The 115,343-nt window shown below is 41.9% G+C and carries 95 protein-coding genes, 2 tRNA genes and 4 pseudogenes (1 of these 101 only partly in view); 60 read left to right on the plus strand and 41 right to left on the minus strand.

Features of this window, described 5'->3' with window-relative positions:
* The 3 genes from V7K60_RS29725 to V7K60_RS29735 all read left to right on the plus strand — a co-directional run.
* Positions 1–2,151 carry the 3' portion of a glycoside hydrolase gene (locus V7K60_RS29725; RefSeq protein ID WP_334931026.1) on the plus strand. 84 nt of this gene lie to the left of the window's left edge, so only the last 2,151 of its 2,235 coding nucleotides appear in the window; its start codon lies beyond the left edge, outside the window; the stop codon is at positions 2,149–2,151.
* 211 nt (positions 2,152–2,362) lie between these two features.
* The gene (locus V7K60_RS29730) at positions 2,363–2,989 is read left to right on the plus strand and encodes a DUF1003 domain-containing protein (RefSeq protein ID WP_334931028.1); all 627 of its coding nucleotides are present in this window, start codon (positions 2,363–2,365) and stop codon (positions 2,987–2,989) included.
* A gap of 112 nt (positions 2,990–3,101) precedes the next feature.
* The gene (locus V7K60_RS29735; protein ID WP_334931030.1) at positions 3,102–4,580 is read left to right on the plus strand and encodes an alpha-amylase; all 1,479 of its coding nucleotides are present in this window, start codon (positions 3,102–3,104) and stop codon (positions 4,578–4,580) included.
* 721 nt (positions 4,581–5,301) lie between these two features.
* Here the strand turns inward: V7K60_RS29735 and V7K60_RS29740 are convergent.
* Positions 5,302–5,386, minus strand: a tRNA-Ser gene (locus V7K60_RS29740).
* Between the two features lie 106 nt (positions 5,387–5,492).
* Between V7K60_RS29740 and V7K60_RS29745 the strand changes: the two genes are divergently transcribed.
* The 5 genes from V7K60_RS29745 to V7K60_RS29765 all read left to right on the plus strand — a co-directional run bounded on the left by V7K60_RS29745 (position 5,493) and on the right by V7K60_RS29765 (position 9,631).
* On the plus strand, positions 5,493–5,861 hold the full coding sequence (locus V7K60_RS29745; RefSeq protein WP_334931032.1) for a 2Fe-2S iron-sulfur cluster-binding protein: 369 nt from the start codon (positions 5,493–5,495) through the stop codon (positions 5,859–5,861).
* Between the two features lie 25 nt (positions 5,862–5,886).
* Positions 5,887–6,432, plus strand: coding sequence for a thermonuclease family protein (locus V7K60_RS29750; protein WP_334931034.1), 546 nt, complete (start codon positions 5,887–5,889; stop codon positions 6,430–6,432).
* A 141-nt stretch (positions 6,433–6,573) separates the two neighbouring features.
* A complete protein-coding gene (locus tag V7K60_RS29755) occupies positions 6,574–7,386 on the plus strand; it encodes an inositol monophosphatase family protein (protein WP_334931036.1) in 813 nt (270 codons plus the stop codon).
* Between the two features lie 74 nt (positions 7,387–7,460).
* Entirely contained in the window at positions 7,461–8,417 is a 957-nt protein-coding gene (locus tag V7K60_RS29760; protein ID WP_334931038.1) for a J domain-containing protein, read from the plus strand.
* Positions 8,417–9,631 carry an ATP phosphoribosyltransferase regulatory subunit gene (locus V7K60_RS29765; protein ID WP_334931040.1) on the plus strand — a complete coding sequence of 405 codons (1,215 nt, stop codon included), beginning with the start codon at positions 8,417–8,419 and terminating at the stop codon, positions 9,629–9,631. Before V7K60_RS29760 ends, V7K60_RS29765 begins: the two co-directional genes overlap by 1 nt.
* A gap of 677 nt (positions 9,632–10,308) precedes the next feature.
* On the opposite strand, the gene V7K60_RS29770 is transcribed toward V7K60_RS29765, so the two are convergent.
* Positions 10,309–11,787 carry a GUN4 domain-containing protein gene (locus V7K60_RS29770; protein WP_334931042.1) on the minus strand — a complete coding sequence of 493 codons (1,479 nt, stop codon included), beginning with the start codon at positions 11,785–11,787 and terminating at the stop codon, positions 10,309–10,311.
* Positions 11,788–12,071: 284 nt separating this feature from the next.
* Between V7K60_RS29770 and V7K60_RS29775 the strand changes: the two genes are divergently transcribed.
* From V7K60_RS29775 to V7K60_RS29795, 5 genes and pseudogenes are all read left to right on the plus strand, one after another.
* The gene (locus tag V7K60_RS29775) at positions 12,072–12,296 is read left to right on the plus strand and encodes an indolepyruvate ferredoxin oxidoreductase subunit alpha (protein ID WP_334728522.1); all 225 of its coding nucleotides are present in this window, start codon (positions 12,072–12,074) and stop codon (positions 12,294–12,296) included.
* Between the two features lie 77 nt (positions 12,297–12,373).
* A complete protein-coding gene (locus V7K60_RS29780) occupies positions 12,374–13,102 on the plus strand; it encodes an ABC transporter ATP-binding protein (RefSeq protein WP_099102504.1) in 729 nt (242 codons plus the stop codon).
* A gap of 540 nt (positions 13,103–13,642) precedes the next feature.
* Complete coding sequence (locus tag V7K60_RS29785; RefSeq protein ID WP_334931044.1) at positions 13,643–14,488, plus strand: RNA-guided endonuclease InsQ/TnpB family protein; 846 nt, start codon at positions 13,643–13,645, stop codon at positions 14,486–14,488.
* Positions 14,489–14,534: 46 nt separating this feature from the next.
* A complete protein-coding gene (locus V7K60_RS29790; RefSeq protein WP_334931046.1) occupies positions 14,535–14,690 on the plus strand; it encodes a hypothetical protein in 156 nt (51 codons plus the stop codon).
* A gap of 299 nt (positions 14,691–14,989) precedes the next feature.
* Positions 14,990–15,214: pseudogene (locus V7K60_RS29795) on the plus strand (IS4 family transposase); the annotation flags it as partial.
* Between the two features lie 87 nt (positions 15,215–15,301).
* On the opposite strand, the gene V7K60_RS29800 reads toward V7K60_RS29795, so the two are convergent.
* Positions 15,302–16,834, minus strand: coding sequence for a SagB/ThcOx family dehydrogenase (locus V7K60_RS29800; RefSeq protein ID WP_334931368.1), 1,533 nt, complete (start codon positions 16,832–16,834; stop codon positions 15,302–15,304).
* Between the two features lie 239 nt (positions 16,835–17,073).
* On the opposite strand from V7K60_RS29800, the gene V7K60_RS29805 reads away from it, so the two are divergent.
* The 3 genes from V7K60_RS29805 to V7K60_RS29815 all read left to right on the plus strand — a co-directional run bounded on the left by V7K60_RS29805 (position 17,074) and on the right by V7K60_RS29815 (position 20,556).
* The gene (locus V7K60_RS29805) at positions 17,074–17,922 is read left to right on the plus strand and encodes an alpha/beta fold hydrolase (RefSeq protein WP_334931370.1); all 849 of its coding nucleotides are present in this window, start codon (positions 17,074–17,076) and stop codon (positions 17,920–17,922) included.
* Between the two features lie 258 nt (positions 17,923–18,180).
* A complete protein-coding gene (locus V7K60_RS29810) occupies positions 18,181–19,902 on the plus strand; it encodes a serine/threonine-protein kinase (RefSeq protein ID WP_334931048.1) in 1,722 nt (573 codons plus the stop codon).
* Between the two features lie 339 nt (positions 19,903–20,241).
* Entirely contained in the window at positions 20,242–20,556 is a 315-nt protein-coding gene (locus tag V7K60_RS29815; RefSeq protein ID WP_334931049.1) for a YkvA family protein, read from the plus strand.
* A gap of 134 nt (positions 20,557–20,690) precedes the next feature.
* On the opposite strand, the gene V7K60_RS29820 is transcribed toward V7K60_RS29815, so the two are convergent.
* Both V7K60_RS29820 and V7K60_RS29825 read right to left on the minus strand, forming a co-directional pair.
* Positions 20,691–21,053 carry a GxxExxY protein gene (locus V7K60_RS29820; RefSeq protein WP_334931051.1) on the minus strand — a complete coding sequence of 121 codons (363 nt, stop codon included), beginning with the start codon at positions 21,051–21,053 and terminating at the stop codon, positions 20,691–20,693.
* A 91-nt stretch (positions 21,054–21,144) separates the two neighbouring features.
* A complete protein-coding gene (locus V7K60_RS29825) occupies positions 21,145–24,351 on the minus strand; it encodes a glycoside hydrolase family 15 protein (RefSeq protein WP_334931054.1) in 3,207 nt (1,068 codons plus the stop codon).
* A 597-nt stretch (positions 24,352–24,948) separates the two neighbouring features.
* Between V7K60_RS29825 and V7K60_RS29830 the strand changes: the two genes are divergently transcribed.
* The 8 genes from V7K60_RS29830 (at position 24,949) to V7K60_RS29865 (ending at position 39,429) form a co-directional block, all read left to right on the plus strand.
* Complete coding sequence (locus tag V7K60_RS29830; protein WP_334931056.1) at positions 24,949–26,556, plus strand: hypothetical protein; 1,608 nt, start codon at positions 24,949–24,951, stop codon at positions 26,554–26,556.
* A gap of 27 nt (positions 26,557–26,583) precedes the next feature.
* On the plus strand, positions 26,584–27,897 hold the full coding sequence (locus V7K60_RS29835) for a hypothetical protein (RefSeq protein ID WP_334931058.1): 1,314 nt from the start codon (positions 26,584–26,586) through the stop codon (positions 27,895–27,897).
* Entirely contained in the window at positions 27,890–30,382 is a 2,493-nt protein-coding gene (locus V7K60_RS29840) for a DEAD/DEAH box helicase (protein WP_334931060.1), read from the plus strand. The genes V7K60_RS29835 and V7K60_RS29840 overlap by 8 nt, the downstream gene beginning before the upstream one ends.
* A 36-nt stretch (positions 30,383–30,418) precedes the next feature.
* Entirely contained in the window at positions 30,419–33,583 is a 3,165-nt protein-coding gene (locus V7K60_RS29845; protein ID WP_334931062.1) for a helicase C-terminal domain-containing protein, read from the plus strand.
* Between the two features lie 1,187 nt (positions 33,584–34,770).
* The gene (locus V7K60_RS29850; protein ID WP_334931064.1) at positions 34,771–35,892 is read left to right on the plus strand and encodes a glycosyltransferase; all 1,122 of its coding nucleotides are present in this window, start codon (positions 34,771–34,773) and stop codon (positions 35,890–35,892) included.
* A 433-nt stretch (positions 35,893–36,325) separates the two neighbouring features.
* The gene (gene mgtE / locus V7K60_RS29855) at positions 36,326–37,678 is read left to right on the plus strand and encodes a magnesium transporter (protein WP_334931065.1); all 1,353 of its coding nucleotides are present in this window, start codon (positions 36,326–36,328) and stop codon (positions 37,676–37,678) included.
* Between the two features lie 103 nt (positions 37,679–37,781).
* Positions 37,782–38,816 (plus strand): aspartate carbamoyltransferase catalytic subunit, encoded by a 1,035-nt coding sequence (locus V7K60_RS29860; RefSeq protein WP_334931067.1) that lies wholly within the window; start codon positions 37,782–37,784, stop codon positions 38,814–38,816.
* 172 nt (positions 38,817–38,988) lie between these two features.
* A complete protein-coding gene (locus tag V7K60_RS29865) occupies positions 38,989–39,429 on the plus strand; it encodes a pentapeptide repeat-containing protein (protein ID WP_334931069.1) in 441 nt (146 codons plus the stop codon).
* A gap of 70 nt (positions 39,430–39,499) precedes the next feature.
* Here V7K60_RS29865 and V7K60_RS29870 read toward each other — a convergent pair whose 3' ends face one another.
* The gene (locus V7K60_RS29870) at positions 39,500–40,840 is read right to left on the minus strand and encodes a TldD/PmbA family protein (RefSeq protein WP_334931071.1); all 1,341 of its coding nucleotides are present in this window, start codon (positions 40,838–40,840) and stop codon (positions 39,500–39,502) included.
* 150 nt (positions 40,841–40,990) lie between these two features.
* Positions 40,991–42,463, minus strand: coding sequence for a TldD/PmbA family protein (locus V7K60_RS29875; protein ID WP_334931073.1), 1,473 nt, complete (start codon positions 42,461–42,463; stop codon positions 40,991–40,993).
* A 180-nt stretch (positions 42,464–42,643) separates the two neighbouring features.
* Here V7K60_RS29875 and V7K60_RS29880 point away from each other — a divergent pair, with 180 nt between their 5' ends.
* A complete protein-coding gene (locus V7K60_RS29880) occupies positions 42,644–42,925 on the plus strand; it encodes a hypothetical protein (protein ID WP_334931075.1) in 282 nt (93 codons plus the stop codon).
* A gap of 341 nt (positions 42,926–43,266) precedes the next feature.
* Here the strand turns inward: V7K60_RS29880 and V7K60_RS29885 are convergent, their stop codons facing one another.
* From V7K60_RS29885 to V7K60_RS29905, 5 genes are all read right to left on the minus strand, one after another.
* Entirely contained in the window at positions 43,267–44,091 is an 825-nt protein-coding gene (locus V7K60_RS29885; protein ID WP_334931077.1) for a glycosyltransferase family 2 protein, read from the minus strand.
* 45 nt (positions 44,092–44,136) lie between these two features.
* Entirely contained in the window at positions 44,137–45,441 is a 1,305-nt protein-coding gene (locus V7K60_RS29890; RefSeq protein WP_334931079.1) for an NAD(P)/FAD-dependent oxidoreductase, read from the minus strand.
* A gap of 89 nt (positions 45,442–45,530) precedes the next feature.
* Complete coding sequence (locus V7K60_RS29895) at positions 45,531–45,887, minus strand: EamA family transporter (RefSeq protein WP_292784161.1); 357 nt, start codon at positions 45,885–45,887, stop codon at positions 45,531–45,533.
* A gap of 22 nt (positions 45,888–45,909) precedes the next feature.
* Positions 45,910–46,302 carry an EamA family transporter gene (locus tag V7K60_RS29900; RefSeq protein ID WP_334931081.1) on the minus strand — a complete coding sequence of 131 codons (393 nt, stop codon included), beginning with the start codon at positions 46,300–46,302 and terminating at the stop codon, positions 45,910–45,912.
* 1,823 nt (positions 46,303–48,125) lie between these two features.
* Positions 48,126–48,344 (minus strand): hypothetical protein, encoded by a 219-nt coding sequence (locus tag V7K60_RS29905; RefSeq protein ID WP_334931083.1) that lies wholly within the window; start codon positions 48,342–48,344, stop codon positions 48,126–48,128.
* Between the two features lie 534 nt (positions 48,345–48,878).
* Here V7K60_RS29905 and V7K60_RS29910 point away from each other — a divergent pair.
* From V7K60_RS29910 to V7K60_RS29925, 4 genes are all read left to right on the plus strand, one after another.
* Positions 48,879–51,038 (plus strand): Tex family protein, encoded by a 2,160-nt coding sequence (locus tag V7K60_RS29910; protein ID WP_334931084.1) that lies wholly within the window; start codon positions 48,879–48,881, stop codon positions 51,036–51,038.
* A 13-nt stretch (positions 51,039–51,051) separates the two neighbouring features.
* On the plus strand, positions 51,052–51,393 hold the full coding sequence (locus V7K60_RS29915; protein WP_334931086.1) for a 2Fe-2S iron-sulfur cluster-binding protein: 342 nt from the start codon (positions 51,052–51,054) through the stop codon (positions 51,391–51,393).
* Between the two features lie 345 nt (positions 51,394–51,738).
* Entirely contained in the window at positions 51,739–52,140 is a 402-nt protein-coding gene (locus tag V7K60_RS29920; protein ID WP_334931088.1) for a phage holin family protein, read from the plus strand.
* A 125-nt stretch (positions 52,141–52,265) separates the two neighbouring features.
* The gene (locus V7K60_RS29925; RefSeq protein WP_292723996.1) at positions 52,266–52,457 is read left to right on the plus strand and encodes a YqaE/Pmp3 family membrane protein; all 192 of its coding nucleotides are present in this window, start codon (positions 52,266–52,268) and stop codon (positions 52,455–52,457) included.
* Between the two features lie 291 nt (positions 52,458–52,748).
* On the opposite strand, the gene V7K60_RS29930 is transcribed toward V7K60_RS29925, so the two are convergent.
* Positions 52,749–53,549 carry a histidine kinase gene (locus V7K60_RS29930; protein ID WP_334931090.1) on the minus strand — a complete coding sequence of 267 codons (801 nt, stop codon included), beginning with the start codon at positions 53,547–53,549 and terminating at the stop codon, positions 52,749–52,751.
* Between the two features lie 191 nt (positions 53,550–53,740).
* Between V7K60_RS29930 and V7K60_RS29935 the strand changes: the two genes are divergently transcribed.
* From V7K60_RS29935 to V7K60_RS29955, 5 genes and pseudogenes are all read left to right on the plus strand, one after another.
* On the plus strand, positions 53,741–53,965 hold the full coding sequence (locus V7K60_RS29935; protein WP_334931092.1) for a hypothetical protein: 225 nt from the start codon (positions 53,741–53,743) through the stop codon (positions 53,963–53,965).
* 55 nt (positions 53,966–54,020) lie between these two features.
* Positions 54,021–54,356: a cytochrome c6 PetJ gene (gene petJ, locus V7K60_RS29940; RefSeq protein ID WP_334931094.1), complete on the plus strand. Its 336-nt coding sequence runs from the start codon at positions 54,021–54,023 to the stop codon at positions 54,354–54,356.
* Positions 54,357–54,492: 136 nt separating this feature from the next.
* Positions 54,493–55,512 (plus strand): aldo/keto reductase, encoded by a 1,020-nt coding sequence (locus tag V7K60_RS29945; RefSeq protein WP_334931096.1) that lies wholly within the window; start codon positions 54,493–54,495, stop codon positions 55,510–55,512.
* A gap of 81 nt (positions 55,513–55,593) precedes the next feature.
* Complete coding sequence (locus V7K60_RS29950; RefSeq protein WP_334931098.1) at positions 55,594–59,541, plus strand: tetratricopeptide repeat protein; 3,948 nt, start codon at positions 55,594–55,596, stop codon at positions 59,539–59,541.
* Between the two features lie 159 nt (positions 59,542–59,700).
* Positions 59,701–59,911, plus strand: a pseudogene (locus V7K60_RS29955) (DUF433 domain-containing protein).
* Here the strand turns inward: V7K60_RS29955 and V7K60_RS29960 are convergent.
* The 3 genes from V7K60_RS29960 to V7K60_RS29970 all read right to left on the minus strand — a co-directional run bounded on the left by V7K60_RS29960 (position 59,879) and on the right by V7K60_RS29970 (position 61,231).
* Positions 59,879–60,073 carry a DUF433 domain-containing protein gene (locus V7K60_RS29960; protein ID WP_334931100.1) on the minus strand — a complete coding sequence of 65 codons (195 nt, stop codon included), beginning with the start codon at positions 60,071–60,073 and terminating at the stop codon, positions 59,879–59,881. The pseudogene V7K60_RS29955 and the gene V7K60_RS29960 sit on opposite strands and share 33 nt — an antisense overlap.
* 188 nt (positions 60,074–60,261) lie before the next feature.
* Positions 60,262–60,681, minus strand: coding sequence for a hypothetical protein (locus V7K60_RS29965; RefSeq protein ID WP_334931102.1), 420 nt, complete (start codon positions 60,679–60,681; stop codon positions 60,262–60,264).
* A 46-nt stretch (positions 60,682–60,727) separates the two neighbouring features.
* Positions 60,728–61,231 carry a DUF4385 domain-containing protein gene (locus tag V7K60_RS29970; protein ID WP_334931104.1) on the minus strand — a complete coding sequence of 168 codons (504 nt, stop codon included), beginning with the start codon at positions 61,229–61,231 and terminating at the stop codon, positions 60,728–60,730.
* A 77-nt stretch (positions 61,232–61,308) separates the two neighbouring features.
* Between V7K60_RS29970 and V7K60_RS29975 the strand changes: the two genes are divergently transcribed.
* Both V7K60_RS29975 and V7K60_RS29980 read left to right on the plus strand, forming a co-directional pair.
* Positions 61,309–61,776: a VOC family protein gene (locus V7K60_RS29975; RefSeq protein WP_334931105.1), complete on the plus strand. Its 468-nt coding sequence runs from the start codon at positions 61,309–61,311 to the stop codon at positions 61,774–61,776.
* A 28-nt stretch (positions 61,777–61,804) separates the two neighbouring features.
* Positions 61,805–62,101: a hypothetical protein gene (locus V7K60_RS29980; RefSeq protein ID WP_334931106.1), complete on the plus strand. Its 297-nt coding sequence runs from the start codon at positions 61,805–61,807 to the stop codon at positions 62,099–62,101.
* 38 nt (positions 62,102–62,139) lie between these two features.
* Here the strand turns inward: V7K60_RS29980 and V7K60_RS29985 are convergent, their stop codons facing one another.
* Entirely contained in the window at positions 62,140–62,352 is a 213-nt protein-coding gene (locus tag V7K60_RS29985) for a hypothetical protein (RefSeq protein ID WP_334931108.1), read from the minus strand.
* 66 nt (positions 62,353–62,418) lie between these two features.
* Positions 62,419–63,210: a class I SAM-dependent methyltransferase gene (locus tag V7K60_RS29990; protein WP_334931109.1), complete on the minus strand. Its 792-nt coding sequence runs from the start codon at positions 63,208–63,210 to the stop codon at positions 62,419–62,421.
* A gap of 6 nt (positions 63,211–63,216) precedes the next feature.
* Here V7K60_RS29990 and V7K60_RS29995 point away from each other — a divergent pair, with 6 nt between their 5' ends.
* Positions 63,217–64,035, plus strand: a complete 819-nt coding sequence (locus tag V7K60_RS29995) for a class I SAM-dependent methyltransferase (RefSeq protein ID WP_334931111.1) — start codon at positions 63,217–63,219, stop codon at positions 64,033–64,035.
* Positions 64,036–64,204: 169 nt separating this feature from the next.
* On the plus strand, positions 64,205–66,469 hold the full coding sequence (locus tag V7K60_RS30000; protein WP_334931113.1) for a cation:proton antiporter domain-containing protein: 2,265 nt from the start codon (positions 64,205–64,207) through the stop codon (positions 66,467–66,469).
* 191 nt (positions 66,470–66,660) lie between these two features.
* On the opposite strand, the gene V7K60_RS30005 is transcribed toward V7K60_RS30000, so the two are convergent.
* From V7K60_RS30005 to V7K60_RS30045, 9 genes are all read right to left on the minus strand, one after another.
* On the minus strand, positions 66,661–68,247 hold the full coding sequence (locus tag V7K60_RS30005) for a GMC family oxidoreductase (protein ID WP_334931115.1): 1,587 nt from the start codon (positions 68,245–68,247) through the stop codon (positions 66,661–66,663).
* Between the two features lie 87 nt (positions 68,248–68,334).
* Positions 68,335–68,520 carry a hypothetical protein gene (locus V7K60_RS30010; protein ID WP_334931117.1) on the minus strand — a complete coding sequence of 62 codons (186 nt, stop codon included), beginning with the start codon at positions 68,518–68,520 and terminating at the stop codon, positions 68,335–68,337.
* A 181-nt stretch (positions 68,521–68,701) separates the two neighbouring features.
* Positions 68,702–69,007, minus strand: coding sequence for a hypothetical protein (locus tag V7K60_RS30015; RefSeq protein ID WP_334931119.1), 306 nt, complete (start codon positions 69,005–69,007; stop codon positions 68,702–68,704).
* A gap of 112 nt (positions 69,008–69,119) precedes the next feature.
* Positions 69,120–70,547, minus strand: a complete 1,428-nt coding sequence (locus tag V7K60_RS30020) for a TolC family protein (protein ID WP_334931121.1) — start codon at positions 70,545–70,547, stop codon at positions 69,120–69,122.
* Between the two features lie 116 nt (positions 70,548–70,663).
* A complete protein-coding gene (locus tag V7K60_RS30025) occupies positions 70,664–71,335 on the minus strand; it encodes an ABC transporter ATP-binding protein (protein WP_334931123.1) in 672 nt (223 codons plus the stop codon).
* A 177-nt stretch (positions 71,336–71,512) separates the two neighbouring features.
* Positions 71,513–72,184 (minus strand): VOC family protein, encoded by a 672-nt coding sequence (locus tag V7K60_RS30030; RefSeq protein ID WP_334931125.1) that lies wholly within the window; start codon positions 72,182–72,184, stop codon positions 71,513–71,515.
* Positions 72,185–72,241: 57 nt separating this feature from the next.
* Positions 72,242–73,522, minus strand: coding sequence for an ABC transporter permease (locus V7K60_RS30035; RefSeq protein WP_442944484.1), 1,281 nt, complete (start codon positions 73,520–73,522; stop codon positions 72,242–72,244).
* 22 nt (positions 73,523–73,544) lie between these two features.
* Complete coding sequence (locus tag V7K60_RS30040) at positions 73,545–75,161, minus strand: efflux RND transporter periplasmic adaptor subunit (protein ID WP_334931127.1); 1,617 nt, start codon at positions 75,159–75,161, stop codon at positions 73,545–73,547.
* A 102-nt stretch (positions 75,162–75,263) separates the two neighbouring features.
* Positions 75,264–75,797, minus strand: a complete 534-nt coding sequence (locus V7K60_RS30045) for a hypothetical protein (RefSeq protein WP_334931129.1) — start codon at positions 75,795–75,797, stop codon at positions 75,264–75,266.
* A gap of 423 nt (positions 75,798–76,220) precedes the next feature.
* On the opposite strand from V7K60_RS30045, the gene V7K60_RS30050 reads away from it, so the two are divergent.
* Complete coding sequence (locus V7K60_RS30050) at positions 76,221–77,114, plus strand: tetratricopeptide repeat protein (protein ID WP_334931131.1); 894 nt, start codon at positions 76,221–76,223, stop codon at positions 77,112–77,114.
* A gap of 220 nt (positions 77,115–77,334) precedes the next feature.
* On the opposite strand, the gene V7K60_RS30055 is transcribed toward V7K60_RS30050, so the two are convergent.
* Positions 77,335–77,733, minus strand: a complete 399-nt coding sequence (locus tag V7K60_RS30055; protein ID WP_069073372.1) for a response regulator — start codon at positions 77,731–77,733, stop codon at positions 77,335–77,337.
* A 498-nt stretch (positions 77,734–78,231) separates the two neighbouring features.
* On the opposite strand from V7K60_RS30055, the gene gyrA reads away from it, so the two are divergent.
* From gyrA to V7K60_RS30070, 3 genes are all read left to right on the plus strand, one after another.
* Complete coding sequence (gene gyrA / locus V7K60_RS30060) at positions 78,232–80,742, plus strand: DNA gyrase subunit A (protein WP_334931133.1); 2,511 nt, start codon at positions 78,232–78,234, stop codon at positions 80,740–80,742.
* 9 nt (positions 80,743–80,751) lie between these two features.
* Positions 80,752–81,225, plus strand: a complete 474-nt coding sequence (locus V7K60_RS30065) for a GNAT family N-acetyltransferase (RefSeq protein WP_334931135.1) — start codon at positions 80,752–80,754, stop codon at positions 81,223–81,225.
* Between the two features lie 303 nt (positions 81,226–81,528).
* Entirely contained in the window at positions 81,529–81,714 is a 186-nt protein-coding gene (locus V7K60_RS30070) for a chlorophyll a/b-binding protein (RefSeq protein WP_334931137.1), read from the plus strand.
* Between the two features lie 139 nt (positions 81,715–81,853).
* Here the strand turns inward: V7K60_RS30070 and rpoD are convergent, their stop codons facing one another.
* From rpoD to gyrB, 3 genes are all read right to left on the minus strand, one after another.
* Complete coding sequence (rpoD, locus tag V7K60_RS30075) at positions 81,854–83,023, minus strand: RNA polymerase sigma factor RpoD (RefSeq protein WP_094353188.1); 1,170 nt, start codon at positions 83,021–83,023, stop codon at positions 81,854–81,856.
* A 1,524-nt stretch (positions 83,024–84,547) separates the two neighbouring features.
* On the minus strand, positions 84,548–85,177 hold the full coding sequence (locus tag V7K60_RS30080; protein ID WP_334931139.1) for a fasciclin domain-containing protein: 630 nt from the start codon (positions 85,175–85,177) through the stop codon (positions 84,548–84,550).
* Positions 85,178–85,472: 295 nt separating this feature from the next.
* Positions 85,473–87,410, minus strand: a complete 1,938-nt coding sequence (gene gyrB, locus V7K60_RS30085; protein WP_334931141.1) for a DNA topoisomerase (ATP-hydrolyzing) subunit B — start codon at positions 87,408–87,410, stop codon at positions 85,473–85,475.
* Positions 87,411–87,681: 271 nt separating this feature from the next.
* On the opposite strand from gyrB, the gene miaA reads away from it, so the two are divergent.
* Positions 87,682–88,587 (plus strand): tRNA (adenosine(37)-N6)-dimethylallyltransferase MiaA, encoded by a 906-nt coding sequence (gene miaA / locus V7K60_RS30090; protein ID WP_334931143.1) that lies wholly within the window; start codon positions 87,682–87,684, stop codon positions 88,585–88,587.
* Positions 88,588–88,647: 60 nt separating this feature from the next.
* On the opposite strand, the gene V7K60_RS30095 is transcribed toward miaA, so the two are convergent.
* Positions 88,648–89,334 carry a Uma2 family endonuclease gene (locus V7K60_RS30095; protein ID WP_334931145.1) on the minus strand — a complete coding sequence of 229 codons (687 nt, stop codon included), beginning with the start codon at positions 89,332–89,334 and terminating at the stop codon, positions 88,648–88,650.
* Positions 89,335–89,467: 133 nt separating this feature from the next.
* On the opposite strand from V7K60_RS30095, the gene V7K60_RS30100 reads away from it, so the two are divergent.
* The 7 genes from V7K60_RS30100 to V7K60_RS30130 all read left to right on the plus strand — a co-directional run bounded on the left by V7K60_RS30100 (position 89,468) and on the right by V7K60_RS30130 (position 99,306).
* Entirely contained in the window at positions 89,468–90,673 is a 1,206-nt protein-coding gene (locus V7K60_RS30100; protein ID WP_334931147.1) for a protein kinase domain-containing protein, read from the plus strand.
* A gap of 295 nt (positions 90,674–90,968) precedes the next feature.
* Positions 90,969–92,441 carry a glycolate oxidase subunit GlcD gene (gene glcD, locus V7K60_RS30105; RefSeq protein WP_334931149.1) on the plus strand — a complete coding sequence of 491 codons (1,473 nt, stop codon included), beginning with the start codon at positions 90,969–90,971 and terminating at the stop codon, positions 92,439–92,441.
* Positions 92,442–92,696: 255 nt separating this feature from the next.
* Positions 92,697–93,935, plus strand: a complete 1,239-nt coding sequence (locus V7K60_RS30110) for a glycoside hydrolase family 10 protein (protein ID WP_334931151.1) — start codon at positions 92,697–92,699, stop codon at positions 93,933–93,935.
* Positions 93,935–94,498: a hypothetical protein gene (locus V7K60_RS30115; RefSeq protein WP_334931153.1), complete on the plus strand. Its 564-nt coding sequence runs from the start codon at positions 93,935–93,937 to the stop codon at positions 94,496–94,498. Before V7K60_RS30110 ends, V7K60_RS30115 begins: the two co-directional genes overlap by 1 nt.
* 347 nt (positions 94,499–94,845) lie before the next feature.
* Positions 94,846–97,092: a PAS domain-containing sensor histidine kinase gene (locus V7K60_RS30120; RefSeq protein WP_334931155.1), complete on the plus strand. Its 2,247-nt coding sequence runs from the start codon at positions 94,846–94,848 to the stop codon at positions 97,090–97,092.
* A gap of 63 nt (positions 97,093–97,155) precedes the next feature.
* A tRNA-Lys gene (locus tag V7K60_RS30125) sits at positions 97,156–97,227 on the plus strand.
* 432 nt (positions 97,228–97,659) lie between these two features.
* Positions 97,660–99,306 (plus strand): type I restriction-modification system subunit M, encoded by a 1,647-nt coding sequence (locus V7K60_RS30130; RefSeq protein ID WP_334931156.1) that lies wholly within the window; start codon positions 97,660–97,662, stop codon positions 99,304–99,306.
* A 20-nt stretch (positions 99,307–99,326) separates the two neighbouring features.
* Here V7K60_RS30130 and V7K60_RS30135 read toward each other — a convergent pair whose 3' ends face one another.
* The 3 genes and pseudogenes from V7K60_RS30135 to V7K60_RS35465 all read right to left on the minus strand — a co-directional run.
* Positions 99,327–99,791, minus strand: coding sequence for a DDE transposase (locus V7K60_RS30135; protein ID WP_334931158.1), 465 nt, complete (start codon positions 99,789–99,791; stop codon positions 99,327–99,329).
* 146 nt (positions 99,792–99,937) lie between these two features.
* Positions 99,938–100,081 (minus strand): hypothetical protein, encoded by a 144-nt coding sequence (locus V7K60_RS30140; RefSeq protein ID WP_334931160.1) that lies wholly within the window; start codon positions 100,079–100,081, stop codon positions 99,938–99,940.
* A gap of 1 nt (position 100,082) precedes the next feature.
* Positions 100,083–100,190 (minus strand): annotated as a pseudogene (locus tag V7K60_RS35465) (IS5-like element ISCaa9 family transposase); the annotation flags it as partial.
* A 36-nt stretch (positions 100,191–100,226) separates the two neighbouring features.
* Here V7K60_RS35465 and V7K60_RS30145 point away from each other — a divergent pair.
* The 9 genes from V7K60_RS30145 to V7K60_RS30180 all read left to right on the plus strand — a co-directional run bounded on the left by V7K60_RS30145 (position 100,227) and on the right by V7K60_RS30180 (position 107,555).
* Entirely contained in the window at positions 100,227–100,598 is a 372-nt protein-coding gene (locus V7K60_RS30145) for a Nif11-like leader peptide family natural product precursor (protein ID WP_334931162.1), read from the plus strand.
* Between the two features lie 265 nt (positions 100,599–100,863).
* On the plus strand, positions 100,864–101,292 hold the full coding sequence (locus V7K60_RS30150; RefSeq protein WP_334931164.1) for a transposase: 429 nt from the start codon (positions 100,864–100,866) through the stop codon (positions 101,290–101,292).
* A gap of 163 nt (positions 101,293–101,455) precedes the next feature.
* Positions 101,456–101,746, plus strand: a complete 291-nt coding sequence (locus V7K60_RS35470) for a hypothetical protein (RefSeq protein WP_442944495.1) — start codon at positions 101,456–101,458, stop codon at positions 101,744–101,746.
* A gap of 351 nt (positions 101,747–102,097) precedes the next feature.
* Entirely contained in the window at positions 102,098–102,355 is a 258-nt protein-coding gene (locus V7K60_RS30155) for a DUF2281 domain-containing protein (protein WP_334931166.1), read from the plus strand.
* Positions 102,352–102,774, plus strand: a complete 423-nt coding sequence (locus V7K60_RS30160) for a type II toxin-antitoxin system VapC family toxin (protein WP_334931168.1) — start codon at positions 102,352–102,354, stop codon at positions 102,772–102,774. The genes V7K60_RS30155 and V7K60_RS30160 overlap by 4 nt, the downstream gene beginning before the upstream one ends.
* An 11-nt stretch (positions 102,775–102,785) precedes the next feature.
* Positions 102,786–103,244 (plus strand): restriction endonuclease subunit S, encoded by a 459-nt coding sequence (locus tag V7K60_RS30165; RefSeq protein WP_334931170.1) that lies wholly within the window; start codon positions 102,786–102,788, stop codon positions 103,242–103,244.
* Positions 103,241–104,059 carry a restriction endonuclease subunit S gene (locus V7K60_RS30170; protein WP_334931172.1) on the plus strand — a complete coding sequence of 273 codons (819 nt, stop codon included), beginning with the start codon at positions 103,241–103,243 and terminating at the stop codon, positions 104,057–104,059. Before V7K60_RS30165 ends, V7K60_RS30170 begins: the two co-directional genes overlap by 4 nt.
* On the plus strand, positions 104,056–107,229 hold the full coding sequence (locus V7K60_RS30175) for a type I restriction endonuclease subunit R (RefSeq protein ID WP_334931174.1): 3,174 nt from the start codon (positions 104,056–104,058) through the stop codon (positions 107,227–107,229). Before V7K60_RS30170 ends, V7K60_RS30175 begins: the two co-directional genes overlap by 4 nt.
* Positions 107,226–107,555, plus strand: a complete 330-nt coding sequence (locus tag V7K60_RS30180) for a M48 metallopeptidase family protein (protein WP_334931176.1) — start codon at positions 107,226–107,228, stop codon at positions 107,553–107,555. Before V7K60_RS30175 ends, V7K60_RS30180 begins: the two co-directional genes overlap by 4 nt.
* A 38-nt stretch (positions 107,556–107,593) precedes the next feature.
* Here V7K60_RS30180 and V7K60_RS30185 read toward each other — a convergent pair whose 3' ends face one another.
* The 6 genes and pseudogenes from V7K60_RS30185 to petH form a co-directional block, all read right to left on the minus strand.
* Positions 107,594–107,995, minus strand: coding sequence for a hypothetical protein (locus tag V7K60_RS30185; RefSeq protein WP_334931178.1), 402 nt, complete (start codon positions 107,993–107,995; stop codon positions 107,594–107,596).
* A gap of 87 nt (positions 107,996–108,082) precedes the next feature.
* Positions 108,083–108,802 (minus strand): nSTAND1 domain-containing NTPase, encoded by a 720-nt coding sequence (locus V7K60_RS30190; protein WP_334931180.1) that lies wholly within the window; start codon positions 108,800–108,802, stop codon positions 108,083–108,085.
* A 436-nt stretch (positions 108,803–109,238) separates the two neighbouring features.
* Positions 109,239–109,433: a hypothetical protein gene (locus V7K60_RS30195; RefSeq protein WP_334931182.1), complete on the minus strand. Its 195-nt coding sequence runs from the start codon at positions 109,431–109,433 to the stop codon at positions 109,239–109,241.
* A 98-nt stretch (positions 109,434–109,531) separates the two neighbouring features.
* Positions 109,532–109,615 (minus strand): annotated as a pseudogene (locus V7K60_RS30200) (Uma2 family endonuclease); the annotation flags it as partial.
* 308 nt (positions 109,616–109,923) lie between these two features.
* Positions 109,924–111,210, minus strand: coding sequence for a homoserine dehydrogenase (locus V7K60_RS30205; RefSeq protein WP_334931184.1), 1,287 nt, complete (start codon positions 111,208–111,210; stop codon positions 109,924–109,926).
* Positions 111,211–111,400: 190 nt separating this feature from the next.
* Positions 111,401–112,747 (minus strand): ferredoxin--NADP reductase, encoded by a 1,347-nt coding sequence (gene petH, locus V7K60_RS30210; protein ID WP_334931374.1) that lies wholly within the window; start codon positions 112,745–112,747, stop codon positions 111,401–111,403.
* A gap of 1,440 nt (positions 112,748–114,187) precedes the next feature.
* On the opposite strand from petH, the gene V7K60_RS30215 reads away from it, so the two are divergent.
* On the plus strand, positions 114,188–115,192 hold the full coding sequence (locus tag V7K60_RS30215) for a phosphoribulokinase (RefSeq protein WP_334931186.1): 1,005 nt from the start codon (positions 114,188–114,190) through the stop codon (positions 115,190–115,192).
* The last annotated feature ends 151 nt before the right edge of the window (positions 115,193–115,343 follow it).

The raw sequence follows: 115,343 nt of genomic DNA on the forward strand, positions 1-115,343 counted from the left end.
CCGAGTCAGCAGTACCGTCTCCCTTGGGTACGTTTGCATGGCACTAAAGATTATTTGGATTTGGTATTGCTTTTAGAGCGATATCCTAAGTTACACCAAACGGTGAATTTAGTTCCATCGCTGATATTGCAACTCGAAGATTATATTGCTGGCACTGCTTTTGACCCTTACCTCACAGCCAGCTTAACACCGGATGAGCAACTCACCCAGCAACAGCGCGAATTTATTATCCAACACTTTTTCGATGCCAATCACCATACCCTGATCGATCCTCATCCCCGCTATGCTGAGTTGTACCAGCAAAGGCAGGAAAAAGGGCAAGCTTGGTGTTTAGCAAATTGGGAATTGCCAGATTATGGCGATTTGCTAGCTTGGCACAATTTGGCTTGGATCGATCCGCTGTTTTGGGATGACCCGGAAATTGCTGCTTGGTTAAAACAGGGTCGGAATTTTACTTTAAGCGATCGCCAGCGCATTTATTCCAAACAGCGAGAAATCTTGAGCCGGATTATCCCCCAACATCGGAAAATGCAAGAGGCGGGGCAGCTAGAAGTTACTACCACACCTTACACTCACCCGATTTTACCCTTACTAGCTGATACTAACTCCGGTCGGGTAGCTGTGCCCAAGATGACACTACCAAAGCAACGCTTTCAGTGGGCAGAAGATATTCCCCGCCACTTACAGAAAGCTTGGGACTTTTATAAAGACCGCTTTGGACAGATACCTCGTGGTTTGTGGCCTTCGGAACAGTCAGTTAGTCCACAGATACTTCCAGACATTATTAACCAAGGATTTAAGTGGATATGCTCAGATGAAGCCGTCTTAGGGTGGACGCTGAAACACTTTTTTCATCGGGATGGGGCGGGGAATGTGCAGCAACCAGAACTGTTGTATCGACCGTATCGCCTGCAAACTGCCGAGGGTGACTTATCAATTGTGTTTCGTGACCACAGATTATCAGATTTGATTGGCTTTACCTACAGCGCCATGCCTGCAAAAAAGGCAGCAGCAGATTTAGTGGGACATTTGCAAGCGATCGCTAAAATGCAAAGAGATAGTCAAAGCGAACAACCTTGGCTAGTTACCATTGCCTTGGATGGGGAGAATTGCTGGGAATTTTATCCCCAAGATGGCAAACCCTTTCTAGAAGCTTTGTATCAAAGTTTGAGCGATGAACCCCACCTCAAACTCGTCACTGTCTCCGAATTTCTTGAAGAATTTCCAGCCACAGCCACCATTCCTGGAGGACAACTACATAGTGGTTCTTGGGTAGATGGCAGTTTCACCACTTGGATCGGCGATCCCGCTAAAAATCGTGCTTGGGATTACTTGACAGAAGCAAGAATTATGCTCGCAAATCATCCCGAAGCGACAGAAGAAAACAACCCCGAAGCGTGGGAAGCATTATATGCCGCAGAGGGTTCTGACTGGTTCTGGTGGTTTGGTGCAGGACACTCCTCAAATCAGGATGCCATCTTTGATCAGTTGTTTCGAGAACATTTATTTGGCATTTACAAGGCATTAAATGAACCTGTACCGCCCTATCTCAAGCAACCTGTGGAGAACCACGAAGCACAGGGAAACCACGCCCCACAAGGGTTTATTCACCCCGTCATCGATGGTAGAGGTGATGAACAAGATTGGGACAAAGCTGGACGCATAGAAATCGGCGGGGCGCGGGGGACGATGCACAATAGCAGCGTTATCCAACGACTTTGGTATGGGGTAGATCACTTAAATTTCTATTTGCGGCTGGACTTTAAAAGTGGCGCTGCACCAGGGCAAGATTTGCCAACAGAATTGAATTTACTGTGGTTCTATCCAGAAAAAACAATGGTTAATAGTCCAGTACCCTTGGCAGATGTACCAGATGCAGCCCCACTGAATTACCATTTCCACCATCTTTTAGAAGTTAACTTGCTGACGCAATCAATTCAGTTTCAAGAAGCTGGAGACAATTATCAATGGCATCCCCGTTTCAGTCGCGCTCAAGTAGCTTTAAATAGTTGTTTAGAGTTAGCAGTGCCGTGGGCAGACTTGCAAGTTCCGCCAGATTATCCTCTACGTCTGATTTTGGTGCTTGCAGATGAAGGGCGTTTTTCTAACTATTTGCCAGAAAATACTTTGATTCCCATTGAGGTGCCTTAGAACTCAATACCTTTGATTTTACGAAATACCAATTAGGGGCGTACATCTGTACGCCCCTAATTGGTATTTATTGGTTAATTTGTACAGTGCGTAAGTCCTATATTCTTAATCGAGCAGTATTTAAGATGCGATCGCCTGCGGTGGGGTATAACGCTATCCTCAGTGGAAGATAAGCAATAATCGAATAACATCGAGATTTAGGAGTTGGTGCATGACCCATAACACAGACGACACAGCCAACGGATACTTTAGTTCAAGTGTTAACGAACACAAAGAGAAAGCTTCTCGAAATCAAGTAATCACGGTTCCATTACCAGACCCGATTGCAAAAAATATTGAAGCGATTAGTTTACTTCATAGCCAGGAAGTTCGAGATATTCCCGCCCACCAGCGGATACTAGAAGCGATCGCGACATTTTTTGGGCGATCGACATTTATGTATAGTTTGCTAGTCATACTGGCTCTGTGGATTTTTGGCAGTTTTTTTGATGGCTTTTTGCCATTCAACCTGCCCCCGTTTAGCTGGTCAGGTCAAGGCTTAGACGCAGCTGCATTGGTGATTTCAACCGGAGTGCTGGTGCGACAAACTCGCCAAGAAAACTTTGCCGAACAGCGGGCGCAACTGATGCTACAGCTTAACTTGCTCTCTGAGCAAAAAATAGCTAAGATTATTGCTCTATTAGAAGAACTCCGTAACGATTTGCCTGATGTGATAAATCGGCATGATTCGGAAGCTGAATTGATGCGGCAAGCTGCTGACCCGATCGCAGTATTGGAAGCACTCCAGAAAAACCTGGCTGAAGAACTGTCATCCACAGAAGAAAACAATATGAGTTGATCCCAGTTTCTAGTAGACTTTTGTTTCTCTTGAAAGACAAAAAATAAAACTTAATGTATAGTCTTTGTGTTGGAAATCACAATTTTTCGGAAATTTTACTAGAGGGATATACATGGCTCAACTGAATGGTGTAATGATGCAGTACTTCCATTGGTATATCCCTCCCGATGGAAATCTTTGGAATGAGTTTAAAGAGAAAGTCAAAGACTTAGCTGATGCAGGTGTTACATCTGTTTGGCTACCCCCAGCTTATAAAGGAATAGGGGGTAGCTACGAGGTCGGCTACGGGGTCTATGATATGTACGATCTAGGCGAGTTTGACCAGAAAGGCTCAGTTCGGACAAAGTACGGCACAAAAGACGAGTATATCGCTGCTGTCAAGGCGGCAAAAGCTGCTGGCATTCGAGTGTATGCTGATGTTGTCCTCAACCACAAATTAGGTGCAGACGTAGAAGAAGAGGTGGAAGCAACGCCCTATAGTCCAGATGATCGCAACCAGGCGATCGGTGAAATGCAAAAGATTAAGGTGTGGACTCACTTTACCTTCCCAGGTCGTAAAGGTAAATACTCCGATATGGAATGGCACTGGTGGCACTTCGACGCAGTTGATTACAACGTTTATAACGAAGGTGAGAACGCAGTTTATCTGTTTAAAGATAAACACTTTGACGACAACGTTGACCTGGAGAAAGGCGCTTTCGACTATCTCATGGGATGCGATCTGGATATGGAGAGTCAAGAAGTTCGCGAGGAGTTGAATCGCTGGGGTGAGTGGTTTGTAGAAACCACTGGTATAGATGGCTTTCGTTTTGATGCCGTTAAACACGTTAGAGCTGGCTTTTTCCCAGAATGGCTGATTCACTGTCGCCAAAAGGCAGGTCGCGATCTGTTTGCCGTTGGTGAATATTGGTCTTATGAAGTTGAAGCGCTCCACCATTTCCTTGACATCACCGGTGGCGATGTGATGTTGTTCGATGCGCCATTGCACTATAACTTTAGCGCTGCCAGCACACAAGGCAGTGACTACGACATGCGGCAGATATTTGATAACACCTTGGTGCAACAACAACCTACTTTAGCCGTCACCTTAGTAGAGAATCATGATTCTCAACCCTTGCAGTCGTTGGAGTCTGTAGTAGAAAGTTGGTTCAAACCTTTGGCTTATGCGTTGATCCTACTGCGAAGTGAGGGTTATCCCTGTATTTTCTATGCCGATTACTATGGTGCTAATTACAAGGATAAAGCCCCAGATGGCAATGAGTACGAGATTTGGCTCGATAGTCATCAATGGATAATTGATAAATTTTTGCACGCTCGTCAAACCTATGCCTATGGCGACCAATACGATTATTTCGACCACGCTAATACAATCGGCTGGACACGCTTAGGAGATCAAGAACATCCTGGCGGTATGGCAGTTGTTCTGAGTAATGGGGGAGAGGGAACTAAGTGGATGGAAGTTGGGCAACCCAACACCACTTACATCGACATCACTGAACATCTCAGCGAACCTGTCACAACCAATGATGAGGGCTGGGCTGATTTTCGCTGCAATGCTGGTTCTGTTTCTGTATGGGTTCCACAGTCGTAGTCGGGGTTTTAGTAGCATTCAGGCAGATAGTTACCAAAAAAGGCAGAGGGCAGGAGACAGCAGGATATACTCTGCCCTCTGCCCACAACTGAAAGGAGTAAGGGTATAAAGCCCCCATTGACAGTTCAGTGGCTCCAACTCAGAAGGGGATTCAGACCCCTTCATTAAACCTTGTCAGCGATTTTGCTAACTGCTGAAAATGAGTATAGTGTATGAACCAGCCTTTATGGCGATCGCTTTTTTGATATGTGCGCATAAAGATGACCATTCAATGTCCGAACTGTGCGCCAGGAAAGTGACTATATAAATAGTAATTGGTTGCGTTGACTTTGGTAATTATGGCGATCGCACATCTCTCAATACGGTTCGGATAAGCATCTTTCACATAATTAATTCATTAATAAGTACAAGCTATAGCTTCTTTTTGAGAAAAAGATTCAATTTCTCACCCTTAAAGTTTTATTCTGCAATAATTTAAGTTAATTTTGACGGTTTTAGTTCCGCAGGTGTTTCACTTATCAGTCAGCATTTATAAGTAAAGCCATTATTATGACTCAACATCAATGACAGTTTATTCTGATTGCCAGTAGTACAAGTAATAGCTATTGGTGTTATTGATTCAACCAATTCACTAAACCATTTTACTAAACCACAAGTCAGTGTATAAAACGGTAAAATGGCAAATACTTAAGTTTGAAAGCCTTGCACTGTATACATACAACGGAGAGGGGGGGATTCGAACCCCCGTTAAGTTTCCCTAAACAGACTTTCCAGGTCTGCGCCTTAAACCGCTCGGCCACCTCTCCAGGTGCCACAAGTTACGATTATATTATAAAATCCCAGAAAATGCAAAGATAAAGAAAGATATTCTAGATTGAATCTGATAGTCCTAATCCCAAAACGCAAATCCAGATGTCCCGTACATACACAATTAAAGTTCGCGATCGCGCCACTGGCAAAACACACACCCTACAAGTGCCAGAAGACCGCTACATCCTACACACTGGCGAAAAACAAGGGGTGGAACTACCGTTTTCCTGCCGCAACGGGGCTTGCACCGCTTGTGCTGTGAGAGTGTTATCAGGAGAAATTTACCAACCAGAGGCGATCGGCTTGTCGCCAGATTTACGTAGCCAAGGTTATGCCTTGTTATGTGTTAGTTACCCTCGTTCTGACTTGGAAGTGGAGACCCAAGACGAAGATGAAGTCTACGAACTCCAGTTTGGACGCTATTTTGCTAGGGGGAGAGTTAAAGCGGGTTTACCCTTAGATGAGGAATAAACAATTCAAAATCACCAAATTTCTAATGCTTGTGCGTCTTGGTGAGTGGGTGCAAAAAATAGCTATTTTGGCTTGCTTATTGCTCTTGGTGAGTTGCCAAGGTAAAAACCAATTGCCAAACAATGAAGCCCAAGTGAAAGTAGCGCGGGTAGTTAGTGGTCAAAGCTTGGAAGTGTTAGGCATGGCTGAACAACCAAATTTGATTTCCCAAGTGCGGTTAGTGGGTATTGATGCACCAGATTTGCGACAGCGCCCTTGGGGGGAAGCAGCAAAAGAACAGTTAGAGAATCTAATTGGTGATGTAGAACAATCGGTAACGCTGGAGTTTGATTTAGAAGCAAAAGACAAAATTGGGCGAACTCTAGCTTATGTGTGGAAAAATAAGGTGTTATTGAATGAAGAATTAGTCAAACAAGGAAATGTAATGTTTGTGGGGCGATCGCCTAACCATAAATATGACCTGCGTTTAGAACGTGCCCAACAATGGGCTAGACTCATGGGGCAAGGAATCTGGAACCCAGAAAAGCCCATGCGCCTTACTCCTGCAGAGTTTCGCCGCCAAAATCTTTAATCAGTGCTGAGTGCTGTTAGCGGATAGCTAAGATTTAGCCCGTGCTAAGGGGGAGAGTGAGGAAGTGAAGGAGAAGAATTAATAACCAATGCCCAATGCCCTATGTCCAATGCCCAATGCCCCATGCCCAATAAATGACAAATGACAAATCTACAAATTTTTCTAGATATTGCGACAGAAGCGGCCTTAGCTGCTGGTGCTATTTTGCAAGGTTACTTAGGTAAGTTAGAAGACGCAATTATTGAAAAGGGACGCCCTGGTGATTTAGTTACGGCTGCTGATAAAGCCTCAGAGGAGTTGATTTTAGAAATTTTGCGCCGCCACTTTCCCCAGCACTCGATCCTCGCTGAAGAGTCAGGGAAATTAGGTAATCAAGAAAATGAATACCTCTGGGCAATAGATCCTCTAGATGGCACAACCAACTACGCTCATCAATACCCATTTTTTGCTGTTTCCATCGGGCTGTTAATTAATGGCGTTCCCCAAGTTGGTGTAATTTATGACCCATTTCATAATGAACTATTCCGTGCTGCTACTGGCTTAGGGGCAACGCGAAACCGTCAGCCCATCAAGGTTTCGGCAACATCTGAACTGAGTAAAAGCCTACTAGTAACAGGATTTGCTTATGATCGCCGTGAAACCTCTGATAACAACTACGCAGAATTTAGTCACTTTACCCATCTTAGCCAAGGAGTTAGACGTAGCGGTTCGGCATCGCTAGATTTGGCCTATGTTGCCTGTGGACGTGTCGATGGTTACTGGGAACGGGGACTTGCTCCTTGGGATATTGCCGCTGGGATAATTTTGGTACAAGAAGCCGGGGGCAAAGTCACCGCCTACGATGGCACTACTGTCAAAATTGAGTCAGGTAGAATTATTGCTACAAATAGTTATATTCACGACTCCATCAGTAACGAACTTTTACAGGTTCCACCACTGTCAGCCTGGGTATAGCAGATGGGGGCTTTCCCCCAGACTTTGGGTAAACTAAAAGCAATCTAACTGCTCCCTTGGTGCAAAAACTCTATATGTCTTTCAAAACAGATCGTGGACTATTTAAATATGATTTCATAGATCATCACGCAGTGTTGTGCGTTCCAGTTGATGCCGATGTCAAAGAGATTCGCAAACGCTATCTCCAAGTCGCCCGCCGTTTGCACCCAGACAGTAGTATTACTGAAACTGCTGCTCAAAAACATCTCGGTAACGAATTGTTATCAAAGTTGGTTAACCCAGCTTATGAAAAACTCTCTGGCGATCGCACTCGCACTGAATATATTCTAATTTTGTCGCAAATTGGCAAGCGTCTGGTACAAGAGTCTAGTTCGGTAACTCTAAACACTGACTTGGCTAAACAGTTAGTTGAGGCGGCTAATATCGATCATTTCTATAAAACTGCGATCGCCAAACTAGCCCAAACCCAATATGATTCTTTAGAACAAGCGCTGCAAGTCATTGCCCAAGCTAGTGAGTTGAATTTAGTGTATTTGATGCGGAGCGCGGGTAAAGCATCCGTAGCACCGCCGCCTGCTCAACCCAAAGCCCAATCAGGTACGCCTCAGCCAAATACACCAAAAAATCCAGCACCAGCACCAGCACCAGCACCACCAAAAGAAGACTTGATTGTAGAACAGTATATTCGTCGCGCTCAATCTTTGATTGACAAAAATCAATTTGCTCCAGCCAAAGTAGAGTTGCAGGATGCTCTGAAGCTAGAACCAAAAAATAGTCGCTGTCATAGCTTAATTGCAATGGTGTATTTGAGGCAAAATCAGCTAAAAATGGCCAAAATCCACTTTGACAACGCTTTAAAATTAGACCCCAGTGACGAAACGGCTCTGCAATGGAAACCTAAAATAGATAAGGCTTTAGGACAACAACCTAGCGATCAGAAGGTGACTTCATCCTCCAATAATGGAGATAAGCAACCAGATAAATCTGGTAGTGGTTTGTTCGGTGGTTTGTTTGGTGGGAAGAAAAAATAATGGTGTATCAACCAGCAGCGGGAGCCAGGGATTTATTGCCCTTGGATGTGGAGAAAAAACGCTGGATTGAAGATCGGTTACAGCAGGTGTTTGATTGTTGGGGATATCACAGGATAATCACCTCGACTTTAGAGCGCATGGATACCCTAATGGCAGGGGAAGCAATCCAGCGTCAGATGGTGATTCAACTACAACAAAATGGTGAAGATGATGAATTAGGGCTACGTCCAGAATTAACAGCATCTATTGCTCGTACTGTTGTGACTCGGATGGCTGGTGTCACTTATCCACAACGGTTGTATTACAACGCCAACGTGTTTCGCCGCACTTGGGAAAGTAGGCATAATCGCCAGCAAGAGTTTTATCAAGCTGGGGTGGAGTTGTTAGGTACTGGCGGATTGCTGGCCAATGCGGAAGTACTGCTGTTAGTAGCAGATTGTTTAGCAGCATTGGGTTTGCAGGAATGGCATTTAATTTTAGGTGAGGCGGGAATCACCCGATCGCTCCTGAGTGCCTTTCCTGCTAATTTACAAGATCAAGTTCGCAGTGCGATCGCTCATCTTGACCGCATCACCATAGATAATTTACCCCTAAGTGACAAACTGCGCGATCGCGCCCAAATCATCCTGGATTTACGCGGGCCAAGTGCAGATGTATTACAAAAAGTCAGTAGTTTGGATCTAGATGAAGAACAGCGAGAGGCAGTGAATAACCTCAAATCCCTAGTAGAATTACTAGAATCAGAGAAAAAAATTCCGTTAATCCTTGACCTCAGCCTGATCCAAACCATAGATTACTACACTGGTATTGTATTTGAGGTTGTCAATGATACCGAATCCCAAGCTAGAGTTTTAGGGCGCGGTGGTCGCTATGACCAGCTTTTGGGGCTATATCATCCTCAAGGTGAAAACATTCCCGGAATTGGTTTTGGACTAAGTATCGAAGATTTATACCAAGTTCTGTTGTCTACCCAGCAATTACCACAGGAAACTCCAGCGAGTGACTGGTTGGTAGCACCAGAGACACCTAGTGCTAACGCCGCCGCCTTTGTCTATGCGCAAAAACTCAGAGACTCTACTGATTTGGTGCGAGTAGAAATTGACTTGGGGGGAAGAGATGCAGAGGCGATTTGCAGATATGCACGCGATCGCGGCATTGCCCAAATTGCCTGGATTAAAGCCGATGGCTCACCAACCATTGAATCATTGCGTTAAGTGAGTTGAGGATGGGGCATGGAAAAATAAAAAGTAAAAAGTAAAAAGGCACTCATATTCTTTTCTTTTTACTTTTGCCTTTTATCTTTTGACTTCCCATTCCCCAGCTACGCAACCAGATGATACTATAATTTTAAAAAAGTTCATATAAACCAGTTCTCGACTTGTAGTTCAATAAAATCAGCGTAGTCTGAGAGATTATTAGTAATAAGTATCAAACCGTTAACTTTAGAAATTCCAGCAATTTGACCATCTGCAAATGATGGCGTTTTGCCAATAGTTACTAGACGCGCTCTTTCTGTAGCGTGCCATCTAGCGGCGTTAGTATCGTATGGCAGTAAGGGTATATTAAGCTGAACTACTTCTCAATACCTTAGCCAATTTACGAGGGTTCAACGCCCGTAGAAACGGGATGAATACGTCCTAAAGAAGTAAGCTTGGCAAAAATCTGGGTTAATAAAATAGGCTAATCAATCCTCTCTGGGACAAATGAGACTACCTTGGGATGAGTGCGAAGCAAGTAACCAAGAAATAGAAGAAGTAGCGAGCAAATTTATTTTCGCTAATTGTTGATTGATACAGTTATCAAGGTAATTGGGAGATTTTTCCTTTTCCTGACGGCTAATCCTTCTATTTCCTTCTGGATAAGGTTTCTAGCCAATGAATCGCACTAAATGTCACACTTGACAATTCTCGACCCGAGAGAAGAGATTCTCACCACACCTATAAACGCGAACGACCAACCCTCTCAACCAACCGTCCGCCCAATTTCCCTCTTGCCAATCGGTGTAACCATAATCGATTTCCTGACCCCTATACCGAGGAAGATGCCCGGCCGGAGCTAATTCGTGGAAGGTTAGGTCTTCACTATCCTTCCATCCTTTGTTGATAAATCCTTTTCTCCAGCCCACGCGATCCCCAAACTTGCACCAAGTATCATAATTAGCATTGGGATTGCCACCCACACTTTCCCAAATGCGCTTTTGCACACTAAACCCAAAGCGCCCATTACTGTATTTTACCCACAGTTGGTCAATGGTGCGTAAGTCAGTGCAAGGAAAGTTGTTAATTGATTCAGGATCAAGCCAGCCTTGTTGTTCTTTACCAGTGGCTTTGAGCATAACAGCCAGAGTTTCTTGATCCGCTTCTTTCCAGTTACCAGCTTTGAGTAAATTGCGCAACCGCGTGTAGTCTATATCCTTCTCAGAGGACAGGTCATTGGGAGTAGATTGCTGTTCTTGTCCCAGGATCTCAGCTTCTGCTTGTTCCCTTTGTAGTTCAAATCTCTGTGCTTCCTGTTGTCGCCGCTTCTCGACTTCTGCTTGTTCTTGCTGTTGTATTTCAGCTTCATTATCATTATCTATAAGGACTACATCCTCATCTTTAAGCTTCAGATATTGCTGCAATTTCTTCAAATCTGCTTTAGCTTTTTCCCCTAACGTATATCCTTGTTCATCTACTAATTTGGTAAAAATTTGCTTGTATTTGTCCAGATTTTCTTTGTATTTCCCATAAGGTTCTAATGCTTTGTCTCGCACTGTACGAGCTTCTTCATCAGTTAATTCTAGCTGTTCTTGTAAATCCTTCAATATTTCGGATTCCACAAAAGAAATCTCGCCATCAACTGCGAATTCCTCAACCTTTTGGCGATACTCAGCTATAGCAACTTCTTTTCTTGCCAGTGCTAGTTTTTGTTGACGTTCTGCCTTGAGTTGTTGAGCAGCAGCCCTAATTCCCTGAGCTACATTTGTAAATGCCTCGTCTCTATTAGTCCAAGAGGTAACAGGTTCGGCATTCTTGGGCAAAAATTGCAGTTTAGCAAACGGTGTATGACTCCAATCAACCCTTCGCAGAATAATTGGGATGACACGAGCTTTTCCTGTATTGTGACTTTCTATTGCTGTGGTGACTTCAACATCCCAGCAATAATTGGAACCGATAAAGTCTGAACTGACGAGTAGCAAAATAATATCGGCTGTGTTTAAATTGTCATTAATTTGGTGATCCCACTCATCTCCTGGTAGTATTTTGCGATCGTGCCAGCTTGAAATCACATCTTGCCGTGTCAAAGTACTCAGGTGATTAGCTAGTTCATCCCGTAAAGCTTCGTCTTTGTGAGAGTAGGAGAAGAAAAGCTGTAGCGATACCTCTGGCATTTTGCGTTTTAGGAGTAGGATAAATTACACTTGTAGCAAATTATAGTATTTTTGCCTGAATTTCCCTAGAACCTAACGGCAATAGCCAAGAGGGCTTACTTACGCCAAAAACCTTGATTTTATTACAACTAAAGGTAAATTTGAAAATTCCGAGTTTTGAGCTAGTAATGAATAAAAATTGCAGTCTTATGCAGACTCACCTTGACACCAGTATCTCCAATCCCCAGTCCCCACTCCCCTGCTAGGCTAGAAACAGCCGATACACAACAAAGGGGATCGAGAACATGCCGCACACAATTGTTACAGAAGTCTGTGAAGGCGTTGCAGACTGCGTAGATGCCTGTCCAGTAGCTTGTATTCATGATGGGCCAGGCAAAAATACCAAGGGAACTGATTGGTACTGGATTGACTTTGCCACTTGCATTGACTGTGGCATCTGTCTCCAAGTTTGCCCTGTAGAAGGAGCGATTCTTCCAGAAGAACGGCCAGAGTTGCAAAAAACTCCGTAATAGTCCATAGTCAACAGTCAATAGTCAATAGTTATGTTTGACTTGACTGTTGACCAATGACCAATGACAAGTGACCAATGACAAATGATTATTTATTAGAAGTTCAAAATGTTCACGCTGGATACATCAAAGATGTAGATATTTTGCAAGGTGTGAATTTTCAAGTTGCACCAGGGGAATTGGTGACAGTGATTGGCCCCAACGGTGCGGGTAAATCTACTTTGGCAAAAGCAATTTTTGGGCTTTTGATCCCTCACACAGGTACAATTACCTTCAAAGGTGAAAATATAGTGGGGCTAAAGTCCAATCAAATTGTCCAACGAGGAATGTGCTACGTACCGCAAATCGCCAATGTTTTCCCTTCTCTGAGTGTTGAAGAGAACTTGGAGATGGGTGCTTTTGTGCTTAACGTTCCTTTGAAACCAATTAAAGATAAAATATTTACTATGTTTCCCAGATTAAGCGATCGCCGTCGTCAACGTGCTGGTACTCTCTCTGGAGGAGAACGCCAGATGCTAGCGATGGGAAAAGCTTTGATGTTAGAACCTGGTTTGCTGATTTTAGATGAGCCATCTGCTGCTTTGTCGCCGATTTTGGTGACACAAGTGTTCGAGCAGATTAAACAAATTAATCAGGCAGGTACTGCAATCGTATTAGTAGAACAAAATGCTCGTAAAGCTTTAGAGATGGCTAATCGTGGATATGTATTAGAATCGGGACGTGATGCGATCTCCGGCCCTGGTGAAGAATTGTTGAATGACCCGAAAGTGGGTGAGCTATATCTGGGAGCAGGTAAGAGACATTAACCCTTTTTAATCACTCTTGCCCCATTCAACATAACACCAGCTTAATATCGGAGCTTCACCAGTCTATAGCGATGACTAGGTTGGGCTGCGCCGACGCTATCTATAACTAATACAAAAACCATAACACTACCTGCCACTGCCGCGACCGTCGTTTTCGATGCTCAAAGAATTCTCCCTAATAATCCGTTTCTAATCACATCTACAGCTAGTCGAGATGCAAAACAGGACATTCATTCAGGAAAAACTGACAAAAACGTAAATTACGCGGATTTACCAAAATCTCCATTCGCAATTCTGAATTACATCATGGATGGGTATTATAAAACTTTACTGAAAACTCGCGTCATATCTAATCAGATATAGTCTTTATTTGGGGTTTAGGCAGTTGTGCAATCCATGCCCTAACTACATCAGAATTTGACACTCCCCTTTTATCGGCTTCTTGTTGCAGCTGTAATAATTCATATTCTGTTACTCTTACAACCAACCTTTTATCTCTCATTACGTACTAACATTTGGTTACACACTAAAGATAGCACAATGCAGTTAGTTGAGCAGCGCATTATCAAAAAAAGCAATCCAGCTTGGCAGCAAATAGATGCCATGTCCTTTGCTGCTAAAAACTTGTGGAACGCCGCTAACTACTGCATTCGTCAATCATTCGTGTATGGGCATGGTGTCCCGTCCTACAACTCAATCGATAAGCTAATCAAGCCTTGTCAGAAGTACAAAACACTACCAGCTAAGGTCGCACAGCAAGTCCTCAAATTATTGGACAAATCATGGAAAGGATACTTAAGAGCGATCGCACAATGTAAATTAGACAACACTAACTTTACAGGCAGTCCGAAAATACCAGGATATAAATCCAAGGATGGACGTTGTGTTTTAATTTTCACCGATCAAGCAACTTCTAAAAAAATATTTAAAGAATCAGGGCAGATTAAACTTAGCGCTATTGACTACAGCTTTGAGACTCAGATAAAACAATCGGAGTATTGCCAGTCTCGCATTGTGCCAAAAATTGACCACTATGTTTTAGAAATAGTTTATGAGGTTAAAGATCATGAATTAAGTCAAAGTACAGAACGCATTGCTGCAATTGACCTGGGGATTAATGATTTGATGGCGGTTACATCAAACGTGCCAGGATTTAAACCTGTTCTTGTTAACGGTCGTCCACTCAAAAGTGTGAATCAATTCTTCAATAAAAAACGTGCAACGTTACAACGGCGAAGTGGTTTAAAGACATCAAACTGGATTAAGCATCTGACAACTAAGCGTAACTTCAAAGTGAGAAATTACTTGCACCGTGCATCTAATTACGTAATTAAACTACTTGTTGACTTGGAAGTTACAAAGCTAGTTAATTGGTCAAAATCATGACTGGAAGCGTGGCATTAATATTGGCAAGAGAAATAATCAAGCATTCGTGTCAATACCCCACAGGCAGTTGATTGATATACTCACCTACAAAGGAAACAGGGTCGGGATTGACGTGATTCTTCGAGAGGAATTATACACCTCTAAGTCAAGTTTTCTTGATGGTGATTTTGTTCCTGATTACCGGAGCAAACCAGAAACCTGAAAACCATCTGGTAAACGAATATGTCGGGGACTTTATCGCACAAAGTCTGGACGACTCTGCAATGCTGATATTAACGGCAGCTACAACATACTTAGAAAAGAATTCCCCAATGCTTTCGAGACAGGGGATAGAGAGGTTTTAGTTGACCCAATACGGGTAAATCTATCTGGTTTTATAGCCAAAAGCTTGACCCCATTTTAAATGCCTATAAGGTTCTGTGAAGGAATGCTAATTTTTAAAAAGCCATGTCTGACTATATTTGACTATATAGAACTGAACTATTTAGACCTCAACCATAAATTAAATATATGTGTATCCAAAAATATGTCGGTCGAATTAAAGAATCTGGACGGACTATTCGCCGTCATAGCAGTTTTTATATTGGATTATATGGATCTAATTGGGTCAATTTTATGGAAGAAACAAGCGAGTTAGTTGCCTAATTATTGATACTAAGTCCTAACAAGCGCAAGTACTACCAACAAGGAGAAAGGGCGAGGAGGCTTATTTTATCTCCATCTTAGCCCAAGTTGTAGCCCTGTAAGCTTGTACAGAGACGTAAAAAACATAGAAAGAAACTCTCTGGATTCTTTGCGCCTCTGGGATTATTTTTATCTTGGGCGTCCCAATGTAGTAATATATAAAACAGCTTCACCAGCAGGAATACCCAAAACTTCATTTACTTGATCGTCAAAGAATCCACCGATACCACTAACGCCTATATTCAGGTGCATTGCAGCTAAATTCAGGCGTTGTCCCAAATGACCGGCATCCATGTGCAAGTAACGGTAAACGCGATCGCCATATTGTGCAATCGCAGCTTTCAAGTCGGCTGTATGAAATAATACTGCTGCTGCATCCCGTCCTAATTCTTGTCCTAAACAGAGAAAATGTAACTCTTGCCGAAAGTTTTTAAACCGAATTTGGCGTAATTCTTGGGCTTTGGGCGCGTAATAGTAACAACCCGCCTCCAGTCCTTTGACTCCACAAACAGCAATGAATGTTTCGATTAAATTTAGATCGAAGTAATCTGGAGAAATATCTAAGCTTTGGTCGATGTAGTTTTGCGGTTGGTAAGTGAAATCGAGTAAACTTTTCAATTCATCGAAGCTTAAATCATCACCATTGTAAGCGCGGGTAGAGCGTCGCTTATACATGGTGCTTTCCAGTTCTGATAGTTTTTGTCCCCAGTTTATAGGTGCAGTGGTAGTGGGAATTTTTAAACAGAAAGGAAAATTGTATTTATCCTCCAAAGATTTTTCTTGTTTAATAGTTGGTAGATTAAGATTACCAGTTACACCTGATTGGATCTGGGTGTGTCGATGGAAATATGTTAATAGTTCACCATCAGGGATTTGAGGATAACTGGTTTCGGTGGCGGAAGGTAAAGCAGTACATCCCAATGGTAAATTTTGATTAACATCTAACAAGTCTGCCAGAGGTAAGACAGCGATCGCACCTTCTTGTTGCGGATCGACATAAAGCAGATCATTGACCGATTCATCTACAAAGCCGCCGATTAAATGGGGGCGATAATCAGTAACCGCACCAGCTAACTCGATATTACCCAACAGATGTCCCGTATCCAGAAAAATCCGACGGTAAGCCCGATCTTCATAGCGCCACGCAGAACGGTAGAAAACCGCAGTCACAATAATTGCTAATTGGGTATTTTCTAAAGAAGGATGCCAGAAACAAGCTGCTTGGAGAGTTTGCCAAACATCACTTTCCCAATAATGCATGAGAGAATGAGTTCGACACTGGTAGTTATATAGACCAGGAGGCAATAACGACGTGCCACGGGAAACCACATACACCTCGGCAGGGTATAGTCCGCCTGCACTGGGAGCAGCGCGTAAATACACTGCACTACCCATAGAAGGCATTTTCGCCGTCAATCCATAACTGCGAAACAATAGCCGTGAAAGTCTTTGCCACCATTGAGCATCTGGATTATTAGCATAAGCCTCTGCTTTTTCTTGGATATAAGGTTTGAGATCAAAAGTAGAGCCAATTTTGTACTCTTTGAAGGGCACTGGCTGTTTAGTCCAGTCTAACCGCTGATTTTTGGAAGCGAGAGTCTCAGGGTTGTATTTAGTCCGTTCATGATAATGCTGGGCAATCGATTGGTGTAATTCTGGCATACTACTTTTAATATCCTTGGGGCATCCTTTTCTTGATCTTGGCATTCATTAGCCTCATTGTTTCGTGTCAATTGGTACAATCCTCAGAGTCATAAAGTGGTAAATGGTAACAATTGAATTGGGGATTGGGGATTGGGCATTGGGTATGGTTATTCTCCTTGTCCCTTTGCTCCTCTGCTCCCCATCTTCTTTCGCAGTACTATATAAACGCAAAACTATCTAAGTCTGGATGTGCAATGATGCCTGTACGTCAAACTTTATCAAAGCCTGATATCCAACTTTCTTATTTAGAATGGAATCAAGGTCAAGAACCTTTACTGCTGTTACATGGCTTAGGCGATCATGCTCTGGTGTGGTCTAGTTTAGGAGATTACTTGGCGGCGGATTACCACATAGTTGCGCCAGATATGCGCGGACATGGCCAAAGTAGTAAACCAGAGATAGATTATAGCTTTGAGAGTGCGATCGCAGACCTTGAAGCACTCATGGATAGTCTTGGATGGACTTTTGCCCATATTGTAAGTCACTCGTGGACAGGCAAATTAGCCGCCATCTGGGCAAGACAAAACCCAAAGCGTTTACAGAGTATAATTCTCGTCGATCCGATTTTTATCTGGAAAATGCCCAGTTTTTTCAGGGGAACTTTCCCAATGTTATATCGCTTTTTGCCTTTTCTTAAAAGCATGGGGCCCTTTGCCAGTCACGAAGAAGCCGAACAACAAGCACGGCAATTAAAGCAATATCAAGGATGGACTTCCTTACAAGAGCAAGTTTTCCAAGCAGGAATAGAACAAAAACCCGATGGGAGTTGGGGCAGCAAATTTACCATAGCCGCCCGCGACGGAATTTTTGAGGCAGTCATGCAAGTGCCCGGTTTTACAATTCCCCTTGATACCCCTGCCCTATTCGTCCAGCCAAAACAAGGACTGAACCGCCAAAATTGGCAAATTCAACCCTATAAAACCTATCTTCAAAACTTACGTATCTGCCAAGTTGCCGGTAATCATTGGCCGTTTTTGACACAACCAGAGGCATTTAACCAAACTGTGGCAGCTTTCTTGGCAGAACACAGATCAAAAATCTCATGATTATTGGACGGGATTAGTCATACAGCAACAGAAGAATTAATAGGAGCGATGTCTAGGGGGATTGGGCATTGGGCATGGGGGATTGGGCATTGGGCATAAGAGGCAGAGGTGCAAAGGGGCAGAGGGGCAGCGGGGAAAAACTTACTGCAACTTCTCCTCTGCTCCCCTGCTCCCCCGGTTACTGAGCGCAGTCGAAGTATGCTCCCCTGCTTTTCCACTCCCTCATCTCCCCCACTCTCTACTCTCTACTCTCCTGTCATGAGCCTTTGTATCAACCCTGTTTGCCCTAAACCAAATCACCCAAATAATCATCAAAACCGCTTTTGTCAAAGTTGTGGTTCCCATCTAGAATTACTAGGGCGTTATCGGGTGACGTGCCTGATAAGTGACAAAACAGGTTTTAGTAAAGTTTATGAGGCATACGAGCAAGATACCCCCAAAATTCTCAAGATACTCAAAGAGGATTTATCAGGCGACGCCAAAGCAGTAGAACTATTTCAGCAAGAAGTAACCATGTTGGGACAATTCAAGCATCCCAGAATTCCCAAAGAAGATAGTTACTTCCAGTATCAAACCCGAAATGGTTTAGTGTTGCATTGCATTGCAATGGAAAAAATCGATGGCTACAACTTAGAACAGTGGCTACAGCAGCAAAATAGCCCCATATCCCAAGAACAAGCCATAGACTGGTTAAGACAGTTGATAGAAATTTTAGATGTAGTACATAGCAAACAGTACCTACATCGAGATATTAAGCCATCTAACATCATGATTAGATCCCCCTTTGAGAAGGATTGGGGGAATCTAGTACTAATAGATTATGGCACCGCCAGTGAAATTAATAAAACCTACCAAGACCAACTAAGCAATGGCGACAAGATGACAGCACTTATGTCATCTGGCTACAGTGCCCCAGAACAAATGAATGGTCAAGCAGTATCGCAGTCAGATTTCTTTGCTTTGGGACGCACTTTTGTATTTTTGCTGACAGGATATCATCCTTTGGAGATGTATGATGTCCAGCAAAATTTGTTGCACTGGCAAAATCATGCTACCCAGATTTCACCCTTACTATTGAATTTAATTGATTGGCTAACAGCGTCAGATATAGAAAAACGTCCTGCCAGTACTCAAGAAATTTTGCATTCCCTAGAAGAAATTGAAACTCAATTAACAGACACTACTCCGACAAATAGTAATATATTAGAATTTTCTAACCTTGAACATTTACCTGTAGATATTAATCACAATTCATTACCTCCAAATAAGCAGCCAGAAAAAGTGCCGCTATTGGCATTTTTTGCAGTTCTATTAGTAGTATTAGGATTACTTAGTATCGTAGCTTTAGCAACGCGAAAATCAGATTTTTCTGAAACATCTTATTACAGACAATATCCAGAAAAAAAAGGTAACATCGATTACTTTTCTTATCAAGAAGGTAGGGATAGCCAGGGAAGGATAGCTGAGTTTAATATAGCAGTTTTATCACTAAAATATAAATGGCTTTTAGGTAGCAACTTTCAAATTAAATACAATGATGAAATTATTAGTGTTGACCTTTTGAAGTTAAACTTAGAACAAGAAGGTATAGAGAAGATAATGGAAGCTCCCAATGAGATTATCTCTGTCGGCACAGCTTCTTGTAAAGGTGATAGATCAGTTCAAGAACGTCTAGCTTTAGAACGTTCTAAACAAATACAACTTTTGGTTAAAAAATTATTTATTAATACACCAAGTGTCAAAAGTTATCACTTATTGAATTTGGGTCAATTCCAACGGAGTGATTGTCAGGCAAATCAGGATTTAACTACATATCAGACAAGTGTAATAATTATTGGTGTTAAAAGAGAATCATCAGGTGTCATTCTTGACGAGGCGCTACGGAATAGGTTAGAAAAGAAACCTTTTGCTGATTTGAAATTAGAAGATTATTCTTTGGGATCTGCACAGAAGTTTAAGACTATACCGAGCAATTTATAAAATCTCTAGCAAAGTAAAATCAGTACATAGGCATATCTCTTATGGCTAGAGCAGCAAATATCAGCACCAAGCGATTAATCAGCCTTGCACCTGAAAATTGGGTCAAAAAGGAGAAAGGCTTTGAATATACTCCCCAATGCTAGTAGGAAAGGGGTTCTTCTTGTTCGGTCTATATTGGACTCATGTCTGTTTAGGATGAACCTGCTACCTACTTATTTATCTTTGTTGACAAATTACTAGTAGCGTCTTCCTAACTAACTAGGACGGTTATTCGCACCGTGAGTTTTTAGCATAATTTGTCAAAATAAAAGATAACTGGAGGTTCAGGAGGTTCAAAATATGAAATTTTCAATCCAATCGCTTTACACCTGGTATCGCACTGTACTTCGTAACCCCAAATACCGTTGGTGGGTAATTTTAGGAACGTTGGTCTATTTGGTCAGCCCATTTGATGTTCTCCCAGATTTTATACCCGTTGTGGGGCAGATTGATGATGTTTTCCTTCTGACTCTGCTAGTTAGTGAGGTGTCTGGGCTAGTAATTGAGGGCTGGAAAGCTCGTAAGGGTGAGGCGGGTACTGAAGTACCTAATACTCCAGAGGGTTCTACCTCCACTGGAAGCACTGTTGATGTTGATGCTGTTTCTGTTAAGTAGTTTTAATAAAACCCCTGCTTTTGGAATCTGAGGTGGGGGATATTTTTTTTCAACGCATAGGCACTTCGCCTTCCCGCAGGGTAGGAACGCGGAGGGAAGCGCAGAGGTTTGCAGAGGGGGAGTTAGAGTGAGAGTTAGAGGTTGTTGGCTACGCGTTTAATGCCTTCTTTGAGGTGGAGGACGTTAAAGTTGAGGAGAAGACCTAGTTTGCAGTTTGCTAGTTTGAGATAGGTTAGGAGTTGAACGGAGTGAATCGGGTGGAAGAATTCTACAGATTTAATCTCTACAATTACTTGGTTTTCGACTATCAAATCTAATTTATAAACGCATTCCAATTGCACATCTTGATAAACTAAGGGCAATGGAATTTGCTTACCAATATTCAATCCAGCTTTCTTCAATTCATAATCCAAGCACTCTTCATAAGCTGGCTCCAATAAACCAGGCCCCAAAGCAGTATGCACCCTCATCGCACACCCAATAATCACCCCACTCAACTCATTCTCTGCGTTCCTCTACGCTTCCCTTCGCGCGACGGCAGTCGCTACAACGGGGGAACCCCCGCAACGCGCTGCCTCCCCTCTGCGTTTAAAAATCTTTCACAAATTCCGTCAAGAACCTGAAAGCCTTCAAAATATAACTAGCACAATCTCTAGGAGAAGTATTGTAAAACGATCGCCACGCACTAGCCTTATCTTCATCATAGCGATCGCTACGTTGACTATGATTCTCTAACCATGCCAATCGCACTGCATGACCAATTAACACATCCAAAACGATATATTCTTCAATTTGCAGCTTAGGATTATTGGCTGCGATCGCTCCTAATTCAATTAATGCTTCAATATTAACTTGTCGGTATTCTGGAGCTTCGATTTTATTCAGCAAATGCTCAACTAACAGAGCAAAATTTCTTTCACCTGCGGTCATTTCCGACAACATTATCTCACTATCTAAACGATTGCGCCGCTCTAATTTATCGCCAATTACTAGACCCTTGCAATGTTGCATTAATAGCCAAACTTGTTTAAAAAATTCTTTTGGTACACGCCCCGTTGCACCATCGGCTTGGCGAAACCGCCGCCAACCTCCAGGCGGAACTTCTATCCCTTCGGCGATTCCTGGTAGCACCACCCAAGCAATATCACTTTCTTTTTGCTTGACGTGCAGTGATTCTTGCTGGCGTAACAGGTTACTCATGCCAGTATATCCAGTTAATACCTGACGCAAGCGCACTTTAACTTCAAAGGGTGAAAGTTGCATTAAGTGATCGTAAGCTTCATCTTGAGTGAGATGCAATTCCCGCGCTAGTTCGCTGGTGATCAATAAGATGAGATAGCCGACTCTCAGTGTTAATAGTCCTTGGAATAGTCCGGGTTCTGAGCGAATTAAGATGCCAAGATAGATTAAAATTTCTTGTGTTAGGACGCGATCGCGTATATCTTCACGACAAAAATGATTAATTTTATCGGCAATTTCATCGTGGGACATGGGTACGGTAATTAAAGACGCCTCACTGTAAGCTTTACCCACAGCAATTTGCTTACCCCTTACCAAAATACTTGTCACTGCATCTGATAGGCTGATATCAACCATTTGGCGTAACCCCGCAGCCCGACGCACTACTGCCCAAATGCCTAAATCTCCAGCTTTGGTGTAAACTTCATCTAGTAAATCGCCTACTGTGACAGGATATCCTGGGCCGCCATATCCCGTATCAAATTGCATTCCCTGCAAGCGAGTTAAAGTTTGCAGTAACTCAATTTGTTCGTAAATATTCTCTGATGAGCGCAAATGAGAAAGTAATAACCCAAAGTTGGTTTCACACTCCATTTGAAATTCTTGGGTATGCCCTAAGCGCCAGTTTTTCTCAGGATGATAAGCTAAATAATAGCAACGTGGGCTAGCATTTTTCACAGGCGATCGCGAGAATTCTGTATTGGGAAGAAAATCAATTCTTTGGATTCCGGCTGTTAGCATTAGCTGATTTAGCCGCCCTAATTTCACCCGTACACCGTTACAAACACCATCTTTCAGTTCTTGCATCAGTTCTAGTAATGCCTCAGAACCACTTTCTAACATAGTGTGCGTTAACATTAAAGTCAGAGTAGGACGCCCTAAATCGCTCCAATATTTTTGAATATAAGCTAGTTCGCTTCTAATTTGATCCAGCAAAAAATGGTAATCAAGGGTTAGATAAAACTGTTGAGAGTCTGAGAATGAAGGCAAAAACACAATTGTTTCACCACGAATCCGAAATATTCTAGATGTTGTCAAACTCCGCAGTCGCCGCACTGGACGCCCAGTTAAACCAAGTTTATCATTACGTCCAATTTGAGTATAAATAGCTGAAAATTCTCCAGCTTTTCTCACTTGAATTGGTTCTACTTGGGCGGGTGTTTGTGCTTCAATTCCGTGAACTTCTAGTTTCGTTTGTAAATCTTCATCTTCTGCTAATAAAGCAATTTGTACCAATGCTTCGCGCTGTTTGCCCACACACAAATGTCTTCCTAATGGGTCGATATCACCAACTGCCAGTAAACCTTCACTCAACATTTGACTGAGAAAATATAAACTTTGTGCCCACACCAAAGGAATATTTTCATTGGGCAAACGTGGTTGCGTTTGAGGTGCTAACTTTTCTGCCTCTATATTTTCTGCAGGAACATAATAAAGTTCTGGCAATAAACGCAACCCATCTTGTTCTATGAGTAATGATTCTAAAAGATTTTGGTATTTTTTAACTTGTTCTTGTTCGCCACGAAATAATCCATCTAAAACTAAATAAGTGAAAAATAACGGCCATTCGCATTCAATATGCTCAAATTGCTTGAGTTCCCACGGTTCGTAGTGCAAGCGCTGATGATCTTCTAAAACGGTTTGGTGTCCATCACGCAGAAAGCGTTTGCAGCCGTATTTACCAGCAAGTTTATTGATAATATCGTTTAAAGTGCGATCGCGTAACTCCAAATCTTCCACTGCAAAGGCAGGATAACTAATAATACTTAACAGCGCCGCATCAATTTCTTTGGAACCAGATTCTCTCGGTAATAAGGATTCTAAAGTAATCCGGGCGCGGGCGATTTCATCTGGTAGCACATGAATCACCGATGCTTGACTACCACGCACACCAAACAAATCCAGTCCATTGATAGCTTCTAAAGCAGCTTTTGCCATGCCTACAGAACTGGCATTTAACTCAGCACTACCACGATTAATTTTATTCCCACGTTCCCAAATGCCGTAATCTGGTGTGCGGTAAGCTCGTCCAATATAGTAAACTAAATTTTGGACGAAATTCACTTCATCAATCGTATAAATTATTTGCAATCCGGCTGCCGTCATTTGCGCCAATATCAGCAAAAATATAGATGTAGCATCAAGTTGCAAATGTCCCCATTCATTATCACCAACAACAATGTCACCAGTCGCGGTATTATATTTGGCGTGCAGTCCATCTAGTAGCGACTGAGTATGTTTAAATGTCTCTACTTTATAAGCCTGTCGCATCATCGCAAAGAGCAACCCGCGCATCAGTTTGATGACACTGTGTTCTAGTTCATAGGTGCGTCCTTCATCGTCGTCAATCTTGCGGTATGAAAGTCCTAAACCCCAAACTGCCAAAATGCTGTAAACGTTGTCTCGCACCCAGGCATCTGTATAATCGCCGTGGGCTGTAATCGCTGTACTCGCAGGTAGTAAACCAGTAATTGGATTCTGTCGAGCCAGGATGATCGTTTTGATTTGCTGGTAGTAATAGTCCAGGCGAGATAGCAATTTGGTAGATGTTTTCATGGTTTGGTTCAGAACTACTTGCAGAATTCAACCCTGTGACTGTGAAGTGAATTACCTAAACCAAGCCAGAATAAGCTCTGTAATGGTTGATGGGACAACAGCTGAGGGTGGTGTGAGCTTATTATTATCTCTTGTTAATAGTCCTGTGGGTACTTAATTTTAGCGATCGCAAACGAAAATACGGTATTTGTTCAAATCTTCATGAACATGAGTAAAATTTTATACTTTTATTTTCAGCTTTTTAAGGCATAACGAATTCTTTTTGTTGATAATTTAACTTAGATAGACGACTAGTACTTTCAGTTAAATTACGTATGCATTGGTAACTATTATAGCTCTATAATAATTTTTAAGTTGGAAATAAAATATTTGATTGAGTGGCGAAGCAAACAGCAAGCCCTCGTCAATGATTGCCTGTGTTATAAAACATCATTTCCAATTAAATTTTTAAGTGCCTACTTACATTATAAAAATTATTACCAATCATGGTGATTTAACGAGCGCTTGCACTAAACCCGAATGGCGAATTATACAGATTGGAATCAGGCTTGAATTGATTATTTTATCAAGGGTACACCACACGGTACAAAAATTTATTTGAGTGTTGATGAAGATGTCATAGAACGTATTGGTTATCATTTTGGACAATCATCTACAAATGCTACTTGGGTTGATAACTTCTGCACAGCAGTGAGAAGAAAAGTCATCTTTGAAGGACAGGTTAATTTGCAGCATTTAAAAGGGCGTGATTCGCAAGGATTACCCAAAGGAGTTGCTTTTTTATGCGCTACAATTTTAGCCGCTTCACAAATGGCTCAAGAAGAAAAAATATCAGAAACTAATTATTTCAAACGCTTACGAGAGATTTTAGGCTTGCCTGGTTTTGCTCGTCCATTGGGGATGAAATTTGGTAATGAAGCTGAAGAACCCCTATGGCGAGAGTGGAATCGCTGGCTAATGGAAGATAGATTTTTACCTTCAGCACAACGAGGTGGTGGTGCAGCTACTTATATTAATTATCCAATTTCTCAATCCTTACTGCGTCGCACTGATAAAAACAGATTGCGAAAATTATTCCAAGAGAAGCAATGGCAAGCAGAATGGGATGCCCAAACTTTGTTTGCTCATGTTCGACGAGAAGCAGGGGGATTTGGCATCCATTTAAAAGATTTACTCACGGAAAATAAGCAACGCCATGAGGCGATTGTGGAAGCTTTGCATCAAGTTTATGAACAGTGGAAAGCTCAAGGATGTCCTACGGCAGACAAGAATAATTATTGCTCTTGGAGTCGTCATCTTTTCTGTGGTTTATATCGCGCTGAACATCCTTTGTTAGGTCAGGTAGATTATTCTCTTTACCCCAAGCAGCAGCGAGGACGCAGCCTAGAATCAGTAGAGGTTAAACAGGAAGATAATACTCATTTATTAAGAGAAGAACGCCCTGGATGGTATTTTCCTTTAGAGTATTTAGTCAGTCAGAAGGAGTTAGAAAATGGTGCTAAATATCAAATTGCTTCTCCAGATAATTTAGATTACCTAATTTTACCTGCTCGTGACTTTTGGATACTAATTCCCGACCCGGAAAATCCTGATTCTGGAGCTTATGCTTCTTGGCAAGCCCCATCATTAGGTACTCAGTTTATTCTCTTATGTAAACAAGAATTACTCAGTGATATTCAACGCTTGCGAGATGAAAATTTACTAAAATCGAGTTTGACAACTCAACCGATATTTAATAATTCTGGATGGGTAGAACTTCAGCAGTGCATGGTTGTTTCTCAAGCTTGGGATGGAGTCTTCATCAAAAATCAAACTCTTAAGTATGCTTTGCAACCAAGTGTAAAATTATCAATCAGTTTGTCTGGGGGCTTACGCGTGCCCAAAATTGGCGCTTGGCTTGTGAATCATAGCCCACAAATTACTATTTTTGGCTTCTTTTCAACCGCAGAATTAAAAGTAACTCGATTATCAGATAATCAGACAATTCTGGATAGTTTACAAAGTACAAATACTTCTATAACGCTTGATTTTGCTCATCCTGGCGATTACCTAATTGAGGCGACTTTTGCAGGTGAATCTAGTCAGCGTTTGGTCAAGATTGTAGATTGGAATTATCTGGACATAGAAAAATGTGTGCATCGGGAAGTAATACCAATTAATTCTGCATATCATATTTTTGGCAGTGTAATTCAGCAAAGTTGTTAAATTATTTAAAGTTATCAGGGTTGTATCATGCCACCAGTACAAAGATGGTATACAGGATTTTCTTATCGCGGAAATCCACAAGACCTCATCAAGCAAATTTCAGAACAAGTGCAGCGTCATAATCTTACTAAATTAGTGCCGCTTTTACGAGTAGAAAAGGGTATAAAATCTCGAACGCCTTTTTATTTCTTCTTAGCAATTGAAAGTCACCAAGTCGGTGAATTGCCTACAGAATTGCAAGCAAGTCTACTAAAGTTATCGTTTTTCCAATGTCCAATTAAAAATAGTCGGGGCTTCACTTATGAACAGATAAAACCTATGGTTGGTGTAGCTCACGATGTTTATGATTATACCAGCCCTATTCCTTATCAACCAAGACAAAATATCAGTACTGATAACCCTTTTGAACTGACAGAATTACACTCTATTAATCATTTTGATGCTGATTGGGTGAAACCTTCCCAAAATAGCGATCGCTTCCTATACTGGTTATCAACCCTCGGCAATGGTAGCTGGGAATCCTTTCAAAAAAGCTGCAATGCACTCCAACTTCAGGAACCTAAACGCATCTTACGACGGTTACGCTTATTAGGACATCTTGAATCTTCACTAGACGGTTCCAAATGGTCGGCGGCTCCTTCAAGTATTGTTAAAATTAACTCGCACACTTCCGATTTTATACTGTGTGGTCAACGCAGTATCAGCTTACTCAAACGATTAGAAGAATATGGTATTGTAGTATCTATTACTCCCCAACCGAAAGGGGAAGCACCACCTTGCATTCAATTGGCGGTGAATAACTCTGATGCGATCGCAAATAATTTTCCAATCATCAATGCGGGTGAAGTATCCACACGACTTGCCCAAATTCTACCTGATATCTCCACTTGGCAGCAAAATCTGAGGAAGATGCCGGGAATTGTGCCGAGTCGGTGGGAATGGAAGCACTTTGACGGTGATGATTTTAAAATCTGCGGTATTCCTCACGAAACAGGGATGTATCAGATGTGTGATGAAAACCGAAACCTTTGCTACACCCTTTTCTACAACCAAAACACTAACACTTGGCATCAAGGCGATTGGTATGGTTTGCGCTTTCTAGCTTTGTATTATCATGGTGCATCTTGCCAAGCTCATTACAATTTTGCTACAAAGTGTTTGGCAATACCAGTAAAACAGCGCTGGCCGGAACTATATGAACGTGCTTTGGTGCTGGCATCTGGACAACTACCAACATATCAGGGCAACTGGCTGCTGTATCAAAATGTGAGTGGGGAAGTTGCCCATCAATTGAGTCAAAAGCTAAATGTTAAATATGAAGAGGCTTTAATTTGTGCATGACGTAGTTGGAGCGTATCAACGACTTAACCATATCTATCAGCTGTATATTAAAAGTGCCTTTCCACTACGTTATCGCTCTTTAGCCGCAGAACGCGATCGCCTTTTGCAACAACCAGGTATTTTAAGCCAACCACCTTTAATTGAACCAGTTCCGATTTACCCTTCATCTGGGAGAGACTTACAAACTGCTGCCAAACAACTGCCTGAAAAATACCATGATTTGGCACAACTGGGAAAAATGCTATTTGAAGGGGGAATCGAACTTTATCAACACCAGTGGGAAAGTTTAGAGTCAGTTTTAATCAACCAAAAAGATTTAGTTGTTACCACTGGTACAGGTTCCGGTAAAACTGAGTGCTTTTTATTGCCACTACTCGCCCATTTAGCATGGGAATCCAGCACTTGGGAGGCAAGTGCGCCTCCACCGAGTAATCATTGCTGGTGGGATGTTCAAAGCGATCGCATCTCTCAATGGAAACACGTTAATCGCCCCAAAGCCATGCGAGGTTTAATACTCTATCCCCTCAACGCTTTGGTAGAAGACCAATTGCGACGACTCAGAAAAGCCCTGGAAGCGCCAGAAATCCACGATTGGCTGGATAAAGAACGCGGCACAAACCGGATTACCTTTGGGCGTTACACTGGACAAACCCCGATTCCGGGTGAACCAACACCTGATAAAATTAAACGACTGCGAAACGAATTAGATGACTGTGCCAAGCAGCAACAAAATTTACTTCAGGCGAATTTATCTTTAAATCCCGATTTACCTTACTACTTTCCCCGACTTGATGGTGGCGAAATGTGGTCACGTTGGGATATGCAAGATACTCCACCAGATATTTTAATTACTAACTACTCCATGCTCAACATTATGATGATGCGGAGCATTGAAAACGATATTTTTGATATAACTCGTGACTGGCTGGCAGAACCAAATCATCCAGAACGGCAATTTTTCCTGATTATTGACGAATTACACGCCTATCGTGGCACTCCGGGAACGGAAGTTGCCTATATTTTACGCTTGCTTTTTTCTCGGTTGGGTTTAACACCAGATTCGCCAAAGCTGCGGATAGTCACGACTACAGCAAGTTTGGATGATAACCCAGAAGGAAGAAAATTCCTGCGCGAATTTTTTGGACGTGATGACAAACAGTTTGCTTTCATCACTGGACAACAACAACAGCCAAAAGCCAACGCGAGAAAATCTCTGGTTAAATATGAAAGCGCCTTTGCAGAGTTTGCCCAGTCAGTGCAGCCCGATCCATTACAATCGATGACACAGCCAGATCCAACGGCAAACACTGGGGCTATGTCTACCTTGGCTAGCAAGTTGGGATACTCCAAATCTGGAATTAGTGAAGAAAAGCAACTCGGTGAAGCTTTAGCGATTGTTGGGGCTGGTGAAGCTTTGCGCGATGCTTGTCAAGAAGTTGATCGCGTTGTTCGCCAAACTAATCAGCCGTCGGTTCGGGCGGCGAAAGTCAAAGATCCCAATAAACAAAAACACCAAACAGATTTAGATAACGAACTTTTCCCCAACGCTGCGGCTAGTAATTTGGTATCCGACTCCATGCGGGGACTACTGTTAGCATTAGGGATGTCAAAATTGAGTAACGGGCGATCGCCCCAACCTGTGCGCGGACATTTATTTTTCCACAACTTGCAAAGCCTATGGGCTTGCCGTAACCCTAGTTGCACCCAAGTTGATCAAATTCAGCGACAAAGCGATCAACCAACCACTGGTGCTATCCATGCTAACCATCGCCTCAGCTGCGGTTGTGGTTCCCGCGTTCTCGATTTAATTGTCTGCGAAGTCTGTGGCGATGTCTTTTTAGGAGGATACAAAAGTACTCGCAAGCTAATTAACCAGACAGTAGATATCCTCACGCCAGATCAGCCGAACTTAGAAGGTATACCCGATTTGGTCGTCATGAATCAACGTTACGGCAACTATCGGGTATTTTGGCCATTACCGGGAGAAACACCAGCCTGGACTACACAACCTCAAGTTTTAGAATGGACTGTTGATCGGATAAAACGCCAGTGGGTGAAAGCAAAGTTAGACAAACAAACAGGCGTACTTATCCAGAATGCCACATCGCCGAAAACTGATGAGATTCCAGGGTGGCTGTATCAGGTAAAGGGAGATGATTTAGATCAACCAGCACTACCAACAAAGTGTCCCCGGTGTGATGCTGACTACGGTAAACGAGACAAATTTCCGACTCCTTTACGTATCCACCGCACTGGCTTTCAAAAGGCTTGTCAAGTTATTGCTAGTGGACTGTTACGAGAAATGCCAGCACCGTTTCAAAAGGGGTTGAGTAGTTCTCGTAAGTTGGTAATATTTTCTGATAGTCGCCAAGATGCAGCTAAACTGGCTGCGGGAATGGAACTTGACCATTACCGCGATATGGTGCGCCTACTACTAATCCAGTCCTTTTATCAATATTGGGATGACCTGATAGCCTTTTTGTAGATTACTGCTGCTAATAACCCAGCCAGTCTAGTAAAATTGCAGACTTTAAACGCTAATTTTTATAGTGCTGTTGCCCAAGTAGCAGATGATATGACTCGGCGCGATCGCTTTGCTAATGCTAATCCTACCTTAGTTACAGAGGCGCTTTTCTGGGTGATGGGTTTACCCGCTAATAATCAACAGGCGAGTAGTGCATGGCTAGGTTTACTCAAACGCTACCCCGAACGCATTCCTTTGTTGGAATTACGGCAAAAAGTTAGAGATGCTTTATTAGAGTGTGGTATTTGTCCCGGCGGTTCGAGTTTCCGCGCCTTGAATTACTCAATTGGACAAAATCAGAGTCAGCAACGGTATTCTTGGTTTGAATGCTACAACTGGTCTGATAATTCGGTGACGAGAATTTTTCCAGCTACACAAACTCAGGCTGACCATGCCACCCGACTGGAAGATATGCTCACTGCTGAACTAATGAATCCATTGTTTGATCACATGGTACGCACAATGGAGGGTTTTGGGCAAGGGTGGGTCAGCTATCAACCGCTAGAAAATACACCATCTAAAATAATTCAAGCTACTGATGCAGTAATCAGACAATTGGGCATCCGTCGCCGACACCAGTATTCTAAGTTTTTTTACCCTGGAACAGATCACAACTTACCTGGCTTTGCCCAAAAGTACATTGAGTCTACAGGTTTAAAACCTCAAGATATACAACAGCAATTACTCAACTCACAGGCTGGAATTGCCGCTAGTGGTAGTTTATCACTAGATCCAAATAAACTTTATTTAATGCTACCGTCGGTCAAAAATCAAGGATATCGGTGCGATCGCTGCAATGCTTTCTATCTGCATCCTGCTGCTGGCTTATGTCCTGAATGTAATAGCCGTAGTCATACCAACAAAAATCCTCAACAACTTAGTACTGGAATCCCAACTGGTGACTTCGATTACTATACCTATCTTTCCTTAGAAGGTCAGCCCTTCCGCATGAACGCCGCCGAGTTAACTGGACAAACCGACCGAGATCAACGTACCAAACGCCAACGCTGGTTTCAAGATATTTTTATCAATAACGAAATTTCCCGCGTCCAAGGTATCGACCTTTTAAGCGTCACAACTACAATGGAGGCAGGTGTTGATATCGGTGCGCTGTTGGCAGTGATGATGGCAAATATGCCACCCCGTCGCTTCAACTATCAACAGCGAGTTGGTCGGGCCGGTAGACGTTCTGCTGGAGTTGCCTTAGCTGTTACCTTCTGTCGCGGTAGAAACCACGATGATTTTTACTTCCAACGCCCGGAAAGTATTACAGGCGATCCGCCACCGCCGCCCTATGTTGATATGACAAGCGTTCCCATTTTTAGGCGGGTTCTGATCAAGGAAGTTTTACGCCAAGCCTTTAGCGATTTAGGTATGAGTGCTGTTAATGGAGGTGACAATGTACATGGAGAATTTGGTAGTGTAATTGATTGGAAAAATTACAAACTAGATATCCAAGATTGGTTACATGACCCCAAGAATGAGCCAGCCATAATCACTATATTAGATAGCTTGCGAGTGCAGACAGCTTTACCCAACGCCAGCAATGCCGAGATGTTGAATTTCCTACGCGATGATTTAATCTCAGAAATTCAAACAGTTGTGGAAGATGATACTTACACCCAAGATAAATTGAGTGAACGTCTAGCAAATGCTGGGTTATTGCCGATGTTTGGCTTTCCAACGCGGGTGCGATCGCTTTATACCCGCTTTCCCACACACGCCAACCAATGGCCACCAACGGAGGGAGTAGTCGATCGCAATCTAGATATTGCCCTCAGCCAATTTGCCCCTTGTTCCCAAACGGTGAAAGATAAAGCTGTGCATACAGCCTGTGGTGTAGTCGAATTATATCCCCAAGGTAAGAATATAGAATCGAAACCAGGACTTGTACCAGCCCTCACCCAAGAGAATAAATCTTTAGGACTTTGTGCTAACTGTCAAGCGGTTATTTATCCATACAAATTGTTAAAAAAACCACATCCGGGATATCAGGAACCGCCAAAAGATATCTGTCCAGTGTGCGGGGTAGATGCTTTGCGTTGTCTAGATACTAGAGAACCCAAGGGATTTTTTACTAACTTGCAACCAGAAGACTTTGATGGACAATTTGAGTGGCAACCAAACGCAACCAGACCATCTTTAAGTGTTAATGCTGACGTAGGCAATATACAGCGTATCCTTAACGCTTCCGTGTCTGCATTTAATGACCACATAATTTCTGTGAATGACAACGGTGGCAATGGTGGATTTGACTTTGAAAATGCCTTAATTTATGGTAAGCCCAAACCTGGAGCTTATGCAGTTTCTTCAGATAAGAATAACTCAGTAACTACTTATGGTTCTGCCTATCGGGTGGCGTTGTTATCGCGGCGGAAGACAGATATTTTGTTGGTAAATATTGAGGAATGGCCTACTGGTGTTTTTGCTGATCCAACCACAGTTATCGGACGTGCAGCTTGGTATTCCTTTGCATTTTGGTTGCGGGTAGCAGCTGCCACCCAATTAGATGTGGATGCAATGGAGTTGCAGGCTGGGTTCCGATCGCTAGAGCAAAATAAATCTGTGATCGGGCAGGCTTTTTTATGCGATCATCTAGAAAATGGGGCAGGATATTGCCGATTTCTGGAAAAACCAAAAGAATTTAAAAAATTGATGGATTTGGCGAATCCCAATATTCTTAATAGCATTGTCAGCAAGTGGATAAATCAGCCACATGGAAACGCCTGTGATACATCATGCAACTTATGTTTGCGAGATTATCAAAACCTTGCTTATCACGGGTTATTAGACTGGCGACTGGCTTTAGATATGGCGCAATTAGTGTTATCAGCTTCATCTAGAATTGATCTCAAATCTCCTTGGGGCAGTATTCCAAATCCTTGGAGTGAATTATATCAAGGGATGAATGCACCAATTCCCGCTACACTTCAACGCCTTGGTTACGGCTTACCTACTCAGTTCGGAACTCTCACTGGCTACGTACACCAAAATCATAACCGTCAGACAATCCTGATTTTACGGCATCCTCTGTGGCAAGATAACCATCCTGAGTGGATTGCATCAGAAGCGATCGCCAAAGCTCAAACACCTTACCACGACTATAAGGTGAAATCTGCTAACCCATTTCTGATTCTTCGTCGTCCAGGTGACTACGCATGAAGTTGCTTGATACCAAATACTACTTGTATAGATGTAGTAATACTCCAGGCTAGCTAGCAATTTGGTAGATGTTTTCATGATTTGATTCATAACTACTTGCAGAATTCAACCCCTTAAAGGAGTGGGTTTCTTGCACTTGGGCTATGGGGAATGGGAGATTGAGATAGCATTCCGTACCATATGATATACGGAAACGTTAATCGCCTCTGGAAATATCGATCTCTGCGTGGGTGGAAAAATCCCTCCAAGTAAGTCGAGTCTTAGAAAGAGGAACTCTCAAGAGTGGTCTTGGGAATGCAATGTTGATTCGGTGTACTAAATCATATCGTGTCCGGTTAAAAACTTATCATTAGGATCGCAGAGGTGAAGGCTTTTTGGGCTTTGTGCATAGATTCGGGAATTATAACTAATTAGCCAGACATAATATCAGTGGCGGGATGATGTCAAAAAATCAAGAGTGCCTAACTCCGAAAGATGAGCTTATGCTAGTCTAAACTAAATCACTACTCCGAGGTTATGCTTATGCTGGTATAAAATAAATCATTTTTATAAAAGTATTTATTAAATAAATATAATTTTAATGTAAATATGTTTTAAAATTGATGTGTTTGTGTTAGATATTCAGCAAATAATTACAGTAAACAAAGGGAGGCTATCCTCAACCCAATCAAGTTTGATAAAAAATAGGGCTTATGCACTGTACAAATAAATCATCTTGTGCATTCACATAAGTACCTTGGTTCAGCCTTTTACAAACCATATTTTGTTAGGGCTAGCAAAAATCTAGCTAGAAGCCTTGAAAAGCATAGTTGCTATTTTGGCTTATCTGTTAATGCGTAAGTCAGAAAAAATTAATCGGTTTGTTTACATAATAAATATCCTAGTTTGCTTTATTACACCCTAAGATATTTACTAAATAATAGTTTCAAGAAAATTATTATTTCACTTACTAACATAAATAATTAAATAATTAAAGCCTTGATTTAGACTAGTATTGGCTTGAAAAAACTAAAAATTGGTATTGTTATTGCTGTTCTGAATAAATTAGGTGTTTACCATTTTATACAATATAGCAGCAGATAGAACCAAGGGTGTAAATGTATGTATTACGAACTTAAAAGTTTTTTACCCAATATCTCGTTCATTTTTTGGGAAGATAAATATTAATCTTAAATAGGAGTAATACAATGAAAACAGTTGGGATGTATCGTCGAGCTTATCCGAGAGTATCAGAAACTTTTATTGGAGAGCAAGCCCATAATTTACAAATATACAAACCGTTATTTCTTACTTGTAAACTATTAGAAGAAATTCCTTTTGACAATATTGCTGTTAGTAATAATGATCAATGGAAAATTAAGCAATTATTTCATATAATTACTGCCTCACCAAATATGTTTGGAAAAGAGGCTGAACTAAAAAATCTAAAATTAATTCACGGACATTTTGGCCCAGATGGTATTTACGCAATGCGATTGGCAGAAAAGTTAAATATTCCTTTCATCGTTACATTTTACGGTTTTGATATTACAGTTTCACGTTTATCTATGTGGCTGTCAGGTAATCCGGCATTTTATCAATTTCTTTTGCATGAAGAAGAATTAAAACAAAAAGCATCTAAATTTATCGCTTTTTCTAGTTTTTTGTATAAAAAAATGATTGAATATGGTTATCCTGAAGATAAAATTATTAGACTAAATAGTGGTATAGATTTAGAAAAGTTTGCCCCAGCGAGTGAATCAAAAGATGAAAGATATATTTTATGTGTAGGCAGACATACTGAAAAAAAAGGAATTGATACCCTATTAAAAGCCTTTTCCCGGATTGCCAGTAAGCATCCAGATGTGTCAATTATCCAAATTGGAAGTGGCACAATGACTGAAAAATTCAAAACTATAGCAGATGAGCTTGGTATTAGTAATAGAGTAAATTTTATGGGGGCAAAACCTTATGAAGTGATTCAAAAAACTATGAGAAATGCAGAAATATTTTCTCTACCTAGTCAAACAGCAAAGAACGGTGATAGCGAAGGTTTACCGCTTTCAATATTGGAAGCCGCCGCTTCTGGTTTACCAATAGCTTCTACTTGGCATAGCGCTATCCCTGATGCTATTTTAGATGGAGAAACTGGCTTTTTAGTTGATGAAAAAGACGATCAAGCTCTCGCAGAAAAATTAAATATTCTTTTGTCTGACAGGGCTTTAGCTAAAAGTATGGGTAAAAAAGGACGAGAGTTTATTTGCGAAAATTTTGATATTCGCAAGCAAACTGCCAAGCTAGAAGCTATTTATGATTTAGTAATTAGTTAACGACACTCAAGTAAGAGTATCTCAATTTAGATTACTGAACTTCAAGCATTTGTTAATATGCAGAATCCTAATCCCTGGTTTGGAGACAACTCTCCTTTTTTTTAGCCATCCGTATGGTTATTTATTAGCGCTCGCCAGTTCTCACAGATTATATCAGTGGAAAAACTTACTAGGATTACAGAATAATTCCTCAAAAATTAGGGTAACAAGCTAAAAAGTGTATATAAAGCTACTAAAAATATAAAAACTTCTCAGTATCTACCGGAGAGTGCTATTCCGGGTTAGGATGATGACTAGCAGTGCTTTGATTTAGCTATCGATATTGAATTGTTGAAATTTTATGGACCATAGTCCACAAGATGGCAGTATCAACCTCCTCTGAGCTGTGGCGAGGAAGTCTCCCAGCGCGGGGGAGACTTAGGAGATATATATTATGCTCACAGAAGATATTCGTGATTTGTTAAGTGATACTACCGATTTAAACCAGTTGAAATGGGATTTAAATCGCTTGCAGCCTGTGGATGTGGGAGAATACATTACACAATTGCCTGAACAACAACGGGCGATCGCATTCCGTTTACTCAACAAAGGTCAGGCAATTAATGTATTTGAATATCTGCCGACAGAGGTACAGGAAGAACTAATTAATTCTCTGCATGATGTCCAGGTGGTGCACCTTGTAGAAGAGATGAGTCCTGACGAACGGGCAGAATTGTTTGATGAACTACCTGCTGGGGTAATCAAACGGCTATTGCAAGAACTGAGTCCAGAACAAAGGCAAGCAACAGCAACGATTCTCGGCTATCCTGAAGGTACTGCTGGACGGGTGATGACAACCGAATATGTCCGGTTGCGCCAAGGATTGACTGTAGGCGAAGCCTTGAGCAAAATCCGCCGTCAGGACGAAGACAAGGAGTCGATTTACTATGCATACGTTACTGATGACAACCGGACGCTGGTAAGAGTAGTTTCACTACGTCAATTGCTGTTTACCTTTCCCGATGTTTTCATTAAAGATATTGCTAGCGATCGCGTCATCAAAGTTAGAACTGAAACTCCTCAAGAAGAAGTGGCGCGAATTATGCAGCGTTACGACTTAATCGCGATCCCCGTTGTCGATCGAGAAGACCGATTGGTTGGCATTGTCACCATTGATGATGTCATGGATATTTTGGAAGAGGAAGCCACAGAAGATATTCAAAAACTGGCGGGTGTGAGTGGTGATGAAGCTGCTTTATCGTCTCCCTTACTCACCATCCGTAACCGCTTGCCTTGGCTGTTGGGTATCATGGCAATGTATATTGGTGCAGCCAGTGCGATCGCCCCTTTTCAACCTGTAATTGCCGCAGTGCCAGTTCTGGCAGTAATCATGCCGATTTTTTCTAACACTGGTGGTACTGTCGGTATTCAATCATTAACGGTGACAATCCGCGGCTTGGGAGTGGGAGAGGTAACACCCAAAGATACCTTAAAAATTCTCCGCAAGGAACTTTTAGCTGGCTTAGGTACAGCTCTCGCTTTAGCCACAACCATGATCCTACTTTCCTTAATTTGGGCGCGACCCCAAGAGCGATGGGTGGCTTTAATTGCCGGAATGGTAATGGCAACTAATACAATTGTGGCTGTTACACTCGGCACTTTACTGCCAATGGGTTTGACACGGCTGAAGCTTGACCCTGCTTTGGTTAGTGGCCCGTTAGTGACTACAATGCTAGATACAATTGGGTTTTTAACGTTCCTCAGCCTAATTTCTTTAGCTTTAAACATTTTCCATTTACCAACATGAAGGAAATGGGCATTGGGTATAGGGTATTGGGCATGTGGCATTGGGTTATTTCCCTTGTCCCCTTCCCCTTGTCTCCTTGTCCCCTTGTCCCTCCCCAAATTTTATGCCTACTACTAGCTGGAATCGTCATCACATTCTTTCTCTAGCTGACTTCACTACCATTGAATACGATACAGTTTTGCAAACTGCGGCCAGTTTTCAAGAGGTGCTATCACGGCGGACAAAGAAAGTACCAACCTTGCAGGGACAAGTGGTGGCGAATTTATTTTTTGAATCGTCTACCCGCACTCGCAGCAGTTTTGAACTCGCAGCCAAACGCTTAAGTGCGGATACGCTGAACTTCGCCGCTGCCACGTCTTCTATGACTAAGGGAGAAACAATTCTCGACACGGCGAAAACCTATTTGGCTATGGGAACTGATATTATGGTAGTCCGCCATCGAGAGGCAGGAGTACCGAATGCGATCGCGGCTGAAATGGATCGTCTAGGTGTACGAGTTAGCGTCCTCAATGCTGGTGATGGTCAACATGAGCATCCTTCCCAAGCACTGCTAGATTTATTTACCATAACTACTCTAATTGACCCAGATCACCCGCGACTGGAACTTTTAAAGGGGAAAAAGATTGCCATTGTTGGGGATATTCTCCATTCTCGCGTGGCGCGATCGAATATTTGGAGTTTAATTGCCAGTGGTGCCGAAGTGCATCTGGCAGCACCACCCACCCTTTTACCTAAATTCTTTGCTGAGTTTATCTTGGAGGAAGTAGAAGGTAGGAGTCAGGAGTTAGAAGTCAGGAGTTATTCCCCTAATCCCCAACTTTTTTTACATTGGCAGCTAGAACCAGCTTTGCAAAATGCCGATTTTGTCATGACTTTGCGCCTGCAAAAAGAACGGATGACGGCTCATTTGCTGCCAAGTTTGCGAGAATATCATCAACTGTTTGGCATTACGCTCACAAAACTGCAACTTTGTAAACCTAACGTTAAAGTTTTGCATCCCGGTCCAGTCAACCGTGGTGTTGAAATTAGTTCTGAATTGATGGATGACCCAGAGTTTAGTCTCATTCAATCACAAGTTACTAGCGGTGTCGCTGTTCGGATGGCACTCTTGTACCTATTAGGTAGCGGCAAGGCTTAATATAATTTCAGTTGGAGATTTACTCCTATCGGACTACCTAACGGAAGAATACCTAGTCTCATCGAACTTATATATTCTTCCGATCGAATGAGGACAGAATTCTGTAATCTTGGCACACTGGTATCGTAGAAGTTCAGAATTCAATGACTTCTAGAAGTGTCCGAGGTAAATTATGAAACGAATTTTTTTGACGGCAGCAGCCTTACTCAGCACGCTATCCTTAGCTGCTCCCATTCCCGTCAAAGCAGAAAATTCCACCCCTGTCCGCCGCTTGTTAGAAACTAGAGAATGTTCGGGATGCAATCTAGCAGGAGCTAACCTCAAAGGTGCTCATCTAATCGGTGTTGACTTGAGAAATGCAAATTTAAAAGGAGCTAATCTCCAAGGTGCTAACTTAGAAGGTGCAGATTTAACTGGAGCTAATTTAAAGTCTGCTAATCTCACACAAGCATTCGTTAGCGATACGATGTTAAATAATGCCAATCTTACCAACGTTAATTTGAGTAATTCTCGTTTATATAATAGTGACGTAGATGGCGCTGTTTTAGCTGGTGTTGATTTAAGCGGTGCTCATGTATTTAATACTGCCATTAGCATTGGCGGTGAATACTAATGGTGAGTCATGATTTCAAAGTGATGAGTTAAGAGTTATATTCAACTCTTAACTCTATACTGACTAATTTTTATTCACCGGTGATTGATAGTTCATTAACCCAGATTTTCGGGCAAACTCCACCTGGCGTCAACTCTGGCTCTTTCTCTACATAAATAATTGACTTCAAGAGTTCCAAGAAATCGCCAGCAACAGTTGCTGACTCAATACTCGTCCTTACTCCCTTATTAACTAGCCAACCATCAAACGGCAAAGAAAAAGAACCTTGCAAGGATTTAACTCCAGCATGGAGAGCTTGTAAATCATCGATAAAAATCACATTTTCAGCAGTTTCTAAGCTCAACTCCTGCTCAGAAGTTTCTGGTGAAAATACGTGATAAAAATTCGGACTTACGCTGACTTTTGCACCAATACTAGCATTACCTGTTGGCTGGGCATTTAACCTTTTAGCAGTGCCTGCACTGTGTAGAAAGCTTGTTAAAACGCCATTTTCAATTAACGAGATTTGACGAGTGGGGGTTCCTTCGCCATCGAAAGTTTCTGCACCTACGTTAGCTGGGTGAAGTGCATCATCAACAACTGAAAGCAGAGGAGAAGCTATTTGCTTACCTAAATCATCAGGAGTAGATAGACTTTGATTGTCTAAAATACTTTGGGCATTGAACAAGTTAGAAAAAGCGCCCAACAGACTTAAGAAAGCTTCCGCAGAGAAAACAACTCGATATTTACCAGTTTTAATTTTTTCATAATTTAAGTGACTGATAGTTTTATCGGCGGTTTCTTTAATGCAACCATTAATATCTAAATTATCTAAATTTTGGTTGATTCTAAAAGCGCCTGCACTGCGCGGCTTTTTGCCATCCTCCTCAGTTTTGCTGTATAGATAAACTGATGACAAAGAGTGAGATTCAGTTCTCACTGCACCGTCGCTATTGAGATAAAATCTGTCAATATCTCTTTGTGACAAACCGTTATAAGGTACGCCTTTAATTGCTGGATGAGCTGCTAGTAATTCTTTTTCAGCTACCAACAATTTTTCTATGAGTTCAGCAACAGGTGCTTGGGATGCTTTAGCCTGAGGTTTACTTGAAATCGGAGTAGTAGCCTCTGGACTAAAATCAGGAACATTTTCTTTAACACCAAAGAAACTGGCTTCGTAGGCAGTTTTCAAAGCTAATTCTAGTCCCTTGGGGTCTACATCTGTGGTGCTGGTGACACCCATTGTATTCTCTTCATTCCAGACACGAACAGTAACACCAGAGCGGTTTGAAGCTTTGACCTGTTTTGGCTCACCTTGGTCTACTTGCACGCTAGTGTCATCAATTGTTGAACCATAAATGTCGAATTTCTTAATGCCAAGCTTATCAGCATTGTCCTTGGCAGAATTTGCAATTTCATTGATATTCGGCATAGTCAATTTTGGATTTTGGATTTTCTCGCTCCCTGCTTCAGACTGGGAGTGTAATAATGGAGGGCTTAATACCTCTTAGATATAAATAAGTGGCAGAGCCACGAAGAAGGCGTTTCCAGGTAGAACCTGGAAGTTGACGAGTGAATAAGGTTATCGTCCCCCGACAGTAATAGAATCAACCTTGATATGAGGTTGTCCGACTGTGGTGTAAATACTGCCACTGACTGAGCCACAAAAACCTGGTGCAATTTCCAAATCTTGAGAACACATGGAAATTTTATTCATAATTTCCTTGGCTTCACCGATGAGAATCGCTCCTTTTAGTGGTTTGGTGATTTTGCCATTTTCAATTAAATAAGCTTCATCAACACCAAAGTTAAATTGACCTGTAGCACCAACGCTACCACCACCCATCTTTTTACAATAAATACCTTTATCAACGGAGGCAAATAATTCATCATTGCCATATTCGCCAGAATCGATGTAAGTATTACGCATCCGGCTAGCAGCGGCATAGGTATAATTTTGGCGGCGTCCACTTCCAGTTCTGGGGTGTCCGGTGCGTGCAGAACCTGTTCTATCTGCTAAGAAGTTTTTCAAAACACCTTTTTCAATTAAGAGGGTTCTTTGAGCAGGCATACCTTCGTCATCCATGTCAATAGTCCCGAAGGCATTTTCAGAGCGCCCTTCATCCCAGGCTGTCAAACTTTCGTGGGCAATTTTTTCGCCTTTTTTGTCAGCAAAGGGAGTGGTATTGCGTTCAATTTGAGTGGTTTCGAGCAGGTGTCCGCAAGCTTCGTGGAAGATTACGCCGCCAAAGTGATTGGCCATAATGATGGGATAAGTACCCGATTCCACGTAATCTGCGTAGAGCATTTTTCCAGCCGATTCTGCTATTTTCTCGGCGGCTTGTTGAGAATCCCAGGTTCTTAGGAAGTTAGCATCGCTAGTGTTACCCGCGCGATCGCCAATTGAGGTACGATTAGCACCATCAGCACACAACAAGTTAAATCCTACTGACTGCGTAAGGCGAATATCACGCGCAAAAGTCCCGTCACTGGCGGCGATTAAAACTTCTTGCCAATCCCGGAAATAGCTAGCACGGCGCGATTGGACGTGGCTAGCTTTTTGATTCAGGTGGGCAGTACCATCTAGGAGGATTTCTCCCATTTCTCGGATGGAGCTACACATCGGTAGCCATGCATCTTTACCTCTTTTGGTGGCGTAATCTCTGAGTAATTCTAGGTTGATTTCTGGAATGAAAGCCTTAGCAGTGGGTAATTGTAATCCCAAGATAGAAAGACCTTTTTCTAAGGCTGCTTTCAAACCGGAAAACGAAAGGTCATTAGTGCTAACGTAGCAGTCAGCTTTGCCGCGAAATACTCTGACTCCCGCGCCTGTAGACAGACTGGGTGAAATACTCGTTATCGCGTCATCTTCTGCAAGAGAACTAATATAGTTGCGACGCTCTAAAAATAATTCGATGAAGTCAGCACCAGCGGCGCGTCCTAGTCCCAGAAGGGTAGCCAGGGGGGCTTCCCAGGTTTCATCGAAACGCTCTGGTGTGGAGGAATATTGGAGAGTAGGAAGTTGATTCGAGAGAAGTAGCGTACTTGTAAGCATGGGTAGCCTCGTCTGCTGGCGTAGTTCAGAGATTTGACTGAAAAATCCTAGTGTGTTCAGTCTAACAAATGAGTGAAAGCCACAGTTGGCAGTTATGCAGTAGGGGTTTCCTCACTGCACTTGGACTTTAGCTTCTACGCCTAGATAAAAGTCAGGATAAGAAGAAATATCTTAGAAGTAATGCACTTGAGGGAGCGATCGCTTAAACAATTTAATACACCAAATGCAGATAATTTGCGTAACCTTTTGTTTCAATATACTGGCTATGACCCTATCAATAATTGGGTTTGGTCAAAAAGAAGCATGAATGCACTCGCCACTCGACAGATGCTAAACGATATTCTGCAAGTCAGACACAGTTTTGCTCATGGTTTTCCAATTCCAGCATTTTCTTGGACACAAACACCAACTGGAAAAGTTCGGCTTACTGCTAAAGCTATTAAGGATGTTGATGCCTTGTGACAATATCTTGTCACTGTTACTGACCTTGATATCAAGCAAAATATTCAAATTATCTATAGCATAGTTGTGCCCTGGTAATCAATGAATAGAATGCTTAGAGAATCAGTTGCAATACTGAATGTAATATTTTTCATACATAATTATAAGACAGTTTAAGACTGTCTTATAATTTCTGAAACTATAGAAAGGAAGATCCACCTAGATATATTAGTAAAAGCAACAATTTCATTAAACAAACTTCTTTTTGATTTTTACCTTGCCCATCCCTTTAATTCCAGCGTTGATAAATTAGTATTTTCCCATCCAGTTAATTCTTAGTGAAAACCTATTTCTTATCAGGTTTATTTACGATTTGCCATTTTCAGTGGAATTCTGACTGTTTCTTGCTCTTTTAAAGTCTGACCTAAATTGGAATTTGGCTCTGTTGATGCTAGATTCTTAAACAAGAGCTTCAGTGTTCGAGTAATAGTTTTAATAATTTTCATTTTGCTAGCAGTCGGCTTTTGATCATATCTCAAAACCATTGGAATTTCTACGATTTTTGGTTTGAGGGCTTTGGCTTTCAGCAGTAAATCTATCATACAAGCAAATCCACTTTCAGTGAATAGATTGTCCCCATAATACATATCCAGTTTACTGAGGAAAGTACGGTTATAGAGTCTGTAACCACAAGTGTAGTCTTTTACGCCTGGTACACGGGCTGCAATTCTGAAAAGCCAGCTGGCTCCGTAGCTCATCAGCTCTCTAAATTTTGATAAGCCTATGACTTTAGAACCTTTTCGATATCTAGACGCGATCGCAATATCATAGCTACCAGCTATCATAGTGTCATACATTTTTATTAACAGTTCTGGTGGTTGAGTATTGTCGCAATCCATCGCCGCTAAAAAATCACCTTCCTTGGAAATTTCTAAGAAAGTCGTGAAACCTGTTTTAATTGCTTGACCTAAACCAGCATTTTTGGGATGTTGAACTAATTTCAGTAATATACCCAGTGATTGAGATTCTTCTAAAGCAGTCTGAGCAGTTTTATCACTACTGCCATCATCGACAAGAATCAGTTCTATCTCTATATTAAAGATTTGCTGCAATGTTTGAAACTTTTTAAACAAGGGTCGAATTGATTCTTGCTCGTTATATGCGGGTAAAAGTACAAAAAGACTCATAAAGGCCTCGTGTTATTTTTAAAATAAAATGTGATTACTCAAATTTCAATAATTCAGTAATGCTGATTTTTTGAGAAATTCATCGACTTGTCGAACTACTGCGTTGTTGTTGACACTATCATTGACCAACTGTGAGGTATTGACGACAAAAAAATCATCGTTTTCAGTACTCACTTTTGGAACAAGGCTTGAATAATTTAAAACTTGTAGTGGCTGTACTTTAATCGCTCGATTAATATGTGCTGCCACAATGTCATCTGCTTTGAGTTCGGGGAACATTAAACGTATACCTTGGAAAAATATTGGGCGTAATTCCTCATCTGGTTGTTTTAACAACGGGTCAGTGGAAAGTATATATTTTGGTAGGAATGTAATGTGATACCCTGCTGTCTCTTGCAAAGAAACTAAGTTACTCATACCAATAACTCCGGTAAAAGGAACATTTTTATCGGCAATATTTACTACGTAATAAGGAACTAGAGGTTTACGAGTAATTAGTACCATGCAGATTACACCCAGGTATTCTACTGTTTCACCAGGATCTGAAACTTTCACCAGTTCCCTTGCAGCAACCTGTTGCAAGATATTAACTGGGCCAGTAAAAATGACTTTATCAAAATGCTCTTTTTTACCCTGATATTCTACCCACATTCCACCCTCTGAATGAGGTGTGATATATTCAACTGCAACACCTTTGTGAATATGACCTCCAGCCGCATAAATTAATTTTTCTATATGGTCAAAAACAGTTTTATAACCGCCTGAGACATAACCAAGTTGTTCTTTATTTAATGAAGAATCGCGCGCTGAAAATAGTCGTTTAATATAAGCCCAGATAAAAACTGCTGATATTCGCTTGTAGTTTTCTCCTAATTTGGATAAAAGCAAAGGTTTCCAGAGCTTTTCGTATGTGTTTTTACCACCGAGTTTCAATAGCCAATCTTCAACTAAAATCTTCTCTAAGCGCCGCCAGTTATTAAGGCGTGAACCATATAGGAGAGTAAAAGCTAATCTGATTTTACCTATAAGTCCAAATAGAGGAAAACGCAGAAATTCTATACTGTTACTAATAGAATAAAATTTTTTATTGTCGTAAAATCCTGTTAAACTTCGATGCCAACGCAGTTTATCTCCAAGACCAATATCTCGTAGAAAATTTATTAAGTGAGTATCAGAAGGTAGGATAACGTGATAAAAGCGATCCCAGGTAAATAATCCGTAATCATGATAGGTAGTAAGTCCACCAAGCTGCTTGTTACTATCAAAAACAGTGACTTTATGTCCTTGATGTGAAAGACGTTGAGCTAATACTAGCCCAGTTATGCCTCCGCCAACGATACTTATATTCATAAATAAAATTTAGATTTTTGAAAAATTTTTAGAAGATAATGTTCAGAAACTATTAATATTAATAATCTGATTATTTGCCTATTAAGCTATTAATGTACAACTAAAATTACGCCAGTTATAATAACGGAAATTCCTAACCACTGGCTAAACATAACCTCTTCTTTTAAAAGATAATGAGAAGCAATTGGTACAAATGCATACATTAATCCTAAAACTGGAAACGCTTGACTTAAAGGAATTGTCCGCAATACATAAAGCCACAATATAGTCATAAATGTATAGCAGATAAACCAAATCAAAAAATAACGAGATAATAAGAGATTTTTGAGAGATCCGCTTTCTCCTTTATTAGAGTTAGAAATGTAAAGTCCATACTTGAGTGAGAGTTGAGCTGTTGTTCCAAACAAAACGACAAGCATTAAATTTAGCCAAGTAAAAATACTCATGTTTAACTTTTTAAGTAATTAATTATCTAAATGTGAGTTTTTTAATGGGATTAACTACTAAAAGAACACCCAAGAATATAGTGATTACTCCTACTATTCGAGTTAATGTAATCACCTCATTAAAAAAGTAGTATGAACCGAAAAGTATTCCAACATAATTTAAACTAGTCAGTGGATAAGCAATACTCAATTTTACAGATCGCAGAGCCAATATCCAATTTACTATTCCTAAACAGTAGACAGTAATAGCTAATGATAATTTTTGAAAAAATTCCCAAGTAAATACTCCCTCATTTGTATAAATCATGGCATTTTTCATCAGCAATTGTCCACAGATACTAAATAAAATACTTACAAACAAAATAATATAAGGGATTATTTTAAAGTTTGAACTTTTTTGTGACATAGATTTCATCGTACTTTGCCTTAATCAAGATAGCAGGTATGAATCGGGTAGTAAAAAGCCAGTTGTTTTGAACGTTTCAGATATCGGCAAAACCTTCTCTACAATTCGACCTCTACTTCAGTTAATAGATAACAAAATTAGGAAGGCTATATTGAAATGACTGATATCAAAATAATCGTTGAAGCTCATGCCCTAGAGTTAAAAACTAAATACTATGTAAGATTCCAGGATGGTTGCTCTATCATGACAGTGTTCGATATGATTCGGAGTAAAGCACGCTTAATTTTTTTACTGGATTATACTCCCAAGCAAACCAGTTTATTGCTTGGCAATTGGCACAATCAATTTAGAGTTTGCCAACTGTGAATTACAGATATTTTCTGTGCTATCCAGGTTTGCTCCAACACTATTTTTAGCGCGATCGCGATAATCTAGTAGTAGATGCAGACATAGGGAAAGTTGAGAACTTTGTCACAAATTCTCTCTACATACACAAAGTTTGCAGTGTGCGTAGGTGTAGCCCATCATAGACATCGCTGATGCTGAACTCTAATTCCACCCACATATTCAACAGATGCACCTAAATCAAAATGGATTGCTAGAATTTTTGATTAATCGATTCATTAACTTTCATCAGTTGTATCCTGCTGTAGAAATCTTTTGAAGATACTATTGATCTTCTCAAGCTATCAAACCTAGCTGGATTGATAAATATTCTCTATTTGCTCCAGGAAAGTTGATCAATGTACTGACATATCATAAAATTTCTCCCAGTTCAAAGACATATCTGTAATCTCAGCTGGCATTAAGCCGATTTATAAAAGTAAAGGTTTTTACTCAAATTGAGTATGTATACGTGCTCTTTTTGGGCAGGGGAACACAATAAGTAATACAAGTCTGATTGGCTGCGTAAATCATAGATAGGAGATAAATTAATCTACAGTAATACGCTTTACAGGTTTATGGGGAATTTTACTGAATGTCCAAATGGAGCCTTTTAACAAAACAACTAATTCAAACTAGCATTGGCTAATCAACTTAAAGTTGACGTTGCTTGCATTGAATTTGAGATACTTCTACACCATTTAGTTTTAGGTTTGCTTGATTTTTCCTCGTAATTTTAAATAGGCTTTTTTTTCAAAATTTATTGTTACATGTAATTACTTACTAGAATACCACGAGAAAGGTATGTTGCAAATTTATCGCCATACTTTATCAAAAATTTATCTACTGGCAAATACACTTAAACAAAAACTTCATAAAATAAAAATCTTCCTCTATTATGAATTTTTATCTGAGAAATTTGTACATTTATGAAGTAATTTCTGGTTATTAAACTTATAGAAGTAAAGAGTTAGTATTAGACTCGATAAATGCAAAGCTAAGAGTTAACCCAATGAAAATTGAAACTTGAACAACACTACTTGCGCTGATAATATCACACAGCATTACACTAAATTATAGCCGGAATTTTTAGATAAAAATCGAGAGTTTGAATTGTTTTTTATCTATCCACAAAAATCTTCATCTAAATCCACCTATCTCAGACAGAGTTAGTAGTCCGCCAATTTTCCTTGGCTGGGTAGAGGTTTTTTTATTGTTTGGACTCATTATCCTCACAAAAGTCTGTTGGTAATAATGATTAACCATCCAAACTGAATCTGCCAAGGTGCTAATACTAGACTTAAAATCAAGCTAATAGCTGCAAAATATGCGATTTCATTAGTACTCTTTTTAAACAAGCAGGCAGTAGCTAAAACAGTACATAGTGGTATCAAGAAAAACAACGCTAAGTTTCCTTGGCTGGATCGAGGTTTCTCTAGGTTGTTTTCCTATTGTTTGGACTCATTATCCTGCAAAAGTCTGTTGGTAATCACCAAGACAATGATTAATAATCCAAACTGAATCTGCCAAGGTGCTAATACTAAACTTAAAATCAAGCTAATAGCTGCAAATACACCTGCAAGATATGCAATTTCATCACTACTCTTTTTGAAGAAATAGCCAGTAGCTAAAGCAGTACATAGTGGTATCAAGAAAAACAAAGCCATTTTACTAACCTCTGAACTAAAGGTTGTAGTGTTTTTAAAACGAATTTTTTGGAAGTGGGTTGATCTTACACCCAACAAGGTTTTGGCTACAACAGTCGAGCGAAATAAATATTATAGAAAGTCAAGATTATGCAACGTTATATATTAAGCCAATTGGAATAATTATTGCGATAGATGAAGCGCCTAAAAGCTTGACAACTCTTTTTTTGTGGTGGATGTTGTGCGTAGCAAGCTTTAAAATTAGGTACGAAACGCTACGCGATTTTGCCTAGTGTTTAGGAACAGACAATTTCTGTGGATGATGTTACTTTTGCCGTTCTCCGACTCAGCCAAGCTGCGCTGTGATAGACAAATTCTCATTCATCTACGCCGATTGAAAGGGTTATAAAACTTGCGTAGGTGTGTTTTGTCTATTTCACCAATTGCACTCTTGCGATCAATCATCTGGTAAATTACCTTAAAACTTTGGCCTTGCGCCAGGATAAGGATCTAGCATATTACCTTTAGAAGTAGCATTTTCATTTTAGACACCTAATGCTGAACATTCCTCAAATACTGGCAACTGAAATAAACCTCAAATCCCATCAGGTGCAAAACGCGCTGGAACTTTTGGCGGAGGGTGCAACAATTCCCTTTATTGCACGTTACCGCAAAGAGCGCACCGATGAGATGAATGAAGTGCAACTACGTGAACTGGCTGATCGATATACTTATTTAACAGAACTGGAAGAACGAAAATCGGTGATTTTAAGTGCGATCGTTCAACAAGGTAAACTTACAGATGAACTTAAAGCCAAAATCTCATCCTGCTTACAAAAAACTGAACTTGAGGATTTATACTTACCTTATCGACCAAAGCGCCGCACCCGCGCCACCATCGCTAGAGAAAAAGGACTAGAACCACTAGCAGAGTTCATCAAGTCGTCAAATGTCAAAAATGCTGCAATTGCATCCTTGGAGTCAGCAGCGGCTAAGTATATTTCGGAAACGCAGGGAGTAAAAACAGCAGAAGAGGCGCTCAAAGGTGCTGCTGATATTTTGGCGGAAGAAGTAGCTGAAAAAGCTGAGTTACGCGCATATATCCGCGACTATCTTTTAGAAGAAGGGGTATTCGTCTCCCGCATCAAAGATGATTATCCTGAAGGTACAACCAAATTTGAGATGTACCGTAACTATCAAATTAGGGTAAAAAATATTGCACCACACAATATGTTGGCGTTGTGTCGGGGTGAAACTGAGAAAGTATTAAGCTTTGAAATTGCTTTTGATGAGGATACGGTACTTTACTATCTTGAGTCGAAAGAAATCAAAACAAAAGTACGGACAATTCGGGATTTTTATCAGGCGATGCTGAAGGATGCATTCAACCGTTTGATGAAAATCTCTCTAATGGGTGAGGTCATTTCTGAGAATAAAGTTTATGCAGATATAGAATCAATTAAGACATTTGAAACTAATCTGCGGGAGTTGCTGCTGTCTGCACCGGCAGGGATGAAACCAACCCTAGCGATAGACCCTGGATTTAGAACTGGGTGTAAAGTTGCAGTCCTCGACCAAACTGGACAATTTTTGGAATACCAAGCGGTATTTCCCCACCAAGCGGCTGAACAACGACTCAAAGCTGCACAAACTGTCAAAAATCTGATTGAAAAGTACAAGATTGAGTTAATCGCCATTGGTAACGGTACAGCCTCGCGCGAGACAGAGGAATTTGTCACGCAAGTATTGCAAAATATAGAACGCAAACCAGTTAAGGTGATGGTGAATGAGTCTGGCGCATCTATATATTCTGCTAGTAATGTGGCGCTAGAAGAGTTTCCCGATTTAGATATTACCGTGCGTGGTGCCATTAGCATCGGTCGGCGTTTGCAAGACCCCTTAGCAGAACTGGTGAAAATCGATCCCAAATCGATTGGTGTGGGACAATATCAGCACGATGTCGATCAGAAGTTGTTGAAAAAGAAATTGGATGACACTGTAGAAAGCTGCGTCAACTACGTCGGCGTAGACTTAAACACCGCTTCCAAAGAACTTCTGACATCCGTCTCTGGGATTACGGCAACAGTAGCCAATAATATTGTCGCCCATCGCAACCAGCATGGAGCTTTTAAAAATCGCCGACAACTGTTGAAAATTCCGAAGTTGGGGCCAAAAGCTTTTGAACAAGCAGCGGGTTTTCTGCGGATTCGTGGCGGTGATAACCCTTTGGATAATACAGCAGTGCATCCAGAGAGTTATTCTGTAGTAGAAGTGATCGCATCCGATCTAAATGTGCCATTAAATCAGGTAACACAAATTGCCGAAAAACTCAAAAAGACCAACCTGAAGAAATACGTTACCGATAGCGTCGGCGAACCCACACTGCGCGACATTCTCAGCGAACTTGAAAAACCAGGTAGAGATCCTCGTGCTGAGTTTAAGTATGCCACCTTCAGAGAAGGAATTAAAGAAATCAGGGACTTAAATGTGGGAATGGAATTAGAGGGAATTGTGACTAACGTCGCCAACTTCGGTGCTTTTGTCGATATCGGCGTACATCAAGATGGCTTGGTGCATATATCCCAACTTGCTGATAGATTTGTAGACGATCCCAACAAAATTGTCAAAGTTGGACAAGTAGTCAAAGTCCAGGTGTTAGAAATCAACGAGAAACTCAAGCGGATTAGTTTATCGATGAAAGCAGTTAAACAATAATTAGAAACAGCAGATGGTAGTTTATCAAGTTCGATTTATCAATCCTACACTTGGATTAGATCGCACCATTCCAGTACCAGACGATCAATATATTCTGGATATGGCGGAGGAAGCTGGTATCCGCCTACCATCTGGGTGTAAACAAGGCGAATGTTCTGCGTGTATTGCTAAACTTATTAGTGGTGAAGTCGATCAAAGTGAGCAAAAATTTCTGCGTCCAAATGAAATACAGGCTGGTTATGTTGTTACTTGTGTAACTTATCCTTTGTCTGATTGCACTTTAGAAACCCATCAAGAACAAGTTTTATATAAATCAGCCCTTTACTATAAGCCTGAGTCGGGACAACCTGAATGATTTTTGGCTTGTGACATTAAATTAATCTTAAATTTATAGGGTGCGTTAAATTTGTTTAACGTACCCTTAAAAACATTGCAATACGTTAGAAATCTCCAGAAATTAATATGCCTTATCCAGAACCCTTGTAGAAACGTAGCAGTGCTATGTCTTTACTCCTATGTCTAATGTATAGGTATACAGCTATGCACCCATAAAATGTATTTAGAACCGCTATATTTTTCTCAACGATAGACCTAATGGTAGAAAGAAATTCTATCTTGCAAGGGAGGTGAAATCCTAGCAGATAGTTAAAGATGATATAAGAAGTTGCAAAAAAAATCTCTAGTTATTAGGTAAGAAACAATGTTGACTCCATTTTTAACCGCGCTAGCTACAGCTTTGAGTCTGTTGGTTGTTGATATAGTTGTTCCAGGCGTTAATATTGCTAATTTCCCCGCAGCTTTGATTGCCGCTTTAATAATTGGTTTAATTAACGGTTCAGTTAAACCAGTTCTGTCTGCTCTTTCCCTACCACTTAACTTTCTCTCATTTGGAGCATTTTCGCTTGTTGTCAACGGGTTGTGTTTTTGGTTAGCAGCAGTGCTAGTTCCTGGGTTCGCAGTTCGCGGAATTATTGGTTTCCTGCTTGGTCCAGTAATTTTAACCTTTGCTAACACCTTTATTAACAACTACTTTGTTGAAAGAAACCTTTTAACTAGCAGTGGTGATGTAAATAATAAAGCTGAATTACCTTCTTCTAGATAAGTTAGAAGGAGTAGAAACGCCAGTTAAATAACGTTTCTAACCTACATAAAATCTCCGAAGATGGATTTACTCATTCGGCATCTTCAAATGAATGTAATTAAACAAAATCACAAAGTTGTAACATCATGAAATTAGTTCGTTTTCTTCTAGGTTTGTTAGTTCCTCCTTTAGGCGTTTTTTTGACAGTTGGAGTTGGCCCCACTCTGTTTATTAATATTTTGCTCACAGTTTTAGGTTGGCTTCCCGGTAGTATTCATGCAATTTGGGTTATAGCCAAGCATGACGAACAAGTTAATAGAGAAGGACGTATTTACTAATAGGTAAGAGGGATTTTGTAAATGGGTGATTGTTGCACGACAATTACCCATTTACTATTTTTTATAATACAGTGCAATAGTAAAGCCCTTATCTCCCAATCCCTTCTCCCCAAATTGGGAGAAGGGGAGCTAATTTCAAAGTTTTTAAAGTCCCTCTTCCCAGATGGGGAGAGGGATTTAGGGTGAGGGGTTTTGATTCATACTAAAATTCTTATGAAAACTGCTATTTAAACAAAATAGGGTGAGAATTTCCCACCCTACTTTTATAAGTCAATTAAACGTTAAAACAGTCTATTTATGAATAGTCTCCCGCTCTTTATCAGCAGGTTGCTTATCTTTGAACAAGTCAGCCGCCGTTAAGAGTAACTGCCTCAATGTTTGTTTGATTTGGCGCTCTTTTCTTGCTAAAGATGTACCAGCTTCACCTAATTGCTCTTCTAGTTGCGATCGTTTCTGTTCTACCTGTACAGCCATAGACTCTGCTTGGGGACGAGCTTTATCATACCAGTGTTTAGCCTCGTCTAGATAATCTTGAACCTCCATATTACGTCCGCCGTAGCGTGCAGCCATATTAGCTCGGACAATGGCTAGCTGTGCTTGCAGTTGCGCGTAACGCTTCTTTAACAATCCTACTTCTTCACTATCTTTAATAGCATTGACAGCAGAATCAATTGCAGTTTTGGTACTCGCAGGTTTTTCCTTACCTGTCTCTTCAATCTCTGCCAAAATTACATCAACCTCTTGCTGGAGTTGTTCTTCTTCACCATCTAGTTGAGCCTGTAGCCGCTTGATATCTGTCTGAGTTTTAGCAATACTTTCGTGTCTTTGACTATTAATTCCTTCCAGCGCTCCTTCAATAGAAGCTGCCACTTCATCTTTGAGTTCGCTACCTTTTTCTTGGAAGTTTTCAACTACAGCAGATACTGCATCTTTCACAATGCTACGAACTTCACTAGAACCTTGTTTAAATTCAGAAGCTACTTGAGAAACTGCGGATTTTACTATTTCTCGAATCCGCTCAGTTCTTAATTGCCCAGTTTCTTTTGCTTGTTGCAGATCAGCTTGAATTTGTTGTTTGATATTGTTAGGCATTTTCAACTCGTAGAATTTAACTAATTGGGATAAAATTTTCTAGAAATGTTCCTACATGCATATTATGGCGTAGCCTGATTTAGCTAGGCACTTCCTTTAGATAGAAAATTATAGCCCCAAAGAGGTGATGTGTAAGATGTTGCCCATTTGTGAGATGATGAATATTTAGTGGTAGTAATTGGGAGTGAAATATGTGGCGAGTAAATATTACTTGTTCGGGTGATGCCTGGAAACTCTATGGTGTTGATTTTAAAGCGATTGCAGAGAAATATCAAGGTGAATTAATTGGTTCCAAAAAAATGCCAGATGGTACCCGCATCATGTCTTATAAAATTGAAGATGTTAGTGATGCAGAAGCTTTTCAAGAAGATTGTGCAAATTTTGCTGGATTTACAACTGACTTTGAATCCCTCTAGTATTGGTTCTGATATTTATGCCTCCAACTAGTATGTCCACATCTGGAGAAGTTAATTGAAAAAACTACTTAAATTAGTATTAGTAACATTTTTGTTATTAATCAGTACTTTTACTTTGCCTGCTAGTGCAACAGACACAGTTAACGGTGAACAAATATTTAGCGTTCATTGTGCTGGTTGTCATATCAATGGTAGCAACATCATCAGGCGAGGTAAAAATCTCAAAAAGCCAGCCCTGAAAAAGTATGGTATGGATTCAATAGAGGCAGTTACATCTATAGTTACCAATGGTAAAAATAATATGTCAGCTTACAAAAAGCGTCTCAGTGAACAGCAAATTCAAAACGTTGCTGCTTACGTTCTCGAACAAGCTGAAAACGGCTGGCATTAAAAAGTTAGGAGTTGGGAGAGACGTGATTAATCGCGTCTGTACGTTAGAAGTTAGGAATTAGGAATTATCAGTTATGATTTATCTATTAGTAATTCTTAAGTCTTCCCATTCCTAACTTTTCACTCATAAATTGAAAATGAACTTACCCGCAGCTAGTCGTCTCCAATTTACTCCCGATTTGAACATCTGCCGCATATTAAATGGGATGTGGCAAGTCTCTGGCGGACATGGACAGATCAATCCCCAAGTCGCTATTGAGACTATGTTCAAATATGTAGATGCAGGCTTTACCACTTGGGATTTAGCAGATCATTATGGCCCTGCAGAAGATTTTATTGGTGAGTTTCGCTGTGAACTAATTGATACTCGTGGGAAAGATGCTTTATCTCAGGTGCAAGCTTTTACAAAATGGGTACCTCGTCCAGGCAAAATGACTAAAAAACTCGTCGAGGAAAATATTGATATTTCCTTGAGAAGGATGAATGTACAATCGTTAGATTTGATGCAATTTCACTGGTGGGAATATCAGGATAAAAATTACCTGGATGCTCTAAAATATATGGCAGAACTTCAGACTGAGGGTAAAATTAAGCATCTAGGTTTAACTAATTTTGACACGGAAAACTTGAAGATTATTACTGAAGCAGGCATCAAAATTGTTTCTAACCAAGTGCAATTTTCCCTTATTGACCGCCGTCCTGAAGTTAATATGGTGGAGTTTTGTCAACAGCATGACATAAAGCTTTTTACTTACGGTACGCTGTGCGGCGGTTTGTTATCAGAAAACTATTTGGGGAAACCAGAACCGCGAGGATTTGATCTCTCCACTGCTAGTTTGAAAAAATATAAAAATATGATCGATGCTTGGGGTGGTTGGCAATTATTTCAAGAGTTGCTGGCTATCCTGAAGGAAATTGCTAATAAGCATGGCGTAAGCATTTCTAACGTGGCAGTGCATTACATTTTAGATCGGCCAACTGTGGGTGGTGTGATAGTTGGTGCCAGACTTGGAGTATCTGAACATATAGAAGATAACGCCAAAGTATTTAGTTTTAGTTTAGATGAAGACGATCGCGATCGCATCAATGCAGTATCTCGCCAATCACGCGATTTGTACCAGCTAATCGGCGATTGCGGCGACGAATATCGGCGATAACCATTAAGGTATTGGCTTTGTTGACGATTGAATTTACTGATAATACGGTGAAGGTTATTGTTCAATCTACCCCTGCAAACCATGCCCCTAAACTTCACCTTCGCCCTCAGTCAACAGCAAACTTTTGAACTGCGCTGTGATTATGGCTCGCGTCGCCTGGATAAAACGGAGTTGGCAGCACTCATTGATTTGTGCGAGCAAAATTATTATGCTCAACAAAGAGATCATCTACCCTATCTCACCCAGTTGGGACGGCAACTTTATCAATGGCTGGATGGTAAAGAAGGATGGCTGAGAAGGGCGCTGGATGAGGCGGATGAGCAAACGATTCTTCTAGATTTGATTAAAACCAGCGAAGCAAAGGGGTTGAACCCGGAAACAGAACGGGTAGCGTTGGGATTGGCACATCTACCTTGGGAATTGCTACATGATGGTGCAGGGTTTTTGATAGAACGCCAGGATATTTACGTTTTGCCAGTGCGTTCTGTGCAGCAGCGTCAAACCCCAGTGATTGGCGTGCAAAATCGTCCATTGCGGTTGCTGTTCATGGCGACTTCTCCTGAAGATCCCAGAGTTCCACCACTAGGGTTTGAGCAGGAAGAAGCGAACATTTTGGAAGCAACTAAAGAGCAGCCTTTGGCGTTGATTGTCGAGGAAAGCGGCTCAGTTGCAGAGTTAGCCAATTTGGTGAAATCCTACCCAGAAGACTATTTTGATGTCTTTCACCTCACGGGACACGGGATAATTTATACCCAAGAAGGTTACGGCTATTTACTGCCGAAAGGTGCAACACTGCTAGATAATACCCCCTGCTTCATTACTGAGGATGAGGTGGGGAATATGCAACTTACTACCGTCAATGATTTAGCTAGAGCCTTTCGCGGACGCTGGCCACGTGTAACTTTTCTCTCTGGTTGTCATACGGGACAAGTTCCTAACAAGGGGACAGTACCCTCGATGGCGCAGGCATTGGTGAAGGCAGGGGCAGGTATAGTTTTAGGCTGGGCGCGTCCGGTGTATGACCGCACGGGTATTGTAGCGGCACAGGCACTTTATCAAGCTTTGGCGACGGGGGCGACTGTTGAAGAAGCAGTTAAAGCGGCGCAGCAGGAGATGATTGACCATAAATGCACCGACTGGCATTTGTTGCGGATGTATCGGGATACGCGCCCCATTGCCGAACTGGTGACACCTCTAAGAACAAGAAATCGTGAAAGGCTGACGTTTACTGCGCCAGAGCAAGAATTTCTTGATGAGAATAATCTAGTTAAAGTTGCCAGTCGGTTTGAATTTGTCGGACGCAGACGACCTTTGCAACGGTGTCTCAAGGCATTGCGGGAAACCAGCGACCAAATCGGCGTGTTTATTGCCGGGATGGGTGGATTGGGCAAAAGTACCCTGGCGGCGCGATTATGTACGCGCGTGCAAACGCAGCGTGAAAATTTTGCGCGAGTCGTGTTGATTGGCCCTCTGGATGAGAAAGGTTTGCTCAATAAGCTTTCTAATAAGTTTGAGCGGTTTGCAGATGTGCCGGCACTTTTGAATGAACCAAAGGTGTCTCTTAAAGGACGGTTGCAAAACTTTTTTGAGGTAATTGAAAAGGAACACAACCAACCTTTGCTGCTGGTGCTGGATGACTTTGAGCAAAACATCCCAACAGCTAATATTGAAGATGGTTCACTGCGGATGACGGCAGATGCTTACGAAATTTTATGGGCGATTTGTGCGGCATTGGCACAGAACGGGGCAGAAAGTCGGCTGATTGTCACCTGTCGCTATTTGAAAGAAGACACCTTGCCACCCCATCTGCTGCACTTGGAACGCCTGGAACAGATGAGCAGCAGTGATATTGATAAAATTTGCTTTTCCTTAGATAAAGAAGTTAGACAACAGTTAAGAACTCAGCGAATTATTCACATTGCTGATGGTAATCCCCGGTTGCTGAAGTGGCTATTAGAGGTGATTCAGCAGCCGGGATTAGTGACGTATGAATTATTGAATCGTCTGGAGGAGACTGAGCAGAAATTCCGCGAAGATATTTTGGCGCAAACTCTGCTAGATGCTTTGGAACCGGAAGAACAAAAGTTTCTTGCACGGTTGAGTGTGTTTTTTCTGCCAGTGATGGAGGATATTGTGAGGGCAATTTCTACCGCAGGGGAATTGGCAGTTTTGGGCAAGCTAACCAGCCTTAGCCTAGTCGAGTCTGCCACCACTCACCCTAACCAACCAGCTAATTATCGGGTGACGACAATTTTAGAACCGTTGTTAGAACCAGTGTTGAGTGAGGAAGAGTGGCAAGCAACGCGACAGCAAGGAGTCAGGAAAATCCATCAAGTTTGGTGGGAGGAGAATGAAAACCCCACGGAAGCAGAAGGACTGGAAATTGTGCGGTTGGGATTGTTAACAAAAGAGCAGGAAATTGCAGTCAGCGTTGGGGATGGGATTGCAGGCAGCTGGGTGAACAATTCCCGCTTTGTGGAAGCTTTAGAGTTATGTCAACAAATCTTCGCAGTTTATCAAGACTACCGCATCTTGGGAACAGTCGCCAATGCTGAAAGATTTTTGGGTTTGGTGCAAGAAGCTGTTAGCCATTATCAGCAAGCTTTAGACCTTTGCCCTGAAGAGAAATTGCAAACAAAAGCCGCTATTCTCAACAACATGGCAACGGTAATCGCTCGACAAGGGGACATAGCAAGAGCAATCGTACTCTGGGAGCAATCCTTGGAAATATCTGAGCAGATTGGCGATGTCGAAGGCAAAGCCAGTAACCTCAATAACACGGCACAGGTAATCGCCCAACAAGGGGATATAGCAAGAGCGATCGCACTCTACGAGCAATCCTTGGAAATATCTGAGCAGATTGGCGATGTCAAAGGTAAAGCCACTACTCTCAGCAACATGGCACAGATATTCGCCGACCAAGGGGACATAGCAAGAGCGATCGCACTCTACGAACAATCCTTGAATATAAAAGAGCAGATTGGCGATGTCCAGGGCAAAGCCCTAACCCTCAACAACATGGCACAGATATTCGCAGACCAAGGGGACATCCCAAAAGCGATGGCACTTTGGGAGCAATCCTTGGAAATATGTGAGCAGATTGGCGATGTCGAAGGCAAAGCCACTAATCTCAATAACATGGCAAAGGTATTCGCCCAACAAGGAAACATCCCAAAAGCGCTCACACTCTGGGAGCAATCCTTGGAAATATGTGAGCAGATTGGCGATGTCCAAAGCAAAGCCAGTAACCTCAACAACATGGCAGGGGTATTTGTCGACCAAGGATTGCTCCCAAAAGCGATCGCACTCTACGAACAATCCTTGGAAATATGTGAGCAGATTGACGATGTCAAAGGCAAAGCCAGTAACCTGAACAACATAGCAGAGGTATTCGCCCAACAAGGGGACATCCCAAAAGCGATCGCACTCTACGAACAATCCTTGAATATAAAAGAGCAGATTGGTGATGTCAAAGGCAAAGCCCTAACCCTCAACAACATGGCACAGATATTCGCCCAACAAGGGGACATCCCAAAAGCGATCGCACTTTGGGAGCAAGTTGCTTCCACACTTGCACAAATCAGTGCCTATAGTAATTTGGTAACAGTTTTGAGTAATTTAGGCGTAACGGCTGAAACCAAAGGTTTGGTTTACCTAGCCCAAGCAATCTGGCTAACGCTGAGAATTCAAGCGCCCTTAGCAAGTACCATTCAGTTAATCCGTGCTTTATATAATGCAGTGCCTCAAGGCGATGAACTAGAAGCTTTGCTAGGGGTAACAGCAAAGTTATTTTGTAACTACCAAGGTGAAGGTCATCCTCAGTTAGAGGAACTCCAAGAGCTTAGTATTGAAATGATAGTAGATGCAGCGAGTAGACAAGGAATTGATATGGAGGCGTTTGAGGCTTGGTTTGTCCAGCAACGGTTAAACGATCCAGAATATTACCTTCCCCAACTCAATCAACGCCTAGAGGAAATAGTCGGCGATGGGTGGTTGTTTGACCCCAGTCAAGTTTCAATGGGCGGATAAGGGAAGATGCGATCGCGTTAATCTTAATGATTTTTATTGGCTTGTCCAAAGAGGAGATGCAATGAAGATTAGGGAGATGCGATCGCGTTACTCTGAAATTAATCGCTAACAGTATAACCAGCTTATGCAGTCCTTCAATATCACACTGCCAGATGCGATATGGAATCTCAACTAATACAAACTTCTCCTGACATCCTTTCTGGTACACCCGTCTTCTATGGAACTCGCGTACCAGTAACAAACATTGATTGATTATCTCGAAGCAGGCGATCGCCTCAACGACTTTCTAGAAGATTTTCCCACTGTGAGCCGCGCACAGGCAACAGCGTTTCTCGAATCACTCTGCTGTAAAAGCAAATACCGCCTTTAGCGTTTCTGAGGTAAGAGTCGGATAGTTTTTTAACACTTGTTGTTGTGTCCATCCCGTCGCAAACAAACCCAATAAGAACTCTACAGATAAACGAGTTCCTTTCACAGTCGGTTTACCCAGCAGAATTTTAGGGTCTGAATGAATGTACTGTTGCCAGTCCATAGTTTTTACTCCGACTAAGCTACAGCTATTGTTGCACAGTATGATTTTTGTTGGCTTGCCCAGAGAGGAGATGCAATGAAGATAAGGGAGATGCGATCGCGTTAATCTTAAATTAATCGCTAACAATGTAACCAGCTTATGCAGTCCTTCAATATCACACTGCCAGATGCGATCGCGTTAATCTTAAATTAATTGGCAATAATGTAAAAATTTTCTGCAATCAGTCCTCTAGACTCGTTCACGAGTATCAAAGACTCATTCACGAGTATCAAAGACTCATTCACGAGTATTAAAGACTCGTCGGCGAGTATCAAAGACTCATTCACGAGTATCAAAGACTCGTTGGCGAGTATCAAAGACTCATTCACGAGTATTAAAGACTCGTCGGCGAGTATCAAAGACTCATTCACGAGTATTAAAGACTCGTCGGCGAGTATCAAAGACTCATTCACGAGTATCAAAGACTCGTCGGCGAGTATCAAAGACTCATTCACGAGTATCAAAGACTCGTCAGCGAGTATCAAAGACTCGTTCACGAGTATCAAAGACTCGCCCTGGCGAATGAAATTCGCGGCTATACAGACAAAACCCACCTCCGTGGGTTTCAAATTCCTGAGTCCGCGCAGGCGGACTTAGTTTGTATAGCCACGATTTCTAATCGCCGGGTATATTTATTTGCAAAGGTGAGATGCTCTCATACATCTGTTTATGCTTGGCTAAAAGCTCTTGATATTTCTCATTCGTCTTTGCTTCTACCCACTTGGCTTTAAATATTGCTGCTGATTCCGCTTTAACTGGGTCTACTTCATAGGGAAGAATCTCTTTTTTGTCACCTGAAGTTTCCGAATTTTGTTTATATTTCCTGCCGCTTTTATGATTAGCATAACGGCGAGAGCGAGTATAACCCATTTGAATAAACTTCCTTGCCATATCCGCGCCGACAAAATCATCTTTCTCTAAATAATCAAGAAAAAGCTCGTATATTTTTTCACTTGACTCTCTAGCAATATCAGGAGTTTTAAACCGCCAGTAGGGAAGAATTTCTGATTTGTATGGTTCAACCAAAAGTACGCCCTGCTCACCCTTGCCAACGCGATAGAGTTCAGGATGTTGGCGAAAATCGAGATTTTTAAAGTCTAAAGAATAATCAAAAGCCATGCGAAGTGTTTATTATGAATAATAAACTTTAATAAAAAAGTCGAGCTTCTATCTCTGTAGGGAAATTTTATTTTATTATGCTATCTAGCACCCAATCCGTGAACAGTGTCCTGGCGCCAGGAAATCTGCGTAAAGTACATCACATTGCCCTCAACGTCCAGGATATGCAAGCTTCCCGCTACTTTTATGGTACAATCCTGGGTTTGCACGAACTCACAGGCGACGAAGTACCCGCAACCCTGGTGGAACTTGTCGTATCTGGGAAAGTAGCCAACTTCATTACCCCAGATGGGACGATACTGGATTTATTTGGGGAACCCGATTTAACACCACCAAATCCAGACCCAGAGAAGACATTCACCAGAGCCTACCATCTAGCCTTTGACATAGATCCGCAGTTATTTGAGCAAGCGGTGACAGTGATCAGAGAAAATAAAATAGCGATCGCACATGGCCCAGTCACTCGTCCTACTGGTAGAGGAGTGTATTTTTACGATCCAGATGGCTTTATGATTGAAATTCGTTGCGATCCAGAAGCTAGTTAACTTAGGGGTAATAACAAAAGTATCTACTATGACCGCTAAACTCACGCAAATATTTAAAGTAATTGAAGACACAATCACAAAACCGCCAATTCCACACGAACCATACAAGCAATCATTGAAAGCCTGGGCGATGTATTGTTTGCGAGATAAAGGTTTTATAGTCGCTTATGCTCAAAATGCCGACTTTGCCATTGAAAGAAAACGTGAAGAAAAACTATATTTTAAAGTTTCAAACAGCCCCGATGATTTAGATAATTCTTTTAACTGGATTGTTTGGGATAGTGTAACCAAAAGCGCCAGTCTGATTCATCAAAAAATAGACTGATGCCAAAATATTCGTCAAATATTTTCCTGATTCTGTAACTATTCTGACTCCTGAATTCTAATTCCTGTTAGCGCAGCGGGGCGTAGCCCATTCTGACTAGACAACTGCTGCACAAATATTTGATATTCTGACGAATTTAATCCCAACTGCAATACAGCCAATACTTGCTGCATATTGCCAGCAATTAAATTGGACATTGACAACCACAAACCAGGAAATACTTGACTTTTGATAATTCCATCTGCGTCCACTTCTAAAGGTATATATGAATTTTATTTTATTATGGCTTGGTACATATTTTTCTTGTGATGTACTGTTTAAGCCCGATCGCGTTTCTCAAACACTATTACATGCTGTTGAGGTAACAAGTTTTTGGTTTCCCGCCAAACCAAACCAACAGCTTGCATTTCCTTACAAACTTGCTTTTGAGTCATTTTGTGGAGACGTTTAATCAGAATAAAGGGATTTTCACCCCGATACTCAACCAGCACCACCTTCCCACCTGGTTTAAGTGCTTTTACAATTCCTTGCATCACTTCTTGGGGATACTCAAGTTCATGGTAAGCATCCACCATCAAGGCTAAATCGATACTTTCAGATGGTAAGTTGGGGTCAGTAAAAGTGGCTAAAATCGGCTCAACATTGGTGATATTTTTCTCTTTTTTGAACAACTCAATGATTTCCAACATTTCTGGTTGAACATCTACAGCCAACACCTTACCTGCTGTTAATAACGGCGCGATGCGAAAGCTTAAGTAACCTGTTCCAGCGCCAATGTCTGCCACCACATCATTAGGTTTCAGATTGAGGAGGCTGACTACCTTACTTGGCTGTTCTTCTCTCTCTCGATTTGGACGTTCTAGCCAGCCAGCGCCAGTGTATCCCATAACTTGGGCGATTTCGCGCCCCATGTAATATTTGCCGATACCATCTGGACTGTGGATAAAACGCTGTTCGTAAACTGCGTAGGCGTAGCCCGCACTTCGACTTGGCTCAGTGACCATCGTAGACATCGCACCAGTCGCAGCTTGTGCTGTCAGGGTTGGGTTCAGCAGCGAACAACTCAATATCACAACAAGAGTTACTATAAAGTGGAGAAAATTTGACATTTGGTTATGACAGATATGGATATTTATAAGCAGCAACTAAAAGAATTTTATGGTAGTAGAACGACTTATGACCATGAAAAAGATACTCGCCATCCTCTAGAAGCCAAGCTTCTACTTGAATTTGTTGGGCTACATTCGGGACAAAAAATCCTTGATGTGGCAACTGGAACGGGTTTAGTTGCGATACCCACAGCTGAAAAAGTTGGTTCAGAGGGCTACGTGATTGGAATTGACATGACCCCTGGAATGTTGCATCAAGCAAGACTTAAGATTGCAGCAGCAAGATTACAAAATATCGAGTTGATTGAGGCAGATGCAGAATATTTCAACTTTAGTGATAGTAGTTTTGATGTTGTCTTTTGCTGTGAGGCAATTGTACTTTTTCCTGATATAATTGCTATTTTAAAAAAGTGGTATCGCTTCTTGAAACCCGGAGGATTTGTGGCATTCACCTGTCCTCCCGAAACTGCTTATATGGCATCTCTTCAGCAGAGGATCTGCACTAAGGTTTTGGGTGTATCGCTACCACATATCCTTGAACCACTGGGAACTCCAGAAAAATGTCAGAATTTGCTTAATCAGGTAGGTTTTAGAGATATCGAAATTAAGATTGAACCATCAGGACGTTATCACCCTCTTAGTGATAACAGATTATCGATGACAGTAATTAATATAAATTTTAAAGGCAATCCTCTGTTGTCAAAATTATCACAAGAACAATTAAATCAGTTGCAAGTTGAGTACAAAGCAGAAATTGAGAAATTAGCAACCGATCAAGGCCTTTGGATAGACACTACAAAATTCTTTGTTCGCGCTCAAAAATAAGTTGATGAGCTTTGCTCCTGAACTTACAGTTTCTGGCGATCGCCCATGATAATCTTGCCATTAATAATGACAATGACACTTTAACCTCCTAGACCGATGTAGAACTAAACATTTTCAGATTTACTTGAAGCAGCCCCTTTAAAAATTTGTAATCCAACTTTTGGACATTATGCAAAACCTGTCCCTGATATTAGTGCCTGTACTCGCTGCACAAAAAGTAGCAGGTGACGGTGTAATTAAACCTCTTGGTCATCATGAACTGCTGTTAGTGCTGGTACAACTGTCACTATTGCTTCTCGTAGCGCGGGGATTAGGTGAATTGATGCGCCGGATTAACCTACCGCCTGTTGTTGGAGAATTACTGGCGGGTGTGCTGCTTGGCCCTTCTCTATTTGGTTTGCTCCTTCCCGACTTACAAGCACACATTTTTCCCAAAAGTCAAGAACAGTCTAATTTACTTTCGGTGATTTCTTGGTTAGGCGTGTTATTTTTGCTAATTGTGACTGGGTTGGAAACAGATCTCAAGCTGATTCTTCGTAAGGGTAAAACGGCTCTTTTGATTTCACTGGGTGGAATTATTATCCCTTTTATCACCGGATTTGGACTGGGCTGGCTATTGCCAGATAGTTTTTTAGCCGACCCAGAAAAGCGACTAGTATTCAGTCTATTCATAGCCACAGCAATGAGTATTTCGGCAGTACCAGTGATTGCGAAAGTGCTGATTGACTTAAACCTGATTCGCCGTGACATTGGTCAAGTCACCTTAGCTGCTGGTATGACTGACGACACCATCGGCTGGATTTTACTTTCTGTGGTTTCAGGTCTAGCTAGTAGCGGCAAATTTGACCTTGGGACAATTTTCCATTCTGTGAGCGCTGCCATATTATTTCTAGCGATCGCTTTCACAATTGGGCGTACCATCGTAGACCAGATTTTGCGCTGGGTTGATGACTACATTGGCGGAATTGCCGCTAGTATGTCGGTTGTGCTGATTCTTTCGCTCTCGGCAGCAGCACTTACCCACGCATTAGGTTTGGAAGCAGCATTAGGTGCTTTCGTGCTGGGGATTCTATCCGGTCAATCCCGTCGCTTTAGCAATGAAGCTGGACACATGTTAGAAGTCTTCACAGCAGCCTTTCTAGCGCCAATTTTCTTTGCTTCAGCGGGTTTGAAAGTTAACTTGCTAGCTCTGTTAGTCCCTCAAACGTTGATATTTGGCTTGATTGTTCTCGCTGTCGCCTGTGTTGGTAAATTTACAGGTGCTTACCTTGGTTCTCGCGTCGGTGGCTTGAGTCATTGGGAAGGTTTGGCAATGGGTTCAGGGATGAATGCTCGCGGGGCGATGGAAATTGTTGTTGCCACGATTGGTTTATCTTTGGGAGTGCTGAATCCCCAGATGTACTCGATTATTGTCATGGTGGCGATCGTCACTTCCCTGATGGCTCCACCCCTGCTGCGCTGGACTTTATCAAAAGTAGTTATAGGTGAAGAGGAAGCTCGACGATTGGAACAAGAAGAACAGGATAGTCGCAGTTTTATCAAGCAGATTCAGCGTGTCTTAATACCTACTAGTGGTGGTCCCAACATCCAACTAGCGGCGCAACTAGTCGGTTACATGGCTCATCAAAACTCGATAGAAGTTACATCTCTATATGCCCTAAGTGATAAGCAACCTCAAAGCAGAGGACGCCGGATGGCAGCAACCCACGTTAAAGATACCGCCGCCGAGCAAGCTCTGACTGCTGTGACTGAGGAAATGCAGCTACCTACTGATACCACCCTGCAAACAAAAACGGAGTCTGGACGTAATAAGGCGGAGGTAATTCTGAATGAAGCGAACAAAAACTATGACTTAATCGTACTGGGAGCTTCTGAACAGATAAGCCCCCAAAAAGCATTGTTTAATTTGCTTGTTGACCGGGTTGTCCAAGAAGCACCTTGTGCAACGATGGTGGTAAAGTCGCACCTACACCATCCCAAAGGTGAGATATGTAAAATCCCTCAACAACAGCTGAAAAAGATTTTGGTGCCAACGGTGGGGACAGAATACAGCAAAAATGCCGTAGAGATGGCAAGTACGATCGCAGCTCAAACCGGGGCATTAGTGATGATCGTTAACGTGATTAATTTGCCACAGGTTGAGTATGTTCTTTACGAACAGCGATCGCTAGCTCCAGTTAAGGAAATTGCTCACGATATGCTTGAACAGCAAGCAGAAATTAGCCGCAATCTGGGTGCTGATGTCAAAACCTATATTCTTCAAGGAAGCAGCCCAGAAAGGGAAATCCTCAAGTTTGCCCAAACCCAGGAAGTTGACTTAATTCTTCTAGGGAGTAGTATCCGAATGGTTACAGGTCGCGTTTTCTTCGGTCACAGAGTGGATGCAATTCTGAGTAAGTCCCATTGCCCAGTAGCGGTAATTACTGTGCCATAGTCGTTCTAAGCTTAGATGCATTTAGGTAACTTTATCGTTTGTGCATAATGCTCGAAGACGAGGTAAAGCTTTGCTTTGAAGCCTCCTTGAGTCTTTTCAAAAGCTAGATCCCTGGAATCCCGGTTGAGCGTTTCCTGAATCTCTGTTTTGTGAATCATCGTTATCTTTAGGCGATCGCTCGCGCCAGTGAGTTAGTTTGCTATTGCTTTGTGTACTTGCTGTGAAACGCTAAAAGCGGCTTTAATTAAATCGGCTCCTTTTTCACCGATCATAATGGTGGGCGCGTTCGTATTTCCCCCGACTAGAGTTGGCATGATCGATGCATCAACAACCCGCAACCCTGTAACACCGCGTACCCGGAGTTCGGGATCGACAACCGCCATTGGGTCAGTTCCCATTTTGCAGGTGCCGACAGGATGATACCCCGTAACGCAAAATTCCCGAATGTAAGCAACGAGAGCTTCATCGCTAATCACCTCAGCACCGGGACTGATTTCCTCACCTCGAAACTGATCAAAGGCACTTGTATGAAATAATTTACGCATTATTTTAATCCCTTCAACTAGCTTTTGCACATCGGATTGACTTTGTAGAAAGTTGATCCGAATAATCGGTGGGTCTTTGGGGTCAGGCGAGCGCAAACTGACACTCCCAATGTTTTGGGGATGAGTCAAACTGACTGTAACAGTGAATCCCAAACCAGAGAGGGTTTGGCCAGGAGATATCCACAGAATGGGACCGAAGAAAAACTGTAAATCTGGCGTGGCATCCAGATTACCTTCGGTATGCAAAAACAATCCGGCTTCAGCGTTACCATTACTGCTAATTGCCGGGTCTAACCCAGCAATTACCTGGGGTGCCACAGGACTGGTAATTATCTGGTGTGCCACAGGAACGAGAGAGTGGTCTTGGAGGTTTTGACCGACACCTGGCAAATCAACGACGACAGGAATCCCCATTGCTTGCAGGTGTTCTGCATCACCAATGCCGGAAAGCATCAGCAGCTTGGGCGAATCGAATGCACCAGCACTTAAAATCACTTCTTTGTTAACCCTGGCTTGGTGCAGCCTTCCCTCGTGCATATATTCCACCCCAACGGTGCGGGTTCCCTCAAACAACAAGCGAGTTACCAACGCTCCTATTGTTATTGTTAAATTGGGACGCTGGAGAATTGGCACCAAGAATGCAGCAGCAGCACTATGACGTTTACCATCCTTGACTGTTAACTGATAAATTGCCGCACCTGATTGCTGTATCCCATTGAAGTCAGGATTGTGCTTATATCCGATTGCCACAGCTGCTTCTACAAATCGTTGCGATGCCACAGTAGGAGGTTGAATATCGGTCACGCTCAACTCACCATCAACCCCGTGGTATGCGTCGGCACCGCGTTGCTGGTTCTCAGATTTCTTGAAATAGGGCAATACATCTTGGTAACTCCAACCAGGATTCCCCAATGACTGCCAGTGGTCATAATCGTGATGATTGCCCCGGATATAAATCATGGAATTAATCGAACTGCTGCCACCCAAGACTTTGCCACGGGGACAAAAGATTTTGCGGTTATTCAGGTACGGTTCTGGTTCAGAAAAATATTTCCAGTCCAGTTCCGAGCGAGGTAGGTTGGGGGATGACAACGGGATTTGAATCTCAGGTTTAGTATCTGGATTGCCAGCTTCGAGTAATAACACAGTTGTTTCACTATCTTGTGTCATCCGGTTGGCGACAACGCAGCCTGCCGAACCTGCACCAATCACAATATAGTCATATTGAGTCATCACATCCTCGCTTGTAAATTCAACTATTTCAAGAGCTGCAACTTAAAGATTGGTTAAAGCTTGAAGTTTAAGAATCTGACTGTTGCATTACGACCAACACAGAGATTCATCCTGAATCTCTGACGCTAATTTTTCTTCTGATTGTGCAAAATTTGGGTTAGATTTCATTATCTCTTGTAAGTAACCAATTACCTGATCTAAATTAGCCCTTGACCCTTTTTCTGCCTCTACTAAAGCTGTTACTGCCTCTTGCTTACCTCGAAGCTTGTCCAAATCTTGTCACATAGCGCTTTTATCTTTGTTAGAGTTGCTTGTCTCAGCTTCTCATATCATGTCTGGTTAAAGACTTATCATTAAGGCAGCAGGGGTGCAGAGGAGCAGAGAATCACAGGAGAGAGGCTTTTGGGCTTTCTGCATAAATTTGGGAATTAAAACTAATTAGCCAGACTTGATATCAATTGTTTTTCCAAAAGCTATTTTCAAAGGCTTTGTTACGATTGCCTTTGGCACTGCCCCGATTGCGATCGCTAACTGCTGGCTGTCGGCAGTAATCTTTTATGTGTTTATATTTAATCTTTTTAAGTAATAAATGTATTTTTGTACTGAAGATAGTCATTAGTAATTGGCTGTATGGTTGTGCCAAAGGCAATCGCACGTTGTTTTGCCCAACTTCACTTGCATCGCCTTGTTCCCTCGCCAGCAGGGTCGCTAGATTGTCTTTGCGAACAATGCAAGCCGACGCATTAACAATGCAAGCCAATGCGTTAACAATGCATCTCAATACATTGGCATTGCAGGGTATTGCCTTTCTTTAATTCGCTACCAATTCATGAAATGCTGTACTAAGCAAACTTTTCTTTAATAATTTGACCTTAGCGCGAAGCCCTAGAAGTGACCGATCTTTGCAAATTAGCTAGAGCGCGATTGTAATCCAAAATAGCTTCAACTTGATTACCTTCTGCTCTTGTCAGGTCATTTTCAGCATCAATTACCTCTGTTTGAGTGCCCACACCAGCTTGGAACCTCAATCTTGCTAAATTCAGAGCTTCCCTGGCTTGATTTAAAGCCACACTAGAAGTCTGCACATTATTTAAATTGGATTGCAATTGAGCATAATACTGTTCTACATCAAAGCGAATTTGGTCGCGCTGGGTAGCAAATTGACTCTCTGCGATCGCAATATTAGCTCTCGACTGATCTGCACGCGCTTTTGCTGCTCCCCCTTCAAATAAAGTTAGATTTCCTTGAATTCCTGCGGAATAGCCATCAGTAATGCTGACGTCATCGTTATACTGATCTAGTAGATTGTAGTTGCCGACCAAACTAACTTGCGGTCCTAACTGTGAAAGTGCCTGTCGTCGCTGTTGCTCGTAAATATTACGTTGTCCCAAATACTGTTGCAACTCTGGACGATTTTGAAATGCTTGGACAATACTTTGTTCTACCGTCTGCGGCCAAAGACCCGCTAACTGTACAGGGTCAGAGGCACTGATATCAACTGACTGCGATAAACTTAACAACGTGGCAAGCTGACGACGGGCAATTTGCTGCTGTGAGATTGCATTAGTCAGTTGTTGTTGGGAGTTTGCTAAATTCACCTGAGCTTGCAGTACATCGAACCGCGTACCTACTCCAGCCTGTTCTCTGGCTTGAGTATCCCGTAAACTAGCCTGGGCATTTATCACAGCAGACTGATTAATTCTGACTAGTTGATCTGCTTGTTGCAAATTGTAGTATTGAGTCGTGGCATTCAAGCTAATTGTCAAAAACTGACTTTCAACATTTAATTGATCTACCCGTAGCTGTTCTTCTGCGGCTCGGATAGTCGCTTGTCGGTTCCCAGAAGTATAGAGATTGTAATTTAGTTGGGCTGAACCATTAAAAGTGGTGCTGGATTGAGATGAATTGGCTTGAGATGAATTGTTACTAAAACCATTACCACTATTAGTCACATTACTGTTGAGTCCCAGAGTAGGAAACAAGGCAGCTTGGGACTCGCGGAGCGCCGAGCGACTGCGTTCTAGCTGTAATATAGCTACCTGTAAGTCTCGATTGTTGCGTTTTGCGAGTTCCAAAGCTTGTGCCAAACTGATTGGCACAGTTCCCTGAATCTTTACTTCCTCTGGTTTGGTAGGAAATTGGAGAGGATTGGAATTGGGGTTGAGGCGATCGGGAACGTGTACAGAGCTTGAAGAATTCTGTGCTTTTGGGGGAGTTGCTGCACTTGCTAAAGTTGGAAGAAAAATTGCGAACGCGACAGGAACCCAGGCAGAATGCACGAAAAATAAGCTGAAATTCATAATCTAAATATAGTCATTAATTAGGTTTTTTGAGGATATAATCAAAAGTTTTCATTCTGATTGACCTACAGAGATTTAAATCTTAAATTCCTCCTCAAAAGGTTAATCTTAACAAATTAGCCGACAATCAAACCATCCTGAACTCGAATAATCCTTCTGGTTTGAGCAGCGATATCTGGTTCATGAGTGACAATCACAATCGTGATCCCTTGGTCATTAAGTTCAGTCAGTAAACTCATCACCTCATGGGAGGTTTCAGTATCTAAAGCTCCTGTTGGCTCATCTGCCAAAACTAATGCAGGTCGGTTGACCAAAGCACGAGCGATCGCTACTCGTTGCTGTTGTCCGCCAGATAGTTGACTGGGACGGTTAGCGATGCGCCCCCCTAGTCCTACCTTTTCTAAGGCTTCTAATGCCCTTTCCCGGCGTTTTGGCTTGGGTAAGTTAGCGTAAACCATTGGCAACATAACGTTTTCCAATGCTGTCGCCCGCGCCAATAGGTTAAATTGTTGGAACACAAAACCTATCCTTTGGTTGCGGATATAGGCTAATTCATCATCATCAAAAGTCGTCAGGTTTCTACCTTCAAAAATATAGTCTCCAGTTGTAGGACGATCCAGACATCCCAAAATATTCATCAGCGTGGATTTACCCGAACCTGATGCACCCATAATAGAGACATATTCCCCTTCTTCAATAGAGAGTTCAATACCCTTGAGTATTGGAACACTAACTTCTCCCAAGTAATAGGTTTTGGTAATAGATTCCATCCAAATCATTGTCGGCATATTTATTTCGGATTAATAACTTGTTAATTGTTGTTTGTAAATTTTGAAAAAGCTACATTGAGTGTAGAACTTGCGAACAATTCAAATTTTATCACCAGATATTTGCAAATCATCTGCAATGTTAGTGTGTATGACTTTCAGTAAATAGAATATAGTTACTGCAATTTAATCCCAGAATCACCATCTAATGAAAATTGGTAGTTGCGAGTCAAATTCTTGTGAATTACCTTCTTTGGCGTTATTAAACTCTATTTCTAGTTGGTAAAAACTGCCCTGTGAAAATTGCACTAATCCCAGATCAATTAGCGTTCTAACTTCAGCAGAAAAGTTTTGAACACCGGGTAAGGTGACTTGTAATGCTGTAATTTCTTTGAATCCAACTTTATGAACTAATGGAGGTCGCCGTTCTAACGGGTAATTTGTAGGTTTTTGAGTTGCAGGTGAAATGAAAATCAATGGTTCTGATAAATTGTCACTATTGGTTGCGATCGCAATAGAAGCTCTTGGTGTCCGATATGTTGCATGGTAATCCCAAGTAGGAAATGGTATTTCTCGTAAATCTGATGCTGTTGACCGGAATGAAATGCCAAAGGGACAAGCCTGTGTTTCTTGCCAACGGCAGCGTGACCACAAACCTGTAGGGCGAACAAGAGGAGACTGGATTTCGTTAGTATCAAAAAGCCAAAGTAACTCAAGATAAGCATTATCAAAGAAAAAGCAAAGGTTTGCAGTCCCTTGACCTTGATGAATTCTACGACTACCTTCTGTGAGTCCAAAAGCAGTTAGCAAATCTGCTGGTGGTGCTTCTGGTTCAACACAGACAAAGATATGGTCTAGTTCAAGTTGCATATATTCACCTGTTTTAAGAGAAGCTTTTAATTTTTAAATTTTCTTTTTTTGAATTATTTAGTCACTACGTAAAGCATTGATTGGATCTAATTTTGCAGCATTCCGCGCTGGAATCACCCCAGCGATTAAGCCAACGGTTAACGAGAGTACAAAGCCAGCAACGATCGACAATAAAGAAATTACAAACGGAAACTTGAAAACGTTTGCAGCCACAAAGGCTAATAAAACGCCAGTCACTATACCAATACCTCCGCCGACAATGGAAATCACGATCGCTTCCGCTAAAAATTGATTCAGTATTGCTGAATTAGTGGCTCCTACGGCTTTGCGAATCCCGATTTCTCGCGTCCGCTCGACCACAGAAACGAGCATAATGTTAGCAATACCAATGCCACCAACTACCAGAGAAATTCCAGCGATCGCTACCACCATGACTGTAAATAAACTTACAATACTAGTAAAGGTACTAACAATATCAGCTTGATTAGTCAGCCGAAAATCATCAGCTTGTGGCGGATAAATGTTATGACGCAGCCGTAAGAGATTGGTAACTTGAAACTGAGCGGCTTCTAACTGCTCCTGATTCGCGCCTTTGACTAAAATTCCACTTACAGAAACGCCTACCAGGGCATTATTCCCAACTAATCTCTTTGACATACTAGTTAGAGGAATAAAAATCTGGTCATCTCGATCCATCGGCCCCTGAGCGCCTTTAGGTTCCATCACCCCAATTACTTCATAAGCCTCTCCCTGAACGCGAATTTTCTCACCGATCGGATTTACACCCTGTGCAAAGAGTGTTTTTTGGACTGTGGGGCCAAGAATGGCAAGCTGTGCGGCAGTATCTAGTTCTTCCTGAGTAAAATATCTCCCTTGTTGGGGGTGAGTATTTCTGACTTCTGGGTAGTTCAAATCTGTGCCATAAATGGTTGTTGAGGTGTTCTGTCCTGCATAGACAACTTGGGCAGTCCGTTGGAGATAAGCTGAAACCATCTGTGCTGATGGCGCTTGTGTAGCGATCGCTTTAGCATCTTCCCAAGTTAAGGTACTGCTAGAACCTACTCCTTGACGGACATTGCCGCTTCTTGCAGCACCCGCCAAGATTTGGATCACATCTGTACCCAATGCTTGTATCTGTTGCTCAACTCCCTTTTGCACTCCCTGACCGACAGAAGTAATGGCAATAACTGAAGAAATCCCAATAATCACGCCCAACATAGTTAGACCTGTGCGTAATTTGTTACTCCACAGAGTCTCTGCCGCCATTGTCAAGATTTCCAGCAATGGTACTGTGCGGGTATTCTTCGCTTTATAAAAGCCCTTAAATATCTTAAACATAATGTTTTATTTAAAACTAACTTTAAGGGGAACCACCACCTTGAGAACGACCACCACCGCCAGAACTCCCGCCAGAACGAGCTCCGCCGCCACCTGCTCCTCTTCCGCCTCCTCCTCCGGCTCCTGTGCCTCCACCTAGACCAGGGAAAACTCCTCCTCTTGGTGTTGATTGCGGACGCGATCCTGGTGGGAAACTGAGCAACACCCTTTCGTCTCCTGTCAATCCAGACTTAACTTCGGTAAAGTTATTCGCGGTGACGCCAGTCTCAATGCGAGTGAACACAGGTTTGTTATTTTTTCCTTGCACAAACACGCCTGTAGCATTTTCTTGGCGTACTACCGAGGCTGTTGGCACTACTAAAACATTTTGAACTTGACCGACTTGAAAATCTACTTCCGCATTCATCCCAGACCGCAGTAGTCTTTGAGGGTCTAAAAGCGATACTCTCACTTCAAAACTGGTGACGTTTTGCTCTACTATTGCTTGGGCAGCAATTTGGCTCACTTTACCTTCAAAGGTCTTTCCTGGGTAGGCATCTGCTTTAATCGAGACTTTTTGACCAATGCTGATTTTGGAAATATTTGTTTCCGCTAAATTGGCGACAACTTCATTTGTGGAAGCTAAAGACAAGATTGAAGAAGAAGAAGAAGAAGCTACTTCACTACTGGCAGTTGTAGGTGTCACGAAAGCGCCTGGATCGGCATATTTCTTTGTCACCACACCATCGAAGGGTGCGCGAATGATCGTGTCATTGATTTCGGCTTGGATGTTTTGCAGTGAGCCGCGAGCCGATGTTACCTGGGCACGGGCTGCGTTAATATCTTCTTGGCGTGTTCCGGCTTTCACAAGTGCCAAAGCTTGCTGTCTCTGCTTCACCACAGCTCGTGCTTGCTCAACGTCTTCTGGACGTGACCCGGCTTTTTGCAGAGCCAGTGCTTGCTGTGCTTCATTTACATTAGCTTGGGCGCTGTCACGATTAGAGCGGTTTTGGTTAAGAGTCTGAAGGGAAATACCGCCTGCATTGTAAAGTTGCTGATTGCGAACAAAATCATCTTCTGCTTGGCGGAGGGCAGCTTGAGCGCTTTGCAAGCGTGCCTGTGCTTGGGCAATATCTTGAGAGCGATTACCTGCGATCGCTTTTTGCAGATTCGCTTCGGCTTCGTCTAATGCTCCCTGTGATTGGGCAATATCTTGAGGACGATTACCTGCGATCGCTTTTTGCAAATTCGCCTCAGCTTGTGCCAATTGTCCTTGAGCAGAGGTAAGTTGCCCCCGGAGGTTGGAATCATCCATGTAAGCGACAATCTGTCCTTGTTTGACGATATCTCCTTCTTTCGCCAGCAGGCTTTTCAAGATGCCGGAATTTTTTGGGCTGAGGTTGATTGACCGCTCAGGCTTCACCGTTCCGTTCGCTGAAACTGTGATTGTTAAACTCTGCCTTTCTACAGGTCTTGTCAGTACCCGGCGGCTGGCTTGTTGACGGGGAGCAACCGTTACTTGGTAATAAACGGCATAGCCAATTCCACCCAAAAGGCAAAGAGCAATTAGCCAAGAGAGCCAATTACGTCTGCCCTTTTTTTTCTTTACCTCTGGAACCAAAACTGATGAATCTACGGTGTTTTGTGTATCAATTTTCATATCCATTTTGTCTATAAAGAACGGCTACCGAGCTAGTTATTCACGGCTAACAACTATAGCCTGGTAGCCTAATACTGACAATGATTTTGAGTTTTTAGTGTTTTAAAGGTTTATTTGCAGTACTAATCCACTAGGAAGTCTGAAGTAATCATCACGCACTCTCACTAATCTCCCAGCAGGAACAATTTCCTGATTGGGAAGCAGAATATCCCCGTTAGGAAGTCTGAAGTAACCTTGATCGCGCAGTCTGACTATGGATCTAGCAGGAATAATTTGCCCATTGGGATATCTGATATCACCATTACCAAGTCTGACTACTCTGCGATTAAATTGGTTGTCACGATTCCAATTATCCCGATCTCTAGGGTTTCTGACTTCTACAGGATATGTTCTGCCGTCACGGTTCCAATTATCCCTGTCTCTAGAGTTTCTGACTTCTCTAGAATTGGATCTGCCGTCACGATCCCAATTATCTCTGGCTCTAGAATTGGATCTGCCGTCACGATCCCAATTTTGATCGCGATCACCAACAACGTAGACTTTCGTCTGGGCACTTGCAGGCGCAGTCAAGAGAGTAGGAACAATTATCAGGGCAGCAGCAGCTAAGACTATCGATATACGGTTTGGTTTCAACATAGAATTGACTCCTTATTTGGATTAAAGTTCTAGTTTGCTGAAGTTTGAATTCAGCAATCTTTAGATAGTTGTTTTTGTTTTGGCATTAAGGTGTTGAATATTTACCTCGTCGTATAAATTCATACATAATAATTATTGATCAAAAAGTTGAAACCGATGTATGACGAAAGTCACTAGTAGTTCCAGGCTGATGTATGACCAAAGTCACCAATTATTGGGTATGGGGCATGGGGCATGGAGCATTGGGAAAGAGGAGGCAGAAGTTCTTTAATTTTGAATTTTGAATGCGTGAATTTTGAATTGATTTCTCCCTCATCCCCCTCATATCTTTCCCCAAGATTGGTAAGATTTTGCTGCCGTCAAGAGCGCAGATCGTTTAAGCTAGCTGAAAGATTCTTTGATTAGTGGCTTAAAGGCGGTAGTGTGCCTAAACATGTTCGTTTGATTTCTCTTTTAATGGTCTGTAGTTTATGGAGTATGCCAAAAGCCGCTAACGCGCAGGCATTAATACCCCATACACTGCAATTAGATGCGACAAAGTTAGAAAAGCAAGGGTTGAGCTTGGCACAAGAGGCGGCTCAACTAGCTCAGTTTCAACAGGTTGACTTAGCTTTGCCACGAGCGCGGCTAGCTAGTCAACTGGCTCCTGGGAATGATAAAGTGTGGTTGCTCTTAGGTGGATTGCAACTGCAATCCAAAGAGTTTGATGGGGCGATCGCTAGTCTGAAAAAAGCACAATCTCTCAACCCTAAAAATGGTGATATTCTGTTTGCTTTGGGTTCAGCGAATTTTCAGCAGAAAAATTACCAGGCTGCTGTTGTCAATTATCAAGATGGTTTGAAGTTAAAACCAAACGATCCAGAGGGTTTATTTGATTTGGGTAATGCTTACTATTTGCTGGGTAAATTGCCAGATGCGATCGCACAGTACGATAAAGCCGTCTCCCAAGATAAAAAATTCTGGCCCGCGCTCAACAATATTGGCTTAATCAACTACGAACAGGGTAATATCCCCGAAGCGATTAAGCGATGGCAATCGGCTGTAACCCTTGAGAAACAAGCGGCAGAACCTTTATTGGCCTTAGCCGTGGCACTGTATACTAAAGGCGATCGCCAACAAGGACTAACCTTGGGAGAAGCTGCACTCCGTATTGATTCGCGCTATGCTAACTTGAATTTCCTCAAAGAAAATCTCTGGGGCGATCGTCTACTGTCTGATACGAAAAAATTCCTAGAATTACCACGTATTCAAGCAGCTATACAGCAACGAGAAAACTCATCATCAGCGCCTACACTTAGAAAACAGCCTACTCAATAGGAGTTAGGAGTTAGGAGTTAGGAGTTAGGAGTTAGGAGTTAGGAGTTAGGAGTTAAATATTTCAACTCCTCACTCCTCACTTATAACTGCTAACTGTCCTATTGCCACTTGCCTAACAGTACCTTTTCGTAGTACATCTATACTAGATAAATACAGGAATTAGTTGCCCAAAAACATTGACGGGCAAGTATTCCTGAAATTAAGTCGTTAATTCTCAGTGTTAGTCTGTGGGTAGAAGTGCGATGATTTGGTCAACAAACTGTTGATGGTCAACAACTGGCTTAGAAATGTAGCCATCAGCACCGCTTTGTTTGAGAAAGTTCTCGCGATCGCCTTCCATAGCATGTGCTGTCACCAGAATCACAGGTAAGTTTGCTGTTTTTGGATCGGATTTTAACATTTGTGTAATCTTGATTCCATCAACAGACTTGCCTTGGTAAACACTTCTGGAGAGAGAAACATCCATCAAAATCAGGTCGGCTTCTCCTGATTGGGCAATTTTGATGACTTCTTCCACATTTTCAGTGTGTTTCACACCCAAGCCACCACGCTTGGACAAAATTTTGGAAAAAACACGAGCATTAATTAGATCGTCTTCGACAATTAAAACAGTTTTCATGAGAATTTTAGTTATAGAGGTGAGGAGATCCAAGAATTCCAGAATTCAAAATTAAGAAATGCAATCATGATGAAAAGGAGTCAGAAGACAGAATTCAGAATTCAGAAGAACCCAGCAGTCAAATCAGGAGTAACAATCACGGAAAGAATTTTTTCTTCTCCCAAGGGGAGACGCTAAGAGCGAACACGCGCGTTTAAAATAGCTTGCTCTAAACCTCAATTCTCTATCCAGTCCCACAAAATCCATTCTGGATTCTGTCTCCTGAATTCTGAATTCTTCTTCGGTAAGTATCATGGCTACTAAGTTTATGTAGATTATACTCGTGTGCATCCTTTTTAATAGTCAATGTGCATCTTCGTCATCAAGGATGATACTACTGCTTTTTCTTCTGTGACTATCAAAATTTTGTTATGAATCTCATTTCATCCGTTATGCTGTGGTTGCCGCAGTGTTGAGTTCCATCGGCTTTTGTGTAGTTAAATTTCAGGGAAAAAACTCATGGCAAAACAGTTAAACCTTCTCTCAACGGGACAGGTAATTACAACAGCCCTGCACACCGAGATGCAACGGTCTTATCTAGAATATGCCATGAGCGTGATTGTCGGGCGAGCGCTACCAGACGTGCGTGATGGCTTAAAACCAGTGCATCGGCGCATTTTGTATGCAATGCATGAACTTGGTTTAGTACCAGATAGACCTTATCGAAAATGTGCTCGTGTAGTGGGTGATGTGTTAGGTAAATACCATCCTCACGGCGACCAATCAGTTTACGATGCTTTAGTCAGACTAGTGCAGGATTTTTCTAGCCGCTATCCCTTGCTGGCAGGACATGGTAACTTTGGCAGCGTCGATAATGACCCGCCAGCAGCGATGCGCTACACAGAAACGCGCCTCGCACCCATCAGCCATGAGGGAATGCTGACAGAAATTGGTGAAGAAACTGTGGAATTTGTTGGGAACTTCGATAATTCCCAGCAAGAACCAACGGTGTTACCTGCTCAGTTGCCGTTTTTGTTACTTAATGGTTGTTCTGGTATTGCCGTGGGAATGGCAACAAATGTCCCACCCCACAATTTGGGGGAAGTTGTCGATGGGTTAATTGCTTTAATCGACAACCCAGATTTGCCAGATGAAAAATTATTTGAGCTAATTCCAGGGCCAGATTTTCCCACTGGTGGGGAAATAGTTGGTGAAGCGGGAATTCGGGAAGCATATACCACAGGTAAAGGTGGAATTCTGCTGCGGGGAGTCGCAACTCTGGAGGAAATTCCAGCCGCTAAGGGAAGCAAGCGCCGGACAGCAATTATCATTACAGAATTGCCTTATCAAGTGAATAAAGCTGCCTGGATTGAGAAGGTAGCGGACTTAGTAAATCAAGGACGCTTGCAAGGAATTTCCGATCTTCGGGATGAGAGCGATCGCGAAGGGATGCGGGTGGTAATTGAACTCAAACGCGATACCAATCCCCAAGAAGTTCTCCAGAATTTGTATCACCAAACTGCTTTACAAATGACCTTTGGGGCGATTCTCCTGGCAATAGTGGATGGACAACCCCGCCAGTTAAGTTTGCGTCAACTGTTGCAGGAGTTTTTGAGATTCCGAGAAGAGACGCTGAACCGTCGTTACAATTACGAGTTGGCTAAGGCCCAAAGTCGCGTGCATTTGGTAGAAGGTTTGCTGAAAGCGCTGTCTAATTTGGATGAGGTAATTCAAATTTTGCGCCAAGCTCCTGATGGGAGTACGGCAAAAATTAATCTTTGTAGCCAACTGGATTTGAATGAGGTACAAGGAGATGCAATTCTAGCTATGCCGTTGCGTCGCCTCACTAGTTTAGAACAGCAAAATTTGCAGCAGGAATTTGAGCAGTTAAGTGAACAAATTAGATTGTTGGAGCTATTACTAAACGATCGCCGAGAATTATTGAAGGCGCTGAAAAAAGATTTGCGATCGCTCAAGCGCAAGTACAACGATCCCCGGCGGACGAAAATCGCAGAGGAGCAGAAGTCTAAGACAGAGGAGCAGAAGGGCACAGAGGCAGAGGGGCAGAGGAGCAGAGGGGCAGAGAAGGAGGAACTTAAATCTTCCGAACCAGTAGAAGAAGCGATTTTAGAATTTACTCAACGGGGTTATGTCCGCCGCACCCAGCAATCTGGGAGAAAGTCAAAAGCTGAAAATGGTCTGCACGATAATGACTTCATTATCCAAACTGTTTTAACTGACACAGGGAAAGACTTGCTAATACTAACTGGTGGCGGCAAAGTGTATCCGGTAAATGTGGGAGAAATTCCCCCAACTACTGGGCGTTCTCCACGGGGAAAACCTTTGATCACTATGCTCAGTAGTACTGCTCAAGGCGCTCAAGAAGCTGTGGTCAGCCGCTTTTTGCTGCCGGAAAATCTCGAAACTAGGCAGATGATTCTTCTAACAAAACAGGGAAGAATTAAGCGTCTGTCTCTGGAAGAATTTGCTAACCTGACTCGGCGCGGCATCACGATTTTGAAACTAAAAGACGATGATGAATTGTCATTTACCCAGTTCATCGCTCCAGGGGAACATCTGATTTTAGCTAGTTCTGGTGGGCGAATGTTGCGCTTTGCAGTCAATGATGAACAATTGCCAATCATGGGTCGCACAGCGATGGGTTTACAAGCATTTCGACTATTGAAAAATCAGCAAATGGTTGGCTGTGTCACTGTCAGTAAAGATGACCAACTGCTGCTAGTTACTCAAGAAGGATATGCCAAGCGGATGGCTGCGAGTCAGTTAAGAGCGGCTAATCGCGGTGATTTAGGCACGCAAGCGTTGAAATTTGCTAGCAAAACTGACAACTTAGCTGGTATGGTCATGGCGATTGCATCTGGTGAAGTGGCTTTAGTGACGAATAAGGAACGGGTCGTGCGGATACCTGTGGAAACAGTGCCGCTCTTAGGTAGAGATGTCAAAGGTGAAAGCATCCTCCAACTCAACCGCGATGAAAAAATCATCACCGTGGCCGAAGTGCGATCGTAAATTAGGGTAATGTTCAACTTGCAACAAGCCAACTTGCAGGATTTAGAGGCGCTGATCCAAATGCGTCTCGAACTCCTGCGGGAGGCTGGCGAGATTAAAGGTGACTCTGACACCGCAAATTTAGCAGAAGCGACTCGAAAATATCTTGGCGAAAAAATGCCATTGGGTGAGTTTTTAGCTTGGGTAGCTGAAGTGGATAGTCAAATTGTTGCCACTACAGGCTTGGTATTTTTTCAACGACCCCCTTACAACGGCAATCTCTCAGGCTTAGAAGCCTACATTATGAACGTTTATACAATTCCGATGTGGCGAGGACAGGGAATTGCAACAGCATTATTAAAGGAAATTATCAGCTTTGTGAGAGCAACTGAGGCAAAACGCCTTTGGCTTCACGCCACTGAGGATGGTAAACGTATCTACGAGAAGCTTGGTTTTATCTCGACTTCAAAAGAAATGGAAATGCTCTGGTACGTACTAACTTAAATTATCAATAAACTTTTTATTGTAAAATGCAATATATATTTAAAATCAAGCAATTTAACTAAATTAGTTGATAATTAATCTCAATAGTATAAGATTGTTTATAAAGCTAAAAGTCTGGATGACATTTTTTCTACCTCAGTAAATCTCACTGAAGGTTGATGTTTTAATCTGTACAAATAGTTATTTATATTTATGTCAAGGTCTGGAAACAAAAATATAAAAAATGTTGCCTTTATGAAAATATTTGTTATATTAGTTTACACAAGGCAATAAACCTTAAGAATTAAGTTTGGAGTCCTAACAATGACAAATGCAACCACAACAAAAGTCGCTACTTCCGTAATTGAAGATCGCAACGCTTGGCGTTGGGGCTTTACCCCACAAGCAGAAATTTGGAACGGTCGCTTGGCAATGATTGGCTTTTTAGCAGCCGTTTTGGTTGAGCTTTTTTCTGGTCAAGGCTTCCTACATTTTTGGGGCATCCTATAAGTTGTAATATTTAAGATGACCTATAAATAAAAAAACCTGGAGTGCTAATTCACTACCAGGTTTTTTATTTTTTGTCATTAGTCAGTTGTCATTTGTTTATTCACTAATGACCAATGACTAATCACTATTGACTAATTAACTACCGAATATATTCCTTGAGAACGCTGTTGCGATTTGGGTGGCGTAACTTGCGAAGTGCTTTCGCCTCAATTTGACGAATCCGTTCGCGGGTGACGTTGAAAATCTGTCCGATTTCCTCAAGGGTTTTCATCCGACCATCATCCAAGCCGTAACGCAGTCTGAGAACATCGCGTTCGCGTGGGCTGAGACTGTCGAGGACTTTTTCAAGGTCTTCGCGCAGAAGATTTTTGGAAACTTGGTCTTCTGGTGTCTCACCATCAGATTCAATAAAATCGCCCAATCGAGAATCTTCTTCTTTACCAATTGGCGTTTCTAATGAAATTGGTAATTGGGCAGATTTCGCAATGAACCGCAACTTCTCAATGGTCATTTCCATGCGAGTGGCGATTTCTTCTTCAGTGGGTTTGCGACCCATTTCTTGAGACAGCAGCTTGGTAGTTTTCTTAATCCGAGAAATGGTTTCGTAAAGGTGAACTGGAAGGCGAATTGTGCGGGATTGATCTGCGATCGCGCGGGTAATTGCTTGGCGAATCCACCATGTAGCGTATGTAGAAAACTTATAACCTTTTTCGTGGTCAAACTTTTCAGCGGCACGAATCAAACCGAGACTGCCTTCCTGAATTAAGTCCTGGAACGACAAACCACGATTCATGTACTTCTTAGCAATTGAAACTACAAGACGGAGGTTAGATTGCACCATCTTGTCTTTCGCCCGACGACCAACATGGAGGCGATAACGAAAGGCTGGTAGTGGCAGTTGTACTGCTTCTGCCCATTCACTATCTCGAGGATCGCGATCTAATTGCTCACAGAGTCTTTCGCGTACTCGCTCTAATTCCAGCAAATCGGCTATTTTCCGCGCCAATTCAATTTCTTCGTCTGCCCGCAACAGACGAATTCTACCAATTTCTTGCAAGTAAAGCCGAATTGAATCTTCGGTGTAGTGCTTTTTCTTGCTTTGTGTCCGACGACGCGATTTAGCGGCTTTTCCAGACTTTGCGTCGTCCTCATCAGACTGAGGCTCTAAAAATTCCTCGTCACCTTCATCGATGATCAGCAAGTCCTCTTCATCGTCTATTAAGAGTTCTTCTAACTCGAGCTCAGGCTGATTCATTATTTCTAGGTCAGGCTGATATATGCTTTCGAGTACGTTGTTAGCCTGGTTCATGCCGCGTTCCTCATGCTCCTTGCAGAATCAATTACTCAAGATGTGTTTACGGCTCTTTTAAACGAGCCAATTGCCAACCGAAAATAAGCTTTTTGGCAGATTTGCCAGAGATATTTTCGGACGTTTTACACCTCCGGTAGGAGGGTTTTTACTTTAGTTTAAGCAAATACTAAAGGTGACTTGCTCACTTTAGTAAATGTTATATGTGTTGCTATCACATATTGCTTTCAACTAACTGGTCAAAAAAAATACTTGCCTTTATCAAAAAAATTGCCACTCTATACAAATGAGTTCAGACTGTTGGCAGATTTTCGTATAAAGACTCTTCCGATTGTAGCCTGTTTCACAGAAATTGCACTCTTTTTGTGTATTAATCATGAATTCATTAAGCAACTTTTAGCTACTTTCACCAAAAAGACATTGAAAACGGGATTTATACCCTGAAATTTTTTCTCCACTTTTCGGAATTGCAGTGACGCTCTTATTACATTACGAAGTAAGTACGCTTGCTCCTGCCGAATTTCATGTATTTTACACAACACTAATTACTGAGAAAGAGTGCCTTCTATGTTAACTCAGACTATCCGTCTTAACCTACCCATTTTTACATTTCCTTCATAAATTAAGCATGCCTTAGACTAAAACGGTTATTGTCCTTGGGTAAATACAACAACGGTAGTGTGCTTGCCTGAAAGCAGTTGACCTTCTGCGTACTAACTACCTTAACTGAGGAGTTGAGGCAGTGGCAGAATCGACCCGATCGCAGACCAATTTAGGTTTACTAATTCGGTCTTATTCACACGTTAGCGCACTGTGGCGATTTCAGCCCTATGAAACTTGACAAACTTTTTTTATTGTATACAAGGATATTTTAATCAATTCAAAAACAATTTGTCCTGCGAACTTGCCAATATCGTCTTATCTTAGGCAAAAGTACATTAGATACATACGATACAATAGCGATCGCCACGGCACTACATGAAGATATTAACAAGTTTTCAGATTTATGGTGTGTACTTCCAACAGCTATTACCTCGAACACAGAGAACCCAGCAGATTACCTGATGATTTGGTTACAAAGCTTTTTTGCGTAAAGCAATTGTAAATTTCAATACTTTTATTTCGGTAAGTTTCTGTCATCTTATGATGATAAATCCTCAAAATTCTTATTAATTGCTGTTGGATAGATGATATTCAGTTATTTTCTTAAAGCATAACAAATGTGTTTCTCGCTGGTGGTTCCAATTAATCAGCGAGTCAGAGCAAAGAGTATTATCTGGACTAACTTTCCAATAAAGTTGGTAGTCTTGCTAACAATCGAGCATTGATTGTTTCAACAATATTGACAATCAGTAAATTATATGGTTATTTAAGCGAGAAAATTGAAACATTTGTATTTTATGTAGTATTAACTTTTCACTTCTATAACAAGTCAACTTAAATTTTTAATTGATTGTTAGCGACTAGTTCAAAAATCACGGTGGCTTTCAAAGTGGAAAACTGAAGACTATGAACTTTGCAGAACTAGCGTGGTGTTGGAGTGGTGTTTAGACTTGCAGGGAAATTAGGTGGCACAAGTACCTGGTCAACTACATGAACGATGCCGTTGCTAGCTGGGATATCTGGCTGAGTCACCTTAGCGTTGTTGACTGTGATTGAGTTGCTGGCACGATCAACTGTGATTTTAACGGGACTACCCTCAACTGTTTTAACTTCTCCAGATGTCAATTGCTGGGAGGTAATTCCCCCAGGTATGACATGGTAGGACAGAAGCTTGACTAGTTGTTGTTTGTTTGCTGGTTGTAAGAGTTGGTCTAGAGTAGCTTTGGGTAAAGCAGAGAACGCGGCGTCAGTAGGTGCAAATACTGTATAAGGACCTGGTGTAGCCAATTGTTCAGTTAATCCGGCAGCTTGCACTGCTTGGATGAGAGTTTTAAACTGTCCTTGACTAGCTGCTGACTTTGCCAATTCTGCTAGATTTTGGGTGGCAATAGTGGCAGTAGGAGTTGGCGTGACGGGCGGGACAGTTGTTGGAGGGACAGTTGCTGTAGGAGTTTCTGCAACAGGTTGAGCGCAGGCAGACAGAGCAACTAAGCTACCGATGCCAATAATATTGAACAATGCTTTTCCTACTATGCCTTTGCTCGTTTTCATAGCTTTGTGTAGAATCCAATTAAATAGGGAATTATTAACAATAGTTTATGAATTTATGGATATAGTTACTCATTTAACGACATAGTTTGTAGTAAAAAATATTAGTCCAAATTTTCTTTGTAAAATACATAATTTGTCATCAACCAAAAGAGGTAGTTTTTATAAGATTTTGGATATAAATCTTTACCAAAATCTGTTGCAGTAATGTCAAGTAATACTTGAAACCTAAAGATCCCCGATTTCTTTGAGAAATCAGGGATCTTGTTTTTTACGAATGATTTAGGACTGCTGGTATTTAGATATCTAGATCGGTGAAGTTGAGTTTAGAGCCATAGGTTTCAATGAATTCTCGTCTGGGTGCGACGCGATCGCCCATTAAAATTGTGAAGATGCGATCGGCTTCGGCGGCATCCTCGATTTCGACTTGCTTCATTTTACGAGTTTCTGGGTTCATAGTGGTGTCCCAGAGTTGTTGTGGCATCATTTCACCCAAACCTTTGAAGCGTTGGATGGTGTAGTTGGCGTTAGCCGGAAATTTGGCGATCGCTTGATTTTTTTCGCGATCACTATAGCAATATTCATGATTACGTCCCCGTTCGACTTTAAACAATGGGGGACAAGCAATATAAATAAAGCCTTGTTCAATGAGCGATCGCTGATATCTATAGAAGAATGTTAACAGCAAAGTCCGAATGTGCGCTCCATCTACGTCAGCATCCGTCATAATGACTATCCGGTGATAGCGCAGTTGGGTGGAATCGAATTCATCACCTTTAACACCTAAACCAAGTGCTGTAATTAACGATTGAACTTCGTTATTTTTATAAATTTTGGCATCGTCGGTTTTTTCAATGTTAAGAATTTTACCACGTAGAGGCAAGATTGCTTGAGTGCGGCGATCGCGTCCTTGTTTTGCACTTCCACCTGCTGAGTCCCCTTCCACGATGAATATCTCAGATTCGCTAGGGTCACGAGAACTACAATCCGCCAATTTACCAGGTAATGGCGAAGATTCTAGTACCGATTTGCGCCGAACTAATTCCCGCGCATGACGGGCTGCTTCTGCGGCTTTGAAAGCTTGGATAGCTTTATCTAAAATTGAGTCTGCTATGGCAGGATGAAATTCTAAATACTCGGTAAGGACTTCTCCCACCAAAGAATCGACAATTCCCCGCACTTCGGTATTACCGAGTTTGGTTTTGGTTTGTCCTTCAAATTCTGGATCTGGGACTTTAACAGAAATTACAGCTGTCAAACCTTCACGGACGTGTTCGCCACTGAGGTTAGGTTCATTCTCTTTAATTTTATTGCGCTTGCGGGCGATCGCATTTAATGTCCGCGTCAGAACCGCCTTCAAGCCTTCTAAGTGCGTACCACCATCTACCGTGCGAATATTGTTAGCAAAACCTAGTACATTATCCGTATAAGCATCAGTACACCATTGCAATGAAACTTCTACTTGTACATTGTTCCGTTCGCCCTGCACATAGATAATTTCTTCATGCAGCGGTTGCTTCTCACGGTTCATGTACGCAATATACTCTTTGATACCACCCTTGTACTCGTAGGTTTCTACCTTGGGTGTATCGCTTTTTAGTAGTTCTAAACGGTGGTCAGTAAAAGTAATTTTGACACCTGCATTCAGATACGCTAATTCCCGTAGGCGACCTGATAAAGTGATGTAATCAAACTCAATGCTAATAGTGAATATTTGGGTATCTGGCTTAAAAGTAACAGAAGTTCCAGTTCTAGCTTCTTTGTAAGGTTTGACTTGCAGATCGCTAACTGGGATACCGCGTTCATAGCGCTGAAGATGAACCTTTTTATCTCGCCAAACCGTAACTTCTACAACTTCAGATAGGGCGTTAACAACAGAAATACCAACCCCGTGCAATCCTCCAGAAACTTTGTAGCCACCGCCGCCAAACTTACCACCAGCGTGCAGTACCGTCATTACGGTTTCCAAAGCCGATTTTCCGGTGCGCGAGTGAGTATCGACGGGAATACCGCGACCATCATCTGTTACAGTCACGGAACCATCAGCATTGATATCCACTTCTATATGAGTGCAATGACCCGCCAAAGCCTCATCGATTGAATTGTCCACCACCTCGTAAACTAAATGGTGGAGTCCTCGCGGCCCAGTGGTACCGATGTACATTCCTGGTCTTTTGCGGACGGCTTCCAGACCTTCCAGAACTTGAATCTGATCGGCACTGTAACTGCTCGTCATGTAAACTCTCCTGATGCGTGGGGTTGAAATCGCCGAAAGGCAAATAAAAGTAAAAACACTCCAAGATTGTAACACAAAAGCCTTGCTGGCGTCTCTAGGGCATTTTCAAGAGAAGTTTATACTGGGGTTGCAGTACCGTGCAAGAGGGGCAGAGGAGCAGGGGGGCAGAGGGCAGGGGGAGATGAGGGGTCAAGGGAGAATTATTGAACAAGTTTATACCTTATGCCCAATGCCCCATAACTAATGACTAATGACTAATGACTAATGACTAATGACTAAATTAATTGTGATTTGTGGGGCGACGGCAACGGGTAAATCGGGTTTGGCTTTGACTTTGGCAATGCGGTTGGGTTCTGTAATTTTCAGTGCTGATTCTCGTCAAGTTTACTGTGAATTTGATATTGGGACAGCAAAACCAACTGTGGCTGAACAAAAATTGGTGCAGCACTATTTAATAGATATCTGCGCTCCAACAGACACGATGACAGTAGCAGACTACCAGGAACAAACACAAGCTTTAATCGGTTCTGTTGGTGTTACACCACTGTTTCTAGTTGGTGGCACTGGTTTATACATCCGTTCTATTGTTCGAGGGATGAAAATTCCGAGAGTTGCACCACAGGTTGAATTGCGATCGCAGCTTGAATCTCTCGGTCAACCACAACTCTACGCAATCTTACAACAAGTTGATTCAGTTGCGGCACAAAAGATTCATGGCAACGATTCAGTGCGAACTTTACGAGCATTAGAGGTATTTTACGTTACTGGATATCCAATTTCAGAACAACAAGGGGAGAATCCACCAAATTATCCGATTTTGCAAATTGGTTTAGATTGCGATGTTGAAAGGTTAGTTGCTCGTATTCAACAGCGTACTGAACAGATGATAGCAAATGGTTTGGTCGCTGAAGTGGAGTATCTTTGTCAAAAATATGGCGCTGATTTGTCTTTGTTGAATACTTTGGGATATCAAGAAATTAAGCAATATTTGGCTGGGGATATTTCCTTAGATGAAGCGAAAGAATTAACAATTTTACATACCCGACAATTTGCCAAACGCCAACGTACTTGGTTTCGAGCATATCCGCAAATTGAATGGTTTGATGCAAATAATCCTGATTTATTAGAGAAGGTTTGGCTGCGTATAAATGAGTTTATGAGTTGCACAAGTTCGTGATAAATTTTTGCTCATGTAAAGACGTAAAAAACTTAACTTTGCGTTTTTACAGCGAGTCTTCTAGAGAGTATCAGGATCTACACCCATAGCCCGTAATCTATCTGCTAGGATTTGGGCGCGTTGTTCGGCTAGGGAAGCGCGTTCATCTCCAGTCGATAAAACATTACCATCTTGGTAGCACCAGCGTAACCAAGTATTTTGTCTATCTTCAAATTTACCTTCCCATAAAGTTACGCCTAAACCAACCTGTTCTAACCAATTTTCTGAAGTTTCAAAATAGCGCCTTCCTCTAAGCTCATAAACGCGCAGGACTTTTTCTCCTAATTGCTGGTTTGGGTCATATACGATGTAGTAACTAGCTCGCATGTGTTCATAAATTTCCAGCTTTTTGCCCAGTTCATCACCTTCTTTATTTGAGACAATTTCGAGGACAACTTCGGGAGGTTTGCCAAAACGCCAAACCATATAACAACGATTTTGTTTTTCCCACCAATTTTTAGGCACTTGCACATCTAAGCTGAGAAAAACATCAGGTACAATGGGGGGCTGAAGGTCTGTGTAGTAAATGCCCACATTAGCTTCAGCTAAAAAAGTCTGGTTTTGTAGAGAACTGTAAAGAGAACTCACTAAAAGACGTTGTTGTTTGGCAGATGCAAAATTATCCACAGGTGTATCATCTTCAGTGACTAACTGGTTGGCATCTGGCACATAGTAATCATCATCATTGATTAGAAGTTGCTCAACCATGAATTTATCCACTATTTGAGAGCGTTATTTCTAGATTAGTTTATTGAAGATAAGAGAGTACTTAGCAACAAGGATGCTGTTATTGAATAAATTGTGCCAAAATCTACACAAAGCAGTCTCTAGCATCTGCATCATGATTGGATATATACTGCGACAGCGTTACAAGATTGTAAATAAATTAGGAGCGGGTGGTTTTGGAGAAACCTATTTGGCTGAATACCTACAGGATTTACCTGTCAGCCCCAAGTATAAATGTGTCATTAAACGGCTGATCAGACCCCCGACACCAGACCTAGATACAGAGCAAAGGTTTAAGAAGGAAGCAGCAATTCTGTTCAAATTGGGTAAGGAACATCCACAAATTCCTGAACTGTATGACTTTTTTGAGGAAAATAGAGAATTTTATCTTGTCCAAGAATTCATTGAAGGGCATGACCTGAGTAAGGAAATTATTTCAGGAAAACCGTGGAGTGAAGCTGATGTAATTCAACTCTTACAAGAAACTTTAGAGGTGCTAGCTTTTGTCCATCAACATAATGTGATTCACCGAGATATTAAGCCATTGAATTTGATGCGCCGATATTTGGATAATAGGCTTGTCCTCATAGACTTTGGAGCAATCAAAGAAATAAGCACATTTAAAATTAATATTCAAGGGCAAATCAGCAGCACAATCACCATTGGTACTCGTGATTATATGCCAAGTGAGCAATGGGAAGGGCATCCTCAGCTTTGCAGTGATATATATGCTTTAGGAATGACAGCAATCCAAGCTTTGACTGGATTAACGCCACAACAACTACCAAAGTCTGAGACTTTAGAACTTAGGTGGCACAATTATGTTCAAATTAGCGATGGACTAGCCATTTTTTTAACAAAAATGGTACAACGTGATTTCCGCCAGCGATACAAAAATGCAGAGCAGGCATTGCAAGCATTAAAACTGGCTTTATTCAATCCACAATCATCTGTTACCCCAGTAAGAATACAAGCTCTCAAGCTAGCTCAACTAGTTTTACAATTATCCGTTGCCTCACTAAAATTGGTCAAAATTGGTAATAAGTATGGTTATGTTGATCAGGCAGGGAAGTTAGTTATTCAAGTGCAGTTTGACATAGCTCACGACTTTTCCGAAGGATGGGCAGCAGTTAATATTGGTGCAAGGAAGAGCTTATTTGGTGATGGAAGTGGTGGCAAGTGGGGCTATATTGACAAAAGGGGTTCTTGGGTAATTAAGCCTATGTTTAACATGGCTTATTCTTTGAGGGATGGGCAAGCAAAGGTCGAAATTGGTGGGCAAGAGCGGATTATCGACAAAATAGGCATGTTTATTGATTAATAGTTTGTCAAGCTTTAAGCACTAATTTGCAATTGATATGATTATCATTTATTGATATCGCTTAAATGCATATCCTCCATTAATAAATACAAGTGATGCGATCGCCTTCGATACACCGATCCAAATTATTAGTCAAGATGAGTGCAATCGCACTTACTCTACATCAAACGCATAGACGCAAAGCGGCTTGTCGTCAGACATCGCCTTTTCTCACTCTTAGCTGCTATTCTTGCAACAATAGTAATTACAGCTATACTAACCAGCCTGCAACATCTACCTTGAACTTTAAAAAACTATGCTTACCCAAGAGAAAAAACAACGCAACTGGAAACCTATTCTCAAAGCATTCGAGGCTGTCCTTGGTAAAAATGGTGTGGTGCAACGCCGCGAAGAACTCATTACCTATGAATGCGATGGTTTAACTGGCTATCGCCAACGTCCGGCTATAGTAGTGTTACCCAGAACTACAGAACAAGTTGCGGAAGTTGTGAAAATATGCAATCGATACTCTATTCCCTTCATAGCACGCGGTTCTGGGACTGGTCTATCAGGCGGCGCTTTACCATTAGAAAATTCTGTTTTGATTGTCACTTCGTTAATGCGGCAAATCCTCAGCATTGATTTAGAAAATCAAAGGACAGTTGTACAACCAGGGGTGATTAACAGTTGGGTAACACAAGCTGTAAGTGGTGCTGGATTTTACTACGCTCCTGACCCTTCTAGTCAAATTATCTGCTCTATTGGGGGCAATATTGCTGAAAATTCTGGTGGCGTACATTGTCTCAAATATGGTGTTACCACTAACCACGTTTTGGGATTAAAAATTGTCACGCCAGAGGGGGAAATTGTTGATTTAGGCGGACAAATTCCAGAAATGCCTGGCTATGATTTAACAGGGGTTTTTGTTGGTTCTGAAGGCACTTTAGGAATTGCTACAGAAATTACGTTGCGAATTCTCAAAAGTGCAGAGTCAATTTGTGTGCTATTGGCAGATTTTACTAGCATTGAAGCTGCCGGGGCAACTGTTTCTGACATCATCAGCGCTGGAATTATTCCTGGTGGTATGGAAATGATGGACAACTTTAGCATCAATGCAGTTGAAGATGTTGTCGCAACGAATTGTTATCCCCGCGATGCTACTGCTATTTTGCTAATAGAAATTGACGGTTTAGAAGTGGAAGTTGTAGGCAATAAGCAGCGAGTTACCGAAATTTGTAAAAAGAATGGTGCACGGAATGTCACTTCTGCTACTGACCCAGAAACCCGATTGAAATTATGGAAAGGACGTAAAGCGGCTTTTGCTGCGGCTGGGCATTTAAGTCCAGATTATTATGTACAAGATGGTGTAATTCCCCGGACTCAGTTGCCTTATGTTTTGCACGAGATTGAAACATTAAGTAAACAATACGGTTATCGGGTTGCTAATGTGTTTCACGCTGGCGATGGCAATCTTCATCCGCTAATTCTTTATGATAATTCTGTATCTGGAGCATTAGAGCAAGTAGAAGAAATGGGTGGAAAAATTCTTAAACTTTGTGTCCAGGTCGGTGGTAGTATTTCTGGTGAACATGGCATTGGGGAAGAAAAAAAGTGCTATATGCCACAGATGTTTAGCCAAGTTGATTTAGAAACTATGCAATGGGTGCGGCAAGTTTTTAATCCTAAAGGTTTAGCAAATCCTGAAAAGATATTCCCCACACCACGAACTTGTGGTGAAGCAGCAAATGCATCGGCACTCAAGCAATTTGAAGGTGTGGAAAGATTTTAAGAAGAAAGAATTTAGGAGTCAGGAGTTAAGAATTAGAAGTTAGGAGTAAGAGTTAGAGTTTGAAGTCATAATTTATTAGGTTTTGGGATCGTTAAGTATATTCATTACCAAAACTGACTCCGTATTATTTCAACTATTCTGACTTCTGACTTCTGAATTCTGACTTCTGAATCATCATTTCTTTACATCATCCGGAGGATTACAACTTTATTTTGTAGTTATATATATTCCGATCGCACTAGGTTAAGCTTACAAATGAATCGGGTTGTTCGCCGTTATGTTTCTTACTTACTGTGTTTGGGATTAGTAGTCGCTTTAACAGTTTTTTTACCTTCTTCACTGCCAGTTTATTCCCAAAAAACAAGTCCTTTAACTACAGAAATTCGCGGTGTTTGGCTTACTAATGTTGCTAGTGGTGTACTATTTGTACCTTGGGGTATTAACCGTGCTATAAATCAATTATCGACTCTCAACTTTAATACAATTTATCCTGTAGTTTGGAATCGAGGACATACTTTTTATAAGAGTACTGTAGCTAAAATTACTACAGGTTCTGAAACTCAACCTTTGCTCAACTTCATGCACGGTGGACAAGATGTTTTAGCAAAGATAGTGACACTTGCTAAAAATAAAGGTTTGAGAGTCGTTCCCTGGTTTGAATACGGGTTTATGACGCCGCATTACTCACAATTAGCAAGGCGTTATCCCGATTGGTTGACAATTGGGCAAGAAGGTATAAAATCTACCCAAGATGCCCCACCAGAAGAAATCGACAATATTTTAGTAACGAAGCTGGCCTGGTTAAATCCTTTACATCCGCAAGTGCAAGAGTTTATCCAAGGGTTAATTTTAGAAGTAGTCAGAGATTACGATGTGGATGGTATTCAACTTGATGACCATTTTGGGATGCCTGTACAGTTCGGCTACGATCGCTTCACTATAGAACTCTACCAGCAAGAACATCAAGGTAAAAGTCCCCCAACCGACCCTTTTAACTCAGAATGGATGCGGTGGCGGGCAGACAAAATTACTGATTTTATGGCAGAAATTTACCAAGCTGTGAAGGCAGTTAAGCCCAAACTCAAAATATCTCTGTCTCCCAACTATCAAGCTTTTGCCTACAAATACTATTTGCAAGATTGGGAAAATTGGGTCAAAAAAGGTTTAGTTAATGAGTTAATTTTGCAGGTGTATCGAAATGACAAAAAGTCTTTTATCGCTCAACTAGAACTTCCATCTACAAAATTGGCTCAAAGTCTAATTCCTGTAAGTATTGGTATATCAACAGGAACAGTAGGTAATCCGGTGAAAATGGCACAAGTTAGAGAACAGGTTCAGGTAGTGCGCGATCGCAATTTTGATGGTATCTCCTTTTTCTACTGGGAGAGTCTGTGGGGTTACATTGTACCTGAATCACCCCAACAGCGACGCAAAGGTTTTTTTGAGATGTTTAATGCTAAAACTGTCAGACTATTAAAAACAAAGAAACTTTGATGCCATTCGCGCCTGAAAATACTAGATTTGGCTTTACGTTGCTGTGGACTTTAGCTACTTTTGGCGGATTTTTATTGAGTTTACTCTTTATTGAAGTCGGCGAAAAGCCAGATGTTGGGGTGGTAGAGGCTGCTATCGGCGGAATTGCAATCGCACTTCCTCAAGGTTGTCTTCTCAAAGAACCTATTTTTTGTATCAGGTGGATTTTGTCAAGTCTTTTGGGTTGGAGTATCATTACCGCGATTGGTATTGGTGCAGTGGGTTGGATTGTACCTAGCACTCAGATTCTTCCCCTGAGAATTTTGTCAGGGACGGTTTATGGTGCCCTTGGCGGCTTGGGGATTGGATTGGCACAATCGTTAGCAATTCCCCAGCCTGTAGCTTGGCGTTGGATATTTGTCTGTGCGGCAAGTTGGGCTGTTGCTGTCCCCGTAGGTTCTGCTGTGGGGACAATCTGTCGCTACTTAAGCCAGTTATTTTTAGGTGAAGTCATCGGATTAGGCATCACTTGGCTGCTAGTTGGTGTCCTTACAGGAATGAATGCTCACAAATTGCGATTGTAAGTTGCCACAGACGCGATCGCTCGTGTCTTTATTAAGAATAATAAACTTAATTGACATATACTTAGGTTTGCACCTAGATATATGCAACAATCTTAAAAAAATGTTAAAAATAAATTGCAGTAAATTTGCCCTCACCTGCAAATGTATTTTCACCTTCAAAAAGCAGGATTTTGTTAAGCTGACTCCTATTAGCTTTCCTAGATTTCTGACAAGAAGTAGAGAAAGATCAAAATTCCGATGAGCAACAGCTGACAATACTTTGCTATAGGCGCTAAAGTGCATCTACTACAAGCTTAACGACAAGAGAGCGCCTAGAAGAGTCAGTAATACAAGAGTGGGACTCTCGCATGAATATAAATCCAGTGGAATCAACTATGGAGTTGACAAAATTATCACCACCTCAAATTCTTTTCGGCACAGAAGTAGATGAAAAAAGTAGTAGCGAGCAGTTTCTACTAAGCATGTACGATTCTGTACAGGCATCAATATTTGTAGTTGATGTTTTGGAGGATGGAGATTTTCGATATGTGGCACTAAATCCCACTCATGAGAGGTGGATAGGGATTCGCTCAGACGATCTCCGGGGCAAAAAACCAGAGGATATTCTCTCTGCTATCGATGCTGCAAAGGTGCGTCAACATTATGCTGACTGCGTGCGATTCGGCACAACTATTTCTTACGAACAATGTTTGCAATTCCAGAGAGTTCCCACTTGGTGGAGTACGACTCTCACCCCACTAAAGGATGCTAACTCCAAGGTTTATCGATTGATTGGTACTAGTACTAATATTACCCCTGCCAAGCAAGCAGAACAAGCAGTTGGACTCCAGGTTGAACGAGAGCAACTGCTAGAAGCGATCGCTGGACGGATTCACCAATCTGTAGAATTAGAGACAATTCTGCATCAGACAACAATTGAACTGCGGCAGTTTTTGAATTGCGATCGCGTGTTAATTTATCGTTTCGAGGCTGATGGTAGTGGAGTAATCATTGCCGAATCAACTGTAGCTGCTGATCCACTGTTGGGCAAAAACATCACCGATCCCTGCTTGGGTGGCAAACATCGAGAACACTACGGACAAGGTTGCATTCAAGTTGTCGAAGATATTTATGCAGCGAACTTGCATCCTTGCCATATAGATTTCCTGATATCTTTGCAGATCAGAGCCAATCTCGTCATGCCGATTTTCCAAGAGCAAGATATGTGGGGGCTATTGATTGCCCAGCATTGCCACCAATCGCGTCAATGGCAGCAAACGGAAACTGACTTACTCAAGCAGTTGGCAACTCAAATTGGCATTGCAGTCCAACAGGCAGAACTTGATCAGCAACTCCAGGATCTCAAAGCCAAGATGGAGTTACAGAAGCAGAAGCACATCAGTCAGTTGCAGCAGGTGCGAAACTTTGAAGCCTTGGTGCGACGTATGACAGAACAAATCCGCGATAGTCTGGATCAAACTCAGGTGTTGCAGACACTTACCCAGGAATTAGCAAAGTTACTAAACCTTGAGCGTTGTCAAATTGAACTCTACAGTACCTGTCAAACTCTAGTTACTATTACTTACGAATACAGCATTAATTTGCCTCAGTTTCAAGGATTAACCAAACAGATTGCAGACCATCTTGAAGTTTATCAGCCGCTATTGCAAAAACAACCATTGCAATTTTTGGAAATTGTACCGGGATGGGAACCAAAGTTGCTAGTTATGTCCCAGATGGCTTGTCCAATTTTTGATACTCAAGGAATTTTGGGAAATATTTGGTTGACAAGACCATCACAAGAGGCTTTTGACGAATTTGAAATTGAGCTAATGCAGCAGGTAGCAAATGAATGTGCGATCGCCATTCGTCAAGCCCAGCTTTATAAACAAAACCAGGCACAGGTCAAAGAATTAGAAAAATGCAATCAGCTCAAAAACCAATTTCTCAGAACTCTATCCCAAGAACTGCGGACACCAATAACAAGCATTAGCCTTGCAGTCCAAACTCTCGAAAGTGTGCTCACACCAGCAGAAATATCAGAAATAGAAATAGTACCGCAACTCTTGCAGATTTTGCATAACGAGTGTGGGCGAGAAAGCAAGTTAATTAATGACCTACTCACACTCACATATCTCGAAGCCGAACCCGATCCTCCAACCTTGATTGCCATTGACTTTCAAAGCTGGCTTCACCCCATTATTGAGTCTTTCCGAGACCTCACCAACTGCCAGCGACAGCAGTTAAACCTGACTGTCGATCGTGCGCTGCCGCCTTTGGAGACAGATATCACTGATTTGGAGCGGATTGTCACCGAACTGCTCAACCATGCCTGCAAATACACCCCAGCCGGGGAAGCGATCGTAGTCTCTGCTCAGTTGATAGGGGATACAGTCGAGCTTAATATTACCAATTCGGGAATAGAGCTTACCAGCAATGAACTCTCACGGATTTTTGAACCTTTCTATCACCTTTCCAAACACGATCCTTGGAAACATAGCGGCACAGGGCTGGAATTGGCATTAGTGCAGAAAATGGTCAGACATTTAGGCGGCTCGATTTATGTAGAGAGTGCAGCAGGTCAAACCACTTTCACCGTCAAATTCCCCTTTTAATTAGTTTTTTGGATGCGGCACTAGCTAAATTGTCAAAAGTTGTGCTACAATTGTTATTCGTGTGGGTGACTAGCTCAACGGTAGAGCAGTAGACTCTTAATCTATTGGTTGCGGGTTCAAATCCCTCGTCACCCATCAACAAAATCTTATGTTGTCAGTTGCCAAAGGGCAATACTGACCTAACTCTGATTCTCCAAACTGATTTAGTGCAGCAAGCGTTTGATCTATTTGGCGTTGGTGGAATAAGGAATGCTTTTGCAGTCGCTGTCGATTTAACTAGTTCCGTGGGTTGAAGTCCCCCGGTTAAAAAATCACGCAAGTTTTGTGTTGGGGTTAAATCCCCAGACGCGACTCGAAAATACTCGCTCTCCGTGGCGAAGAGAGCGGACTCGTTGGCGGAGCCTCTCGTAGAGAAGAGAGCATCTCTAAAACAAGGTCAACCTGTGATTTCTGTGTGGTTAGATATCATTTATCAACAATTAGCCGAGAAACTGCAAAAATAGGGATTCTCTTTCATAAGATAGAAGCGATACCTACAGGTCTGCTTCGCTAACGCAGGAGTTAAGTATGGTGCCGCGTGGAACAAGGAAAAACAGCAAAAAGCCAACAGAGAAAAACGGTTCTGGAGATTTACCACTTTTACAGTTAGCCAACCAAGCTGGCGATCGCTTGGATATTCCGGCAATGGAACAATGGCTGTGGGATGCTGCTTGTAAGATACGCGGTGCCACGGATGCACCAAAATTCAAAGATTTTATTCTGCCGCTAATTTTCTACAAACGGCTATCTGATGTGTTTGATGATGAGTATGAAAAGTGCGCCGAGAAGTTTGGGGGTGGAGACTTAGCCCGTGCTTTCATTGAAGCGGATCATCAAGATGCAATTAAAAATAATCGTCAGCCGATTGTGCGTTACTATGTCCCGCATGAATACCGTTGGGAGGCGATTCGCTTTCATCCTAAAGATGGCTTAGGAGAGTTTGTCACAACGGCGATGCGGGAAGTGGCAAAGCGCAATCCTGGGTTATCAGGAACGCTGACGCTCAAAGATTATAACGAGAAGCAAAGCAATCAGCGCGTTTTGGATGATGACCGTTTAAAAGACTTGATTGAAGTTATCAGTCGGCATCGGTTGGGGTTAAAGAATACCAATGCGGATGTTTTGGGGGAAGCCTATGAGTATTTGCTGCGGAAGTTTGCCGAAGGACAGGGGCAAAGTGCGGGGGAGTTTCTCACACCATCAGAGGTGGGTTGGTTGATTGCGGAAATTATTGACCCTGAACCTTACACGAAGATTTATGATCCCACTTGTGGATCGGGTAGGTTATTGACTAAACCGCGTCTGGTGTTCAACCGCAAACATCCAGGGGAGGAGAGTAAAGCACCTCGATTATTTGGGCAAGAGTTGAACTGGACAACTTTCGCGATCGCAAAAATGAATATGTTTTTGCAGGATTTTACTGATACTCAAATTGAGATTGGCGATACATTCAGGCAACCTAAATTTACGGTTGACAAGAAGGTGATGCGCTTTGATTATGTGGTTGCTAATCCGATGTGGAATCAGGACAACTACAGTGCAGATGCTTATGAAGAAGATTCTTTTGAACGGTTTAAGGACGGAATTGCCTCCAAATCTTCAGCAGATTGGGGATGGGTGCAGCATATTTGGGCATCGCTGAAAGATAACGGACGGGCGGCGGTTGTTTTGGATACAGGTGCAGTGTCTCGCGGTTCCGGGAGTCAGAACAAAAATCAAGAAAGAGACATCCGCAAGGAATTTGTGGAAAAAGACAGAGTTGAAGGGGTGATTTTACTACCTGAAAATTTGTTTTATAACACGACTGCGCCAGGGGTGGTAATTTTGTTAAATCGCCTGAAACCTCTGAATCGTAAGGGTGAGTTTTTGCTGATTAATGCTGCTGATTATTTTGTCAAGGGCGATCCGAAGAATATTTTGACAAAGGAAGGGATTAAGGCGGTTTGTGAGGTTTATCGCAATTGGGAAACGCGGGAGAAGCTGAGTAAAGTTGTTAAGTTAGAAGAATTGAGGGAAGCGGATTATAATCTTAGTCCGTCGCAGTTTGTGGATGTTAGCGATAAAGTTGTGCATCGTGATATTACAGATATTTTGACAGATTTGGCAGCAGCAAGACAAGACAGGGAATGGGCGGATAAAGATTTAGCTGAGGTGTTAGCAAAGTTGAATTTATAGAACCCATTTGATATCTATGCCTAAGCTAAACGCTTGAGCATGAGCCGGATAAAACAGAGATTGAGCTTGGCAGTCGCATGAGCCAGAGTTCGCTCAAAGTTTTTAACCAAACTCTTACATCGTTCCATCCAAGCATTCGAGCGTTCTCTTCCCCCAACGAGTTGCGATGGCGTACCCGCCCGCTGTAGGCGATCGGAACAAAGCCTGCAATGCCTTGGGTTGCAATTTCTGCTTTTGTGGGTTTGGGTGCCAGTTGGAATCGGATCTTGGTCATTATCCGAGGGTAGAGTATTTGCAGAGCAGTTGTGATTTTGTCTGGGTGGTAGCCGTCGCCTGTGCAGAATCGTAATTTTTGGTATGTTTACAGGCTTGGCACGAAAGTACTCCAAATTTGGGGTCAATAGTTCAATCAAGCCACCGTCATCACTCATACTGGCTTTGGTGCAGTGAGTGAAGAATGGTAGACCAAGAGTATCTACTGCCAAGTGTCGTTTGATGCCATTGGTACATTTTTATGATCAGAACCCTTTGGACTCTACACCTGCATTGCAGGTATTCTTGACTGCAACCGAAGTCGATGATCAGCAGGGTTGTCCACTTTAGTTTTTTTTTGCGCGTTCGCGCACAATCCCTAAGCAACGTCGTCATCATCCGCTCTAGCACCCCCGTCTCTCGCCACAGCAAGGAGATGCCAAAACACTGTTGAGTAGGGCGGTAAATATGTAGGGTAAATCGCACCAGTTACACCCATTCTTAAGTTGATAAAAGATACCATCTAAAATTTGTCGCTTTGTCCACAATGGATGTCTAGTTTGCTTCTTATGGGGCAACAGTGGTTCAATGATTTCCCACTCTTTGTCGCTTAAACTGCTAGAGTATGGCATTTATTTCTCATCTTACCCTCTCTCCCAAGATCCCAAATGGGTTCTATAAGCAAGATTCTGATAAATGAAGAGCAGCGCGTCGCGATAATCATCTTTCCCCCGAATCTTGATACCCTTGTGCTGCTAGTCTTAAAGAATATACTGCTGTTTTTCTTTATATTACGAGTAGCTAGCGAGGATCAAATTTTAAATATGGCTTTTGAGCAAATCGAAGCATTTTTAAAGAAAATGCAGTCTGAACCTGAACTTAAAAACGAGGTGCTCGCAGCACCAACCGCAGATGATATTGCGCGAATAGCACTAAAGCTTGGTTTTGAATTTTCAGGTGATGAATTATTGAGAATGTCAGGTAAGAAAGTTGGCAGCATTACTGTTAGAAAAACTGATCTTCCTGGAGAGTACAACTAGGGGTCACGCGAGAATTTTTGAAGAAGGCAGCTATGCTGAGGGCAGAGGGCAGAAGGAACAATTGAATGGGGATTCAGACCCCAACGAAAAAGTCGGCGCCGTGTAGACGGCGGGGCTTTAAACCCAAGTTCGGTTTGGTCACGGGCTTTAGCGCAGAAGCAGTATTCCCTTCTGCCTTCTGCCTTCTGCCTCCAGCGCTGGAGCCTTTCTTCGGTAAAAAATCGTACGCTAAGGGATCTAATCCCCAATCAAAGCACCATGATTATTGGTATTACCCTTCTTTACACACTGCACGAAAGCCAATGTTTCCGATGATGCTGGCTTGCTGGAGATGTTGAGGGAAAACATCAGCTATTTCCGGTCAAAACCAATGAACATTCCTAAAATTACCATCCTACTCGACCAGGGTTATCATCCAGAACATCTGACACAGGAACTAGAAAAGGTATACCCGCAGATCATGCGTCAGATTAAGTTTGAGCGCTCGACCAAGCCTTCCACCCAAGAAAAGGCAGCGCAAGGCAAGTCAGGATTTGTCCCAGCAGTAGCCAGGTGGGTAATTGAGCGGTCGAATGCTTGGATGGGGCGCTGTAAGATCCTGGTCAAGAACTTTGAGCGAACACTATCGAATGCCACGACCAAGCTCAATCTTTGTTTTGTTAGGCTCATGCTTAAGAGACTCGCAGCTTCTTAGAGATATCAAATGGGTTCTATAGTGTTTTTCATATAAGGCGATGCCTACGGTGGTCACTGACTTGTACTGAGCGCAGTCGAAGTAGCTTTGTCGTACCCCTACGGGGAAGCAAGCTAGCAAGAGCGTCTCCAAGAGTTGTGCTGGCTACGCCTACGCATTTGTTATTTCGGGGTACTCATTTGTTATTTCGGGGTACTCATTTGTTATTTTGGGGTACTCATTTGTTATTTCGGGGTACTCATTTGTTATTTCGGGGTACTCATTTGTTATTTCGGGGTACTCATTTGTTATTTCGGGGTACTCATTTGTTATTTCGGGGTACGCATTTGTTATTTCGGGGTACCCATTTGTTATTTCGGGGTACGCATTTGTTATTTCGGGGTACCCATTTGTTATTTCGGGGTACTCATTTGTTATTTCGGGGTACGCATTTGTTATTTCGGCGTGTCCATAACGCACCCTACAAATCTATTAGAAGAGTTGAAACCTATACTGGTCATACTTGTGTGTACATCTTAGCCTACAAGGAGAGAGGCTTTAAGGCTTACTCTCCAACGCTAGTAGGGAAGGGGTTGGGGGTTAGAATATTCGTAGGTTGGGTTGAGGCAATGCGTTACCCAACAAACCCAGCAAAATGTTATGTTACCCTTCAGGATCTTGCTACGTTCCTCAAACCTACCTACACATTTTACCCTAGCTGATCTTTGAGTATTTAAATTTGTCTGCAATGAGTAGTAAAGTTTAAATTGCTAAAGTTTCAATCAGCTACAACAAATATCTTATTATTTTCATCCAAGATACAGCAATGACTCAAGCAATTGATAAGCAACAAATGATAATTGATGAATTGAAAAAGTTATCTCCTGAGAAGCAACAGGAGGTATTAAATTTTATTGAGTTTTTGCAGTTTAAGGAGATGCAAAAGCAGGATGTACAGCATAAAGAAGAGAAAGAACCTATTTCCGCCTATGAAGCTGCCAAAGAGTTTGCTGGCTGCGTTGATGGAGGCCCTGGCGATTTAGCTACCAACAAGAAGTATTTAGAAGGCTACGGTTGGAAATGAGGAAAAAGGTACTTCTAGATACAGGCCCCTTAGTTGCATTTATCAATAATCGAGAAAATTCGCATGACTGGGCAGTTAATGAATGGAAAAATATTCAACCGCCCTTCTTAACTTGTGAAGCAATAATTCTTGAGACGTGTTTTATATTGCGAGATTTTTATGGTGGACAGGATGCGGTTATGTCTTTATTAGATACTGGCATAATTCAAATCTCTTTTCGTCTCAGTGATGAAATAGGAACGGTTAGAGAGTTGCTGAAGCGGTATCAGAATGTGCCAATGTCTTTAGCTGATGCGTGTTTGGTAAGAATGAGTGAGTTGATTCGGGGGAGTTGTGTGTTGACGGTAGATAGTGATTTTCGGGTTTATCGGAAGAATAAGAATGAAATGATAGATTTGATTATTGCTGATGGAGTATGAGAGGGGTAAGGATGGGTGAGATACAACTACCGCCTCATTGGAAACTTGTTAACTTAGGGCATATTTGCCAAAAAAAACCTCAGAATGGAGCTTTTATCAAGAAGCCTGAATGGGGTGAAGGTACACTTTTCGTTAATGTTCGGGATACCTATAAAAGTGTAGTTGTTAACCTGCGACAGGTAGAACGACTGCAAGCCTCATTTGATGAGGTTAAAAGATATAGTATTGAAGAAGGCGATTTGTTATTTGTTCGTTCTTCGTTGAAACGTGAAGGTATTGGACAATGCTGTGTTATAGAAGAACTAATTGAACCTGCAATATTTGACTGCCATATAATTAAAATATCACCAATTAAAGAAATTGCACATTCTCTTTATTTAGCATTTTATTTTCTATCTGAATCAGCTAGAAATGACCTGATTGCTAGGTCAAAAACTACTACAATGACTACTATCAATCAACAAGGTTGATAGAGTCTATTGTTCCTTTTCCCCCCCTTCCTGAACAAAAAACGATCGCCCACACTCTGCGAACCATGCAGAAAGCCAAAGAAACTCGTCAGCGAGAGTTAGAACTGGAACGGGAACGCAAAGCAGCACTGATGCAGTATCTCTTTACTCATGGCACTGGCAACGAACCCCGCAAGCAGACGGATATAGGGGAGATTCCGCAGAGTTGGGAATTAGTTAGACTCGATTCACTCGTTGAGTTTCTTAGCGGAGGAACTCCTGCAAAAAATCATCCAGAATGGTGGCAAGGTAATATTCCTTGGGTAAGTACTAAAGATTTAAAACAACCGAGACTATCAAACACTATCGACCATATTTCAAAAGAAGGCTTAGAGAATGGTTCGCGTCTGGTTTCTGAAAAAACGCTTTTAGTCGCTGTTCGTGGTATGTATCTTGCAAAAAATATTCCAGTAGCAATCACAGAAGTATCTATGGCTTTTAATCAAGATATTAAGGCACTTGTTCCATCTTCTCAAGTTGAGGCTGAATACTTACTGTGTGCAATTCAATATCTCAAAGACTATCTTTTGCGATTTGTTGGAACTTCAGCACATGGGACTAAACGATTGCCTACATCTTCTCTAAAAATTCTTCAAATACCTTTGTCAAAAAAGGAAGAACAGCAAGAAATTGCTACGATTCTAAAAGCGTGCGATCGCAAAATTCAAGCCCTAGAAAAAGAAATCGCCCTTACTGACGAACTCTTCCACGCCATGCTAGAACAACTGATGACAGGTAAAATTTCTACCCAACCCTTAACTGAGACTTACGTATGAGCGAAGCTTCCGCCGTGCAAAGACCGATGCTGAAATATGCCTATCAAATTGGCTGGGAATACCTAACTTCAAAAGAGGCATTACAACGGCGGGAAGGGAAGGGAGAGGAAAAACTCAAAGAACGCTACTTTGCCGATGTTCTTCGCAGTCAACTAATTAAACTAAATCCTGGCGTTGTCACGTCTAACAATATAGATGAAATTCTTCGCCGCCTGCGAAACATTGACAACACCATCGAAGGCAACCGCGAAGCATTAAACTGGTTGCAAGGCAAACAATCTATTTTTGTCGCCCAAGAAAACCGCGACAGAAACATTACCCTCATCGACTTTAACAACCCGGAAAATAACATCTTCCAAGTCACAGATGAATGGTCGCAAAAAGGCGTAAAATTTCCCAACCGCGCCGATATTATTTTTCTGATTAACGGTATTGCCGTTGCCATTGCTGAAACCAAAGGAGAAAAGAAAACTGATGGTTTAGCACTAGGCATTGACCAAATTCGCCGCTACCACAACCAAACCCCCGAATTGCTAGCCTTTCCCCAAGTTTTTGAAGTCACAGAATTGTGGAATTTCTGGTATGGCTTAACTTGGAATACCAACCGCAAAAACTTATTTGAATGGAAACTGACCTCTCCCCTAGCCCCTCCCCTTGCAGGGGAGGGGAACAAGATTACTCCCCCTTCCCTTGTAGGGAAGGGGGCTGGGGGGTTAGGTTCGATTATCCAAGAAGGCGACTACGAAGAGAAAATCAAAACCTTCTTCGACCATCAACGCTTTTTAGAAATTCTCAGATATTACATTGTTTTTCTCGAACGCGATGACGGTTTAACTAAAGTAATTTTACGCCAACACCAAACCCGTGCAGTCAAAAAAGTCTTGCAACGCATCCAAGACCCGAATAAAAAACGCGGACTAGTTTGGCATACCCAAGGCAGTGGTAAAACCCTGACGATGATTACAGTTGCCGCCCAACTCCGCAATATTAGCGGTGATAATACTGTAATCATGATTGTTGACCGCAACGAACTAGAAAACCAACTAGACAAAAACCTCAAAGCTTATGGCATCAAAAGTTATGAAGTTGCAACCAGTAAAGCAGACTTAGAAAAACTCATCCAAGATGATTATCGCGGCTTAATCGTCGCCATGATTCACAAATTCGACAAGATGAAAGTAGAAAATAAGCGTTCTACAATTACCGTCTTAGTCGATGAAGCACACCGCAGCACAGGCGGTAATTTCGGCATATATTTGATGGCTGCCCTCCCCAACGCCACATTTATCGGTTTCACAGGTACACCTGTCAGTAAAGCAGCTAAAGGACAAAACACTTTCCAAACCTTCGGCGAACTTACTGACCCGAAATACAGCTTAGATTCGTATTCAACCGCCGACTCGGTACGAGATGGCACAACCCTGAAGCTAAATTATGCCCTGGCGAAATCAGAGTTTCGCGTTCCCCAAGAAATTTTAGAAAAAGAATTTCTCCAACTCCAAGCCGCAGAAGGCATTAACGACATAGAGGAACTTGATGGCATTCTCGATCGCGCTGTTAAATTAAAAGAGTTTCTCAAAAGCAGCGATAGAGTAGATAAAGTAGCGAAATTTGTCGCCGCCCACTTCCGGGACTACGTTGAACCAATGGGCTTTAAAGCTTTTATGGTTGGTGTAGACCGGGAAGCTTGTAGACTTTACAAACAAGCTTTAGATAAATATCTCCCTAGCGAATACTCAACCGTCGTCTATTCCCGGACTACAGCCGCAGGACTGCGAGAGTACAACCTAACTGATGCCGAAGAGAAAGAAGTCCGCAAAGCCTTTATTAAAAAATCCGTCGTTTCTGCCGAAATATCCTTACCAAATGCAGTAATCGACTTTATCGAATCTCGCCCGAAAGATTTTAGTTACGACAACAAAACCCTAACTTTCACAGGTTATTGTTCTGCTGAAGATGCCCAAACTTTAGAAATTCTTTGCAGTGGCGATGCTGATGCTGTCACCAAAATTCGCCAACTTTATGAAGACTACCGCAAAGCATTGCCGAAAATTCTCATCGTCACCGAGAAACTATTGACGGGGTTTGATGCGCCGATACTTTACTGTATGTATCTCGACAAACCGATGCGCGACCACGTTCTCTTGCAGGGAATCGCCCGTGTGAATCGCCCTTATGAAGACGCAGAAGGTTTAGTTAAGCCTTACGGCTTTGTTCTAGATTTTATCGGTATCTTTGGCAACAAACTAGAGCAAGCCCTGGCCTTTGAGTCGGGAGAAGTTAACGACATCATCCAAAATGTAGATGTGATCAAAAACCTCCTGCAAACGATGATGGAAAATACTGCACCTGAGTATTTACCGCTAGCGAAAGGATGGGACGACAAAGCAAAAGAACGCGCTGCGGCTTATTTTGCAGACAAAGATTTGCGCGAGAAATTCTTTAAATTTGTCCGCCAACTCCAATCAATTTACGAAATCCTCTCTCCTGACCCTGACCTGCGTCCCTTCATGGAAAATTATCAAAACGTCGTCAGGCTTTACGGAACAATCCGCGCTGCTTACAATACTAGTCCCTACATTGATATTGAACTCACCGCCAAAACCAAAGAACTGGTACGCCGCAACGTTACAATCGGCGAGTTGGAAATGCCCGGAACTATCCACGAACTCAATGCCCAACAATTAGAACAATTTCGCCAAAATAGCACCACAGATACAGTAAAAGTTCTAAACTTGAGTAAGGCATTGTTGAAAACAGTAAACGAGCAAAGTCAGCGATCGCCTTTTTTGATTTCCATTGGCGAACGTGCCGAAATTGTCCGCGCCAGCTTTGAAAACCGCCAAATAGAAGCGCAAGAAGCTTTAGCTAAACTAGATGAAATTGCCAATGAATGCGTAGAAGCAGAAGTCTTACGACAACGGCTCAAAGTTGATGAAAACACCTTTGCGATTTACACTGTCATCAAGCAAGCAGGTGGCCTGGATATCAACCAAGCCGAAATTATCAACACCATCTATAGCAACTTCCCTGATTATTGGTGGGATGCGCGTCAGGAAATTGATTTAAGAACCGAACTTTACGCTAATATTTATCCTATTACAAGCTCAGTTGAGCAAACCATCGAAGTCACCAACAACCTGCTGAAACTCGAACGAGTCGAATCATGATTGCTAGCTGCGACAATCGAAAATGGAAAGACGTGCAAGCACTTAAGGACGCTGTGGGAGAATGGAGCGATCGTATTAAAGTCCAAGTCAAACAAATTCAACTGCGTCCGATGAAGCGCAAATGGGCTTCTATCTCCACCACAGGACGCTTAACCCTGAATACTGAACTGCTAGACTTACCAAAAGAATTGGGTGAGTTCGTCATTGTTCACGAACTCGTACATCTCCTCGTTCCTAACCACGCTAAGGTGTTTAAGTGCTTCATGTATGCTTATCTTCCTGATTGGGAAGAAAAAGAGAAGCGATTGCAAGGGTATGCGAGTTAGTGGTGGAAACTAGAGGGAAATAAAGGCGATTTACACCATTAAAGCTGTGTACAAGATAATTGTCTTGATTGGTAAATCTTTAGACGGACAAATGCTTTTATGAGCGGGCTACGGAAGCGATAACGGTATTTTTTAGGTTGACCAATTCTTTGAATTATTCCACCCTTTTCATCTTTACATAGCTGGTCTAAGTGATAAAAATACGAATTTGGATTAATCCTTTCTCCAGTAATTTGTTCTAAAGGTTCTTGTAAATCAGTAGCCCTAAAAGTTCCATATTCATCTGCTTTAACTAAAGCACAAGCTGATACAACGTCTCTAAATTTAGTTTCTTTCTTTGTAGTCATTACAGCTCTATGGTAAACCTCTCTGATGCTCTCTTGTGCATTTTCTATTGCTTCATCTATTGCAATATCAAAATGCTGTTGTTTAATGTACAAAGAGCCAGTTTCTATAGCTGTTTTTGCCGCATATTTCGCTAATAAGTGAGTATAATGTGGAAAACCTTGAGAAAACTACACTATACTTCATCTGACATCAGATTCAACACTCATGCCTAGCTTTTCAAGCCCATTATCAATTATTTTTTGAAGTTCTTCATCAGGCATTACTGGCAGCTTAATCTGTTTAAGACAACGTTCAAGAGAAGGATGATTTCCAATAAGGTCATTTACACTATCTGCTATTCCAACTACCAGTATAGTGACTTGGGGAACACTATCAGATAAAGCTTTAATAGTATCTGCAAATTTTGCTTGAATTTTAGAGTCGCCAACGTTATCAAATTCGTCAAATATAAAAAGAGTATTAAATTGTAGTTGTTCCAGTAAATTTATTACATCCCCTGGCTTTACTTCTTTTCCTGTTGGGAGAAATTTATCTATCGAAAAACTTTCGTGTGATTCTTGTTTTATAAATCCTATTCCTTCACGACTTTTGAGATTTATAAAAATTCTTTTAAGAGCTTTTATCCATATTTCTCCAAAATCTTCAGTTCTATTACAAGTAACTTTAGAAATATTAATACTGTTGCTGTCTAATATTTGATTGATAATATTAGCCAAAGAAGTTTTCCCGACTCCGCGCTCTCCATAAAGTACAGCGTGTTGACCTTTTTCAATAATAGCATCTATAACTTTATTCACATAAAATATTCTACCGAAAAATAAATCTTTAGTAGTAATAGGTGCTGAGGGGGTAAAAACTGTATTAAGAATTAAAAGCTTTTCTTGTTGTTCTTGCTGCATAAAATTAATTTAACTAAAGACTATTGGAATAATTGGTAATCAGTAGATTATGAAAAATTTAACAGCTTGCTTGAAAATTTGACTCCACAAATATGTTTCAACTTAAGTCTACGCTTTTTTACTCAAACTTACATGAAAATGTTGTATGCTATGTTAATATATTTGACTGTCAGTTGCTACTATATTGAATCAAATACTTTTTTCTACCACTTCCCCCATATCCGCATAAAGTATAAAATATTGCTGACACTACTCATTAATCCACAAAGCCAGAACCTTAAAACTTACTTTACAGTTTAGACATTCCGACAATAACTCCAACTGATGACGCTGATACCCCTGAGTATTCTTAAACTGCCACTCAATCCGATGACAACGCAACTTTCTCATTTCCTTGACGGGCAAAAACACTACAGACATAACCTATCTTTCAACCTTACCCACGGTTAGGACACTTTGCTCCCAAGTGTAATTTCTGGCGATGTCTGCGACGGGCTTTGCCTACGCATCCCAATGTCACCTTCAACTGCCATTCAATTTTGTGACATGGTGACTCGGTATAACAAGCAGCACATAACCGAATAGGCTCCATTTTCATTCCCACCCCAGCAGGTGCTTGATCTGCACTCACCTATCGACATCAACCCCTACTACAACAGCCAATGCTTCCAACTGCTGGCGAGACGGTGGAAGATTAAAGCGAAACTTTTCCCATCGGGCGATCGCGAACACAAAATTACTATCAGACTCTGGTAGCTGCGTATGGTCGGGAAAGGGAGTGAGGGCAGTTAATGAGTTGGTTGCAGAGGTTATAGGTATAGCCTCGCGCTGGGGTGTAAGTTTATTTTTTAGTTTAGCTTGTATAGTTAACCAAGTTTTACTCACAGCTTGGTCTGTATAAGATGGAGATTGTAATCCTTGGGAGTAATTAGAAATTGGAGCAAGAGCGACTTGACGAGCCTCACTCCCGACTCAATACGTTTCGGTTAGGGTTTTTTGATGAAAATTATCGATCGCCAAAGATGCGAGAAATCGCCGTCAAGACGAAAGACTGATTATTGTAGAGACGGCGATTGATCGTGTCTCTACCTTAACCAAACAGTATTCACTCCCAACTAATCTCAAAGTACACGCAGTAAGCTGGGAATGCTTTCGATCGCTGAGAAATTCCGAATTTCTGCCAAAGCTTGCCGAAAGTTGCCTTCTAGCACATCATGGGTAACAACTACAATCTCTGCTAGTTCCTCTTGAAAGCCTGTTTGGACAATTGACTCTAAGCTAACGCCATAATTGCCAAAGCAAGTACCCAATTTACCGATAACTCCGGGTTGGTCATTCGTAAGGAAACGGGCATAAAACCGAGTTATGAGTTCTGCCATCGGTGCAATTTGGCAGTATTCCTGATGCCCACAAGTTAATAATGGATTTGTAACTGCTGTATTAGTTTTGAGGACAGCAACTAAATTCAAAATATCTGAGGTGACAGCACTGGCGGTTGCACCAGCACCAGCTCCTGGGCCAAAAAACATTACTTGCCCGATAGGTTCTCCTTCGACAAGAATCGCATTGTAAACGCCGTTGATGCTAGCCAAAGGGTGGGCTTGCGGTACTAAAGTAGGATGAACTCTGACGGAAAGGGGAGATGAAAGAGTATCACGTTTAGCGATCGCTAACAATTTAATCACAAATCCCAATTTTTCGGCGTAGGCAATATCTGTTTTGCTCACTTGCCGAATCCCCTCAGTATAAACATCTTGTAGGTTGATGCGTCCACCAAAGCCTAATGATGCGAGGATGGCAATTTTATCTGCTGCGTCTAAGCCATCGATATCAGCAGTGGGGTCAGCCTCAGCATAACCTAATCGCTGGGCATCAGCTAAAACATCATTGAAGTTGCTGCCTTCTGTTTGCATCCGTGTCAGGATGTAGTTTGTTGTACCGTTAATGATGCCTGTTACAGTGTGAATTCGGTTAACACTTAAAGATTGCTTTAAAGGTTGAATCACTGGAATACCACCACCCACAGCGGCTTCTAACATCACGTATACGCCAGCTTGATTGGCAGTGGTGAAAATTTCTGCTCCGAAGCGGGCGATCGCTGCTTTATTGGCTGTGACAACATGCTTACCATTACTTAAAGCTTTGAGAATGAGCGATCGCGCCGGCTCCAGTCCACCCATGACCTCAACAACTATATCTACCGCCGGATCGTTGACAATAGATTCTAAATCTGTGGTTAAGACTTTCGTAGACAATTCTACTGCACGAGGTTTATCTAGCGATCGGACTCCCACCCGATAAATTTCTATCTCTTGCAACAATGGGTGACGCCCAGCGCTATCTTGCAACAACTGCACTGTTCCCGTTCCCACGGTGCCTAATCCCAGTATTCCTAGTTTCACACCCATTTTGCACCCAATTTCACCAATAAATAATTGTAGGTAGAGCGTTTGCCCTACCTACTGATTATCCTGCTTCCTTTGTCATTTGTCCTACCCTTCGAGTTCGCCTTTGGCGTTCTCGTAGAGTAGCCGCCTTCCGGGCGTCTACGTCCTTCGTCCTTTGTCTAAAACTAATGACCAATGACTAATGACTAAATTAGTAAGTTTCTACGTGCCAGCGATGAGCTTTCTTAAGTTGCTTCTGGTAATCACTCCAGGTTACACCTTCCTTAGCAGCAGCAGTAGTTAAGGCTGCATCAATACCTTCTTCCATACCTCGCAAACCACAGATGTATGTGTGGGTTTTTTCATTTTTAATCAACTGCCACAATTCATCAGCATGTTCTGCTACGCGGTCTTGGATGTACATTCTACCGCCTTGAGGATTTTTTTGTTCCCGGCTGATGGCAGGAGTGAGGCGGAAGTTATCAGGATATTTTTGTTCAATTTCTTCCAGTTCTTCCTTATATAAGAGGTTTGGAGTTGTCGGCACACCAAATATTAGCCAAGAGAATCCTTTAAATTCGTATTCTGGGTTAGCTGCTTTTTCCGCGTCTTTAAACTGACGCCACAGATAAGCTCTCATAGGGGCAATACCTGTTCCGGTTGCCATCATGATCACATTAGCATCAGGGTCATCGGGTAACAACATTTCCTTACCCACAGGCCCTGTAATTTTTACATCTGCCCCTGGTTCTAGGAAACACAGGTGTGTGGAGCAAACACCGTAGACTGTTTCGCTAGTTTCCGGGTGCTTGTATTCCAACTGGCGGACGCATAATGATATTGTCTTATCATCCACATCATCGCCATGACGAGTTGAGGCGATGGAATAGAGTCTAAGTTTTTCTGGCTTGCCGTTCTTGTCTAATCCGGGTGGAATAATCCCAATACTTTGACCTTCTATATACTTCAAATCCCCAGCGGAAATATCAAATTTAAGGTGTTGAACAATACCAATACCACCTTCTTTGACTAGCGGTTCATTAGATACTACCTTGCCAATAAACGGGGCATTGGGACGGTAAGTGTTAACAGGAACGTCACCGTGGTCTTTTTTGGCTTTCGCTTGAGTCATGGTGTTGCCTTTCTTGTCCTTGTTCTTGAGCTGTTCTTGTGCTGGTGGTTTAGCGAAACTTTTGGTTTCACTATCAGCATTTACAGGTGTGGCTTTACCATTTCCTTCACTGTTAGCAGTTTCCTCAGTTGTAGCTAACTCGCTGACAACGCTTGTAGCATTCCCAAGTGAGGCTTTACCATTAACTGTCTCTAGAGCAGTTACGGACTGGATGCTAACAATTGTGCCGCCTAGACGAGTGATACGTCGCATTTCTTGATTCATCCGGTTGTAAGGCACTCTGATGAACACACTGCCACTTTTCCGAATTGGGTAGTTAGTTTGATCGGTTTCTTCACTCTGACGCAAACCCACCACTTCATAAAGGAAAATGCGGCTACCTAATTCTGTGTTGGCAGCACCCTCAACAGCACCTTGATTGTACATTCGTTCTACCACTCCGATAATTTACTTAACCGTTTTTCAAAAAAAACTATTCCCCTACCTTGCCAGCTTTAGTTTACCGGATTTTCGTTTCACAAAACTGGCCCTGAAGGAAAAACGGCATCATTAAATTAATGCCTTGCTAAGTACACTCACCAAAGACATGCAGGCATAGCAAAAAACACACCTGTTCACCTTCTAAGGTAAAGGATAAGTCTTGTGGAGAATGTTAATAATGAATCAATTTAATCTTTTTTTCGTCAACTACTACCCCCATCAGGGAGATAGCTTTTTACCTTAGTACCCAAGGAGCAACTCACAATAGCAGATATTCTCAGTGGACTGCTTTGATCGGTGGAAGCTACCGCTCAGTTTACCTCCAAAATCTGTCCTTGTGCTTGCTCATTCTAGGGGTTTAAATCGGAGAATGCCAAGAGAGGAAGGTTTTCTTCACGATCGGTTTTACTTCTCCAAATCTACTACTCTTCTGGAATGTTGTTAGCTATCTTCATTACCTGTCTATAGATAATTACATAACTAGGACAACTCCAGCTACAAACATAACAAGATAGAGAATCGTAATTCAAGCAACTGTAATTAGTTTCACTTGATGCGAAAAATCTGTCAACCTTGTATCAGTACTTTGCCATAACGTCAACGCTTCTATCTGAGCATATCCATAAATTTACAGCCAATAATTTGAGTAATGCAAGTTGTTTCCTCATTCGTTGGATAGATTTTTGCTTTGAATATATTAAGTCTTGTCGAGCAGGAATTACAATTTAGGAACATTAGAAAATTTGCGGCAATAATAAATTATACCTTATAGTCTTGATTCTATAGAGTCACAAGTAGCAAAGTGATAAAGGTGCAACGCTGATGGGCGGTGCTGATCCCCATTTTTAAATTAACAACTAAATTAACAAAAAAATGATTGATGAACCATGTTAATTCTTCTTGACAGCAATCTTGTATGGGATACCCCCTTCTGTTAAAATCAAATATATCACTAGGATTAAATACTTACCGGCACCAACATTCAGGCTAGTCCGACGAGTAGCAACTTAAAAGAGAAGGCAGGAGGCAAAGGGCAGATCGCGCAGCGTGTCGTAGACAAGGCAGGAGGAAAGAATTATGAATGATTTTTTTTATTTCTGGATCAAAAGCCCAGTTTAAAAATAAGAATTGTATTGAGCGAAAAGTGCCGCGAGATTCGAGGTATCTACAGCTTAAGTCTCACGCTTTTAAACGTGGGTTACTCCTGTTTCCTACCTCCTGTCTCCTGCCTGCTGCCTCCTGATTACTTTGTTGCCTACCCGCTTGGTGTCTTATAGATGTGCTAGGTAGCAAGAACGCAGGATAAACCAAAGGGGTAAACTCCTGGCTTCAGAATCTGCTGTGTGAAAAATTATTGACACAACTTTAGTATTTTAGAGGAGATTTATGACAAGAAAGCCAGAACGCGTAGTACTGATTGGAGTAGCCGGAGACTCTGGGTGTGGTAAATCTACGTTTTTGCGTCGTTTGATAGATTTGTTTGGTGAAGATTTAATGACAGTTATCTGCTTGGATGACTATCATTCCCTGGATCGCAAACAGCGCAAAGAAACGGGGATAACGGCACTAGACCCCAGGGCAAACAATTTTGATCTGATGTATGAGCAAATTAAAGCGCTCAAAAGTGGTGAAGCGATTGATAAGCCGATTTACAACCACGAAACCGGCTTGCTCGATCCGCCAGAGCGGATCGAGTCAAATCACATTATAGTTATTGAGGGGCTGCATCCTTTATATGATGAGCGGGTGCGATCGCTAATCGACTTCAGTGTTTATTTTGACATTAGCGATGAGGTCAAAATTGCCTGGAAAATCCAGCGAGATATGGCTGAACGCGGTCATCGCTACGAAGATGTGTTAGCGCAAATCAATTCCCGCAAACCTGACTTTGATAAATTTATCGAACCGCAAAGAGAATTTGCTGATGTGGTTCTCCAGGTATTGCCCACAAATTTGATCAAAAACGACACCGAACGTAGAGTCTTACGGGTACGTATGCTCCAGCGGGAAGGTAAGGAAGGCTTTGATCCAACCTACCTATTTGATGAAGGGTCAACAATTAATTGGACTCCTTGTGGACGCAAGCTGACCTGTTCTTATCCTGGTATGCAACTATACTACGGTTCAGATGTTTACTATGGTCGCTATGTCTCAGTACTAGAGGTGGATGGTCAATTTGACAACTTGGAAGAAGTCATTTACATCGAAACCCATCTCAGCAATACATCCACAAAATATCAGGGTGAATTGACTCACTTGTTACTCCAGCACCGCGAGTATCCAGGTTCCAATAATGGAACTGGTTTCTTCCAAGTGCTTACAGGTTTGAAGATGCGTGCTGCTTATGAGCGGTTGACAGCTACAGAAGCAAAGTTAGCGATTCAGGTTTAAAGCAGCAGTGTTTGTGTCAAAGCTTGTGGGGGCGCTTCCGGGTGCTCCTTTTTTTGTGTTATTAAATACATTTTAAATAAAAAATAATTAGCATACATTTATCTTACTTACGGATATTTACTTTATAGTTACTGGTTTTTATCAATATCAA

Origin of the sequence: Nostoc sp. (genome assembly GCF_036917555.1) — a bacterium.
GTDB lineage: Bacteria > Cyanobacteriota > Cyanobacteriia > Cyanobacteriales > Nostocaceae > Nostoc.

What these genes read in the sequence shown, in the direction of transcription:
- V7K60_RS30000 (WP_334931113.1), top strand. Translation starts at nt 64,205, where the DNA reads ATGCAAAACCTGTCCCTGATATTAGTGCCTGTACTCGCTGCACAAAAA.
- V7K60_RS29780 (WP_099102504.1), top strand. Translation starts at nt 12,374, where the DNA reads ATGACAAATGATTATTTATTAGAAGTTCAAAATGTTCACGCTGGATAC.
- V7K60_RS29920 (WP_334931088.1), top strand. Translation starts at nt 51,739, where the DNA reads ATGTTGACTCCATTTTTAACCGCGCTAGCTACAGCTTTGAGTCTGTTG.
- V7K60_RS29735 (WP_334931030.1), top strand. Translation starts at nt 3,102, where the DNA reads ATGGCTCAACTGAATGGTGTAATGATGCAGTACTTCCATTGGTATATC.
- V7K60_RS29910 (WP_334931084.1), top strand. Translation starts at nt 48,879, where the DNA reads ATGCTGAACATTCCTCAAATACTGGCAACTGAAATAAACCTCAAATCC.
- V7K60_RS30155 (WP_334931166.1), top strand. Translation starts at nt 102,098, where the DNA reads ATGACTCAAGCAATTGATAAGCAACAAATGATAATTGATGAATTGAAA.
- V7K60_RS29800 (WP_334931368.1), bottom strand. Translation starts at nt 16,834, where the DNA reads ATGCCAGAATTACACCAATCGATTGCCCAGCATTATCATGAACGGACT.
- V7K60_RS29975 (WP_334931105.1), top strand. Translation starts at nt 61,309, where the DNA reads ATGCTATCTAGCACCCAATCCGTGAACAGTGTCCTGGCGCCAGGAAAT.
- V7K60_RS30020 (WP_334931121.1), bottom strand. Translation starts at nt 70,547, where the DNA reads ATGAATTTCAGCTTATTTTTCGTGCATTCTGCCTGGGTTCCTGTCGCG.
- V7K60_RS30005 (WP_334931115.1), bottom strand. Translation starts at nt 68,247, where the DNA reads ATGACTCAATATGACTATATTGTGATTGGTGCAGGTTCGGCAGGCTGC.
- V7K60_RS30110 (WP_334931151.1), top strand. Translation starts at nt 92,697, where the DNA reads ATGAATCGGGTTGTTCGCCGTTATGTTTCTTACTTACTGTGTTTGGGA.
- V7K60_RS30100 (WP_334931147.1), top strand. Translation starts at nt 89,468, where the DNA reads ATGATTGGATATATACTGCGACAGCGTTACAAGATTGTAAATAAATTA.
- gyrA (WP_334931133.1), top strand. Translation starts at nt 78,232, where the DNA reads ATGGCAAAACAGTTAAACCTTCTCTCAACGGGACAGGTAATTACAACA.
- V7K60_RS30055 (WP_069073372.1), bottom strand. Translation starts at nt 77,733, where the DNA reads ATGAAAACTGTTTTAATTGTCGAAGACGATCTAATTAATGCTCGTGTT.
- V7K60_RS29990 (WP_334931109.1), bottom strand. Translation starts at nt 63,210, where the DNA reads ATGTCAAATTTTCTCCACTTTATAGTAACTCTTGTTGTGATATTGAGT.
- V7K60_RS29945 (WP_334931096.1), top strand. Translation starts at nt 54,493, where the DNA reads ATGAACTTACCCGCAGCTAGTCGTCTCCAATTTACTCCCGATTTGAAC.
- V7K60_RS29905 (WP_334931083.1), bottom strand. Translation starts at nt 48,344, where the DNA reads ATGGCTTTGTTTTTCTTGATACCACTATGTACTGCTTTAGCTACTGGC.
- V7K60_RS30070 (WP_334931137.1), top strand. Translation starts at nt 81,529, where the DNA reads ATGACAAATGCAACCACAACAAAAGTCGCTACTTCCGTAATTGAAGAT.
- V7K60_RS29750 (WP_334931034.1), top strand. Translation starts at nt 5,887, where the DNA reads ATGCTTGTGCGTCTTGGTGAGTGGGTGCAAAAAATAGCTATTTTGGCT.
- V7K60_RS29765 (WP_334931040.1), top strand. Translation starts at nt 8,417, where the DNA reads ATGGTGTATCAACCAGCAGCGGGAGCCAGGGATTTATTGCCCTTGGAT.
- V7K60_RS29880 (WP_334931075.1), top strand. Translation starts at nt 42,644, where the DNA reads ATGCACTTGAGGGAGCGATCGCTTAAACAATTTAATACACCAAATGCA.
- V7K60_RS30175 (WP_334931174.1), top strand. Translation starts at nt 104,056, where the DNA reads ATGAGCGAAGCTTCCGCCGTGCAAAGACCGATGCTGAAATATGCCTAT.
- miaA (WP_334931143.1), top strand. Translation starts at nt 87,682, where the DNA reads ATGACTAAATTAATTGTGATTTGTGGGGCGACGGCAACGGGTAAATCG.
- V7K60_RS29770 (WP_334931042.1), bottom strand. Translation starts at nt 11,787, where the DNA reads ATGCCAGAGGTATCGCTACAGCTTTTCTTCTCCTACTCTCACAAAGAC.
- V7K60_RS29745 (WP_334931032.1), top strand. Translation starts at nt 5,493, where the DNA reads ATGTCCCGTACATACACAATTAAAGTTCGCGATCGCGCCACTGGCAAA.
- V7K60_RS29930 (WP_334931090.1), bottom strand. Translation starts at nt 53,549, where the DNA reads ATGCCTAACAATATCAAACAACAAATTCAAGCTGATCTGCAACAAGCA.
- V7K60_RS30065 (WP_334931135.1), top strand. Translation starts at nt 80,752, where the DNA reads ATGTTCAACTTGCAACAAGCCAACTTGCAGGATTTAGAGGCGCTGATC.
- mgtE (WP_334931065.1), top strand. Translation starts at nt 36,326, where the DNA reads ATGCTCACAGAAGATATTCGTGATTTGTTAAGTGATACTACCGATTTA.
- V7K60_RS30160 (WP_334931168.1), top strand. Translation starts at nt 102,352, where the DNA reads ATGAGGAAAAAGGTACTTCTAGATACAGGCCCCTTAGTTGCATTTATC.
- V7K60_RS29935 (WP_334931092.1), top strand. Translation starts at nt 53,741, where the DNA reads ATGTGGCGAGTAAATATTACTTGTTCGGGTGATGCCTGGAAACTCTAT.
- V7K60_RS29885 (WP_334931077.1), bottom strand. Translation starts at nt 44,091, where the DNA reads ATGAGTCTTTTTGTACTTTTACCCGCATATAACGAGCAAGAATCAATT.
- V7K60_RS29970 (WP_334931104.1), bottom strand. Translation starts at nt 61,231, where the DNA reads ATGGCTTTTGATTATTCTTTAGACTTTAAAAATCTCGATTTTCGCCAA.
- V7K60_RS29980 (WP_334931106.1), top strand. Translation starts at nt 61,805, where the DNA reads ATGACCGCTAAACTCACGCAAATATTTAAAGTAATTGAAGACACAATC.
- V7K60_RS29785 (WP_334931044.1), top strand. Translation starts at nt 13,643, where the DNA reads ATGCAGTTAGTTGAGCAGCGCATTATCAAAAAAAGCAATCCAGCTTGG.
- glcD (WP_334931149.1), top strand. Translation starts at nt 90,969, where the DNA reads ATGCTTACCCAAGAGAAAAAACAACGCAACTGGAAACCTATTCTCAAA.
- V7K60_RS30215 (WP_334931186.1), top strand. Translation starts at nt 114,188, where the DNA reads ATGACAAGAAAGCCAGAACGCGTAGTACTGATTGGAGTAGCCGGAGAC.
- petH (WP_334931374.1), bottom strand. Translation starts at nt 112,747, where the DNA reads ATGTACAATCAAGGTGCTGTTGAGGGTGCTGCCAACACAGAATTAGGT.
- V7K60_RS30180 (WP_334931176.1), top strand. Translation starts at nt 107,226, where the DNA reads ATGATTGCTAGCTGCGACAATCGAAAATGGAAAGACGTGCAAGCACTT.
- V7K60_RS29860 (WP_334931067.1), top strand. Translation starts at nt 37,782, where the DNA reads ATGCCTACTACTAGCTGGAATCGTCATCACATTCTTTCTCTAGCTGAC.
- V7K60_RS30140 (WP_334931160.1), bottom strand. Translation starts at nt 100,081, where the DNA reads ATGGTATCTTTTATCAACTTAAGAATGGGTGTAACTGGTGCGATTTAC.
- V7K60_RS29805 (WP_334931370.1), top strand. Translation starts at nt 17,074, where the DNA reads ATGCCTGTACGTCAAACTTTATCAAAGCCTGATATCCAACTTTCTTAT.
- V7K60_RS29950 (WP_334931098.1), top strand. Translation starts at nt 55,594, where the DNA reads ATGCCCCTAAACTTCACCTTCGCCCTCAGTCAACAGCAAACTTTTGAA.
- V7K60_RS29815 (WP_334931049.1), top strand. Translation starts at nt 20,242, where the DNA reads ATGAAATTTTCAATCCAATCGCTTTACACCTGGTATCGCACTGTACTT.
- V7K60_RS29995 (WP_334931111.1), top strand. Translation starts at nt 63,217, where the DNA reads ATGACAGATATGGATATTTATAAGCAGCAACTAAAAGAATTTTATGGT.
- V7K60_RS30190 (WP_334931180.1), bottom strand. Translation starts at nt 108,802, where the DNA reads ATGCAGCAAGAACAACAAGAAAAGCTTTTAATTCTTAATACAGTTTTT.
- V7K60_RS29835 (WP_334931058.1), top strand. Translation starts at nt 26,584, where the DNA reads ATGCCACCAGTACAAAGATGGTATACAGGATTTTCTTATCGCGGAAAT.
- V7K60_RS29900 (WP_334931081.1), bottom strand. Translation starts at nt 46,302, where the DNA reads ATGAAATCTATGTCACAAAAAAGTTCAAACTTTAAAATAATCCCTTAT.
- V7K60_RS29865 (WP_334931069.1), top strand. Translation starts at nt 38,989, where the DNA reads ATGAAACGAATTTTTTTGACGGCAGCAGCCTTACTCAGCACGCTATCC.
- V7K60_RS29890 (WP_334931079.1), bottom strand. Translation starts at nt 45,441, where the DNA reads ATGAATATAAGTATCGTTGGCGGAGGCATAACTGGGCTAGTATTAGCT.
- V7K60_RS30040 (WP_334931127.1), bottom strand. Translation starts at nt 75,161, where the DNA reads ATGAAAATTGATACACAAAACACCGTAGATTCATCAGTTTTGGTTCCA.
- V7K60_RS29810 (WP_334931048.1), top strand. Translation starts at nt 18,181, where the DNA reads ATGAGCCTTTGTATCAACCCTGTTTGCCCTAAACCAAATCACCCAAAT.
- V7K60_RS30165 (WP_334931170.1), top strand. Translation starts at nt 102,786, where the DNA reads ATGGGTGAGATACAACTACCGCCTCATTGGAAACTTGTTAACTTAGGG.
- V7K60_RS29755 (WP_334931036.1), top strand. Translation starts at nt 6,574, where the DNA reads ATGACAAATCTACAAATTTTTCTAGATATTGCGACAGAAGCGGCCTTA.
- V7K60_RS30095 (WP_334931145.1), bottom strand. Translation starts at nt 89,334, where the DNA reads ATGGTTGAGCAACTTCTAATCAATGATGATGATTACTATGTGCCAGAT.
- V7K60_RS29925 (WP_292723996.1), top strand. Translation starts at nt 52,266, where the DNA reads ATGAAATTAGTTCGTTTTCTTCTAGGTTTGTTAGTTCCTCCTTTAGGC.
- V7K60_RS30025 (WP_334931123.1), bottom strand. Translation starts at nt 71,335, where the DNA reads ATGCCGACAATGATTTGGATGGAATCTATTACCAAAACCTATTACTTG.
- V7K60_RS29730 (WP_334931028.1), top strand. Translation starts at nt 2,363, where the DNA reads ATGACCCATAACACAGACGACACAGCCAACGGATACTTTAGTTCAAGT.
- V7K60_RS29870 (WP_334931071.1), bottom strand. Translation starts at nt 40,840, where the DNA reads ATGCCGAATATCAATGAAATTGCAAATTCTGCCAAGGACAATGCTGAT.
- gyrB (WP_334931141.1), bottom strand. Translation starts at nt 87,410, where the DNA reads ATGACGAGCAGTTACAGTGCCGATCAGATTCAAGTTCTGGAAGGTCTG.
- V7K60_RS29875 (WP_334931073.1), bottom strand. Translation starts at nt 42,463, where the DNA reads ATGCTTACAAGTACGCTACTTCTCTCGAATCAACTTCCTACTCTCCAA.
- V7K60_RS29775 (WP_334728522.1), top strand. Translation starts at nt 12,072, where the DNA reads ATGCCGCACACAATTGTTACAGAAGTCTGTGAAGGCGTTGCAGACTGC.
- V7K60_RS29960 (WP_334931100.1), bottom strand. Translation starts at nt 60,073, where the DNA reads ATGGACTGGCAACAGTACATTCATTCAGACCCTAAAATTCTGCTGGGT.
- V7K60_RS30080 (WP_334931139.1), bottom strand. Translation starts at nt 85,177, where the DNA reads ATGAAAACGAGCAAAGGCATAGTAGGAAAAGCATTGTTCAATATTATT.
- rpoD (WP_094353188.1), bottom strand. Translation starts at nt 83,023, where the DNA reads ATGAACCAGGCTAACAACGTACTCGAAAGCATATATCAGCCTGACCTA.
- V7K60_RS29850 (WP_334931064.1), top strand. Translation starts at nt 34,771, where the DNA reads ATGAAAACAGTTGGGATGTATCGTCGAGCTTATCCGAGAGTATCAGAA.
- V7K60_RS29915 (WP_334931086.1), top strand. Translation starts at nt 51,052, where the DNA reads ATGGTAGTTTATCAAGTTCGATTTATCAATCCTACACTTGGATTAGAT.
- V7K60_RS29760 (WP_334931038.1), top strand. Translation starts at nt 7,461, where the DNA reads ATGTCTTTCAAAACAGATCGTGGACTATTTAAATATGATTTCATAGAT.
- V7K60_RS30115 (WP_334931153.1), top strand. Translation starts at nt 93,935, where the DNA reads ATGCCATTCGCGCCTGAAAATACTAGATTTGGCTTTACGTTGCTGTGG.
- V7K60_RS30120 (WP_334931155.1), top strand. Translation starts at nt 94,846, where the DNA reads ATGAATATAAATCCAGTGGAATCAACTATGGAGTTGACAAAATTATCA.
- V7K60_RS30145 (WP_334931162.1), top strand. Translation starts at nt 100,227, where the DNA reads ATGGGTTCTATAAGCAAGATTCTGATAAATGAAGAGCAGCGCGTCGCG.
- V7K60_RS30045 (WP_334931129.1), bottom strand. Translation starts at nt 75,797, where the DNA reads ATGTTGAAACCAAACCGTATATCGATAGTCTTAGCTGCTGCTGCCCTG.
- V7K60_RS30030 (WP_334931125.1), bottom strand. Translation starts at nt 72,184, where the DNA reads ATGCAACTTGAACTAGACCATATCTTTGTCTGTGTTGAACCAGAAGCA.
- V7K60_RS30035 (WP_442944484.1), bottom strand. Translation starts at nt 73,522, where the DNA reads ATGTTTAAGATATTTAAGGGCTTTTATAAAGCGAAGAATACCCGCACA.
- V7K60_RS29825 (WP_334931054.1), bottom strand. Translation starts at nt 24,351, where the DNA reads ATGAAAACATCTACCAAATTGCTATCTCGCCTGGACTATTACTACCAG.
- V7K60_RS30130 (WP_334931156.1), top strand. Translation starts at nt 97,660, where the DNA reads ATGGTGCCGCGTGGAACAAGGAAAAACAGCAAAAAGCCAACAGAGAAA.
- V7K60_RS29895 (WP_292784161.1), bottom strand. Translation starts at nt 45,887, where the DNA reads ATGAGTATTTTTACTTGGCTAAATTTAATGCTTGTCGTTTTGTTTGGA.
- V7K60_RS30205 (WP_334931184.1), bottom strand. Translation starts at nt 111,210, where the DNA reads ATGGGTGTGAAACTAGGAATACTGGGATTAGGCACCGTGGGAACGGGA.